The 115,343-nt window shown below is 44.7% G+C and carries 106 protein-coding genes (1 of these 106 running past the window's edge); 10 read left to right on the top strand and 96 right to left on the bottom strand.

Going from position 1 to position 115,343, the window contains the following annotated elements:
- From proC to ABUA31_RS10610, 15 genes are all read right to left on the bottom strand, one after another.
- Positions 1-644 carry the 5' portion of a pyrroline-5-carboxylate reductase gene (gene proC / locus ABUA31_RS10680; protein WP_015534601.1) on the bottom strand. It extends 139 nt beyond the left edge of the window, so 644 of the gene's 783 nt are visible here — the first part of the coding sequence; its start codon is at positions 642-644; its stop codon lies off the left edge, out of view.
- A gap of 52 nt (positions 645-696) precedes the next feature.
- Positions 697-864: a hypothetical protein gene (locus tag ABUA31_RS10675; protein ID WP_349818593.1), complete on the bottom strand. Its 168-nt coding sequence runs from the start codon at positions 862-864 to the stop codon at positions 697-699.
- A 36-nt stretch (positions 865-900) separates the two neighbouring features.
- Positions 901-2,343: a DHHW family protein gene (locus ABUA31_RS10670; RefSeq protein WP_015534599.1), complete on the bottom strand. Its 1,443-nt coding sequence runs from the start codon at positions 2,341-2,343 to the stop codon at positions 901-903.
- A 12-nt stretch (positions 2,344-2,355) separates the two neighbouring features.
- Positions 2,356-3,786, bottom strand: a complete 1,431-nt coding sequence (locus ABUA31_RS10665; RefSeq protein WP_055145055.1) for an MBOAT family O-acyltransferase — start codon at positions 3,784-3,786, stop codon at positions 2,356-2,358.
- 97 nt (positions 3,787-3,883) lie between these two features.
- Positions 3,884-7,681, bottom strand: coding sequence for an EAL domain-containing protein (locus ABUA31_RS10660; protein ID WP_349818594.1), 3,798 nt, complete (start codon positions 7,679-7,681; stop codon positions 3,884-3,886).
- A 227-nt stretch (positions 7,682-7,908) separates the two neighbouring features.
- Positions 7,909-9,009, bottom strand: a complete 1,101-nt coding sequence (glf, locus tag ABUA31_RS10655) for a UDP-galactopyranose mutase (RefSeq protein ID WP_349818595.1) — start codon at positions 9,007-9,009, stop codon at positions 7,909-7,911.
- A 5-nt stretch (positions 9,010-9,014) separates the two neighbouring features.
- Complete coding sequence (locus tag ABUA31_RS10650; RefSeq protein WP_015534595.1) at positions 9,015-11,585, bottom strand: polysaccharide pyruvyl transferase family protein; 2,571 nt, start codon at positions 11,583-11,585, stop codon at positions 9,015-9,017.
- A gap of 28 nt (positions 11,586-11,613) precedes the next feature.
- Positions 11,614-13,446 (bottom strand): glycosyltransferase family 2 protein, encoded by a 1,833-nt coding sequence (locus ABUA31_RS10645; protein ID WP_015534594.1) that lies wholly within the window; start codon positions 13,444-13,446, stop codon positions 11,614-11,616.
- Between the two features lie 48 nt (positions 13,447-13,494).
- Positions 13,495-14,355: an ABC transporter ATP-binding protein gene (locus ABUA31_RS10640; RefSeq protein WP_330416317.1), complete on the bottom strand. Its 861-nt coding sequence runs from the start codon at positions 14,353-14,355 to the stop codon at positions 13,495-13,497.
- A gap of 12 nt (positions 14,356-14,367) precedes the next feature.
- A complete protein-coding gene (locus tag ABUA31_RS10635; protein ID WP_015534593.1) occupies positions 14,368-15,156 on the bottom strand; it encodes an ABC transporter permease in 789 nt (262 codons plus the stop codon).
- Positions 15,157-15,181: 25 nt separating this feature from the next.
- Positions 15,182-16,213, bottom strand: a complete 1,032-nt coding sequence (locus ABUA31_RS10630) for a glycosyltransferase family 2 protein (RefSeq protein WP_015534592.1) — start codon at positions 16,211-16,213, stop codon at positions 15,182-15,184.
- A complete protein-coding gene (locus ABUA31_RS10625; RefSeq protein WP_242859110.1) occupies positions 16,210-16,995 on the bottom strand; it encodes a glycosyltransferase family A protein in 786 nt (261 codons plus the stop codon). The genes ABUA31_RS10630 and ABUA31_RS10625 overlap by 4 nt, the downstream gene beginning before the upstream one ends.
- Positions 16,996-17,194: 199 nt before the next feature.
- On the bottom strand, positions 17,195-18,211 hold the full coding sequence (galE, locus tag ABUA31_RS10620) for a UDP-glucose 4-epimerase GalE (protein ID WP_022217011.1): 1,017 nt from the start codon (positions 18,209-18,211) through the stop codon (positions 17,195-17,197).
- A 256-nt stretch (positions 18,212-18,467) separates the two neighbouring features.
- Positions 18,468-19,976 carry a UDP-glucose--hexose-1-phosphate uridylyltransferase gene (gene galT, locus ABUA31_RS10615; protein WP_349818596.1) on the bottom strand — a complete coding sequence of 503 codons (1,509 nt, stop codon included), beginning with the start codon at positions 19,974-19,976 and terminating at the stop codon, positions 18,468-18,470.
- A gap of 288 nt (positions 19,977-20,264) precedes the next feature.
- Positions 20,265-21,554, bottom strand: coding sequence for a galactokinase (locus ABUA31_RS10610; RefSeq protein ID WP_349818597.1), 1,290 nt, complete (start codon positions 21,552-21,554; stop codon positions 20,265-20,267).
- Positions 21,555-21,965: 411 nt separating this feature from the next.
- On the opposite strand from ABUA31_RS10610, the gene ABUA31_RS10605 reads away from it, so the two are divergent.
- Positions 21,966-22,856 (top strand): AraC family transcriptional regulator, encoded by an 891-nt coding sequence (locus ABUA31_RS10605; RefSeq protein ID WP_015534588.1) that lies wholly within the window; start codon positions 21,966-21,968, stop codon positions 22,854-22,856.
- Between the two features lie 185 nt (positions 22,857-23,041).
- Here the strand turns inward: ABUA31_RS10605 and ABUA31_RS10600 are convergent, their stop codons facing one another.
- Positions 23,042-23,293, bottom strand: a complete 252-nt coding sequence (locus tag ABUA31_RS10600) for a hypothetical protein (RefSeq protein ID WP_055222234.1) — start codon at positions 23,291-23,293, stop codon at positions 23,042-23,044.
- A 13-nt stretch (positions 23,294-23,306) separates the two neighbouring features.
- Positions 23,307-23,630: a C39 family peptidase gene (locus ABUA31_RS10595; RefSeq protein ID WP_502879341.1), complete on the bottom strand. Its 324-nt coding sequence runs from the start codon at positions 23,628-23,630 to the stop codon at positions 23,307-23,309.
- A gap of 216 nt (positions 23,631-23,846) precedes the next feature.
- Between ABUA31_RS10595 and ABUA31_RS10590 the strand changes: the two genes are divergently transcribed.
- Entirely contained in the window at positions 23,847-24,182 is a 336-nt protein-coding gene (locus ABUA31_RS10590; RefSeq protein WP_349818598.1) for a helix-turn-helix domain-containing protein, read from the top strand.
- Positions 24,183-24,503: 321 nt separating this feature from the next.
- Here ABUA31_RS10590 and ABUA31_RS10585 read toward each other — a convergent pair whose 3' ends face one another.
- Together ABUA31_RS10585 and ABUA31_RS10580 are read right to left on the bottom strand one after the other, a co-directional pair.
- Positions 24,504-25,127 (bottom strand): flavodoxin family protein, encoded by a 624-nt coding sequence (locus tag ABUA31_RS10585; protein WP_349818599.1) that lies wholly within the window; start codon positions 25,125-25,127, stop codon positions 24,504-24,506.
- Positions 25,128-25,249: 122 nt separating this feature from the next.
- On the bottom strand, positions 25,250-26,104 hold the full coding sequence (locus ABUA31_RS10580; protein ID WP_349818600.1) for a helix-turn-helix domain-containing protein: 855 nt from the start codon (positions 26,102-26,104) through the stop codon (positions 25,250-25,252).
- A 293-nt stretch (positions 26,105-26,397) separates the two neighbouring features.
- On the opposite strand from ABUA31_RS10580, the gene ABUA31_RS10575 reads away from it, so the two are divergent.
- Positions 26,398-29,850 carry a glycoside hydrolase family 2 TIM barrel-domain containing protein gene (locus ABUA31_RS10575; RefSeq protein ID WP_349818601.1) on the top strand — a complete coding sequence of 1,151 codons (3,453 nt, stop codon included), beginning with the start codon at positions 26,398-26,400 and terminating at the stop codon, positions 29,848-29,850.
- A gap of 137 nt (positions 29,851-29,987) precedes the next feature.
- Here the strand turns inward: ABUA31_RS10575 and ABUA31_RS10570 are convergent, their stop codons facing one another.
- The 6 genes from ABUA31_RS10570 to ABUA31_RS10545 form a co-directional block, all read right to left on the bottom strand.
- Entirely contained in the window at positions 29,988-30,632 is a 645-nt protein-coding gene (locus ABUA31_RS10570; protein ID WP_015534583.1) for a phosphoribosylanthranilate isomerase, read from the bottom strand.
- Positions 30,633-30,683: 51 nt separating this feature from the next.
- Complete coding sequence (locus ABUA31_RS10565) at positions 30,684-32,048, bottom strand: ATP-binding protein (RefSeq protein WP_117874403.1); 1,365 nt, start codon at positions 32,046-32,048, stop codon at positions 30,684-30,686.
- Between the two features lie 174 nt (positions 32,049-32,222).
- The gene (locus ABUA31_RS10560; protein WP_349818602.1) at positions 32,223-32,627 is read right to left on the bottom strand and encodes a GNAT family N-acetyltransferase; all 405 of its coding nucleotides are present in this window, start codon (positions 32,625-32,627) and stop codon (positions 32,223-32,225) included.
- Between the two features lie 109 nt (positions 32,628-32,736).
- On the bottom strand, positions 32,737-35,001 hold the full coding sequence (gene metE, locus ABUA31_RS10555) for a 5-methyltetrahydropteroyltriglutamate--homocysteine S-methyltransferase (RefSeq protein WP_349818678.1): 2,265 nt from the start codon (positions 34,999-35,001) through the stop codon (positions 32,737-32,739).
- Between the two features lie 225 nt (positions 35,002-35,226).
- A complete protein-coding gene (locus tag ABUA31_RS10550) occupies positions 35,227-36,279 on the bottom strand; it encodes a LysR family transcriptional regulator (RefSeq protein ID WP_349818603.1) in 1,053 nt (350 codons plus the stop codon).
- A gap of 4 nt (positions 36,280-36,283) precedes the next feature.
- Entirely contained in the window at positions 36,284-37,174 is an 891-nt protein-coding gene (locus ABUA31_RS10545) for a LysR family transcriptional regulator (protein ID WP_015534579.1), read from the bottom strand.
- 203 nt (positions 37,175-37,377) lie between these two features.
- Here ABUA31_RS10545 and ABUA31_RS10540 point away from each other — a divergent pair, with 203 nt between their 5' ends.
- The 3 genes from ABUA31_RS10540 to ABUA31_RS10530 all read left to right on the top strand — a co-directional run bounded on the left by ABUA31_RS10540 (position 37,378) and on the right by ABUA31_RS10530 (position 40,249).
- Positions 37,378-38,139, top strand: a complete 762-nt coding sequence (locus ABUA31_RS10540; RefSeq protein ID WP_055147436.1) for a DUF4866 domain-containing protein — start codon at positions 37,378-37,380, stop codon at positions 38,137-38,139.
- Positions 38,126-39,493 carry a threonine/serine exporter family protein gene (locus ABUA31_RS10535; protein ID WP_055147433.1) on the top strand — a complete coding sequence of 456 codons (1,368 nt, stop codon included), beginning with the start codon at positions 38,126-38,128 and terminating at the stop codon, positions 39,491-39,493. The genes ABUA31_RS10540 and ABUA31_RS10535 overlap by 14 nt, the downstream gene beginning before the upstream one ends.
- Before the next feature lie 84 nt (positions 39,494-39,577).
- Complete coding sequence (locus ABUA31_RS10530; RefSeq protein ID WP_015534577.1) at positions 39,578-40,249, top strand: YoaK family protein; 672 nt, start codon at positions 39,578-39,580, stop codon at positions 40,247-40,249.
- A 38-nt stretch (positions 40,250-40,287) separates the two neighbouring features.
- Here the strand turns inward: ABUA31_RS10530 and hydE are convergent, their stop codons facing one another.
- The 11 genes from hydE to ABUA31_RS10475 form a co-directional block, all read right to left on the bottom strand.
- Positions 40,288-41,376, bottom strand: coding sequence for a [FeFe] hydrogenase H-cluster radical SAM maturase HydE (gene hydE / locus ABUA31_RS10525; protein ID WP_055147430.1), 1,089 nt, complete (start codon positions 41,374-41,376; stop codon positions 40,288-40,290).
- A gap of 103 nt (positions 41,377-41,479) precedes the next feature.
- On the bottom strand, positions 41,480-42,154 hold the full coding sequence (locus ABUA31_RS10520) for a YkgJ family cysteine cluster protein (protein ID WP_349818604.1): 675 nt from the start codon (positions 42,152-42,154) through the stop codon (positions 41,480-41,482).
- Between the two features lie 31 nt (positions 42,155-42,185).
- Positions 42,186-44,969: an ATP-binding cassette domain-containing protein gene (locus ABUA31_RS10515; RefSeq protein ID WP_349818605.1), complete on the bottom strand. Its 2,784-nt coding sequence runs from the start codon at positions 44,967-44,969 to the stop codon at positions 42,186-42,188.
- A 13-nt stretch (positions 44,970-44,982) separates the two neighbouring features.
- The gene (locus ABUA31_RS10510; RefSeq protein WP_349818606.1) at positions 44,983-45,864 is read right to left on the bottom strand and encodes an energy-coupling factor transporter transmembrane component T; all 882 of its coding nucleotides are present in this window, start codon (positions 45,862-45,864) and stop codon (positions 44,983-44,985) included.
- A gap of 59 nt (positions 45,865-45,923) precedes the next feature.
- On the bottom strand, positions 45,924-46,877 hold the full coding sequence (locus tag ABUA31_RS10505; RefSeq protein ID WP_349818607.1) for a DUF4430 domain-containing protein: 954 nt from the start codon (positions 46,875-46,877) through the stop codon (positions 45,924-45,926).
- A gap of 4 nt (positions 46,878-46,881) precedes the next feature.
- Positions 46,882-48,870 carry a fibronectin type III domain-containing protein gene (locus tag ABUA31_RS10500; RefSeq protein ID WP_349818608.1) on the bottom strand — a complete coding sequence of 663 codons (1,989 nt, stop codon included), beginning with the start codon at positions 48,868-48,870 and terminating at the stop codon, positions 46,882-46,884.
- A 694-nt stretch (positions 48,871-49,564) separates the two neighbouring features.
- Positions 49,565-52,576, bottom strand: coding sequence for a bifunctional diguanylate cyclase/phosphodiesterase (locus ABUA31_RS10495; RefSeq protein WP_349818609.1), 3,012 nt, complete (start codon positions 52,574-52,576; stop codon positions 49,565-49,567).
- Between the two features lie 221 nt (positions 52,577-52,797).
- On the bottom strand, positions 52,798-53,250 hold the full coding sequence (locus tag ABUA31_RS10490) for an acyl-CoA thioesterase (RefSeq protein ID WP_055222247.1): 453 nt from the start codon (positions 53,248-53,250) through the stop codon (positions 52,798-52,800).
- A gap of 22 nt (positions 53,251-53,272) precedes the next feature.
- Complete coding sequence (locus tag ABUA31_RS10485) at positions 53,273-54,949, bottom strand: AMP-binding protein (RefSeq protein WP_015534572.1); 1,677 nt, start codon at positions 54,947-54,949, stop codon at positions 53,273-53,275.
- 427 nt (positions 54,950-55,376) lie between these two features.
- A complete protein-coding gene (locus ABUA31_RS10480; protein WP_165852775.1) occupies positions 55,377-55,535 on the bottom strand; it encodes a hypothetical protein in 159 nt (52 codons plus the stop codon).
- A gap of 18 nt (positions 55,536-55,553) precedes the next feature.
- Positions 55,554-57,008 (bottom strand): 4Fe-4S dicluster domain-containing protein, encoded by a 1,455-nt coding sequence (locus ABUA31_RS10475; RefSeq protein ID WP_015534570.1) that lies wholly within the window; start codon positions 57,006-57,008, stop codon positions 55,554-55,556.
- A 334-nt stretch (positions 57,009-57,342) separates the two neighbouring features.
- Here ABUA31_RS10475 and murC point away from each other — a divergent pair, with 334 nt between their 5' ends.
- From murC to ABUA31_RS10455, 4 genes are all read left to right on the top strand, one after another.
- A complete protein-coding gene (gene murC, locus ABUA31_RS10470; RefSeq protein WP_015534568.1) occupies positions 57,343-58,725 on the top strand; it encodes a UDP-N-acetylmuramate--L-alanine ligase in 1,383 nt (460 codons plus the stop codon).
- A 281-nt stretch (positions 58,726-59,006) separates the two neighbouring features.
- Positions 59,007-60,146 carry a DnaD domain protein gene (locus tag ABUA31_RS10465; protein ID WP_055280305.1) on the top strand — a complete coding sequence of 380 codons (1,140 nt, stop codon included), beginning with the start codon at positions 59,007-59,009 and terminating at the stop codon, positions 60,144-60,146.
- A 12-nt stretch (positions 60,147-60,158) separates the two neighbouring features.
- A complete protein-coding gene (locus ABUA31_RS10460; RefSeq protein ID WP_015534566.1) occupies positions 60,159-61,160 on the top strand; it encodes an ATP-binding protein in 1,002 nt (333 codons plus the stop codon).
- A 31-nt stretch (positions 61,161-61,191) separates the two neighbouring features.
- Positions 61,192-62,391 carry a ribose-phosphate pyrophosphokinase gene (locus ABUA31_RS10455; RefSeq protein WP_015534565.1) on the top strand — a complete coding sequence of 400 codons (1,200 nt, stop codon included), beginning with the start codon at positions 61,192-61,194 and terminating at the stop codon, positions 62,389-62,391.
- 105 nt (positions 62,392-62,496) lie between these two features.
- On the opposite strand, the gene ABUA31_RS10450 is transcribed toward ABUA31_RS10455, so the two are convergent.
- From ABUA31_RS10450 to ABUA31_RS10155, 60 genes are all read right to left on the bottom strand, one after another.
- Positions 62,497-64,206: an ATP-binding protein gene (locus ABUA31_RS10450; RefSeq protein ID WP_349818610.1), complete on the bottom strand. Its 1,710-nt coding sequence runs from the start codon at positions 64,204-64,206 to the stop codon at positions 62,497-62,499.
- Positions 64,206-65,258 (bottom strand): metallophosphoesterase family protein, encoded by a 1,053-nt coding sequence (locus ABUA31_RS10445; protein WP_022217036.1) that lies wholly within the window; start codon positions 65,256-65,258, stop codon positions 64,206-64,208. The genes ABUA31_RS10450 and ABUA31_RS10445 overlap by 1 nt, the downstream gene beginning before the upstream one ends.
- Before the next feature lie 117 nt (positions 65,259-65,375).
- A complete protein-coding gene (spoIIID, locus tag ABUA31_RS10440; RefSeq protein WP_055222251.1) occupies positions 65,376-65,633 on the bottom strand; it encodes a sporulation transcriptional regulator SpoIIID in 258 nt (85 codons plus the stop codon).
- An 89-nt stretch (positions 65,634-65,722) separates the two neighbouring features.
- Positions 65,723-66,976, bottom strand: a complete 1,254-nt coding sequence (locus ABUA31_RS10435) for a sensor histidine kinase (protein ID WP_055272126.1) — start codon at positions 66,974-66,976, stop codon at positions 65,723-65,725.
- 86 nt (positions 66,977-67,062) lie between these two features.
- Positions 67,063-67,740: a response regulator transcription factor gene (locus ABUA31_RS10430; RefSeq protein ID WP_055272124.1), complete on the bottom strand. Its 678-nt coding sequence runs from the start codon at positions 67,738-67,740 to the stop codon at positions 67,063-67,065.
- 158 nt (positions 67,741-67,898) lie between these two features.
- Entirely contained in the window at positions 67,899-68,522 is a 624-nt protein-coding gene (locus tag ABUA31_RS10425) for a UBA domain-containing protein (protein ID WP_015534557.1), read from the bottom strand.
- A gap of 74 nt (positions 68,523-68,596) precedes the next feature.
- The gene (locus ABUA31_RS10420) at positions 68,597-69,943 is read right to left on the bottom strand and encodes an MATE family efflux transporter (RefSeq protein ID WP_349818611.1); all 1,347 of its coding nucleotides are present in this window, start codon (positions 69,941-69,943) and stop codon (positions 68,597-68,599) included.
- A gap of 293 nt (positions 69,944-70,236) precedes the next feature.
- Positions 70,237-71,394, bottom strand: coding sequence for an FprA family A-type flavoprotein (locus tag ABUA31_RS10415; RefSeq protein ID WP_055272120.1), 1,158 nt, complete (start codon positions 71,392-71,394; stop codon positions 70,237-70,239).
- 283 nt (positions 71,395-71,677) lie between these two features.
- On the bottom strand, positions 71,678-73,747 hold the full coding sequence (locus tag ABUA31_RS10410) for a diguanylate cyclase (protein WP_055280137.1): 2,070 nt from the start codon (positions 73,745-73,747) through the stop codon (positions 71,678-71,680).
- A gap of 195 nt (positions 73,748-73,942) precedes the next feature.
- Positions 73,943-75,070: a glycoside hydrolase family 53 protein gene (locus tag ABUA31_RS10405; RefSeq protein WP_055222476.1), complete on the bottom strand. Its 1,128-nt coding sequence runs from the start codon at positions 75,068-75,070 to the stop codon at positions 73,943-73,945.
- Positions 75,071-75,211: 141 nt separating this feature from the next.
- Positions 75,212-75,424: a hypothetical protein gene (locus tag ABUA31_RS10400; protein ID WP_015534553.1), complete on the bottom strand. Its 213-nt coding sequence runs from the start codon at positions 75,422-75,424 to the stop codon at positions 75,212-75,214.
- A complete protein-coding gene (locus tag ABUA31_RS10395) occupies positions 75,397-77,238 on the bottom strand; it encodes a DUF3863 domain-containing protein (RefSeq protein ID WP_349818612.1) in 1,842 nt (613 codons plus the stop codon). Before ABUA31_RS10395 ends, ABUA31_RS10400 begins: the two co-directional genes overlap by 28 nt.
- A gap of 210 nt (positions 77,239-77,448) precedes the next feature.
- Positions 77,449-78,291 (bottom strand): sugar ABC transporter permease, encoded by an 843-nt coding sequence (locus tag ABUA31_RS10390; RefSeq protein WP_022217052.1) that lies wholly within the window; start codon positions 78,289-78,291, stop codon positions 77,449-77,451.
- Positions 78,291-79,727, bottom strand: coding sequence for a carbohydrate ABC transporter permease (locus ABUA31_RS10385; RefSeq protein ID WP_055272114.1), 1,437 nt, complete (start codon positions 79,725-79,727; stop codon positions 78,291-78,293). The genes ABUA31_RS10390 and ABUA31_RS10385 overlap by 1 nt, the downstream gene beginning before the upstream one ends.
- Positions 79,728-79,831: 104 nt before the next feature.
- The gene (locus ABUA31_RS10380) at positions 79,832-81,139 is read right to left on the bottom strand and encodes an extracellular solute-binding protein (protein WP_015534549.1); all 1,308 of its coding nucleotides are present in this window, start codon (positions 81,137-81,139) and stop codon (positions 79,832-79,834) included.
- A 512-nt stretch (positions 81,140-81,651) separates the two neighbouring features.
- Positions 81,652-82,662 (bottom strand): LacI family DNA-binding transcriptional regulator, encoded by a 1,011-nt coding sequence (locus ABUA31_RS10375; protein ID WP_022217055.1) that lies wholly within the window; start codon positions 82,660-82,662, stop codon positions 81,652-81,654.
- Between the two features lie 187 nt (positions 82,663-82,849).
- Positions 82,850-83,434 (bottom strand): transcriptional regulator, encoded by a 585-nt coding sequence (locus ABUA31_RS10370; RefSeq protein WP_015534548.1) that lies wholly within the window; start codon positions 83,432-83,434, stop codon positions 82,850-82,852.
- 222 nt (positions 83,435-83,656) lie between these two features.
- Positions 83,657-84,577 carry a GH25 family lysozyme gene (locus ABUA31_RS10365; RefSeq protein ID WP_055222263.1) on the bottom strand — a complete coding sequence of 307 codons (921 nt, stop codon included), beginning with the start codon at positions 84,575-84,577 and terminating at the stop codon, positions 83,657-83,659.
- Position 84,578: 1 nt separating this feature from the next.
- A complete protein-coding gene (locus tag ABUA31_RS10360; protein WP_055222264.1) occupies positions 84,579-85,004 on the bottom strand; it encodes a phage holin family protein in 426 nt (141 codons plus the stop codon).
- Positions 85,005-85,022: 18 nt separating this feature from the next.
- Positions 85,023-86,231, bottom strand: a complete 1,209-nt coding sequence (locus ABUA31_RS10355; protein WP_055222265.1) for a hypothetical protein — start codon at positions 86,229-86,231, stop codon at positions 85,023-85,025.
- A gap of 12 nt (positions 86,232-86,243) precedes the next feature.
- Positions 86,244-87,329 carry a collagen-like domain-containing protein gene (locus ABUA31_RS10350; RefSeq protein ID WP_055222266.1) on the bottom strand — a complete coding sequence of 362 codons (1,086 nt, stop codon included), beginning with the start codon at positions 87,327-87,329 and terminating at the stop codon, positions 86,244-86,246.
- Positions 87,330-87,343: 14 nt separating this feature from the next.
- Positions 87,344-89,314, bottom strand: coding sequence for a hypothetical protein (locus ABUA31_RS10345; RefSeq protein WP_055222267.1), 1,971 nt, complete (start codon positions 89,312-89,314; stop codon positions 87,344-87,346).
- Positions 89,315-89,324: 10 nt separating this feature from the next.
- Positions 89,325-89,693: a DUF6711 family protein gene (locus ABUA31_RS10340; RefSeq protein WP_055222268.1), complete on the bottom strand. Its 369-nt coding sequence runs from the start codon at positions 89,691-89,693 to the stop codon at positions 89,325-89,327.
- Positions 89,694-89,708: 15 nt separating this feature from the next.
- Positions 89,709-93,326 carry a coiled-coil domain-containing protein gene (locus ABUA31_RS10335; RefSeq protein WP_055222269.1) on the bottom strand — a complete coding sequence of 1,206 codons (3,618 nt, stop codon included), beginning with the start codon at positions 93,324-93,326 and terminating at the stop codon, positions 89,709-89,711.
- Between the two features lie 40 nt (positions 93,327-93,366).
- On the bottom strand, positions 93,367-93,636 hold the full coding sequence (locus ABUA31_RS10330) for a hypothetical protein (protein ID WP_055222270.1): 270 nt from the start codon (positions 93,634-93,636) through the stop codon (positions 93,367-93,369).
- 37 nt (positions 93,637-93,673) lie between these two features.
- Positions 93,674-94,141 carry a hypothetical protein gene (locus tag ABUA31_RS10325; protein WP_055222271.1) on the bottom strand — a complete coding sequence of 156 codons (468 nt, stop codon included), beginning with the start codon at positions 94,139-94,141 and terminating at the stop codon, positions 93,674-93,676.
- Between the two features lie 85 nt (positions 94,142-94,226).
- The gene (locus tag ABUA31_RS10320; protein WP_055222272.1) at positions 94,227-94,649 is read right to left on the bottom strand and encodes a phage tail tube protein; all 423 of its coding nucleotides are present in this window, start codon (positions 94,647-94,649) and stop codon (positions 94,227-94,229) included.
- Between the two features lie 22 nt (positions 94,650-94,671).
- On the bottom strand, positions 94,672-95,046 hold the full coding sequence (locus ABUA31_RS10315; protein WP_055222273.1) for a hypothetical protein: 375 nt from the start codon (positions 95,044-95,046) through the stop codon (positions 94,672-94,674).
- A complete protein-coding gene (locus ABUA31_RS10310) occupies positions 95,043-95,570 on the bottom strand; it encodes an HK97-gp10 family putative phage morphogenesis protein (protein ID WP_055222274.1) in 528 nt (175 codons plus the stop codon). The genes ABUA31_RS10315 and ABUA31_RS10310 overlap by 4 nt, the downstream gene beginning before the upstream one ends.
- Before the next feature lie 2 nt (positions 95,571-95,572).
- The gene (locus tag ABUA31_RS10305) at positions 95,573-95,908 is read right to left on the bottom strand and encodes a hypothetical protein (protein ID WP_055222275.1); all 336 of its coding nucleotides are present in this window, start codon (positions 95,906-95,908) and stop codon (positions 95,573-95,575) included.
- Positions 95,865-96,230: a phage head-tail connector protein gene (locus ABUA31_RS10300; protein WP_055222276.1), complete on the bottom strand. Its 366-nt coding sequence runs from the start codon at positions 96,228-96,230 to the stop codon at positions 95,865-95,867. The genes ABUA31_RS10305 and ABUA31_RS10300 overlap by 44 nt, the downstream gene beginning before the upstream one ends.
- Positions 96,231-96,240: 10 nt before the next feature.
- On the bottom strand, positions 96,241-96,510 hold the full coding sequence (locus tag ABUA31_RS10295; protein WP_055222277.1) for a hypothetical protein: 270 nt from the start codon (positions 96,508-96,510) through the stop codon (positions 96,241-96,243).
- A gap of 10 nt (positions 96,511-96,520) precedes the next feature.
- Positions 96,521-97,360 carry a phage major capsid protein gene (locus ABUA31_RS10290; protein WP_055222278.1) on the bottom strand — a complete coding sequence of 280 codons (840 nt, stop codon included), beginning with the start codon at positions 97,358-97,360 and terminating at the stop codon, positions 96,521-96,523.
- Between the two features lie 16 nt (positions 97,361-97,376).
- A complete protein-coding gene (locus tag ABUA31_RS10285; protein WP_055222279.1) occupies positions 97,377-98,039 on the bottom strand; it encodes a DUF4355 domain-containing protein in 663 nt (220 codons plus the stop codon).
- A gap of 164 nt (positions 98,040-98,203) precedes the next feature.
- Positions 98,204-98,473 carry a DUF6275 family protein gene (locus ABUA31_RS10280; RefSeq protein ID WP_055222280.1) on the bottom strand — a complete coding sequence of 90 codons (270 nt, stop codon included), beginning with the start codon at positions 98,471-98,473 and terminating at the stop codon, positions 98,204-98,206.
- Positions 98,474-98,553: 80 nt separating this feature from the next.
- Entirely contained in the window at positions 98,554-98,760 is a 207-nt protein-coding gene (locus tag ABUA31_RS10275) for a hypothetical protein (protein WP_055222281.1), read from the bottom strand.
- Positions 98,757-100,373, bottom strand: coding sequence for a minor capsid protein (locus ABUA31_RS10270; RefSeq protein ID WP_349818613.1), 1,617 nt, complete (start codon positions 100,371-100,373; stop codon positions 98,757-98,759). The genes ABUA31_RS10275 and ABUA31_RS10270 overlap by 4 nt, the downstream gene beginning before the upstream one ends.
- Before the next feature lie 7 nt (positions 100,374-100,380).
- The gene (locus tag ABUA31_RS10265; RefSeq protein WP_349818614.1) at positions 100,381-101,883 is read right to left on the bottom strand and encodes a phage portal protein; all 1,503 of its coding nucleotides are present in this window, start codon (positions 101,881-101,883) and stop codon (positions 100,381-100,383) included.
- A gap of 27 nt (positions 101,884-101,910) precedes the next feature.
- Entirely contained in the window at positions 101,911-103,164 is a 1,254-nt protein-coding gene (locus ABUA31_RS10260) for a PBSX family phage terminase large subunit (RefSeq protein ID WP_349818615.1), read from the bottom strand.
- Positions 103,154-103,579 carry a hypothetical protein gene (locus ABUA31_RS10255; RefSeq protein WP_055222285.1) on the bottom strand — a complete coding sequence of 142 codons (426 nt, stop codon included), beginning with the start codon at positions 103,577-103,579 and terminating at the stop codon, positions 103,154-103,156. The genes ABUA31_RS10260 and ABUA31_RS10255 overlap by 11 nt, the downstream gene beginning before the upstream one ends.
- Positions 103,580-103,609: 30 nt before the next feature.
- A complete protein-coding gene (locus ABUA31_RS10250; RefSeq protein ID WP_055222287.1) occupies positions 103,610-104,227 on the bottom strand; it encodes a hypothetical protein in 618 nt (205 codons plus the stop codon).
- Positions 104,228-104,296: 69 nt separating this feature from the next.
- Positions 104,297-104,569: a hypothetical protein gene (locus tag ABUA31_RS10245; protein WP_349818616.1), complete on the bottom strand. Its 273-nt coding sequence runs from the start codon at positions 104,567-104,569 to the stop codon at positions 104,297-104,299.
- Positions 104,570-104,578: 9 nt separating this feature from the next.
- Positions 104,579-105,607 carry a DUF4417 domain-containing protein gene (locus tag ABUA31_RS10240; protein ID WP_349818617.1) on the bottom strand — a complete coding sequence of 343 codons (1,029 nt, stop codon included), beginning with the start codon at positions 105,605-105,607 and terminating at the stop codon, positions 104,579-104,581.
- A 35-nt stretch (positions 105,608-105,642) separates the two neighbouring features.
- The gene (locus tag ABUA31_RS10235) at positions 105,643-105,873 is read right to left on the bottom strand and encodes a hypothetical protein (RefSeq protein ID WP_055222289.1); all 231 of its coding nucleotides are present in this window, start codon (positions 105,871-105,873) and stop codon (positions 105,643-105,645) included.
- 183 nt (positions 105,874-106,056) lie between these two features.
- Entirely contained in the window at positions 106,057-106,503 is a 447-nt protein-coding gene (locus tag ABUA31_RS10230) for a hypothetical protein (protein WP_055222290.1), read from the bottom strand.
- An 11-nt stretch (positions 106,504-106,514) separates the two neighbouring features.
- Positions 106,515-106,901: a hypothetical protein gene (locus ABUA31_RS10225; protein ID WP_055222291.1), complete on the bottom strand. Its 387-nt coding sequence runs from the start codon at positions 106,899-106,901 to the stop codon at positions 106,515-106,517.
- A gap of 4 nt (positions 106,902-106,905) precedes the next feature.
- Positions 106,906-107,169 (bottom strand): hypothetical protein, encoded by a 264-nt coding sequence (locus ABUA31_RS10220; RefSeq protein ID WP_055222292.1) that lies wholly within the window; start codon positions 107,167-107,169, stop codon positions 106,906-106,908.
- Positions 107,170-107,175: 6 nt separating this feature from the next.
- Entirely contained in the window at positions 107,176-107,655 is a 480-nt protein-coding gene (locus ABUA31_RS10215; RefSeq protein ID WP_349818618.1) for a YopX family phage-derived protein, read from the bottom strand.
- Positions 107,648-107,989: a hypothetical protein gene (locus tag ABUA31_RS10210; RefSeq protein WP_349818619.1), complete on the bottom strand. Its 342-nt coding sequence runs from the start codon at positions 107,987-107,989 to the stop codon at positions 107,648-107,650. The genes ABUA31_RS10215 and ABUA31_RS10210 overlap by 8 nt, the downstream gene beginning before the upstream one ends.
- A gap of 12 nt (positions 107,990-108,001) precedes the next feature.
- Entirely contained in the window at positions 108,002-108,154 is a 153-nt protein-coding gene (locus tag ABUA31_RS10205; protein WP_349818620.1) for a hypothetical protein, read from the bottom strand.
- A gap of 2 nt (positions 108,155-108,156) precedes the next feature.
- Positions 108,157-108,474 carry a hypothetical protein gene (locus ABUA31_RS10200; protein ID WP_349818621.1) on the bottom strand — a complete coding sequence of 106 codons (318 nt, stop codon included), beginning with the start codon at positions 108,472-108,474 and terminating at the stop codon, positions 108,157-108,159.
- Positions 108,474-109,211 (bottom strand): hypothetical protein, encoded by a 738-nt coding sequence (locus ABUA31_RS10195; protein ID WP_349818622.1) that lies wholly within the window; start codon positions 109,209-109,211, stop codon positions 108,474-108,476. Before ABUA31_RS10195 ends, ABUA31_RS10200 begins: the two co-directional genes overlap by 1 nt.
- Positions 109,201-109,500 carry a hypothetical protein gene (locus ABUA31_RS10190; RefSeq protein WP_349818623.1) on the bottom strand — a complete coding sequence of 100 codons (300 nt, stop codon included), beginning with the start codon at positions 109,498-109,500 and terminating at the stop codon, positions 109,201-109,203. Before ABUA31_RS10190 ends, ABUA31_RS10195 begins: the two co-directional genes overlap by 11 nt.
- Positions 109,491-109,730 (bottom strand): hypothetical protein, encoded by a 240-nt coding sequence (locus ABUA31_RS10185; RefSeq protein ID WP_349818624.1) that lies wholly within the window; start codon positions 109,728-109,730, stop codon positions 109,491-109,493. Before ABUA31_RS10185 ends, ABUA31_RS10190 begins: the two co-directional genes overlap by 10 nt.
- A gap of 13 nt (positions 109,731-109,743) precedes the next feature.
- Complete coding sequence (locus ABUA31_RS10180; protein WP_349818625.1) at positions 109,744-110,493, bottom strand: phage antirepressor; 750 nt, start codon at positions 110,491-110,493, stop codon at positions 109,744-109,746.
- Between the two features lie 17 nt (positions 110,494-110,510).
- On the bottom strand, positions 110,511-111,938 hold the full coding sequence (locus ABUA31_RS10175; RefSeq protein ID WP_349818626.1) for a DNA cytosine methyltransferase: 1,428 nt from the start codon (positions 111,936-111,938) through the stop codon (positions 110,511-110,513).
- Positions 111,935-113,191: a hypothetical protein gene (locus ABUA31_RS10170; RefSeq protein WP_349818627.1), complete on the bottom strand. Its 1,257-nt coding sequence runs from the start codon at positions 113,189-113,191 to the stop codon at positions 111,935-111,937. The genes ABUA31_RS10175 and ABUA31_RS10170 overlap by 4 nt, the downstream gene beginning before the upstream one ends.
- A gap of 60 nt (positions 113,192-113,251) precedes the next feature.
- Positions 113,252-114,076 (bottom strand): DUF6291 domain-containing protein, encoded by an 825-nt coding sequence (locus tag ABUA31_RS10165; protein WP_349818628.1) that lies wholly within the window; start codon positions 114,074-114,076, stop codon positions 113,252-113,254.
- 5 nt (positions 114,077-114,081) lie between these two features.
- Positions 114,082-114,480: a DUF1064 domain-containing protein gene (locus ABUA31_RS10160; protein WP_349818629.1), complete on the bottom strand. Its 399-nt coding sequence runs from the start codon at positions 114,478-114,480 to the stop codon at positions 114,082-114,084.
- Between the two features lie 101 nt (positions 114,481-114,581).
- On the bottom strand, positions 114,582-115,343 hold a 762-nt coding region (locus ABUA31_RS10155; RefSeq protein WP_349822585.1), incomplete at its 5' end, for a recombinase RecT.

The following is a 115,343-nucleotide window of genomic DNA, read 5'->3' as shown; positions in this document are numbered from 1 at the left end:
TCAAGCTGAAGCTTGGCAGATCCCAGGATCATCTGTGATATGAGTCTGTACGCAGTCTGTCTAGGCACACCGTACTTCACGGCAGCGTCCGCATAGCCCTCTATGAACAGGTCAACAAATGCAGGGCCACATCCTGTAACTGCTCCACCTATACCCATGAGATTCGATGGAAGCTCCTCCACAATTCCCACAGCCGCGAACAGCTCTTTGATCTGTATCCTTTCTTCCTCCTCAAGGGAATTCTGTGCTTCAAAGAGCATAACTCCCTCATATACCATTGCCGGAGTATTCGGCATCACAAACTGCACTCTCACCGAACTGTCAAAATACTCACTGTACTTCTTAAAATCCCAGCCAGCTGCCACCGACACAAGAGCCTTGCCGTGAAGTCTCTCTCCTATCTCAACGAGAACGTCATTGATCTGATAAGGCTTGCATGCCATGATGACCGTATCCACGGCATCCACCAGCTCTGCAAGTGTCTTACACGGAGTAAATCCATACTTCTCTGAGTTCTTCACCAGCTTGTCATAGTGTGGTGCATATGCATATACACTCTCAGCCGCTATCTTCCCTGAATTCACAAATCCTGCACAGAGTGCCTGTGCCATATTACCCATGCCTATGAAACCTAACCTCTCCATGATACATTCTCCTTCTTTCAAGCCTTTATATATTTTGTCTTTTATATCTGTCTTACTCAGCCATCCGGCGAAGCTTCTTTGCACGCTTCTCCTGATAGAGAAGTCTGTCGACAGTTGCAAGCGCCTGGAACACGTCCACATCCTTGCCATTATCTATGGTGCAGAACATGAACAATCCTCTGATACCTTCAGAAGCAGTCTCCATATATCTGTTGACCATCTCCGGGCATCTGTCTGCAAATCCTCCGATTATGCCCTAGTGCAGCAGACTGCTTATAGTAGCCGCCACATCTTTATCTCCTATGAGAGATATGTTATTTATACAGATAAAATCATTGACCTTTTTGCTCTTCACAAAGTCAAGGATGTTTACCTGTGAATATCTGTAATCTATGATATATATTTTGGAGTAGTGATCCACAAGAAATGGAATAAATGCATTTCCGTAGGACTCCTTCATTACTACACACGATGAACCGTCTGTCACATTCGGGTTCTCTATCACTGCCATCGGCGTGTCACCGCCCACAAATGTAGAATACATGGTTCCCTTATCCCATCCATTCACATCCATTATGACATTCCACTTCTGCTCCGAGCCATCCTCGTTCCAGTAGGTCATGTCATTTGTTCCTATCGGTTCGTAGGCGTATATAGTATCAGGATTATTCTTCATGTCAGAGTTCTGCAGGGTGCTGTAGAAGCTTCCGAGGAATCCCTTGAAGGTATCCGTCTTCCTCTTGTCACGTGGAATGGCCGTTATGCCCTTCGTCTTGCAGAAATCCTCATACGCATAGTACGCGCCATCCGCGGTCCAGTGGTGATCTGTCCTGAAGAATATATATTCATCCTTATGCGCCTTTAACGTGTCAAATATATCGACCGTCTTCACGCCATTCATCATGCCATAGTAATACTCTATCGCCTGTTTCTGATCGGAGCCGCCAAGCTTATCCAGCTCGTCATCCGATAGCAGGACACCTGAATTGTTCGGCACAAGAATATCGTACACATTTGTCTGGCCCGAGAGCTGTGCCGCTGCATTGTTGATAGCATCTATATATTCTGTTGCGGAGTCCTGAACGAAATAGTACAGGCTGTACGCAGAACCATCCTTCACATACAGGTTGTCCTGAAGCTGCTTCTGGAACGCCTTGTCCATAGCCTTTGAATCTGGTGGATCGACCGTCTGGACCGAACCGCTCTCAGTTGTCGCATCCTGCTTGTTCTTCGATGTCAGACTCGCAGGAAGTCCTATCTCAGGATCCTCTGTCGTAACCTCCGTGGTACTCTCAGTTGTCGCCTTGCCTGCATCATCAGGAGTGGCGGTCACCGCACTCTTGTCCACATCAGGTATCTCATCGCCCTTGGCATTTCCTCCAACCACCTGCGTTCCGAGCTGTATTCCGTACAGCTTCTTAAGGCTCTGGTCAGCCGACACAAGCTTATCCCTCATAGGGTATGTGTCAGAATACCACAGTGACACGTCCTCGAAGTATGATCCGTCGAGGAATGACGTTATAGTGAATGACGGAAACTTTGCAAGCGTCCTCTTCTCCACCGTGGATTTCTTAGGTCTGACAAAAAACAGCAGACCAATAAATGCTCCTATCGCCATGACTGCGGCAAATATAAGAACACCCAGAGTTCTGAATTTCTTTAATTGTTGTCTCTGACTTCTGGTATATCTTCTCTTCATAAAAATCACCCATTAAAACTGGAAATACAGGAAAGGATTATAGCTTGCACCCACAAGCGCCAGCACTGAGATCACGAGCATAAGTACCGGTGTTATCATCTCAGTTACATTGAACACGTTGAATACAAGTGGGTTGACCTTTCCAACTTCTATAGCCCATTTTCTGAGTCTCTTGCCCAGATCCGTACACGCAATACATGCAAATATCAGGAAGAATATGTTCTTCACAAATATTGTTCCAAGTGCCATATTTGCAAATCCCGATGTTCCTATTCCAAACATTCCCGCAAGCACTGTTCCAAGCTCACGAAGGCTCTCAAATCTGAATATGGTCCATCCGAACAGGATAACGAGCAGCGTATATATTCGGGATGCCACAGGGCCGAGTCTTCCGCCCAGATAAAACTTCTCCAGAAGGAGGAAGCCCAGATAATAAATTCCCCAGAATATATAATTCCAGCTTGCTCCGTGCCACATTCCCGTGAGGAACCACACGATAGCCATGTTGCGGATGTACTTCGCTGTGCTGCATCTGTTGCCGCCAAGCGGTATATATACGTAATCCCTGAAGAATGAGCTGAGTGATATGTGCCATCTCCTCCAGAAATTATTTACCGATGTAGCCATATATGGGTAGTTAAAGTTCTCATCATAGTGGAAACCTACCATCCTTCCCATTCCGATGGCCATGTCTGAGTATGCTGAGAAATCAAGGTATATCTGAAGCATATACGCTATCATTCCAATCCACATTCCAAGTGTCGTCTGAGCCTTGAGGCTCGCTACTCCCGCCGGGAGCAGGGTGTCGGCTATGCTGGCACAGGAATTGGCCAGTATCGCCTTCTTTGCCAGTCCGACTGAAAATCTTCTCAGTCCCATGTATATATCGTTCGCTGTTATCTCCCTGTTGTCTATCTGATCAGCAACGGTCTCATATCTGACGATAGGTCCCGCTATACACTGATGGAACAGACTTGAATACAGAAGGAGCTTCCAGTATTCTCTCTGTGGTCTGACTTCGTTCCTGTACACATCCACCACATATGATATGAGCTGGAATGTATAGAAAGAGATTCCTATTGGGAGAGCTATTCCAGGCACGGTCTTCGGCACGCCGAACACTGCCTTTATGTTGCCAAGGAAAAATCCCAGATATTTGAATATCGCAAGACAGCCAAGCATTATCACAAGGTCACACACAAGATAAAACTTCTCAGATCTCTTGGTATATCCGGCACGTGCCTCATCTATGCGAATGGCAAACAGCCAGCTCACCAGAGTCTCTCCCGCCAGGAGCAGAAGATATCTCGGGCCTCCCCAGGCATAGAACACCAGTGAAAATATCAGCAATACCTTATTGCGTTTCTCAGGGCTCACCGCAAAATATGCTATCAGGTTTGCAGTGAGAAAAACAAACAAAAATATTAAACTCGAAAAAACCATAAATATTCTCCCATCATGTCAATCGGCTGTATTATACTTCACAACAGTCAACAACACAATATTAATAATGATTAACTGTACGCTTCGGAATAGGCGCCTACAGATCGACCATCTGCACTTCCCTGTTCTTTGATATTCCGTTCACCATGAAGCTCACTCTACCGTTACCGATCACGATATTTTTCTCCTCTGCACCTATATCAGTTCCCACACTGTTGATCACCTGTGTGTTGATATCCGAGTTGGAGAATTCCAGTCTGGCGGTGTGGGTGCTGTTACCCATGGCGTAGGCATCCTTGCCCTGTGCCACCACCTTGACGTAAGCGTACTGTATGCTGACGTCCGTATCGCCCTCACGGCAGCCTATACCATAACATTCATTTGCCCTGATGTTCATGGTAATATTGATATTCTTCATGGCAACCCTGCAGAACTTTCCATTCATGGTTCCTATGACTGCTGTCGAGATGGATGCCCCGGATATCTTGCCGGATATATTGTCAATAGCTATATCCGCGCTTCCGTTATATGAGCCTATAGATACACTCCTGGCGATTCCATTGTATATCTCCATGTCACAGTTCTCTATGTGAAGAGTGCAGTCGCTGTCCATGCAGCCTATCATCACACCCTCCTGACCTCTCTGATCTATCTCGTATCGTCCGTGTCCAATATATATATTACCGCCAAGGCCGGATCCTATTCCAATGCCCCTCATTCCGGTGGCCGTTATGGACAGCGTTCCATCCTGATTGAAATACAGATCTCCGTGTCTCGACGCAAAATCGTTTCCTATTCCAAAGTATCTGCCGCCCGCAAGGGTGATCCTCAGATCTCCGTCTCCGGCAAGCTCGAGCTTTGACGACTCGGCTACCTGTATACCGCCTGTGCGCAGCTCATTGTCCCCGGTGAGAACTATCCTGACATCGCAGTTGTCTTCTATCTTTATACAAGGTATGCCCTTCTCTCCTCCAAGGCTTATGCTGTCCACCCTGAGCTCGCCTCTGAAGCCGTCTCCTATGGTTATCAGCATGTTGGACTTGAAGCCCGGTGTACCTGTCATGTTGACGTACCTGTACTGGTCATCTATCTTCTTGAAATCAAGCGCCGTATATTTGTTAAATGCAAGCTGAACCATCGATATCTCGTCTTCATCGGTTATGACATAGGTCTTCTTGCCATACTTTGTGATCTCGTTCTGATTGTACTGGACTATCTCGTTTATGATCCTCTTATCTATCTCGGCAATCGCCTCCGGTGAAGGCTTCGCCGTGTAGTAACCCTGAATGAGATCTGCGCCAAGTCTGATGACCTCCTTGAGTTCAACATCCAGCTCAACGCCCTCCGCCAGAGTGACGATATCATTGTCATGCGCAAATTCTATAATATCCTTAACAAAATGCTGCTTCTGCGGATCCTCATGTATATTTGTCATGAGCATCCTGTCTATCTTCACGTAACGCGGCATATATCTGAGAAGATTGTTGACATTTGAATAACCTGAGCCATAGTCATCTATGGCGGTCTCTATGTTCATCCTGCCGTACTTGTCCTTTATCTGATCCAGTAGCTGGTCGCTCATCTCAGCCTCCTCGGTGAATTCCACGACCACCTGTCCACCAAATTCCCTGAGTTTGCTCTCTATAACAGCGGTGTCCTCCTCCGACAGCCTGCAGCCCGGTATACTGTTAAAGAATATCTTTCTGCCCTCAAGTTCCTCTCGCTTGTCCTCAACGAGTCTCAACACATTGATAAATGTGGCTCTCTCCACATCGCTCAGACGTCCAAGTCTCTCAGCACTCTGTATTATGTCGAGAGGAGACATGTACTGCTCTCCTGCCGATCTCATGAGCACCTCATAGGCATAAATCTGACCTGTGCGAGCATTAACTATAGGCTGGAAATGATATGTGAGCAGATTCCTGTCAAGAATCTCCGTGGCAAGCTTGTCCTTCTCTATATCCTCCTGTGACAGCTCTGCATTTCTCGTGCTCTCAATGTACGCCTTCATCTTGGCATTGTTCTTGTTGCTTATGAGTGCGTTCACATAGTTGTCCAGAGCCTCCGCATTCGCAACCATCTGTCTGTCCACCGCATAGCATATCTCCATGACAAAATTGTCGCCATTTTTCCTGTTAAACTCCCTGGTACGGCTCTCCACACTCTTAACTATGGCGTCTGCGTGATCCTCCGCATCTCCCATCACCTGATATGCCACGATGAACTCATCGTTACACATTCTCATACATACGTCGGATTTCTCAAGGGATGCCGAGATCATTCTGGCAAGTGCCTGTATGGCCTCGTCCCCGACCTTTCTGCCGAGACTTGCATTTATCTGTCCCAGTCCCTTTATATCTATAGCCAGCAGCTCAATGCTCCTGCCATGTGCAACGGCATCGTTACACATATCCCTGCACCTCGCCATAAATCCGTTATAATTGTACACTCCGGTCAGATCATCACGGATCTGCGATGCATTGACCTTGTCCAGAAGCTTCTGAAGACTCGCCTGTCTGTAGAACGCCTCCATGCCCTGCATGATCTGCTTGATCCATGTGCTATATGAAATATCGTACGCCCTGCACTCGCTTCCATAGCTCACAACCGCATATCCAAAACATCTGTCGTCGAAATTGAGTGGAGTGAATATGTAAGCCTCAGGTCTGTCCCTGTCTGCATCCAGCTCAGGTATCAGTCTGGACACGTCAAAACAGTCATCGAAATCTATCGCACCGTCTCCATCACCGCAGCTTCTGATGACCCTGTATATATTCTTCGTGTATCCGACTCTCAGTGCATTTGACCCCATCATGACCTCAGGAAACTTCCAATATTCATTCAGGCAGAGACTGAAACTGCTCATGTTGCCATCCGTGTGGGCATACTGGAATATGGTATTGTAGAATTCCCTGTAATCTCTCTGGGATAACAGATCCTCCATCATATGGTTATAGTATGAACCATAGCTTCCCGGCTGAGCGTTCATATCCCATGCCGTCACGTCTCTCTTTCCCGGCTTCTCCGTACACTGCTCACATCCACAGCTTTTTCCCCAGTGTATAGACGCACTGCTCCTATAGTTCTCCAGAGATCTTCCGTTTATCTCTGCGTCTATCCATTTTGCGGCGTACTCGCCGTCAACCTTTGCAGGTATATCAACCGATGTCAGCGGTATGACTCTGTCATCGTTCGTCTCCGCAGCGTCATATCCCGTTATCGCTATATCCTCAGGGACCCTCACGCCTCTCTGTTCCAGCTCAGCCGCCAGCCCCAGTGCCATGTGATCACTGGCACACACCACAGCCTGTGGAAGTCTGTCTCTGTTCTCTGTTATCTCCATTGCGGTCTGGCGTCCTGAGTCAAACCAGTTATTGCCATAGTAAACCGACGATTCATCCACAGCGATACCATGACTCTTCATGCTGTCAAAGAATCCCTGCTTCTTCAGCTCGGAATTGGCAGTATTCTCCCAGCCATCAAGCAGCACTATATCACGGTATCCGTGCTCTTCTATGAGATGATCCGTAAGCCCGCATATATTCTTTCTGTGATCAATATTTATGGATTTATATCCTTCTATCTCGTCGCCGACTATCAGTACCGGGCCATCAAACTCATGCTCCACACGCCACCGGAGTCCCTCCTCTGTTCCCGGCGTCCTGATCCTGTCAGTACATATGACCACCGCATCATATTTGTCAAATTCTATCAGGTTGAATATGTTGGCGTCCCCCACTTCTCTGCTAGCTGTATCCTGATACTTCAGATACATTGAGAACACGCACACATCATAATCAAGCTGAAATGCCTTCTCAAAAAACCCCGAGAGGAATCTACCCTGGGTGTACTCATCAGCCTGGGCTGTCAGTACCGCAATCCTCTTCCTTGTCATAACATATACACCCTTTACCCTTTTAATTTTTACCCCCTGGGCATCGTATCCACCAAATAACATGCCCATAATTAGTATAATTCTATCACGTTCTGTCGAAAGTGTATATCTTTTTTATTTTGCCGTATCACCCATGCTTCCGGCACGCAAAAAGGACGCATATACGGAAAATCTGTATTCCGGTATGCGTCCCTTTGTATGGCTTTATAATATGCTCTATCTTACGATTAGAACTCTGCCTCAACACACTCAAGTGCTGCTGCGATTACCTTGTCCATATCATAATACTTGTACTGTCCAAGTCTTCCGCCGAATATTACATCCTTGCGTGTCTCTGCAAGCTCCCTGTACTTCTCGTAAAGCGCATTGTTCTTGTCGTTGTTTACAGGGTAGTATGGCTCTACGCCCGGCTTCCACTCTGCTGAATACTCACGGCTGATAACTGTCTTTGGCTGCTTTCCAAACTCAAAGTGCTTGTGCTCAATTATTCTTGTGTATGGAACATCTCTGTGTGTGTAGTTCACAACAGCATTTCCCTGGTAGTTCTCCTCATCGAGTACCTCTGTCTCGAATCTTACTGAACGGTACTCAAGCGGTCCGTACTGGAATCCGAAGAACTCATCGATCATACCTGTGTATACAGTCTTGTCTGCGATGTCAGGATTCTCCTTGATAAAATCGAAGTAATCTGTGTCAGTCTTGACCTCAGCGCCCTCAAGCATCTTCTCAATGATCTGTGTGTATCCGCCCATTGGGATTCCCTGGAAACGGTCATTGAAGTAGTTGTTGTCGTATATGAATCTCAGAGGCAGTCTCTTGATAATGAATGCAGGAAGCTCTGTACATGGTCTTCCCCACTGCTTCTCTGTGTATCCCTTGACAAGCTTCTCATACACATCTGTACCGGCAAGCTTGAGTGCCTGCTCCTCAAGGTTCTTTGGCTCTCCAATGTTCAGATCTGCGATCTGCTTCCCGATGATTGCCTTTGCCTCTGAAGGCTTCTTGATTCCCCACATCTTGCTGAATGTGTTCATGTTGAATGGAAGGTTGTACAGCTCATCCTTGTATGAAGCTACAGGTGAGTTAATGTAGTTGTTGAACTCTGCAAACTGGTTTACATACTCCCAGATCTTCTTGTCAGATGTGTGGAATATATGTGCGCCATACTTGTGAACATTTATACCCTCCACCTGCTCTGTGTAAATGTTGCCGGCAATATGTGGACGCTTGTCTATAACCAGACAACTCTTGCCTCTCTTGCCTGCCTCGTATGCAAATACTGCGCCGAATAATCCGGCTCCTACTATGAGGTAATCATACTTTGCCATGTTACTTAATCCTCCTTATCTTCCGCCAATCTCTTATCTATAATTGGATATGCTCTATAACCCTCAAACTCCTTAGGTCTGAACAATACTTCCTTAAGCCATGCAAGGGATCTCTCCCTCTCTGACATAAGTATCTTATTAACATTGTCGTAATCCACAGGCTTCAACAGCTCATCATTTCCAAGAATGTCTGCCGCATCCTGAACGTAATGATCTCTCACCTGGAATACATCCACGAGGGATTCAAATCTTGTCATTCCTCTTGCACTGTTTGCAAGTCCGATAAAGTTTGTCTCAAATACAAGTGAGAAGCTTATTCCGTGGCATGAATCAGTGAGAACGAAATCTGCATTTCTGAAATAGTTCAGCCAGTCCTCGACTGTTATGTCGTCGACGATCTTGTCGTCCATATCCATGATCTGACGGTTCTTCACCGGGTCCTTTGGACGTCCGTCCAGAAGAACAACTACCTCAAGGCCGAGCTTCTCTGAAACCTCAACCACTGCGGCTCTCTTCTCCGGAGTTGGATCAAGTATATATGCAAGCATATATTTGCCATCGTGCTTCTTCTTTGCCTTGTCTGCCAGTGAATCGAATACCTTTCTGTCTGCAACAAATACAGGATCGAGAACTCTCACCGCATCTATTCCATACACATCCTTACAGATCTCAACTCCACTGGTCTCTCTGATGGATATTCCATCAAACTGTCTCATGTATTCAGATATCGTCTCCCTGTCCTGTACATTACAGAAATCCCTGTCATGTCCAAATGATGCAGAGAATGCGATCTTCTTCTTATCCGGCTCAACAAAATCGAAATAGAATGAGAAGCCGAAGCCTCTGCTTATACCTCTGTTCCACACCTGATCTGATCCCATGATGAATGTATCGACCTTGGAATTGAGCTCCCTCATATCCTTCAGTGTGTATCTCTTGCTCTCATGGTAATGTGCCTTTGCAAATCTTCTCGCATGGGTGTCAGGCTTGCCGGCTCCGGTCTTGGCTGCAGGCATGTCTATCATGAGCACTGACAGACCAAATGATCTGATGATCTCGTGAAGTGCGTAATAGGTAGCAACACTTCCGTAGTTCGCACCGAACCACACGCCATATATACCTACATCGTACTTGTCCTTGATGGCATAATCGTACGCCTTCTCCATGGATGAGCCATTCTTTATCTGCTCAAAATATCTCTGTCTGGCAGGATGATTCTTGAAACAGTGGTCAAATGGCTGTCCTGTCTTGAGTACATCATCACAAGGTATCTCCTTGTTCAGGAGCAGCTTGTCTGCTATGGCAGCATATATCTTCTCACCCTGTGGGCTGTTGACTGACACAATGGATGTTCCCTTGCCGTCAGTGTAATCTCTGTTGTACTTCTGAATTCCCCAGAAATCTGCAAGTGTTATATCACCTGTTCTCGGAAGCTTCGCATATGCGCAGTGTCCACAGAACTTTCTCGTCGATATACAAGGAAGGAATGCTCTGTAATATGGATCCTGTGTCCTTGTTCTGTGATAAACTGTTCCGTCAGTGTACTTTACAGTCATCTCTGTAGACCAGCCGAAGTAGTCCTTGTCTCTGAATCCAACATCAGCAACCTTGCCCTGATCCTTGCCGTGGTATTTGTTCAGATAATCATCGAACAGCTTTGGCGATGGGCCGCCGTGGCACATCAGATCTATTGTGTAGAGATTTGATATATCCACATTCTTGAGTGTTGCGTAAAGTCCTGCGACCTGACATCCGCATCCGCAGAATACTACAACTCTGCCTTCCTTGAGTATCTTCTTAACGTCCGCATACACCTTCGATGCATCAGCCTGAACATACTTGGATTTTCTGAGCTTGTCCAGATCATCCGGGCTCTCTATGATAAAGTGTTCAACCTTGAAATCGTCTGTGTATCCTGCTCCGCATACAGCTCCACCCTGCTCAAATGCATACTCAGCCAGCAGTGTGAATATTCCACCTGACGAACTCTTTGCCCTTATCTCATCGTCTGCATATGCCGCATAACATGCAGGCTCGACAGTGTTCTTATACTCAAGATTTATAGATGGACAGATCTTTCTGCACAGACCGCAGTTTGTACATTTGCTGCGATCCACTACAGGAGCAAGAAATCCCTCTGAATCATACTTCATGCTTATAGCATTTACCGGACATACACTGTAGCACGCGCCGCAGCCACAGCAGTAATCAGGATGTATGCATCCGACTGTCTTGTCGCTGTCGCGTCTCACCGCTTTCTTTCTCCACTCTACTCGCTCTTCTTCTCTCTGTCTGGCACTCTCCTGCTTCTCAAACACTTTGATCTCAGGCTCTGCTTTTTCCTTCGTGGTGAATACCTTATTCATCCTGATCTCAGCAGGCTCGACCTTTACAACAGGCTTTTTGCCGTCTCTGAGAGCGTAATCACCGCTCATCGCCCTCTGCGCCGCATTTACTCGCTGGGACGCCTTGAGCTTATCCTTTGGCTTCGAACCGTTCTTCTCTGAGGTGTAATCTCCCCCCAGTGCTCTTCCCGCAGCCGCCAAACGGTTTTTTATACCTTTAATAGTAGCCATACCCTAAAGATACTCCTTCCATATCACTTTATATATGCAGATATTCCTTCCAGAACTTAGTTGTCTTCATCTCGTCAAATGCATTTCTGTAAGCCTGCTCAACTTCCACATGTGTCTTCTTGTATTTAGCCAATACTTTTCTATATCTCTTTATAAGCGCAAAACAACGCTTTCTGTTGATTGTTCTTCTGACTCCTGTTCCACCGTTCTTGTTCACGGCAACGAGAGTCTTCTTCATGTAATTCTTTCCCGGAACAAAGAACCAGTCGTACGCGATGATATACGGTGTTCTTCTGAGCATGAAGTTTGGAAGAAGATGTCCGTTTATCGTGAGCACATACATTGCCTTGCGGAACAGATTAAGACTCTCATACTTGTATGGATCTGTAGGAAGATCCCCTGCATAGCCAAGCTCTGCCAGCGGCACAAGCTTCTCGTTCTTAGCATTGTGCTCCTTGAGGCTCTGCTCTCCGTCAAGATGCATGATATACTCTGGTCCCTTGAGGTAATCCTCAATGGAATCTATGAGCAGCTCAGCATTGTTGTATGCAAATCTGGTTATATCCTTCCAGAACATTCCCTTTACTCTCGCAAGGAAATCCACATCCTGGCATATTCCGCTTGCCGCCTGGATAACAAAACTGTTTCTGTGAACCTGATAAAGCTCCATGGCGGCGTTGAATTTGCCTGCAAATCCCACATGCCATATACAGATACCATTAAGTGCTATAAATCCCGGCTTATTTCTCAGTGAGAACTCTACATCGTCACCTCTGACAAATACCGGAAGTGGTAAGCCTCTGTCCTCGATGTGCTCCACAGGTATACAGCAGTACCACCAGCCTGCATATGCATCATCGACATTGAAACTGTAGTTCTCATTTGCAACTATGTTCTTGAGAAGCCTCATATCCATAGCTGACTTGACCGGACCGTATGATCCGTCTGCCTTGTGGACAAATCCCACGTCCTCATACTGCTTCTGGCGTATGTCGTAATCGAACATGGCTCCACTCAGGAAGCACTTCTTGTACTCGTCTTTGAGGAGTCTGAGCAGATAATATGTTCTGAACAAACTCTCTGGCATGACCATAACGTCATCATCCATGAGGAGTACATGTGTAGGCTTCTTTGGAAGCTCCAGTGCCTCTATCATTCCACGGGTGAAACCGCCGGCTCCACCTACGTTGTTATTCATATAAACCTTGAGATCCTCACTGTCGAGCTCTGATGGATCGAGTTCTCTGTCATTGTCAATGACATGTACGAACATGTGTCCCTTGAGGTCGCTTCCATCATAGAGTACATTTGACTTGATGAGGTCTATATTACGCTTGATATATTCCTGCTTCTTGAATGTTGTTGTGACAAGAGAGATATTTACATCTCTTATTCTGTCCTCCTCGATGTCAGCAGAATAGTATCCGCTGTATATCTCTGTATCTTCCAGGGTATCCATATAAAAACCTACAAGAGCCTTATCTGTCTCTGGTATGTTCACAACCACCTCTGAAACCTCATCACTCTCAACTACCTGTGATACAAGTGGATTGTAGGTAACCGCAACGGATGCTGAATATATTGCATATACGGATATTGTAGCTTTTCCCTTCATTGTGAGGTGGAGCTTGAAGTTCTTTACCCCTGTATACTCTGACCAGCGTTTTACCTGAATGCAGTTGTAATAGCTCATGAAATTAACCTTTGTGAGCTTCTCAACAACATGACATTTCTTCTCTGAGTCGTATATAAATGGTGATTCCTCTCCCTTTCCAATGGCGCTGAATTCAGGATACTCTATCAAGTTCACATCCAGATTCATCTGCAGCATCACATTCTGCAACTTCACATTCTGTAACATTATCCAATCCTCCTGTGTTGTATATCAAACATCTTGCCTGATTTCTTGTTATTTCTTGTCCTTGCTCTGGGTCTTTGCCGGTGCAGGTGCATCCATCTCGGCCTTGAATGCATCGCATACCGTATCGGCATCTCCCACCATAACTACATTTCCATGATCCAGCCACATAGCCTTGTTACACTGCTTCTTGACAGCAGCTATGTTGTGGGATACATACAGCAGGGTCGTTCCATCCTCCAGCATGGCAGTCATCTTGGCCGCACACTTCTTCTTGAATCGCATATCACCTACAGCAAGTATCTCATCCGCAATGAGAATATCCGGCTCAACCGCCGTCGCTATGGAGAATGCAAGTCTTGTCTTCATACCTGAAGAAAAGTTCTTGACCGGAGAGTCAAGGAAATCCTGCAACTCTGAAAACTCAACTATATCGTCAAACTTTGACTCTATAAATGCCTTTGAATATCCCAGCAGAGTTCCGTTGAGAAATATATTCTCACGGGCCGTGAGCTGTGGATCGATTCCGGCTCCAAGCTCTATGAGGGCTGCCACAGTTCCCGATACCTTAACAGTACCGCTGGCAGGCTTCAATATTCTGCTGACTACCTTGAGCAGGGTGGATTTTCCGGCACCATTGGTTCCAAGGAAGCCCCACGCCTCGCCCTTCTTTATATCAAGATTGATGTCCTTTAACGCTATGAACTCCTGGAACATCAACTGTTTTGTCACAAGTCTTATAAAATACTCTTTCAGATTGTCCACCTTCAGATTGTTCTTGTTGAATCTTATGGTCACATCCTTGAGCTCTATAATGGTCTCACCCTTTGCCACAGTTGTTGTACGCTGTGCATTTGAGGTGAAAATCTTCTTATCATCAAGTTCGTTCTTTTTCTCTTCTACGTTAGCCAACTGCCACACCTCCTAAATATACAGAATGAACTTGTCCTGATTCTTCTTGAAACACAGCACTCCCAGTCCAAAGAAAAAGAATGCATAGAGGAATCCGAGACCGATAGTAGTGAGATCAGGCATCACTCCCTGATGCGCTATGCATCTAAACTGCTTGATATATACATACAGTGGGTTGAAGTAATTCACAAGTAACTTCAACCAGTCTGGCAGCATATCTATAGGATAGAATATCGCTGAACAGTACATCCACGCTGTGGTGACCGCATTCCATATATATCTTGTATCTCTGAAGAATACATGGAGCTGTGCAAGAAAAAAGCCCAATCCGCAGGCAAATATATAGGCCTGAAGGAATATGAAAGGGAACAACAGCATCGTCCAATAAAATGGTGAACGTGTGAATATGATAACGATAAGAAACGCTCCCAGTGAAAACAGGCAGTCAACAAGTGAGCTTGTGATTTTTGCCAGCGGGAACATAAACTTTGACACATACGTTTTCTTAAGCAGTGACGAATTATCTGTTATACTTCCAAGTGCCTTACCACATGCACCTATTACAAATTCGTACAGTATACGTCCTGCAAAAAGGTACACAGGAAAGTGTGGTATCGATCTGTTGAACATCTTGGAGAATACGATAACCATTACGATCATGATGAGCAATGGGTTCAGGATACTCCACACATATCCAAGAAAACTTCTTCTATACTTTAACTTTATATCTCTTGAAACAAGCTGATTTAAAAGATCTTTATAATTAAAAACTTCTAAAAAGCTTCCGCTTTTTACTTTCATTTTTCGTTAATCCTCCATAGTAAATCTATTCAAAACTCTTATTGTGCCTTACCTTGTTGTAAAGCTTTGAATTAAGCATTTTGTTGTAGCCTTCCAGACCCACATGCGCAGCATTCAGAAGCTTAAGTATCTTATAATGCTTCAATGTCATATCAACGACGTGTCTGTCTCTCTTGACTATATAACTCATAAGCTGATCTACCCGTGCAACACCTCTCTTTCTGTCGGAATCGCATAGCATGGAAGTTACCATGAAGCTCAGCAGAAGAAGATGTATCTTCTTGTCGCAGTATTCAAGAGCCCACTGCTCCGAGATGTCCTCTCTGTTCTTGAGCATCTTTACTATGACCATCTTGGTATGGTCGATTCTCTTGAACTGATTCTGCGCGGATACGCTCTGGGACACATCCCCGATCCTGTACTCGTACACGAACATATCGAGTGGCAGTATGGTTTTTGCCAAGCAGCATGGATATGTCGCATATTCGTGATCCTCGTAGAATACTTTTTCTGCAAGTCTGACTCCATTCTCACGGTAAAACTGTGTTCTATATGTTATTCCATGGAATGTGAGGCTTCTGTCAAATTTTTTCCAGTCTGACATGACCTCTTCCATAGTATATTCTCTGTCGAATTCATCAGGGAAACATCTCCAGTTCTTTATCTCCCCTGTTGTTATATTGATGGTGTGGTGACATGTCAGAACAACATCCGCACTGGCATTCTCAAGCTTTCCTATAAACTCAGGAATACTCTCTGTGAGAAACCAGTCGTCGGCGTCAAGCACCTTCATGTATCTGCCCCTGGCCTTCTCAGCTCCGGCATTTATCGCTGAGCCATGTCCTCCGTTCTCCTTATTAATAAGTGAATAGCTGTCAGGATACTTCTCAATGTACTCCTCACATATACTCTCACTGCCGTCTGTCGAGCCATCGTTTACCACTATCACGTCTATTTTGTCCATAAGCTCCGGAACAACAAGTGATCCAAGACATTTGTCAAGATATGGCTTGCTGTTGTAAGACGGAATTATCACACTTAATATTTTTTCACTCATTTCTTCTTCCCTAACCTGTTCTCATGTATTCCCTTCATAATAAGTCTGAAGGCCTTAAACCATGATATATCACTGTCAAACTGATGTCTCTTCCTTATACTGTAATACGCTGCGTACAATACCGCCGGTACATAACCCATGATGTATCTTGTCGTATTACCTCTGTTTATGAAAAATTCTTCGTTATACCCCTTAAACCATGTTGACTTTGTCTGCGCAACATCCGCTATAACAAATGGTACATAATATATTGCAAGTCCGTTCTTCCTGCAATCCGTGAGGAATCTGAATTCCTCTTCAGCTCCATTGCCCGAGCCCGCACCCATGCGCTCATCAAAATATACATTATTATTGACTATGCTCTCTCTCTTGAATGATATCTGCCAGGATGCCACATGCATGAGGTCCAGATATCCAAGCTTCTTAGGCATGTCGCCCCAATGGGCAGGTCTGTTGCCTATGTTGAATATGATGACATCCGCCTCTGGCAGATCTCTGTACGCAGTCAGTATCCCTTCTTCGTAATTCCTGCTGAACACCTCATCGTCATCACACAGCAGACAAACATCCGCCTCGGAATGCTTTATAGCATAGTTCCTGCTCTTGGTAAGACCCTTGTCATTCACCGAAAAAATTCTTGTCTTATGTCCGTTCCTGTCATATTCATTGTACCCATCATATCCACACTGGTTGACTATGATCGTGTCGGACTCTATATGGGATTTCGTTATGATATCCTCATCCTGAAGGTTCATACACGAAAGCAGTATTTCTAGTCTCATATGTCAAACACCCATTTCTATCTGATAAAGCCCTAAAAAAGGGCATAATTAACAAAGACCGCAGAAAGCGTAGTTTACTTACTTATACAACGTCTCTTTTAAAAAGTCAATACATAGAAAAGAGCACCGGCAAATCTACATCTGATTATATATAGTATTTGTCGGTGCTCTGCTGCTTTATGTTATTTATATTTTGGAATTAGTCATTATATCCATTTGGATTCATCGACTGCCACTTCCATGAATCAGCACACATCTCGTCGATTCCGTACTGAGCCTCCCAGCCAAGCTCCTTCTTGGCAAGTGAAGCGTCTGAGTAGCATGTTGCAATATCTCCAGGACGTCTCTCCTTGATCACATATGGAACGTCATGTCCACAGGCCTTGCTGAACGCCTTGATAACATCAAGGACACTGTAACCATTTCCTGTTCCAAGGTTGTATACCTTAACTCCAGGATTCTCCTTGATCTTGTTGATAGCCTTTACATGTCCAACTGCAAGGTCTACTACATGGATGTAATCTCTCACACCTGTTCCATCCGGTGTGTCGTAATCATTGCCAAATACTCCAACGCTCTGAAGCTTTCCGATTGCAACCTGTGCAACATATGGAAGAAGGTTGTTAGGAATACCCTTTGGATCCTCTCCGATAAGTCCGCTCTTATGAGCTCCGATTGGGTTGAAGTAACGGAGAAGAATTACATTCCACTCTGGATCTGCTGTGTGGAGGTCTGTGAGAATCTGCTCGATCATCCACTTTGTCCAGCCATATGGGTTCGTAGGTGTTCCCTTTGGGCACTCCTCCGTGATAGGGATAAATGCAGGATTGCCGTATACTGTAGCTGATGATGAGAAGATGATGTTCTTGCATCCGTTCTTTCTCATAACCTCGCACAGATTAAGAGTTCCTGTGATGTTGTTCTGATAGTACTCAAGTGGCTTTACAACTGATTCACCAACTGCCTTGAGTCCTGCAAAATGTATTACACAGTCAGGCTTCTCATCTGCAAATATCTTGTCCATAGCTTCCTTGTCAAGGATATCTGCCTTGTAGAATGTGAGATCCTTTCCTGTTATCTCCTTGATTCTGTCGACTGCCTTCTCGCTGGCATTGTAAAGGTTGTCGAGAATGACTACCTCATAGCCTGCATTAAGCAATTCAACACATGTATGACTTCCTATATAACCTGCTCCGCCTGTTACTAAAATCTTCATAATGTTTTTCCTCCTTTATGATACTGTGATTCATAACCATCTGCCGGACACCTGTGCTTTTTGGGGGCACTGTTAATGTCTTGCGCAAATGTCGATCACCAGTTTATAAACTTTTTTATTTTGCAATGACGTTTTCTCCAACACTATACCACTACATCCTGTTATGCACAATAAAATGTGGCATTAATAAATATTAGTTATGGAATACGTCTGTCACAGATACACATATATTATTGCATTTTTAGTGCACACTATATTACTGTGCATTCACATAATCTACGAACTTGAGGAATGCAGCCTTTCCGGCCTCATCTCTCTTGTAAACGCCTGCACACTCAAGGATCTTTGCGAATACATCGCCGATCTCATCCTGAAGGATCTTGTGTACGTTGTCTGCATTTATGTCGTACTTTCCAATGAAAGTCTGTACCCAGTCGTAATGCTTTGCGATATTCTCATGAGCCTTGATGTCTCCACCTGCCACAAGAACCTCTGCCAGCTCTTCCATCTCGCCCTTGAGTCTTGCAGGAAGTACCGCAAGTCCCATTACCTCGATGAGTCCGATGTTCTCCTTCTTGATATTGTGGTACTGCTCCCATGGATGATAAAGTCCAAGTGGATGCTCCTCTGTGGTGATATTGTTACGAAGGACTAAGTCCATCTCGTACTTGCCATCTCTCATCCTTGCGATAGGAGTGATGGTGTTGTGTGGCTCGCCGTCTGTCTCAGCGAATATGTACGCATCCTCATCTGTGTAACCTCTCCATGCACCGAGGATCTTGTCAGCAAGATCTATGATCCTGTCCGGATTCTCTCCGTCAAGTCTTATGACTGACATAGGCCACTTCACGATTCCTGCCTCAACATCCTCATATCCTGCAAATGTAACCTTCGTCTCAACAGGTGCCTTTGTCATGGCAAATGTATAACGTCCGCCCTGGAAGTGATCGTGCGTGAGGATAGATCCACCTACTATAGGAAGGTCTGCATTTGATCCCAGGAAGTAATGTGGGAACTGTCCAACAAATGAAAATAGTTTCTGGAATGTAGCCTTTTCTATCTTCATAGGGATGTGCTGTCCGTTGAACACGATACAGTGCTCATTGTAATATACATATGGAGAATACTGGAATCCCCACTTGCTACCATTTACCTCTATAGGGATGATCCTGTGGTTCTCTCTTGCAGGATGGTTGATCCTTCCCGCATATCCCTCGTTCTCCATACACAGCTGGCACTTTGGATATGATGACTGTGACATGGTCTTGGCAAGGGCGATCATCTTCGGATCCTTCTCAGGCTTTGAAAGGTTGATGGTGATGTCGATATCACCATACTCTGTAGGCTTTACCCACTTGATATCCCTTGCAACTCTGTATGTTCTTATATAATCTGTCGCTCTGCTGAGCTTATAATAGAAGTCTGTTGCCTCCTCTGGGGACTTTGCATACTTCTCTCTGAATGTCTTTATGATCTGGCTTGGCTTTGGAACCAGCGCATTCATGATCTTCGTGTCGAACAGATCTCTGAGGACAACTGAATTCTCTGCGATAAGTCCATTCTCAACTGCGTAATCCAGAATCCCCTTGAGACACTCCTCAAGTTTTTCCGGTGTATCTATAGCTGGCACCTCACCCGGCTCCTCGTAGCTGTCCTTCTTCAGCATCTCGAGGATGGTGTTGGTCGTATATATTCTATCCTCTTCCTCTATCAGCTCATTTGCAATTCCGTACTCAACGAGCTGCTTGATGTTTGTATCTATCATGGTTGTAACCCTTCTTTCTACATATCCTTATATTTTTCTCGCACAGATATTTGCGAAACCCATAAACCTGTATTATGTTTGAGGTAATTTAACATTACCAAATCAGGGGAATACGAGGCCGCCGATCCTTAGGTAATAGTCAATGCTAAAAAATCAGCATTGACTATTACCCGCAACAGCTGGCAAGCCAGCTGTTACATGCGCTGCAGGCTGAGTTAAGTGGAAACGACCCCTGATTGGTATGTTAAATTGCCTCAAACACTATACACTGTCATGTTTCGCAAATATCTATTCAACTACCTTGATTCCGCCGTAAGGTCTTACCTTGAGGACGTGGCATGCGCCTTCTCCGAAGATCGACTCGATGTTCTTCTTGTACTCAGCAACAACCGCATTCTCGACAAATGCCTGGATGGTTCCGGCAAATCCGCCGCCGTGTACTCTGCACACACCATCCTCGCCGATGAACTTCTCTGAGAATCCAAGTGCTATTGATACGTTCTGTGTGAGTGGATCCTTTGCGCTGTATATATTCTGAAGAAGCTTGAATGATGAATCTCCGCTTCTCTTTATAACATCGAGGAAATGGTCAAATTCCTGATTCTCAAGTGCTGCAACACCCTCTGCAACTCTGTCCTGCTCTGTGTAGAAGTGAAGCGCACGAAGGACTGCTCTGTCATTCACCTTGCCGCTGGCTCTCATCTCACCAACCTTGCTGATGAAATCCTCCTCTGAAACTCTGCTGAGGAGTTCCTCGCCGAAGTAATTTGCAACCTGCTTCATCTCTGCAGGGATTGCTGCGTAGTCGTCTGTGAGGTCTGCATGTGAACCCTTTGTGTCAACGATACACAGGCTGTACTGGTGAGCCTCAAAGTCAACTGGGACCTGCTTGATGACAGGATTAGCCTTGTCGAAGAAGTCGATATATATAAGTCCTCCGACTGCACATGCCATCTGATCCATAAGTCCGCATGGCTTGCCGAAGTATACGTTCTCTGCGTACTGTCCTATCTTTGCAACATCAACTGATGAAACCTTCATGTCATTGTAGAGGCCTGAAAGGATAGTTCCTATAAGGCTCTCAAATGCTGCTGATGATGACATTCCAGCTCCCATGAGCACATCGCTTGTCACAAATGCTGTGAAACCGCCTACCTTGAATCCGTAGTCTCTGATTCCTGCAACAACACCCTTGATAAGCGCTGTTGTTGTTCCCTCAAGTGCAGGATCCTGCTCGATATCATTTACATTGATAACTTCCTTTGGCATATCGTCTGACACAAGCTCGATCACGCCGTCCTCTCTAGGTGCCACAATTGCTATGGCATCAAGATTGATCGATGTAGCAAGTACATGTCCGTTCTGATGGTCTGTATGGTTTCCACACACCTCGCTTCTTCCGGGAGCGCTGTAGATAGCAACCTCCTGATCTCCGAATAACTCTGTAAATTTATCAAGAGCTTTTACATATCTTTCCCTGTTGTATGGGATCATATCCTTGTCGAGATAGATCTGTGCAAGCTTCTCGTCAAACTCTCCACCTGCGATAATTCCCTTTAATTCTGCGATTTTCTTCATTGTCTGTAACTCCACCTTTCTCCATCTTTTTATATTTTTTTCTTAATGTCCGTTATTTTGTTGTCCATATTGCGCACATTTTCTGCGCTACGCCGTTGCGCTTCTTGCTTTGTGAATATAATTCTATAACAATATACAGATTTTGAACATGGCATAGCGTTGCAAATATATGTCCATTTGTTAGATTGTTTTTTCTGGCGGAACATATTATTGTATGGATAATCCGGTTGAATGTATGTTATACTCTTATATAATGAGAGAACGAGTTCATATGCCTTCATTACAGAAACGTTCAGATCTTATAAATTTAGAACAGTACGAGAATCTGTATATGGGCTTTGCCAAAATCTCCTGAAGATTATCAGATCAATTTATGAAGTTACTTTATTAAGAAAATGCGGAGTTTGTAAAATGGAAAATAAGATCGTAATGGAATTCCCTCAGGAAAATGACACAGACCTCTACCTGAACGTGTTCGGTCACTCAATAACCGAGCCTCTTCATAAGGCAGGTCCTGCGGTCAAGACCTTCTACCTCATACATTTCGTGCTGGAGGGAGAGGGCGACTTCTATGTAGGGAACGCACACTATCATCTGAAAAAGGGTCAGGGATTTCTGATTGAGCCGGACACCCCTGCCACATATATATCAGACGAACACCATCCATGGAGGTATGTCTGGTTCGGATTCTCTGGCAGATGTGCCCAGGACACGCTGAGCAGTATTGGTCTGACACAGAACCAGCCTATATTCACCTGCGAGGATGGCGACAAACTGAAAAAGTACGTATTTGATATGCTTGCTCACAACACCTCGGATCACGCAGATCACTTCAGGCTCATGGGCATGCTCTACCTCGCTCTGTCTGTCATCGCAAATGCACAGAAAGACAAGCTGGAGACTCCATCCGGAAACGCATATGTGAACCATGCCATATCATATATCCAGAACCACTACAGTATGCCAATGAAGGTGGAGGAGCTGTCTGACTACGTTGGAATCAACAGAAGCTATTTCTCCGACCTGTTCAAGCAGTACACCGGGATGAGTCCTGTGAAATACCTGCAGAATTTCCGCATAACAAAAGCCCAGCATATGCTTACCATATCTGAGCTTTCTATAGAAAGTATTGCATTTTCATGCGGCTACCAGTCCGCCGAGGCTTTCCACAAAATATTCCGAAAAACAACCGGCATGTCGCCTAATGCCTACCGGCAGGAGAAACGCCAGAGAACCATCTCCAGCCAGGAGACCATGAACAACAACCGGCCGGATTATATTGATACAGATGATGATTTTTAAAATTATCTCCAGTGGCAAAGGCACCAGACATTATTACTGTATGCTAACCAAAAGTAAATCAATGCCATCAGCATATTCTTCTAAAAATCAGCAGGCGTCTGTGTGCAAAATTCTCCAATATGGTGAGCCTGTGATCGTCATCTGTGATATTCCAGAATATAAGTGCTGACACATATTACAAATTCCTACTTTCTTTTCCACCTAATTATCATCATAATAATAGATGCACATACGCACAATCCCCCTACAGCAAATGCCCCAACAGCTATTTCCTGCCACATTTGTGCATTATACAATTCTACCCCCGTAACTATTATGCAAATACCTAATAATGCCATCGCCGTAATCACCAAAGGCATCTTTTTAGTCGCTATACCAACTATTGATACAAGGACTGCCACAACTCCGATGGCAGCCACAACAATTGCCATATTCATATTTTCTTCTCCTCTACTTCTTTTTTGACGGAACCTTTATCGATGTTTGACACGCGACATAGCTCGCACCAGTATTTTTCATTGCTATGTATCTTGTTGTGGTACTCCAGCCATCGTGGACCACCAAAAACGTATACACCTTTCCCGTTCTCATATTCTTATATTCCTTATAACCTACCACTGCAACAGTATGATTATAATAGTATCCATTTGCAATAGAAATCATACACGGATTTCCACTGTCAATTTGTTTCTTCAAAGTTGAATATGTCCACATATAGTTACTGTTTCCAGTGCCTGAAGAATAACCAAATCCCTTTTGCCACGTCCTTTTCACCAAGTTATTATTTTTATTAACTGGCAATCCCCTTTTCTTTGTATAGCCAACATTACCAGAATTAGTCTTATTTTTTCATTGTGTTTTATCCCCCTCTTTAATTATATATAAGTTCAGATCAACTTAGTTTGCAATTCAATAATATAGTATATCTATATTGACGTCAACAAAATATTTTGCTAATATGTTCAGTTACAACGACATCTCTATATACCGATGAAGGTGGAGGAGCTGTCTGACTACGTTGGAATCAACAGAAGCTATTTCTCCGACCTGTTCAAGCAGTACACCGGGATGAATCCTGTGAAATACCTGCAGAATTTCCGCATAACAAAAGCCCAGCATATGCTTACCATATCTGAGCTTTCTATAGAAAGTATTGCATTTTCATGCGGCTACCAGTCCGCCGAGGCTTTCCACAAGATTTTCCGCAAGACCACCGGCATGTCGCCCAATGCCTACCGCCAGGAAAAGCGCCAGAGAACCATCTCCAGCCAGGAGACCATGAACAACAACCGGCCGGATTATATTGAGATTGACGACGAGCTGTGATCTTTACAAGACCACAGCTCGCTTATCATTTTGACATATTCTATTTATCATAAGCACAATATAAACGCAATTACATGAATCACCAGATCATTGTCGGATGCCACATTATCAGCAATAACAAACACAAACCAAATCTCCTTTGAATCAAACGCATTTATATTTTAAAAAGTGTTAGCAGTAGAATACTTACCATTTCCATACCTTGACTATAGTTCAAGAGATTACATATGTAATCTCTCTTTCTACCATTAACACTATGTTCTGATTTAGGTTAAACTCAATCTTTGTCATTTGCTTCACGATATTATAATCTTTACTAATTTATCTTATAAAGTTCGTCTGGTTGCCTCTCTCCGTGTCAGGGAGTGCAACACCTGCTGCCTTGCCGGCTTCAAAGCATTTGAGCATCCATGCAAGGTTCTTAGCAAGATTCCTCATGGTCTGCATACCCTCCGCATCCAGCTCAGCCTCTCCAGGCACGCGTCCGTGTACAAGATTCCAGTATGTAGAGCCAGCCACCGGCATCTGTGATATTCCAAAGTATTTATTCATCACATCGAATGATGCTGATGTTCCGCCACGTCTTGCTACTGCCACAGATGCGCCCGGCTTATACTCAAACGCTTTCTTGCCACTATAAAATGCCCTGTCCAGGAATGATAATATTCTTCCACTTGGATGAGCATAGTATACAGGTGATCCAAATACGAATCCGTCAGCCTCTGCTGCCTTCTCCACAAATTCATTCACCTTGTCATCATCAAATATACAGCAGCCCTTTGCACCACACTGGCCACAGCCTATACAATCTCTTATCGGATCTGCTCCGATCTGGAATATCTCGTAATCTATTTCCTCTTTCTTAAGCTGCTCGCCTACCTCGTAAAGTGCGCGGTATGTATTGCCTTGCGGCTTCGCACTTCCATTCAACATTAAAACCTTCATGTTCAGTTCCTCCAATCAACAATCATTTTATATCTCATTTAATATGTAACTGCCCGTCACACACATGGCAGTTTCTTCTATATTATATATACACTTAATGATAAATTTTTTCCAGCTATTTATCACCGCCTGATCGACTTCCTGTACTCCATCGGTGACATCCCCTTTTCTTTCTTGAACACCCTGCTGAAGTAGAGGGGGTTGTCGTATCCAACAATCTTGGCGATCTCTGTCATGTTATAATCAGAGCTCTCGAGAAGCATCTGGGCATTGGCTACTCGCTTCGCCATGATGTACTGTGTGTGTGTGGTGCCGATGCGCTGTCTGAAGTTCCGTATGAACCAGCTCACGCTCATGTTGTGCATGCTTGCATAGTCCTCCACAAGTATTCCCTCGTTATAATGCTCACTAAAATATGCCGCCGCACGGTCCATCTCCTCTGCCATGGCCGAAAAGGTTTTTGAATCATCCTGCTCCTGCTGTCTGTGAGCTGAGATAAGCATCTGTCTGAATATGTATTCCAACATCTCCTCATAGTCATCCCGGCAGAGCTGTAGCTCCTGTATCATTTGCCTGAACAAAATTCTGTACTCAGCATGGTCTCCACCATAGAACATATTCACATCGTCATTTATTCCGTACCGCCTGAGTGTCTGCTTCACCTCTCCCCCGGTGAAATGCACCCAGAACACCTCCGTGTGTTCGTCTCCGTAATACACATACCGTTGCATCTGTCTCGGCCTGTATATCACCATGTTTCCGGGACAGGCGATCACATCCTGCCCATCTATCTCAAAATGTGCCTTTCCCGCCGCCACATATATGAGCTGATAATCCTTACGCCCCTTAGGTCTGTAGGTCGTAAACTCTTTCTGTGTATACAGCTTGTACGTTCCGCAGCTTGTGACTATGAGCGGTCTGCTCTTGTCCACTATGTCGAGCAGTGAGTTGTGAAGATATGCTGAGTTTGTATACATGTGTGGCTCCTTTCTATATGGCAAATTACACTATTATTTCACTATTTTTACACTATTTTGAAGCGTGTGCAGGCACATCCTGTATGCTTTATACTTTTTCTTTTGTCTGTTCAGAGACTTCACCCTGCAAGCGGACTTGCAGGGTGCGGCGTATCCGTCTTATAAAACTAGAATGTGCATATTTTGTCTCATTATATGTATGGACTTTTCATGTGACATTATCTTATAATATATCTAACAAACGACGAATATACAACGTTTTATATATTAAATTAACCACAGGAGGTATTGTTATGATCATTCCGCGTCACTACGAAAATCTGCATATTCTGCATGAGAACACCATGCCGAATAGGAATTACTATATTCCTGCTGGGAAGGCATACAGCACATCCCTTGATGCAAGGGATCTCTCGGACAGAGTACAGTTTCTGAATGGAACCTGGAAGTTCCGCTACTACGACAGCATTTACAAGCTTCAAGACGAATTCTACAGTGAGGGATATGATATATCCGGTTTCGATGATATTCCGGTTCCATCAGTATGGCAGATGCACGGATACGACTATCACCAGTACACCAATGTCAGGTATCCATTTGCATTTGACCCACCTTATGTTCCAAAGGACAACCCATGCGGAGCATATGTGACCGACTTCGACTACGATCAGAACGAGGACGCGCCACTCGCGCACTTGAACTTTGAGGGTGTAGATTCCTGTTTCTATGTATGGCTCAACGGCAGGTATGTTGGCTACAGCCAGGTATCCCACTCAACCAGTGAATTTGACATAACCGAATTCATAAGAAACGGCTCCAACAGGCTCTGCGTGCTGGTTCTCAAATGGTGCGACGGAAGCTATCTTGAGGATCAGGACAAGTTCCGCATGAGCGGTATTTTCAGGGATGTATATATCCTGAAACGCTCTGAGGGTGCTGTATACGACTATTTCATAAAGACCAGCTGTGACGATATAAAGGATCCAACTAAGGCAGATGTAACCATAGACTTCACAGCATTTACAGAATATTCCTGCGTTGAAGACCGTTTTTCATCAAAACCGGAAACAGTGGTTGATAAAGGCGCTGATTCAAATGTTGATATTGAAGTTACTATTCTGGACGCCGATGGCAGCATATGTTCATCAGGCTGTGTAAAATGTGAAATTTCCGCTCAGAGCGATGCCAATACCAATGCAGACGAAGGCAAAACCGTAGCCAGCTCCAGCAGCATTACTTTGTCGATCGACTCCCCTGTGCTGTGGAATGCAGAAAAGCCATACCTCTACACTGTCATCATAAGATGCGCCGGTGAGGTCATCACTGACAGGATAGGAATCAGGGAGATAACGATAGAGAATAAGATCGTGTACATCAACGGCATGCCTATCAAGTTCCACGGAGTGAACAGACACGACTCTGACCCTGTGACCGGTTTTACAATCAGCAGAGAACAGGTCATCAGGGATATGTCTCTCATGAAGCAGCACAATGTCAACGCCATAAGGACCAGCCATTATCCAAATGTTCCTTATTTCTATGAGCTCTGCGACGAATATGGATTCTATGTGATAGACGAGGCTGACATAGAGGCACATGGTCCAAGTGAATTGTTCTATTCTGATAATAATTGGGATAACAAGGCAGCAAGGTGGAATGAGCCGATCGCCAACAATCCTGAATTCTGTGAATCCATTCTTGACCGCATCAGGCGCTGTGTCATCAGGGACAAGAACCGTGCCAGCGTAGTCATCTGGTCCATGGGAAATGAAAGTGCTTACGGCGTGACATTTGAGGAGGCTCTGGCATGGGTCAAGTCCTATGACAGCTACCGTCTCACCCACTACGAGAGTGCCCAGTATACAGACGGCAAGAGAAAATACGATTACAGTAATCTGGATCTCTACAGCAGAATGTATCCATCCATATCCGAGATGGCTGAATATATAGATGGTGATGGCGACAAGCCTTACATCCTGTGTGAATATTGTCATGCCATGGGCAACGGCCCTGGAGATCTGGAGGACTACTTCCAGTTCTTCGACAGCCATGAGACCACCTGTGGCGGTTTTGTATGGGAGTGGTGCGACCACGCCATATACAGGGGCAAAGCGGCAAACGGCAAGGATATGTACGCCTATGGTGGAGACAGCGGTGAGACTATCCACGACGGCAACTTCTGTATGGACGGTCTGGTGTATCCGGACCGCAGACCACACACAGGACTTCTTGAATTCAAGAACATCAACCGCCCGGTAAGGATCACTGGATATGATGAGACAAATGGAGTTTTGACTCTGCACAACTACATGGATTTCACTGACATCAAGGACTACCTCACAATGAGCTACGAGGTTATGCGAGATGGTCAGGTTGCCGCATCCGGGGATATCGACACGCCTTCCATAGCTCCTCACAGTGTCGGAACTATCCGCCTGAGCCCTGTTACAAATATACAGAAATCATTGTCAGACTTATATGCAGCAAGTCATGCTGACATTTCTGGCAGCTCAGATGTTACTGATCGTTCAAGTGTTGTTGAATGTTCAGATGTCGCCGATTGCACAAAAGATATTATTACACACAGAATGTTTCTCCGTGTGATATATAAGGCAGCTTGTGACAGTGCATTCGTAAAGAAAGGTGATGTGTTGGGATTTGACGAGATAGAACTTGCCACACAAAAACAGAACGCAGACAAGGTCCTGGATAAAGCATCGTCTTTGGACAAGGCGCAGAATTTGGCGGAACAATATCTGACTACTCAGGATACAGCTTCTGCCCATCTTCATGTATCGGAAAGCGACACAGAATTTGTTGTCAGCGGAAGTAATTTTGAATATATATTTGACAGGAACACAGGAAACTTTACGGACATTGTGGTTGATGGTCAGGAACTTCTATCTGCACCATGCGACAAGACTATCTGGCGCGCACCTACGGACAATGACAGAAATATAAAGAACGAGTGGTTAAGAGCCCACTATGACATGATATCCGAGAGGACATATGAGACTGGCTGCATTATAAAAGATGGATGTGCCGTGATATCGTGCACGTCAAGCCTCTCAGCACCAACGGTACAGCCTGTTCTGAGGATAAACGCTGAATGGATAATAACACCTGAAGGAACTATAAAATCAAAAATGCATGTAAAGAAAAATGCTGAATTCCCTACGCTCCCAAGATTTGGCGTGAGGATGATTTTGAGAGAAGATATGCGAAATGTAAATTATATCGGTATGGGTCCATATGAAAGCTACGCAGATAAGCACCATGCAAGCTGGCATGGCTCATTTTCTGCATCCATTGACGAGATGCACGAGGACTATATCATGCCACAGGAAAATGGAAGCCACTTTGACTGTAGCCTTGTTCAGGTCAGTGCCCCTGGAGCAAGCGACGAGTCTGACAGGAATAGCTCCGACAAAAATAACTTTGTCAACGGTTCATCATATCAGAGCATTTGCAATGCGCAGACAGCCGAAACGATCGCAGCTACAACAGCCCACAGCATAACCGTGACATCCGCTGTGCCATTTTCAATGAACGCCTCGCCTTACACCGCAGAGGAACTCACAGTGGCAACCCACAACTACGAGCTGCCAGAGAGTGACAAGTCCGTCCTGTGCATAGACTATCGCCAGAACGGAATCGGCTCCAACAGCTGCGGCCCCGAGCTTGATGAGAAATACAGATTTGACGAGGATGAGTGGGAATTTGGATTTACCATGCACGTGAAATAGATACAAAATTATCGCTAAATTAAGTTTATCTCATGAAAAAGGACAAAGTCTCCAAACTTTGTCCTTTTTTCCGCTTATATGAGTATTTAGATACAATTTTGTATCTTTTTCACCATTTTGACTGTGATTAGCGAGAATCAATTATCAGATTTACCCGAAATCTGCCAAGCAGCGGTATTCCTCTTCATCCGGCGCATCTTCTCCGGATCCTTGCCCGATTTTTGGACGCCACCTACCACATCGTACTCTATGCCAGATGACACATCGACTACGTCAGGATGCACCTGCTCTATCGCCCGCCGCACATTGTCCGGCGTGAGACCTCCGGCAAGCACAAACAGCCTTCCATCTCTGTCGATATCCGTCAAACTGTTCCAGTCAAATGTCTTGCCACTTCCAGGTTCACCGGCATCGAACACATAACCTGCAACATTCGAAAGGCTTTGATAATGTGGGTACATATCCATATCCTTCACATTGAACGCCTTCCACACAGGCAAATGCGCACTCTCTATAAGCTCATCGCTGGTCTGTCCATGAATCTGTATCACATCAAATCCCAGCTCACCTATCTCCGCTATCTGCTCCGCATCCGGGGATACCACCACTGCAACCTTCTTCACATCTTTCCTCAGTTCTTCAAGCAACCTGCGCGCAGTCTCCACGCTGACATTTCTCTTTGACTTTGGGAAATACATCACCATTCCTATATAATCAGGTCTCACCTCATTCACCGCGGCCACATCGGCCGGGGTCGTGATTCCGCACATCTTTATCTTCATGCTGTCTCTCCTATTTTTTAACATCGGCTCGCCAACAGGCGAAAACTGATGCTACATATCCTTATCGAACGTCAACCCTGATAGGTCAAGTTTATATATCGTGTCAGCCATCTTTTCGTTTTCCAGAAACATCATCATATATATTGGCAAATATACTTTTTTGCCGCTGACCTCTACGTTTCTCTCCGAAAAAACATATGCATATTCTATTCCGTAATTTTCATCAGCCAAGACATTGCACAGCGCAGAGTGTCGTTTGTAATCCTTACCCGATTTTATCTCCAGTGGAACTACTTTACCATTCAGTTCTATTACAAAATCAAGCTCACCCTGCTTTTTGCTGTTAAAATAATATTCTTTATGACCTTTGCTGAGTAGTTCCTGGGAAACCACATTTTCAAATAGCGCACCATTGTTTATAGATTTTTCTTTATTCAGTATCGCCATTTTCACCTGATCCGAATACCTACTTGTCAGCAGCCCTACATCGGAGAAAAATAGTTTAAAGAGATTCCTATTCTCACTGATCACAAGCGGAAGTTTCGGCTCACTTATATTGTAGACCGGTATCGCAACCCCAGCATCCTTAAGCCACAGAAAATCATTTGCAACCCTATCATAACTGAGGCCTTTACCTATACTATTGATCTGGAATCGTTTATTTTTCTGATCAAGCTGTCCCGGCATAGCATCATATATCTCCTGCAGTTTCAGCTTGTATCTTGTCTCATACTTTGTAAAATCACTCTTGTACAATCTAACTATCTTTTCATGTACCTCCGCTACCTTCGCAAGATCATTTGTCTCCACATAGGTATTGACCGCCTCCGGCATTCCGCCCACGATAAGATACAGATTAAATACATCAAGCATTTTTTCATGTACAAACGAATCAACAGGCAGCCTCTGCGTAAAGCATTCCTTCATTGTGTCGATCACATTCTGATTCACACCAACAGAAACCATAAATTCGCACAGATCCATCGGATACATATCGTATACTCGCAGATATCCAACCGGTGCAGATCTGAGATCATTCAGCTCTACGCCCAAAAGCGAACCGCTCATGATATACCTGTAGCTTCCATCTTCCACCAGGAACTTCACTCTTGTCACTATATCTTTAAACTCCTGCACCTCATCCAGAAATATGATCGTACGGCCTTTCTCAAGAGGCTGTTTTGTCACCAGGCTAAGTCTCATAAGCAGATCCTTTGCATCTCTGGCACCGTCAAACAATGTTACAAGCTCCGGCTGGTCAATAAAATTTAATTCCACATATGGCACTCCACTTTCCCTGAGGCATTCTTTTATAAGATATGTCTTACCGATCTGTCTTGCTCCAGTTATGAGCAAAGCATCCCTGCCGCTCTGAATCCATGAATCTATATAATTTTTTGCCGATCTTTCCAGCATAAAATCACCCCACACACTGCATTTGCAACTTTTCTATCCTTATGATATCAATTTTTTGCAACTTTTCCAACCTTTTCGCGGTGATTTTTGCAACTTTTCCAACCTTTTTTCGGCAGATTATGCAACTTTGCGAGCTTTAGTAACAATTTTCTTTTATTTTACGGCGGGTCCTCCTTATGAAAATATCTGTCCGGGCAGTGTCTTTTTCTCTTTATATAGAAACTGCCTGTCGAATTCTTCCACAGCCTTTTCGTCCACGAAATATCCTTCTGGCGGAGCGTACTCACCCGTGACTCCATCAAGATATCCGGAAATCAGCTCCTTGCAGAGGAAAAACGATGCATCCTCCCCCTCATCAAGTCCATGATAGCGAATGCCAAACTCGCTTGCCGGTCTGAATCCGCTTTTGCCATAGAAATCAATATTCCCCTCAAAGCATAGTGCACCGCAGCCAAGTCCTGCAGCCTTCTGCAACGAATAATCCAGTTCCGGGACAAATGCACTGTCATTTCTCAGCTGATTGAGCACATAGTGTTCCAGGCAGCCGGGACGATACACATTCCAGAAACTGTCCCGCACCAGATTCTCGACTTCCCGGTATTCATCCTCTTTCTCCAGCCGTATAACCAGATCATCATTATGACTTACTTGCGTAATATTTATGTGAATTTGTCAAGCATTTTATATATTATTTTCTTACCTGTCTGGCAGCCTCAACCATATTTCTGAGGCTGGCGTCAGTCTCAGGCACACCTCTGGTCTTAAGACCGCAGTCCGGATTGATCCAGAGCTTATCCCTGCCTATCTTCGTGAGCATGACATTTACCGCCTTCACGATCTCTGCCACCGACGGAACTCTTGGAGAGTGAATATCATATACGCCAGGTCCCACCTCTGTCTCAAAGTTGTTCTCCCTGAGAGAATCCAGGATCTGCAGATCGGATCTTGACGCCTCAAATGTGATCACATCCGCGTCCATATCATCTATGGCAGGTATGATATCCGTAAATTCACTGTAGCACATATGTGTGTGTATCTGTGTCTCAGCCTTCACACCGCTGTGTGTCAGACGGAATGCAGGTATCGCAAAATCAAGGTACTCCGTATACCAATCAGATTTTCTGAGTGGAAGCTTTTCTCTGAGTGCAGCCTCATCTATCTGTATCATCTTTATTCCATGCGCCTCCAGATCCAGCACCTCATCTCTGATCGCAAGCGCTATCTGTGATATAGATTCCTTGATTGATATATCCTCCCTTGGGAATGACCAGTTGAGTATCGTCACCGGACCGGTCAACATTCCCTTCATGATCTTGTCTGTGAGCGACTGCGCATATACAGACCAATCAACCGTGATCGGCTTTTTGCGGTATACGTCACCCCATATCACAGGCGGCTTTACGCATCTCGTTCCATATGACTGTACCCATGCTTTCTCAGTGAACAGGAATCCGCCAAGTGCCTCACCGAAATATTCAACCATGTCATTTCGTTCATACTCGCCATGCACTAGCACATCCAGTCCGATGTCCTCCTGCCACTTTACACATTCCTTTATCTTTCCCTTTACAAAGTCCACATATTCCTGCTCAGATATCTCTCCCTTTCTGAGCTGTGCTCTCTGTGACTTCACATCCTTAGTCTGTGGGAATGAACCTATAGTGGTTGTCGGAAGCTCAGGAAACCCAAATTCCTTCTTCTGAAGTGCCTGCCTCTCGCTTCTCTTCGGAAGTCTTGCATAATCTGCCTCAGTCACTGCCGCAAGCCTCTGTCTCACCTCGTCGCTGTTGCAGTCTCTTGTTCCCGCAAATAACTCCTGATTCTTGTGGTATGCCTCAAGCTCTGTATAGTTATAACTCTCGGCAAGTGCCGCAAGCTCCGAGAGTTCAATAAGTTTCTCCTCTGCAAATGCAAAGAACCTCAGATAGTCCTGTGATAGCTTCGTCTCTTGCTTAAGTGTGTATGGCACATGAAGCAGTGAGCATGATGTAGACAGAACCACATCTATCTTCTTATCGCGGAGCTGCCCTACTACATTGAGAGTCTTGTCGTAATGATTTCTCCATATATTTTTGCCATTTACCAGGCCGGCAAAAAGTACCTTATCCCCAGGGAAGCCGTATCTGTCTATAAGCTGACCGGTCTGTTTGCCCTCTATAAAATCAAGGCCTATTCCGGCAAATGGCATATTTATGATATCTTCATACACATCCCTCACATCACCGAAGTATGTCTGGAGAAGTATCTTACAGTCTGCACGATCTGCAAATACCCTGTCATACACCCTGTGGAAAAGTGCCTTATCATCGTCATCCATATCTCTCACCAATGATGGTTCATCAAATTGCAGCCACTCCACATTCTCTTCATCGCACTCGGCGATGAGCTGTCTGTAAGCCTCTGCCACATCATCAGCAAAGTCTTCTGCATTCTTTGATCCCACATATCTGCAGAGCTTAAGCATTGTGTACGGTCCTATAACCACAGGCTTTGTCTTGATCCCCAGCTCCTTGGCCTCCTCGTATTCACCTGTAAGTTTCTCGCAGTCAAGGCTTATCACTGTGTCATCCTCTATCTCAGGAACTATGTAATGATAGTTTGTGTTAAACCACTTCTTCATCGCAAGAGCCTTCACATCCCCGGATTCTCCCTGATACCCCCTTGCCATGGCAAAGTACGTGTCAAGCTTTGAGACATTTAGCTCTCTGTATCTCTTTGGCACAATTCCGAGAAGAACTGCTGTATCAAGCACTATATCGTAAAATGAAAAGTCGTTGCATGGAATAAAGCCTATCCCTGCTGCCACCTGTGTCATCCAGTGTCTGTGTCTGAGATCCGCTGCAATTCCTGTAAGCTCCTGCGCCGTTATCTCATGTCTGAAATATTTTTCAGATGCAAATTTTAACTCTCTTAATGTTCCCACCCTTGGAAATCCTATAACCGATGTCTTCATCATATCCTCCTGTAATTTCATGCGTCTGCTCCACAAATTTTCGTAAGGAGGACCCGCTTGCGGGAGATTCCTTGCGAAGTACGCAGACGCCGTGCGAAGCGCCTTTCATGCGTCTGCTCCACATTATATAAAGACATCCCTCACTTGTATAATACATAAAAATATAGCGTGGATATAGTTTTACGTTATATCCGCGCTATATTTATATCTTGTATTCTATGTCAGCTATGTGGCTTTAACCCTTCTCATATGTTCCACAGCCTTCTCCGTCACATCTCCACAGGCAGGCTCTCCGTCATCCCTCATCTCGTTGAAGCGTCCCCTGTGCTGGAGCTTTCTCTGAGGAATTTTTACTGAATCTTCCGGCTCGTCACTGCCAGCCGTGAGATAATTTGCCAACGCACCGAGATAGGTGTTTCCAAGTCTGCTGAGGATCGCCTTCCTGTGGACGATATACCCTATCCTCATATCGCTCTCATCCGCAAGTGGCACCGATATAATGTCCTTGCCGTTCAGCTTTTCATCTATGACACCGCTGCACACAGTATATCCATTCAGACCTATCAGCAGATTGAACAGTGTCGCTCTATCCCTGACTCTTATATTCTTCTTTCGCTCCGTCGTAGAGAATATTTCCTCCGAGAAGTAAAAAGAGTTGTGCTCTCCCTGCTCAAATGACAGATATGGATACGCCTCCAGCTCTTCATTTGTTATGATATCGTTCTTCGCCAGTGGATGCTTTCTGCTTATGAACACGTGAGGCTTTGCCACGAACAGCTCATGAAATTCCAGGTCATTTGCTCTGAGGATCTTGTTCAGCACCTTCTCATTGAAGTCATTCATGAACAATATTCCGATCTCGCTTCTCATCCTGGCAACATCATCTATGATCTCATAGGTCTGTGTCTCCCTTATGCTGAAATCATATTCGTCCTGTCCATACCTCTTTATCAGGTCAACAAATGCATTTACCGCAAATGAATAATGCTGGGTGGACACGCAGAAGCTCTTCTTGCCGCCATCGTCCCCCTTGTATTTGTCCTCAAGGACCTTCGCCTGCTCAAGCACCTGTCTCGCATAGCCGAGGAAGACCTCGCCCTCTATGGACGGACTTATTCCCTTATTTGACCTGTTGAATATATTTATCCCCATCTCTTTTTCCAGCTCATGGATGGCATTTGTCAGGCTTGGCTGGGATATATACAGCCGGTTCGCTGCCTCGGTGATCGTGCCCGTATCCGCAACCATCACCACATATCTAAGCTGCTGAAGTGTCATATTCTCACCTGCTTTCTACTATTATTTTCTTGAACTGCTTTGCTGCCTCATTCAGCGGGTGCAGGCAGTCATACACAAGACATACATTCCTGTCCGGAAGCTTTTCCTCAAGTGAAAGTTTTACAACCTCTTTGTTCTTTACTGCCTCCCTCGCCATCAGTTCCGGTATAAATGCAAGTCCAAGCTCACACTTCACAAGTGGCAGTATCTGATCCGTGGTGGCCGCCTCCGTGTCCGGCGCAAGCTCCACGCCATGCTCCCTGAATATTCTGTCGTAGAATCTGAATGTCATAGTCTCCCTGCCCAGACAGATCATAGGATAGTTCCTCATCTCCGCAATGGACAGTTTTTGCTTTTTAAGTGAAGAAAATGTCGTTCCGCCGATAAGTATCTCACGATATGACTGCAGCACGATCTTCTTGAGAGGAGCCTCCACATCAGCCGGAGTTGTAACTACTGCAAAGTCTATACTTCCATTCTTCACTTCATCCACAGCCTGAGGTGTAGAATGGTTGTATATCTTGAGATTTATACCCGGATACGCCATGTGAAATGCCCGCAGTCTGTCCAGCAGATATATATTTAACGCCGTCTCACTGACACCTATCGTTATACTTCCGTGAGTGAGATTCTCACCATCTGCCAGCTCATCCTCCGCCGTCAGAAGCTGTGACATTGCAGCCTCCACATATGAATAGAGCTGTTCCCCGTCTCTTGTGAGCTGTACACCCCTGTTTGTCCTGACAAATAGTATCCTTCCAAGCTGCTGCTCCAGGCAGTTCATCGCCCTGGTCACATTTGGCTGACTGTTTCCAAGAACCTTTGCGGCTTTGGTAAAGTTATGATATCTCGCAACATAATAAAATATCTTATAATACTCGAAATTAACGTTCATAATCTATTGTTAGCCACAGACTATATTACATGTCTGCTATACTCCCTTTCTTAAAATTATTTTCCATGCAGCATCCCCAACATATCATTTTATTATCGCTGCCATATCAATTATGATTTTCACTTATTGCTACTCCAATAGTATAATCTAACCAGATTTAAATGACAAGACAGCATTTATCATATGAAAGGATGCGCATATCTATGGAAGGAAAGACCATTTTCCCAAGGGAAGAAAAATCAGAAATATTATTTGAAAAGATCCTCAGGGATCCCTGGGCATGTGAAAAGCTCATGGACACATTCTGTAATTACCTGTTCTGCAATGATGACTTCGACTGCAATCTTTCACCGGAAGAATTTACAAAATCACTGCTCTCAGCTTATCTGGACAGAGATATGTCGGCATTCCTCATGTCCATCTGCAACAATACAATGTTCGATCTGCTAAGAAATTCCTACCTCATCCCATATCGCTTCAACGCCGATGGCAAGACCAATCCTGTCATCATGACCGGTGAGCACGGCGAACTTCTGCCTGAATTCAGAAACTCTGTAAGAGAAAAGGATTATCAGCACTTTCACGATATATACACACATATGACACACAACGAGAATATGTATCTTGCAAAGGCGTACAGATACAGCCATGAATACACTTCTGACAACATGGAAGTCGGGCAGAAGATCCTTGAAGAGTGCACCGGAGTCCTGCTCATCAGGGAGCTGCCGGACACGGTAAAGCTCAAGGAGACCGAAGCTGAGGCATACTGTGCTGTGTGGGATATCATGGTTGAACTGGAGAAGAATCTTCCCATGGCATTTGTATTCTACGGTCAGGATACTTTGGGCAAACAAGGCATGCGATATGACGAGCTTGGAATATTCCTGCCGGATTCACTGCTCATGAAGAATCTGGAAAGACACGTTGCGAAAGCCGAGGCGATCATATATGCGGAAAAGTAAGAATGCAAAAAACGCAAATGCAGAATCGTACATAGACATTATGGAGAAAAATCACATGGAGATCCCATGGCATGACTACGCCAGTGCCGACAGCAATGTACTCATATGCAAGGCAGGTCTGATTGAAAAGGCTTCTGTCATAGGCAGAGTCGGTCTTATCATGCTCTCATGCGGAACAGGTGCATGGCGTGTCCGTACTTCCATGAACAGGCTTTCCAAGGAACTGGGCGTCACATGTACCGTCGATGTCGGACTCATGTCCATAGAATTCAACTGTTTTGACGGTCACGACTGTGTATCACAGTCCCTGTGCATCGCCAATACAGGCGTGAACACCTCAAAACTCTACAGAATGGAGCAGTTTGTTGACAATTTTCCAAATGAAGAGGCGCATCTGACCGGTGAGGAAATCCATCAGAGACTTGATGAGATAGAAAAAATACATACCTTGTACTCTCCTCTCCGTCTCGGACTTGCCTCTGCCCTCGCTTGCTGTGCCTTCACATTTCTTCTAGGCGGCGGGCCTGTAGAAATGATGCTGGCATTTGTCGCAGCTGGAATTGGAAACCTCATAAGGACAAAGCTTATCAAACACCATTTTACTTTATATATGAACATAGCGGTATCCGTGTCAGCCGCTTGTCTTGTGTACGCACTGCTGCTAAAGGCCGCTGAACTGGCATTCCATATACCCGCCTTCCACGAAGCCGGATATATCTGCTCAATGCTGTTCATCATACCGGGTTTTCCATTCATCACCAGCGGCATAGACCTTTCAAAGCTGGATCTGAGATCAGGACTTGAGAGGCTTACATACTCGATCATCATTGTGCTTGTGGCAACGATGTTCGCATGGATCATGGCGCTTCTGCTGAAGCTTCACCCACAGGATTTTGTAGCACTCGACATAACACCAGGACTTCATCTGGTATTCAGATTGATTGCCAGCTTCTGTGGTGTGTTCGGATTCTCCATCATGTTCAACAGCTCCATACACATGGCCGCCACAGCCGCTGCCATCGGTGCCATAGCCAACACTCTCCGTCTTGAACTGGTAGATCTTGCCGGCATTCCTGCAGCTGCCGCCGCATTTGCCGGAGCCCTCACAGCCGGACTGCTCGCTTCATTCATCAAAAGCACCAATGGTTATCCGCGAATCTCACTGACAGTCCCATCTATAGTCATCATGGTTCCAGGACTTTATCTTTACCGGGCAATATACAACTTTGGAATCATGTCACTTTCCGATGCCGTGTCCTGGTTTGCAGCTGCCATCATGATCATCATAGCCCTGCCACTTGGACTGATATTTGCAAGGATCCTGACGGACAAAACCTTCAGGTACTGCACCTGATCCCCAAATGGGGACAGGCACCTCCGTCCCCCAGATGGGATCAGCGCCTGAATGTCAAATCTACAACCAAGGAGTATATGAACCATGAAGTTTTATCCACATAGACAAATGTCAGAATCTTTCATCACCGCGGCCTTCCTGTCAGTATCAGGAGGCCTGCAGGATGCATATACCTATATATTCAGAGGAAAGGTATTTGCAAATGCACAGACAGGCAACATAGTTCTTCTCGGTCAGAATCTTGTAGACCGAAACTGGAGAATGTGTGTACACTATGCCGTTCCTCTATTATTTTTTGCGCTTGGAATTGCTGCTGCCGAGTGTATAAAACAGAAATTTCAGAATATGCAGCAGTTTCACTGGAGACAGATCGTTGTATTGTGTGAGATTTTTCTGCTTCTTATCGTGGGATTTCTTCCCATAAAACTCAATCTTCTCGCAAATGCCATGGTTTCATTTTCATGTGCCATGCAGGTTCAGGCATTCAGGAAGGTCAACGGCTACGCATTTGCCAGCACCATGTGCATTGGAAATATCCGAAGCGGCACAGATGCCCTGTGTGCATACTTCAGAACAAAGGACAGGAACACACTGTTCAAATCCCTATGCTACTGGGCGATCATCCTGCTATTCGGAATCGGTGCCGCTGTGGGCGGTCACTTCATCCGTATATTTGATATGAGGACCATCTGGTTCTCCTGCTGTCTGCTGTTCGTGAGCTTTCTGTTCATGTTCATCAAGGAAGAGAGAGAGTAAAAATGAGCTTACGCGAGTCCTCAAGGAGCAGACGCAGATCAGTAGTCTCCTCTATCGACAACAATCTGGAATCCGAACGCCTCTGCGCGCCTGTCAAGGCAGCCGCGGCACTGAGCTGATTCCTCCCCCGTGCATATCTTGTTGTCGTAGAGCTCGTATTTCTTTCGGACAGACACAGGAGACAGATTCGGCATGACCACATTCGCACCGTGCATAAACCCACGCTCCCTGCCATCCGCCGCTATCGTTCCGAGAGATGTGGTGGATGGTATGAGTGCCTTCGGGAACATCAGTCTCAGCAGGCTTATCATCACCAACGTCTGCCTGACCGTTCCCTGCTTCATCTTCGCAAATGGCGTCTCCTTGTGAGGAACATACGGCCCGATTCCTATCATCTGTGGTTGCAGCTTCGCAAGGAAATGCAGATCCTCGGCCAGATTCACCGGCGTCTGATACGGCGATCCCACCATGAATCCGCTTCCCACCTGATACCCAAGACTTTTAAGATTATACAGACATCTGACTCTGTTGTCATAGCTCATCGAATCCGGGTGTAATCTTTCATAATGCACCCTGTCCGCGGTCTCATGTCTCAGAAGATATCTGTCCGCCCCGGCCATCCGCCACAGCCTGTAAGTCTCATATGGATGCTCGCCAAATGACAGCGTGACAGCACAGTCCGGATATCTCTCCTTGATGCACCTCACTATGTCAGCTATAGCCTCATCCGAAAAGCCTCCGTCCTCGCCTCCCTGAAGCACAAATGTGCGAAATCCCAGCACATATCCCTCATCGGCACAAGCCAGAATCTGATCCATTGTCAGACGATATCTGTCCACATGGCTGTTGCTCTTCCTGATACCGCAGTAGTAGCAATCATTCTTGCAAATGTTCGTAAACTCGATAAGTCCTCTTATATATATCCTGTTGCCAAAACTCTGATGAGCCAGATCGTAAGCCTTCCTTCTGAGATACTCAAAGTCAGAGAGATCATCCTGAGAGCTCTGAGGGTTCTCTGAATCCGACAAAATTCTTATAGCTTCACCCAGCTCATTGACTCCCGGCAGTTCACCTCTGCCCTGTCCATATTCAAATGTCTTATCTATGATATCTCTAACTTTTCCCATATAAACTCTATACCCTGTTTTTACATTTATAACTCTGTATGATCAAGTGACTTCCGATACAAGGTAAACAAAGTTACATCCAGATACTCCATTCCATCCCTTTCTACTCCGTCATACACAGCAGACTCCTAATATGCGCAAGCCTGGCATCAAACTGCTCATAGAAATCTGCCTTTTCATCATACATTCCCACATACATAACCTGCAGCACCAGCATGGTCTGATTTCTCGCTGTCTCATCCTCGCCGGCGCGCATATATTCGATCAGGTTTCTCTGCATGTCCTTCTGGAACTTGTGCCAGTCATTTATATATTTCGTGTACCGCGGCAAGTCCTCTGTGTCTATCCATTTCGACACCTTGACCTTAGTCCTGCCCGCGCGCTCACACTCATGTATCTGCAGGATGTATCTGAATCCGTCATCGGTGTAATATCTGCCAAGTGGAAAGAGTCTGCAAAATCCCGGTCTCGCGCTATGGATGCTGCATCTGCCCTCATCGTTTAAGAATGGGCACTTATCCGCCGTCATCCTTATATTCGGAAGCACCAGACCATCCACCACATTGACCTCAAGCTCCTTTTCAAGCAGCTGCGTAAAGTTCTTGCCGGTCTCCTTACAAAGTCTCATCACGTCCAGTGGATCAAGGATGATGGAACTCCCCATCCCTGTGCAGCAGGCATGGCACCCCTTGCACTCATCGCAGTACGCCTTCACCATATCATTTGCATCGTATAATCTTCCATCTGAGATATCTTCCAGTTTCTCATTTCTTATCATAGCAGTAATCCTCAATCATTTTATTATTTGTCTACAGAACACCATACTTGATCCGCACCCTGTCAAGCTTCTCAAGAAATGGTCTTGCCAACAGCCACAGGAATATCACCGTTGCAGTTCCATGCACCACGTCAAATGGGAATCCCGTCACATATGACGCTATGATCATGCTCCTGTTCACAGCCGGCTGCCAGATTATCACCGACGCCGGATTCATTATTCCGCCGTATATCAGGATACAGATAAGTGCACCGAATATGCACAGTCCAAGCTTTGTCGTGTTCTTTGTCCGCACTCCGCTTTTGGAGAAGAAGAGTCCCGCCATGAACCCCACCAGTCCCATGGCAAACATCTGCCACGGAGTCCACGGGCCCTGCCCCATCAGAAAATTAGACACGAACATGGACATTGCGCCGACCACAAATCCTCCTTCGCAGCCAAATGCCACTCCAGATATGATCACTATGGCCATGGTCGGGCTGAAGTTCGGGAGCATGAAGAATGCCGCCCTGCCCGTGACGGCCAGAGCACACATAACCGCCAATATGACTATATCCCTTACCTTGGGCTTTCTTCCCTCAAATGATACGAAGAACGGGATCATTGCCTCTATTATAATCAGCAGAGATATAAAATAATATTTTTTGTCTCCAAGTCTCTCGCATCCAAACCATATCGTAAGTGGAATCACAACGAGCATAGCCACTATACTTAATATCGTTCTCCTGACGGATCTGTGACCGGCAGCTTCCATGACGATATCCTCGTTCTTCTTTTTGGTGACAGGTCTTATAGCAAGGAGCAGCCCCGCTATGGCACATATCATCACTCCATACATAGCCAGATATTTCCATCCCTTTGACGTGATGGTCATCCCTCTCTGCACAAGATCTGCCAGATTGGACTGGGCCATGGTCTGCCAAAAGCAGAATATGATGATCACCGACGTGACAGATATCGTGAGTATCTGCCACCATTTCAGGGGATCAGCTTCGCGCTCCTTCGTCAAAGTTATGTCCTTTATTATAGCATCATCGTCGATCCTGTTTCCGTCTCCACATACCGTCCTCGACTCCCTGACTCCATATGCCTTCAATATATCAAAAACAGTAACAGCACCATGAAGTATCCCCTGGGAGATCCTTGCCGCCGCAGTGGTGAAGAAATTATTGCCGGCCAGATATTCCTGTACACCATTCACTGTGGCAAGCTCGCCATCGAACAGCAGCGCTATGCGGTCTCCCGCCACAGCGCAGAATTCCACATCATGGCTCACCACCACTATGGTCTTGCCATGTCGCTGCAGATCTCTGAGCATACTCTTGAGTTCTGCCTTAAACCCATTATCAAGCCCCTTTGTCGGCTCATCCATGAGCAGAATATCAGGATCATACAGAAGTACCTTTGCAAGTGCCAGCCTCTGCTTCTCTCCTCCTGACAGATCGTAAGGATGTCTGTCCATCAAATGCTCCAACTTACAGAACCTCACTATGTCCACCAACTTTTTTCTGTCACTTGCGTCCACCAGTTCTTCCCGTACAGAACGTCTTGTGAAAAGAAGCTCCGGGTTCTGTGGGAGCATGCCCACACTTTTACCCTGTTTTATCTTTATTCTTCCACGGTACGGCTTATTTACCCCCGCTATCAGGGAGAGCAACGTCGACTTGCCGCATCCGTTGCTTCCATTTATCATAAGTATCTCATTATCGTATATGTCAAGATCCAGACCGCGAAGTACTTCCTGCGAACCCTTGTCGTATCTGAAGTGAACCTCATCTATCCTGACTGCCCAGGACTTGTCCTGACGATTCGCAATTTTTCTTGTAGTTTCTCCAGCACCATGATCAGTTTTCTGACCATCTGCCTCCCTGGCATCTCCTTCATCCACCAACACATACCCAGGCGCAACCTCATGCCCCGATTCCCTGTACTTACTGTCAAACTGTGACAACCAGTTTCGCCCCTCCGCTACGGTCACCGGAGATTCATCCGAGCCATCAAGCCCCAGATACACCTGGACAGCCGCCGGCATGGAGAGATACAATCCATTTCTGTTTATACCTTTTTCCTTTAACCTCTGTCCTTCATTTTTCAGGGTGGCAGCTACCTCCTTGACAGTTCCTTGACACAGCACTGTGCCTTCATCCATGACCACCGCTCTGCTGCACAACGGAAGCACCTCCTCCAGCCTATGCTCAGTCATGATGATGGTCGTGCCAAGCTCCCTGTTGATTCTCACAAGACATGCTATGAATTCATTCGCAGCTATCGGATCGAGCTGGCTGGTTGGTTCATCCAGTATCAGCACCTCCGGAGACAGAGCCATGACCGACGCAAGATTCACCATCTGCTTCTGTCCGCCAGACAGCTCTGCGACACGCCTGTGGAATATCCCGGATAACCCGAAGAATGAACACATCTCCGCAACGCGTCGTCTGATATATCCATTATCGTATCCCAGACTCTCCAATCCAAATGCCAGCTCATGCCACACTTTATCAGTGACAAGCTGTGCATCGACATCCTGCTGTACAAATCCGATCTGCCTTGCTGATGTCCGGTCATCCATCTCCTCCAGGCTTCTTCCTTTGAACTCTATCTTCCCGGACGATCTTCCGTGAGGAGCGATACTTGTCTTCAACTGCCTAAGAAGTGTGGTCTTTCCACATCCGGAACTTCCCAATATGACCACGAATTCCCCCTGTCCCACTGATAGTGTCACATTTTTCAACGCATCAGGCAAATATCTCTCGCCCGAATCATCATTGCTATCGGGATATGCAAATGTCAGTTCTTTTATATCTAATATATTCACCGCTTCTCCTTTGTCACATTTTGCGAATCTTAAAATTTTCTTTTGCCTGCATATATATTGGAACACATATAAGACATACATACACTACATACATACTTACAGTAAGTGTACCACTTATACTTCCTCTTATAGACGGATAATACCAGAACGCAAATCCTCCGCACACACTGCCGGCCAGCACATACAATCCACACACAAGTATAAATGCAAGCGCTTTAGTATCACTTTTTCTAAATCTATACAGTGAATATGCAGATCTTCCGGGAAGTCCATATCCCCTTGATCTCATACTGTCTGCAGTGACAAGCGCCCGTTCAAGAGCCCAGGTTACAACGGCAGAAAACACATGGCAGCCCGTTCTAATTCTCACAAAACACGAATCTTTTGGTTTGTATCCAGATGCCCTCTGAGCTCTGTACACCTTTCCAAACTGTCCTGCTATGTCCGGAATAAACCTCAGTGTCATGGAAAGTATCAGTGACAACACTGGCGCCGCCTTGCCGAACAGATACACCATCTTGTCCGATGATATAACACAGTTAAAGCACGAAAACCAGCATATCACTGTCACCAGCATAAACGCAGCCATGATTCCATACATTATAGACTCCAATGTCAACGGATTTCCAGACGGAAAATATGTGAGTATCGTCACTCCCTGATGGCTGAACGCCGGGTTGATGAGCGCCGTCAGCAATATAAGTGGGATCATATATTTTATATTAGTCCTGAAGCCATCATATCCCCTAAGCAATACCGAATACACAAATGCCCCTATAAAAGACATGCCCAGGCAAACCGGATGGGTAAATGCCAGGGCATATCCTATAGTGAATATAAAGTATACCAGATTGACTATAGGGTGATATGTGGAAAATGAATCCTGTCTTTTCACAATTATATTTTTATCTCCTATCAATCACTATGTCCAGTACCCATGTCTCAGCGAATCTGTCAATGCATCTCGGATCCAACATCTGCTCCCAGGTCACATGTATAGAGCCATTTTATCACATCTCCCTGCTTGAGTTCATAGCTTGAACAGCCATAATTCGGGAACCAGCCATTTACCGAGTACATCCAGCCCGAGCCATCACCACAGTCAAATTCATACAGATTGTGAATTCCTTCTATATAATAACTTCCATACATAGGCGTCCATGAATATTCAAGCTGTATACCATAATCCTTGCACACCGACTTAAGCACTTCGAATACTGTGTCCCCCTCCTCAAATGTGGCAGTCACAGTTCCCAGAATGACACCATCATCAGGTACATAGTCCTTTTTCTCCGGTCTTAGCAGTTCCAGATTGTCAAATATTGTGGAACATCCTATTGATATAGTGCAGCTGTAGGTTTTCTTCGGCGCTTCAGTTGCATTCTCTGTAGTTGCCTTTGTCGTGGCAGAAGAATCAGCAGTTGTCTTATCCGGTTTCCGTTTTTCCGTAGTCGTCGTGGTCCCCGGTTTCTTCTCAGTTGTTTTTTGAGACTCCGTGGTGGTATTCTTCTTTGTAGTAGCCTCCGTCTTCTTCTCCGTGGTAGTCTCAGAATTTCGCTCCGTCACATTCTCCGATGTGCTCTCAGCGGAAGTCTGATATTCTGTTTCCGATGTATCAGAATCCGAATGAGTCTCTGAGGAGATATCGGTTACAGAACTGTCTGATTTCTTTTTCCTGTCATTCCCTGCATCAGTATTTTCCTCTGTCGCACTCTTCGTTGTCTCCGTCAGTTCCGCACCGCCTACAGCTTCAGTTGTGAGTCCCTCTTCGGTCTTTTCCAGCTTGAAGCCTCTGGCTCCCGGCGCATTCCCCCCGTACCAGAAAGCCCACACCAGGATCAGCAGAACAATCACAGCTCCGCTTATGTGTTTCTTATATTTTTTTACAAATTCTTTGATCTTATCCATATGCCTACTTCTTTCGGATCACAACGTTTACAGTCTTGCTCCATGCTCCGTAATAATAAGTCTTTCCAACCTTCTTGAATCCCTGAACTCTGACATAATACCGCTTTCCCGCCTTGAGTCCGCTCAACGTCACATTTGTCTTCTTGTTTACCGATGCCCTGTACACCTTGACATTCTTTTTAAATGTCTTATCCGTGGAATACATCACCCTGTAACCCGAAGCACTCGCATTTTTTTTATAAGTCACAGTGCACTTTTTCTTCACCGTTGACTTTATCTTTGTTATCTTTTCCTGATTGACCCTGTATATTGTCTGGGTCGTATACGCAGCCTCCCCGCCACTTCCAACAGGCTTAACTGCATAGATATATTTCTTGCCATTTGCGACCTTCCGGTCAGTGTAGCTCAGAGATTTTGTGGTGGCCACAGTCGTCCAATTCTTTGCATTTCCAACCTTTCTGAGCACCACATATCTGTCAGCCCGTGCCGCTTTCTTCCACTTTACTGTTATGCCTGCTGCTCCATTACCCGCCGACACACTCGTCTTAGCCGGCGCAGCCATCTTTATGACAAATGTCTTGCTAGCTGAGCCCTTGAATATTCCCTTGCCGGTCACCACTACCTTTGCCGAATTGCCAATATTGACATTATTCTGATATGAAATAGTGTAATCCACGCCATCCTTAAGCACTCTGTCACCAATCTTCACCGTCACGCCCGGCTTCTTGGCCTTGCCGTCGTACACATACGTGCTGGTGCTGAGTTTCACATCCGCTGTCGCCACGGATCGGATATATAATGACTTTGCATCAGACATATCATACAGTGTGTTCTTTCCTTTTTTGAATCTGTCATAGGCAACCAGAGCATATCCTGCCTGCTGCGAAGCCATTCCATTTACAACCAGTTCTCCATTCTGATTTGCCGCATGCGCAAATCCACCGGCACTTGCAACATAGAATTCCATCAAAGCATCCAGCACAGAATGTCCATTTTTGACAAATGCCTCATCTGTTCCGGCATCCCTGCCTATATCAAGCAATCCACATATCACCTGCGCACAGCTCTCAGAATTCACAGTTCCCCATGAAGCAAATCCACCATCAGCCTTCTGCAGCCCCGACATTACATCAAGCGCCCTGTCAACCGCCGTCTTAACCTCTGTGTTAGACTTGTAATACGGCGCAAGTGCCTGAATTGTCATACCTGTCATATCCGGGTCAGCATTACTACCAGAAAATGCCCAACCACCGCTAGAAAGCTCCCGTCCAAGGATATATTCAACAAGCCCTTCCCTTGTCGTCTGAACACCGTCACTTCCATCTGGAAGCTTCGGAATATCATAACCTACCGTGTCAAATGCAATCAACGCAAACACCGGGCCATTGATTCCCTGTGTTGTTACATAATTCATATCGGCCAATGGCTCAAGCAGATTGTATCCACCAACATCTGTGGCATCAGCGCCAATCGCAGTTAAGGCCAGTATTACCCTGGAATTATCCGTACCCTTATACTGCTTTTTATCGAGCTTCAGAGAACCTGTCTCCTCAACACATGACTGAACATATTTCACAATATTGTCATAGTATTCTCCATACCATGCCTCATCCTCATAACCGCATCTGGCAAGAGTCATCACATTCCACTCAGCCTCATACTGTGGATCATCCGCAGTCTTCCTCAGATATACAAGAGTATTGCCAAGGGCCTGTGTGTAATCAACTGCAGCCACATCTGCAGTTTCCTCTGTCGCAGTTCCTGTCACCGGATCCGTCTCGTCATTCGTCGCTGTAGATACTGCTGGATTCGTCATATCGTCTGGCACTGTGTATATCGTAGAATCTGTTACACCATCCGACTCTGCATATATCGTAGAATCCGTTACATCAGCCGCCGCATACACGTTCACAGCATTTCCTGTTGTTCCCGTGAACATAACCATTGCCATCGTGCACATCGCCATACACACAGCAAAAATTCTTCTCTTCATAATCGTGTCTCCTTTCACATTATTCCGAATGGATATATAGCAAGCGATCTGACTTGCCAGAGTCTATGCTCTGCATACAGTAATGGCTGTTGCGACGGATTCTCACCGCACTTCTCTTCTTACTGAGCACACCTCGTTTACAACATCCTCCCAGGCACCATAAGCTTCCTTATACGCCCAGTCCGCAATGTGTGTGGTATGTCTCATTCGCCGGAATTCTCCGGGACTATACACCCAACATATTATATTGTCACAATTACCCCAATCTTATCAACGCCCATGTTCTATGTCAACCTGAAGCAATCAAGTCAAATAGCACAAAATTTTATCTTTTTTGCAAAAAAGCACCTAAAATAACACCAATTCCCAGAAGAGGGGGTACTGTGATATCTGCAATCGGTAGCGCGGACTACCGAGCTTCGATGCTTCCTGCCGAGGTGTAAGCAGCAACGCCCTTATCGCTGCTGGAACCGCATATAACGCAAATGTCCTTCCTCACACAACGTAAGACCCGCTTGGTAATATATATATCCGACAATCGGTAGCGCAGACGTCTGTGCTTCGATGGTGCTTGCTGGTGCGCAGATCCGCCGACGCCCTTTTGGCGGTCGGAGCACCATGCAGATAGCACCCAATCGAAGTGCAGTAAGTCAAGTGTGATTGCGGATGTATATATTACCAAGCGGGTCGTCTGTCACAAAAGCTTCTTAAAATCCTCCAGACAAACCGGTCTGGAGAAATGATATCCCTGATAGTAAGTGGAACCATACCTATGAAGGTAATCGAACAGTGCCTTGTCCTCGACACCTTCAATGCAGCTCTTGTATCCGAGTTGATGTGCACAGGACACAACCGCCTGTACAAGGACCTGATTAGGCTTGCTCTCCTGTATTCCCCTGACAAATGACATATCGACCTTAAGCTCATCTATCGGTAATTCCGTGAGCAGATTTAGGGTAGCATTTCCCGTTCCAAAATCATCGATAGCGATCTTTATTCCAAGTTTCCTGAAATATTCCAGCTCATTTTTCAGAAATGCTATATCCATATTCTTACATCTCTCTGTGAGCTCTATGCACAAATACTCAGGAGGGAACTTCGTCTTTTTTAATATATCCACAACAGCCTGCCTAAATCCATGATTCTCAAGCTGAGTCGCTGATATATTGACATTCACCACAAAATCAGGTCTGATCTTGCGGATCTCCATACCATCCGTGAGTGCCTGCTCTATTATCCAGTTGCCAAGTTCAAAGAAACACGGCTCCATCTCAAGCCACGGTATAAATATTCCCGGTGGAACCACTCCAAATTCCTTGTGTTTCCATCTGAGAAGAGCCTCCATACCTACTATGTGTCCCGTCTCGGAATTTGCTATAGGCTGATAGCACATGAAAAAGCCTTCCATGTTGTTTGCCACACATTTGTGTATTGTGCTGTACAGCTGCAGTCTCATTCTATCATTGTCCTTGATCTCCTCATTGAAGAATACAAGTTCACCATGATGATCCTCCTTGGATCTCTCCAGGGCATATTCCACACTGCTCTTTATCACGTCCTCATCGGCTCCTACATGGTCATATATCAGACCACCTCCGTACAATTTAAGCGGGATCGATGTGCCGCTCAGGCCCACATTGTCAAGTGCAAGATTCTGTACATGTCTGTATACCTCTTTGAGTTCCTGTTTGGTATACACGTTTGAACAAATCGCAAATTTTGCACCGTCAAGTCTGAACACGAGTCCCTTTCCACCGACGACATTTTTGAGCTTTGTGGCAAAATCCTTAAGAACAGCATTGCCATATGCATATCCATACATCATATTGATACTGTTGAACATGGATATTCCTATTGCCAGAATGCTCATCGTCTGCTTGTTTCTCAAATGTATTGATATATACTTGGTATACTCATGCTGATTGTGCAGGTTAGTCACCGGATCAACCCCATCTATGACACCGTGGTTTATGACAGTGCCCACAAAGAACTCCGGATCACCATTTTCTTTCTTGGTGATGAAACCTCTGCAGGTGCAGACCACATATTCACCATTTTTGTTTCTCATTCTATATTCTACATCATGATACTTTTTGCGCCCCGCAAATACCTCTGTAATATCCTGTTCAAATATTGCTCTGTCATCTGGATGTATAAGCTTCTCCCACACTTTCTGTGTATCATATATGTATTGCCCCGGAAGCCCAAAGTAATCCACCGCACTTGCAGACCATTTTGTAACATTCGTATCGAGATCATCCATAAATATATAATTTCTGAGTGTTGTAGCTGCAAGGGCATCAAATATCCTGTCTGTCTTTCCAAGATTCCTGTAATGCGGGACTCCATCCTTTGTAGTTCCTACAGCTATATTCGCCTCATTCTCCACGCTCTCGCGCCTCTTGACCTCAGGATGCTTCGAATAGAATCTCTTCTTATCCTCATACATCAGTCTTTCGGCTTCGTTCATTATCTTGTCTATGGAATCAGCCTCAGCCTTCCAGACTGCGCCGAACGCAACCGGAGCCTCCTCCTGCTCATCAATTACCTCTTTATATCTGGCGATCATTGAGTTAAACGACTGCTCAGCAATATCCATAATGATGACAACAAATTCATCGCCACTTATCCTGTAACATGCATTTTCGCCAAAATGCTGTGCCAACATCTGCGATACCCTCTGAAGATATAGATCTCCTTCTTTATGTCCATAATGATCATTCACATACTTCAATTTGTTCACATCGTTGAATACGAATCCGACCGACCGCTTATCATTTCGGTCTGCATACGCGTCGCACAGAATGTTAAATGCATTTCTATTGCCGAGACGAGTGAGTGTATCCTTGTAACTGTAAAATTCCAACAGCTCCTGTTTCTCTATGCTCTCAGAATACTCCTCATGTATATCCCTCGTATAAAGATAGAATACCTTATTGTCATCTCTATAGTCAGCAGTAGGTATGACCTCTGTCATCACCCATCTGTACACCATATCCATTTTACGCTTATATCTAATGGTAAATCTGTCATGTCCATTTGCAAAATATTTTATGAGGAACTCAGGAGACAGGCACTTTCTTACCCTGTCCACATCGTCAGGGAATATCTCACCACCCATAGTCATGTCTTTCATGTAATCTCCAAGGCAGTCATGCTTAACCTCATCTCTGCTTCTTATATATCCGCCTCTCAATGTCTCGCAAATATTGTGCGTCACATCAATCCTGAATATACGCCTGTATACCCTTGTCAGTGTCCTGAGACTATCCTCCAGCACCAGGGTGTCAAGGCTGACTGCCCTCATGCCGAACACAACCCATTGTCCGTCCTCTCTCGGCTCTTTCTCAGCTTCTATATCCATGGAAACCCACTCATAGTCCTCGCCAAGTCTCAATCTGAACCTGAAATTACGCACGATGGATCTGGCTCCGGCTTCTATGAGTGCTTTGACATGCTTCATATCACACATATATGCAAATTCTCTGACTTCATCAGGATGACAGCAGTCCAGTCCCTTGTTATCCTTAAAATAGGAAGATACGTCAGAGGTACTTTTATAATTATCTGCATTCTTGTCCACACTGATAACACTCACATACTCCCCAGTATCAATGTTGACCAGCGCCAGTTTCACATAATTATCATATAATATGTTCTGTATATGTTCTTTGTAGTATTGTTTATCAAGTGATACTTCTTTCAAAAGATCCCTCCTTGCAGCAGCATCCAGCCTGCCATATATTCCCACGCAACCGTTTCCATTATAGCATTTACGCCATAATATAAAAAGGATGTTTTAACTAATTACATGTCTAAATAGATAAAAATAGCTGATAAAAAAGTTACACAAACAATTTTACCAGCTATTAATAACCATCAATTAATACAATATTAAATTATTTATACACCAGACAACAGCTCTGTTTATTTGCTCTGACTTTTCTTGTAATCCTCAAGCAGCTCCTTAAACAGCTTATCATGCTCAGGATATGCCTTTCTGATGAACACAAGCTTGTTGTTGCCATCCAGCAGACAATGTGAGCTTGTGCAAAGTGTTCTAAGCTCGCCTGTCTTCTTGTCCACGATCTCATATGAAAACCCTACACGGACACCTGTATACTCCGAAAGACTGACATGTATCAGCACATCATCGCCGAAGTGGCACATACTCTTATACTCAGCCGTCACACCAAGCACAGGAATTATATATCCGTCATCCTCTATAGACTTGTAATCCCAGCCTATCTGCTTCATCCAGTCCAGCCTTGCCTCCTCGATCCATCTGATGTAATTGGAGTGGTGTACTATCTGCATCCTGTCCGTCTCATAATAATAAACCGATCTATCATATGGCTTGATCTTACTCATATCTATCATTTTTCTTCACCTGATTTCTGACTTACTTCCAGTCCTTTTCCTTGATCTCAACACGTCTTACCTTGCCGCTGATGGTCTTTGGCATCTCATCAACGAACTCGATAACTCTAGGTCTCTTGTAGCTTGCGATGTTCTCTTTAAAGTATCTCTTGAGCTCCTTCTTGAGGTTCTCATCGCCAACTGTACCCTCTGTGAGAACGATAGTGGCCTTTATTGCCTGACCTCTTGTGCTGTCAGGTACTGATGTAACTGCACACTCAAGGACATAAGGTATTCTCATGATCTCATTCTCTATCTCGAAAGGTCCTACTCTGTAGCCTGCAACCTTGATGATATCATCCACACGTCCAACGAACCAGAAATATCCATCCTCATCCTGGTAAGCCGTATCACCTGTGTGATAGAAGCCGTCATGCATAACCTCGGCTGTTCTCTGTGGATCCCTGTAGTACTCCATGAACAGTCCGTCCGGCGCACCGTCTGCGATGTTGATGACGATCTCACCTGTCTCACCAGGTGCAGCAAATGTTCCGTCTGCCTTCATGATCCTCACGTCATACATTGGGCTTGCCTTACCCATTGATCCCGGTCTTGGAGTAGTATTCTCAAGGTTACCAATGGTAAGAGTCGTCTCTGTCTGACCAAATCCTTCATATATAGTGAATCCTGTCTTCTCCTTGAATACGTCAAATACCTCAGGGTTAAGTGCCTCACCCGCTGTTGTACAGTATCTGAGGGATGAGAGGTTGTACTTACTCATATCCATACGGATAAGGATTCTGTACAGTGTTGGAGGTGCACAGAATGTTGAGATATTGTACTTCTCTATAAGCTTGAATATAGTGTCCGCACTGAATGTATCAAAGTCAAATACGAATACGCATGCCTCGCACAGCCACTGTCCGTAGAGCTTGCCCCAGAGAGCCTTACCCCAGCCTGTATCTGAAACTGTGAGATGAACCTCACCAGGTTTGTTGCAGTGCCAGTATTTTGCTGTGATGTAATGTCCAAGTGGATACAGATGATTGTGTGCAACCATCTTTGGATGCTCTGTTGTTCCCGATGTGAACATGACGAACAGTATATCATCCTTTCCTCCTACAGCATCCTCGCCTGTAGGTCTTGGAAACTCGGTGCTGCACTCCATGATTCCCTCATCGAAGAAGTTCCAGCCTTCTACTGGATGATTTACAACGATCTTTGTCAGCTTGTCATCAGCAAATGTATCTATGGACGCCGTGATTCCGTCATCTGATGTACACACAACCGCTGATACGCCTGCTGCCTCAATTCTATACTGATAATCTGTTGCCTTTAATATATTTGTCGCCGGTATAGCTATGGCACCGATCTTGTGGAGAGCCATCATGGTGAACCAATACTGATAATGTCTCTTTAACACGAGCATTACCTTGTCACCCTTCCTGATGCCCAGGCTCTTGAAGTAATTGGCTGCCCTGTTGGAATAATCCTTGATATCCTGGAATGTGAATTTCTTCTCGATCGTTCTATCCTTTGATACATAGATGAGCGCTGTCTGATCAGGCTTCCTCTCTGCCAGAGCATCCATTACGTCGTATGCGAAGTTGAAATTCTCGCTGTTGGTGAACTCAATCTTGCTGAGAACTCCATTCTCATCAAGAGCTGACCTCACAAACTTTCCTGCTATTCCCTGCTCTGGTCTCATTTCTGTTGACATGTTAATTTCCTCCATAAACTATAAGTTCTGATAATATATATGGTAAAACGGCTTTTCCGCCTTTTAACGCCGGCGATACATGCCGTTTTTTATCACATTATGTATTAACTTAGTATAAAAAGTCTTCTAAGTTCGTATTTCTATCTAGCAATCAAAATAAACATTACTTTAATGTGCGTTTTCAATTAACTTTACATGTAGTTTCAATTACTACATCCATATATTATCATATCTCTTTGTCATGTCAACAGAAAAATAAAAGTTTTAATTTATTTTCACATATTGGTATTACATTTTGACTGCACAGTTTTTTCCCTCAATCCATAAAAATAAGGCGTGCAGCAATGAATCCCCCCGGATAAGTCCAGTTTCATCTCCATCGCTGCACGTCTTAATTTTCTTATTATTTCATTATATATCACAGTCTCTACTGATCCTGTACCTGCTTGGAATCCTGTGTCTGCTGCCGGCTGTCCCACTGAAGCTTCTTCTTACGCATCTGTGACTTGTATACAAGTATCGCCGTAACCACCGATACGCACACAAATATAAGCACACATATCACAAATATCAAAACTGTTGTCATGTCTTTGTCCTCCATGCACTAATCTCTCACCATATCAATCTTGTCTGCTCCCTGCTTCTCAAGATTCTCTGTGATGTTGATATCTGTAGAATTATCAAGGGCTGCCTTTCTGTCACGCATCGCCATGTTCGGATCCCTGTGTCTTGAAGGGCCGCCCACGCAGCCACCTTCACACGCCATACCTTCCATGAAGTCATCCTGGAATCTGTTGAACTTCATGAGAGTCAGTGCCTTCTTACATGCATCTATTCCATCGCATTTGCACACCTTAACCTCGTCCTCGCAGCCGAGCTCCTTCATGCTCTCTATGACTGCCGCTGTGACTCCGCCTGCATTTGCAAATTTCTTGCCGAACAGTGTGGACTGGTCGTTATCTTCAGCCTCTGGCTCAAGCTTGACATCCTTTGCTCTCAGCATGGCTCTGATCTCTCCGTATGTCAGCGCATAGTCCGCAGATTCCTTCTCTCCGGCTGCGCTCTCCGCCTTCTTGCCGATACAAGGGCCTATGAATACTGTCACGGCATCCTCATAATTCTCCTTGATGTATCTCGATACTGCACACATAGGTGATACGGTCTCAGATACCCTGTCTGCCAGCTCAGGGAAATGCTTCTCCACCAGAAGCTTGAATGCAGGACAGCATGAGGTTGTCTTCTTCCTGCCCTCTGCCTTGGCCTCCATCCATTCCTTTGCCTCTGCCATGGCTGTCATGTCGGCACCAAGTCCCACATCCACCGCATCGTAGAAGCCTATCTTCTTCATGGCTGTTCTCCAGCTCGCCATGGTGATATCCGCACCGAACTGTCCGTATGTGGCAGGTGCGAACATGGCAAATACCTTCTTGCCGGCTCTCATGTCATTTATTATATCTACTATATAAGACTTTGATCCGATCGCACCAAATGGGCACTTGTGGATACATGAACCACAGTCTATACATTTGTCCTTGTCTATGACCGCAATACCGGTTCCATTCTCAGCCACAGATATGGCACCAACCGGGCAGCTCTTGATACATGGACGCATCAGATCTGCAATGGCATTGTACGGACATGCTTTGGCACACTGTCCACACTCCTTACACTTTGATGGGTCGATGTAGGACTTGTCACGTCCCATGCTGATGGCACCGAAACGGCACGCCTGCTGGCACGCTCTTCCCATGCACTTCTGGCAGTTATCAGTTACTACGTAACGTGAGATCGGACAACCCTCACAGGCAGAATTGATGATCTGGACTACATTCCCATCATCCTCTGTTCCAGGGGCTTTGCCCTCGGCAAGTCTGATCCTCTGTCTGATAACCTCCCTCTCTCTGTATATACAGCATCTGAAAAATGGCTGTGGACCGGGAACCATCTTATATGGAAGATTGTCCCTCTCATCATCCAGCCTGCCTTCATACGCAAGCTTTGCCACCTCATAAAGCACCTCGTGCTTTACCTTTAATAATGTAGCGTCATTTGTAATCATATGTTAACCTCTACTCATATTATATTGATCTTTGCCCCTGTATACCTAATATGTATACCTCTTAGATCCAGTTATAATCTCCGCCCGTTATAGTCAGGCTGAGCAATGCATCCATCTTCTCTACCTCTTCTGCGCCCTCTACGATCCGCATGAGCTTTGCAGTTTTCTCCTCAGCTTCCATCACACTACCTCCATTTATAACATAATTTTCGTTCAATAACAATCTATGCAATTGACCAAAACCATTTATTTTCATTTGAGGGCAGTTATGCTATAATAAAAAACACTTTTAAATATAGTAATCAATCTTTTATATAAGGAAGGCGAAATACAAATGTACAAGATCAATTTTTCAAAGCCAATCAACGTCCATTTCATGGGAATAGGCGGAATAAGCATGAGCGGTCTCGCAGAGATACTTCTGAAGGCCGGATTCAAGGTTACCGGATCAGATATGAAAGCATCCGAAATCACCGATCAGCTTGCCGACATGGGAGCGCTTATCAACATCGGTCAGTGTGCATCTAACATAACAGACAACATAGATCTGGTCGTATACACAGCAGCCATACATCCTGACAATGAAGAGTTCAAGGCCGCAGTGGAGAAGAACATTCCTATGCTCACCAGAGCCCAGCTTCTCGGCCAGATCATGGAGAATTACAAATATTCCATAGCCGTCAGTGGAACCCACGGCAAGACAACAACGACTTCCATGCTGTCCTACATCCTCATAGATGCGGACACTGATCCTACCATATCAGTCGGAGGAATCCTCGACAGCATCGGCGGCAATATCCGTGTAGGCAAATCTGAATACTTTGTAACAGAGGCATGTGAGTACACCAACAGCTATCACGCATTTAAGCCTTTTATCAGTATCATACTGAACGTGGATGCCGACCACCTTGATTTCTTCAAGGATATAGATGAGATCGCTGAGTCATTCCATGTATTTGCCACCAAGACTCCAAAGGAGGGCCTGGTCATCGTGAACGGCGATATGAAGTATTATGATACCGTTGTCAGAGACCTCGAGTGCCGCGTGGTAACATTTGGAAAGGGCGCACAGAACAAATATTCAGCACACAATATACGGTTCGATGACTTCGGCCATCCAACCTATACACTGGTTGTGGACGGCAAAGAGATCACCGACATAACTCTCAAGGTATTCGGTGAGCACAACGTATACAACTCACTGTCAGCCATAGCGGCATCCCTTGAACTTGGAATCTCCATAGATGTCATCAAACAGGGACTGTCAGAGTGTGTCGGTGCCGAGAGACGTTTTGAGTACAAAGGAACCATCCTCGACAACGTGAGAGTCATGGATGACTACGCTCACCATCCAACTGAGATAGCAGCCACACTGAAGGCAGCAAAGAACACAAGCTACAACGAACTGTGGTGCGTATTCCAGCCACACACTTACTCAAGAACCTACGCTCTGTTCGATGAGTTTGTAGACGCACTCAAGGTATGTGACCACGTCATCGTGGCAGATATTTATGCAGCCCGAGAGAAGGATACCGGACTTGTCTCAGCAAAGCAACTCGCCGAGAAGATCGCCGAGACGGGTACTGATGCGTTCTATCTTCCATCTTTCGACGATATAGAAAATTATCTCTTAAAAAATTGCAAAAAAAATGATTTGTTGATAACTATGGGCGCCGGAAACGTCTATTCTATCGGAAATGACCTGATAAAAAATTAGTTATCCACATTATCCACACAGCTCTGTGGGAAAGTTTTCCCCACAGAGCTTATATTTTTTTGTTGACATAATTTTTACAGAAATATTACAAAGCCCTGTTAAACTATGACTTTTGTATTTTTATGTCTCTTTTTCGTCCACATTATCCACATTATCCACATCCCCACCATTTTTCCCAACCGACTGTATGTTCTGTTTGCATTCCAAAAAGTTCATGTTATAATGCATTTGCGCTAAGGGAAATGCGCTATTTCAGGAGTATGATCAAGGAGTTTTTTGACATGAGCTACATTACTATTACAACAGAAAAAAACGAAACATATTCCTCTATATCAAACTTTTTTATAGACTATTACATGACCTCCGCCAGCGGAGAGTTTGTTAAGGTATATCTGTATCTGGTCAGACTTATGTCTTCCAGTAAACCCGTGTCTGTCGCCAACATAGCAGATCATTTTAATCTCACAGAGAAGGATATTTGCAGAGCCATAAAATACTGGATAAGCCAGGATGTTATGAAACTCAACTACAACAAGAAGAAGGAGCTTACAGGAATAACTCTTCTCCCTCTTCACGACAAGGGCATCTCCTCCGACAGCGGAGTTGACGACCTCTCTATTCTCGGCATGGATTATTCCACCGGGGATGACGATAACAACAGCGAGATCACGGCGACGATCACAGACGAAGACAAGGCCGAGGTGCCGGAGCGCACTCTGCCTGACAAGATAACAGTTACACCAGAATTTCTTAGGAAGAAACAGGAGGACGAGGTTCTCTCTGATATTATGTTTGAGACAGAGGCATATTTTGGCAGACCGCTTTCCATGCCTGAATCAGAAAGTCTCATATACATATACGACCAGCTTGGCTTCTCCCAGGAGCTCATCGAATATCTGATCGAATACTGTCTGACCATGGGCAAGGCAAGCTTCAGATATGCGGAGACCGTAGCCATAGCATGGTATGAAAAAGGAATCGACACGGTTGACAAGGCCAAGGCAGACAGCTCCGCCTACAACCCATTTTACAGAAAGGTCTTCTCTGCACTCGGAATACGCAGAAGCAATCCTACCAGCATAGAGACCGCATACATTGACGCGTGGACAGGTGAGATGAATTTCTCAGAGGATCTTATCCTTCTGGCATGTGAGAAGGCCATAATCTCCAAGCCACAGTCCGCCAACTTCGCATATGTCAATGGAATTCTTGAAAACTGGCATAAGAATGGTGTACAATCCATTAGGGATGTCGAACTGCTCGATCAGGAGTTCCTCAAGAAGAAATCAGCGGCCACAGCGCAGCCTGCAGCCACCAGGAATCCGAATGGATTTGCGAACTTCAAGCAGACAGACATGTCCAACCAGTTGGACAAGCTGGAACAGATGCTTGCAGATGAACTCAATCTTGACAAGAGGTAATATATACATATTATGGGCAATATAAATTATGATGATATTTTGTCCCGACTGAGCAGGATCAGACAGGACAATCTTCGCAGACAGGACAACAGAAAAGCTGAGGTATATGCCAGGATCCCTCGTATAAAGGAGATCGACGATGCCATCGCCCACAGTGCCGTCCAGGCATCAAGGGCAAGGATACTGCATCAGGAAGTGGATGAAGAAGCACTCTCCATGAAGAACCACGCTCTCCGCGATGAGAAGCATCAGCTCATGGCACAGACCGGATACCCTGACGATTATCTGGCACCGATATACAACTGCCCCGCATGCAGAGACAGCGGATATGTAGATGGTAAGCCATGTTCATGTCTGAAACACATGGTCATCAGCCAGTTGTACCAGCAGTCCACCATAGAGAAGGTGCTGGAGACGGAGAATTTTGCCAGCTTCAATCCTGATTTCTACAGAGATGAACACATTGCTGGCTACAATTACACTCCTTACCAGAATGCACAGAGCATATTGTCTGCATCAAGACAGTTCACAGAGAATTTTCAGGACAGCAGACCGGGCATTCTTATATATGGAGAGACCGGAACAGGCAAAACCTTCCTGACAAATTGTATCGCTAAGGAACTTTTAGACAAAGGTTATACAGTTTTATACTTGTCGGCGATAAATTTATTTGATAATATCTTACAGGACATTATAATAAAGGGTGGTCATGAACCGCATCAGAAGATGCTGTATGACTACATATATAACTGCGATTTTCTTATAATTGACGATCTTGGCACAGAGTACACCAACTCATTTGTCCTGTCTCAGTTATTTGAGATTATAAATACGAGAACTATCAAGAGACAGTCTACTCTCATTTCTACCAATCTTGATCTGCAGGAATTCAAGAACAGGTATACAGAGCGTATCATGTCACGAATAGTTGATAGCTATCTCATCTTCAATCTCTACGGAGATAACATCCGCTATGTAAAAAGAATGAAAAGCATAGCCAGGAACAAAAGGTAGACAACGAAAGCAGATTAGGAGGATTTTTATTATGCCAGACGATAGCAAGTTGGAAACAATACCTGTAGGAAGCTTAGGAATCATTGCTCATAAGAGCATTGTACCTCTCGGAGAGAAGGTCGATTCTTATATCGTAAAATGGAGAAAGAACCGTCAGAACGAGAACAAGTCAAGCATCGTATTCCACGGTTACGAGAAGGACTCTTACCTTATCAAGGCAGACTGCCCTAGATTTGGTTCAGGTGAGGCAAAGGGTATTGTCAACGAGTCAGTCCGCGGTAAAGACATATATATCATGCTTGATGTAGGAAACTATAGCTGCACATACACCATGGGTGGCCAGACTCAGAGAATGTCTCCTGACGATCACTATGCTGATCTGAAGAGAATCATCTCTGCCATGACAGACAAGCCTAGAAAGATCACTGTCATCATGCCTTTCCTGTATGAGAGCCGTCAGCACAAGAGATCAGGACGCGAGTCCCTCGACTGTGCAGTTATGCTCCAGGAGCTTCAGCAGTATGGTGTAGACAACATCGTTACATTTGACGCTCACGACCCACGTGTTGTAAATGCTATTCCAAAGAGCGGTTTCGAGAACGTAAAGCCTACTTACCAGTTTGTAAAGGCACTTCTTAGATCAACTCCTGATCTTGAGATAGATAACGACCACATGATGGTTATATCACCTGACGAGGGTGCTATGCACAGAGCTATCTACTTCGCTAACCTTCTCGGTGTAGATGTAGGTATGTTCTACAAGAGAAGAGATTACTCAAGAGTTGTGGACGGACGTAATCCTATCGTTGCCCATGAGTTCCTCGGTGATTCAGTTGAAGGCAAGGATGTTATCATCATCGACGACATGATCGCATCAGGCGAGAGTATGATAGATGTTGCCAAGCAGCTCAAGGCAAGAAAGGCTAAGAGAGTATTTGCACTTGCTACATTTGGTCTCTTCACCAAGGGTCTTGAGGTATTTGACAAGTGTCACGAGGAAGGTCTCATTGAGAAGGTCATCACAACCAACCTCACTTATCAGCTTCCTGAGCTTGCAGACCGCGACTGGTATGTATCAGCCGACATGAGCAAGTACATTGCACTCATTATCGATCACCTCAACCACGATGCATCTCTCAGCGATCTTCTTGATCCATCAGAGAGAATCAGTGCGAGAATTGCTGAGTACAAGGAGAAGCACACTATCTCAGATAACTACGAGAATTACTAATATACAATTATAGACTTACAAAAAAGACCTACGTAAGCTCACCTGATACATACCATGTATCGCAAGCTTCCGCAGGTCTTTTAATTATTTATTATTAGAAACTTTCTACAATGTCACCACATTGCATGCTATATGCATATCCTCAAGTCTGTTAACCAGATCCTTATCGGATGTAAGCAATATCGTCTGCTCCGTGTTCACCATACTCATCGCCTTGAGCACTCCCGTGAGCTGACTCTCATCGGTCACATCTATCACATCGTCCAGCACAAGTGGCATTTTCTCGTTGTTAAGTATCTCTGCAACAGCCAGCCGCACAGCCAGATACACCTGCCGAACGACCTCATGTCCCAGGAATTCCGCCCTGAAGAAATGGTCATCCTTTTTCACTGCAACATGCATCTCATCATCGAGCTTTGCCTCCTGATACTGTCCACCGGAGAGTGCGCTAAGAATATCCGATACTCTGCCGTCTATACCGGCAAACAGTCCTGAGAACTCCTCCGATATGTCCATTATGGTATTGATAGCCTTATCTATGGCCTTCTTCTCAGTCTCAAGCACATCATAATCGGCAAATATGGCGTCTCTCTTCTCCTTGAGTTCATAGTAGGCATCCCTCTTCTCTATGGCATCATGCTCCTGGAACTTGAACATATCAAGCTTCCTGTCATGCTCCTCCTGAAAAGCTCTGTCTATCTCAACGCGAACCGTCCTCGACTCAGTTGCTCTTCCCATCTCATATATGGTTCTCCTGAACTCCTCCTCAGACGGAAGCTTATCACCGTCAAATGCGCCTTTCCTGAACAATCCATCTATGATGGTTATAGCAACAAACGCAATCGTACATATCGTGAATAGCTGCTGTATGGACTTCTGAAAACCAACAAGGTGAACCACTAGCATGACCACTGCAACAACCAGTATTCCTGTTGCCATTATGACAAATATATTGTCCGTCAGCTTCTTGTCCTTCTTCTCCTGCTTCTTTTTCTCCTTCAGCTCGTCCTCATCATCTATAGCTTCAACCTCGAGGAATATTCTGCTTCGCTCCCTGTCCTCATCATCGTCAGGGATCTCAGCATCCTTTTCATTCACAAGCTGCCTTGCCTCTCTCTTCAAACGTGCGATCTCCATATTATAAGCATCAAGCTCCTCACGTCTGGCAGTTCGGATGTCTTCAAGCTCCTTATCAACTTCACCCAGCTCATCCATCTGGGCTTCCAGCTCTTCTATCTGAACCAGATACTTCTGATTGTCATATTTCTTCTTTTCGTTCTCAAGATACGCCACTGCGTCTGCTCTGTTTATTCCGCTGCAGCCCGTCTCCTTGATATTCTGAAGATACTTCTCGAGTCTGTCACACAAAGCTTTGTCATCTCCGCCCATCTCCTCCGGCGGATCAACACACATTGCATCCACAAATGTGCTCTTGTCCATATCAAACAGGACACCTCTGTAGGAATTCTTAGACACAAGTCTCTCATCCTTCCCGCTCTCTATATCAGTGAGCGTTGCACCGTCCGTAGACATGTTGAAATTTCTCTCCATAAGATGACTCTTTCCAGCATTTGTCACCTGTGCCTTTCCGGCATATCCATTTCCACCGGATGGCTTTCTTAATGCAAAATTGTCTCCCCGGGCTCCAAGACCCTTGGTTTTATTCATACCATACAGTATACCGGACACAAAATCCCTGATCGTACTCTTGCCGGCTCCGGGCTCTCCATAGAGCACATTCAAGCCTTTGTCCAGCTTTATTTCTTTGTTATTGAATTTTCCAAATTCTTTCAAAAAAAGTTTATTTATATACATTACTTTTCTCCAGTTGCTATGATCGCCTCAAGACCATATTCAAGTGCCTTTTTGCTGACCTCGTCATCCTCACCGGACAACTCAGCGATAAATCTTCCAAGTACATTGTGCTCATTGTCCCTCTTGAGACCATCAGCATTGTACTCGAACATCGTATTATCCACAACCTCATATATCTTGTAATCCTGAGACACATCATCAAACTGAGGTCTCACTCCGCGCCCCTTCTGGCCCTTCAGGATAACCCGATATATGTTCTGCGTTCCCATCTTATCGATCTGTTTCAGAACAGCATGCTCGATCTGTCTGTCAGTATATTCCGGCTTTATCTCAAGTCCAAGGTTGATGTAATTCCTGCAGGCAACAGGCTCCCACTTTATCCTTGTCTCTCCGTTTATTATCTGTCCATAAATAAAGCCATGCTTTCCTGTGTCAGAAGGTGACAAAGGCTCCGGCGATCCCGGATATGCCATACGGTTCTTCACCATGTGCTTCGGCTTTCTCAGGTGTCCGAGTGCCACATAGTCAAATCCTGTGTCAGCCAGCTTTCGGAAATTAAATGGACTGTGGCTGGCATCTCCTCCATGCATGAGAAGTATATTGACAGCGCCTTCCGTCTGGGCATCTATCCCCTCTGAGAAATCCTCCGTGTATTCCGCCTGTCCATAGCTGAAACCGGTCACACAGGTATTTATATCTTCAAAATACGCATTGCTGAACTCCCCAGCCGGAAGAAGCACTGTGTTCGATGTGAACTCATAATTCTCCGATGGAGATCCACTTTCAATGTAATCACTACTGCCCGCAATGATCACCGTTCTTGTATTTGTAAGTTTTGCAAGTCTGGCATCAAGCTTTGCAAGATCCGCTGCCTTCGGCGCACTGTGATACAGATTGCCGGCAATGAGGAGCAGATCTACCTTTCTCTCCTCCGCAATATCCAGGATCCTGTCAAATGTCTCTTCTATCTCTTTCGCACGGACATCGCTCCAAGGCTTTCCCTTGTCAGGAATCATCCCCAAATGCACATCCGAAACATGAATAAATCTCATATCCTAACCTCTAATCTATAGTTAAACTGCCATTTTCTAATAGCCCACACTTAGTCCACTATTATATAATCATCAAAAGTTTAACCCAAATCAGAGAAAAATACAACATAAGCTATGTTAAAACTTTGTGACATGCAGATACTTCTCCCTCGTGGCAAGCCCTCCTCTTATATGTCTCTCCGCCTTGTTGGCGTCCAGCACCACCCTGGCCTGGGCCGCCAGCATGGGTCTTATACGGACCAGCCGTTCCGTTATATCCTTGTGCACCGTTGATTTGCTTATACCCATCTTGTCCGCTGTCTGTCTCACAGTCGCCCTTGTGTCTATGATATAATTTGCCGCTTCGATTGCCCGCTCTTCTATGTAATCCTTCAAAGAAAAAGCCCCCGCATATTCTGTTTTTACAGTCTATGCGGGGGATCTGAATGCTATGAAAGAACAGCCAGAGTTTTGTTTATTTTATACTATTTGGATATTGGGAACCTCACAATAAATCTCGAACCTATATCCGCTCTGGATATTACCTGTATGGTACCTCCGTGGGCATCAACTATCCATTTAGCGATGGACAAGCCAAGACCTGAACCTCCGGTCTCATTATTCCGGGCCTCATCCGAGCGGTAAAATCTGTCAAATATATGAGCCAGATCGCCCGGATTCATTCCGGTTCCCTCGTCCTCTATCATATAACTGACATAACCGGGCTCCTCTTTTACACCGAGTATTATGGCCGTGCCGGGTTCAGAATACTTCGCCGCGTTCTGGACAAATATCCTGACGGACTGCTTGATCATCGCCACATCGCCGAGCACACACGCCTCATTCTCAGTACCACGGAACTCATATCTGTGGCTCTCGTCTATCATCATGGACTCCTCCCACACTTCACTTACCATGCGGTTGAGATCGGTTTTCTCCATGTTCAGGTGCTGCCTTCCACTGTCGCCCCTTGCAAGGAATAACAACTGTTCCACAAGCTCCTTCATGTGCTGGGATTCATTTTTCAGCGCCTCTATGGACTCTTCCAGAACCTGTTCGTCATCCTTACCCCATCGGTCGAGCATATTCACATATCCCTGAATCACCGCAATAGGCGTCCTGAGCTCGTGGGAAGCATCCGACACAAATCTCATCTGACGTTTCTCATTTTCCTTCATATTTCTGAGCAGATTGTTAAGCGCGATCTCTATGCTCTGGAGATCCTTGTCTCCGGTGTGTATAACCTGCTCGTCATCATCCGCAGACAGGTGCGATATGGCTTTCTCCAGATCGTCTATCTTATTGTGATCCATCGGCTCTTTGCTGAGCTTTTCCGCCGTAACTGCCAGATCGTTCAACGGCTTTAATCTCCTTCTGACATCCGCTGTCCTGAACAACGCAACAAACAACGCTATAGTCTCCATCCCCAGCAATATAATGCCCGGAAGCTCTATGATATCCCAAAGGATCTTAACGTCATATCTGTACTTCTTCTCATCTGACCCTTCTATTATATATTCATACGCTCCGCCATCTTCATTTTTCTCAACGTAATATCTCATTCCTCCCACGCCCTGTGGAAGCTGCTTTCTTCCCCACACGGCAAATGCGCTTACAATAAGAAAGGCAATGACGATATCTATAAGTATCACATTGCCCAGTTCTTTTAGCCAGAAGCTCATATTTATCCTTCTGGCTATCGATGACATTCTTTTGTTTTCGTTAGTTTTCTTTCCCATGTATTTTCTCTCTATCTGTGCGTATCCGTGCCATGCGTTGCTGGCTTGTCACATATCTATCTGCTCTATCCTGGCATCCAAAATGGTCATTCTCTGATAACATATCCGACACCTCTGACGGTGGTGATCAGCTTAACTCCAAATCTGTCATCTATCTTTGTTCTCAGATACCTCACATACACATCTATGATGTTTGTCTCTCCAAGGTAATCGTATCCGCACACTGCACTGAGCAATTTCTCCCTGTCCATCACGATGTCCTTGTTTTCCATGAGCGTCCTGAGCAGCTCAAATTCCCTGTTTGTCAGCTCAACTATCTCGCCGCACACTGTGACCTCATGTCTGTCGGTGTCCATGCACACTCCACGGATCTCTATCCTGTGTGTGTGAACCTCCGCAACTCCGCGTCTCTTCAACGCAACCCTTATCCTGGCAAGCAGCTCCTCTATGGCAAATGGCTTGGTGAGATAATCGTCTGCACCGGCATCAAGACCAGATACCTTGTCCATGACCGCATCTCTCGCGGTCAGCATGATGACCGGCACATCACTCTCCTTGCGGATTCTTCGAAGCACCTCCAGACCGTTGAGTCCCGGAAGCATCACATCCAGCACCACGAGGTCGAAGCCACCGGACAGAGCTTTGTCCAACCCTGTTCTTCCATCAAATACCTTCTCCGCCTCGTATCCCTCATGCAGCAGCTCCAGCTCCACAAATCTTGCAATTTTCTCTTCATCCTCCACAATGAGAATCTTCTGTGCCATATCTTTTTCCTTTCTTTTATGACGGACGCTGATATAGTTTGGTTTTGAAGTAAGCCTGTGAAATATACCTCTGCAATTACGCCTATCTTTCTTCGCAACAAACGATGTCAGCTGGTAATTAACAGAATATCGGTAAAAGATATTCTTTTTTTCATTTTTTACTTGTTGTTGACGTCGGACTTAAGGTTGTCAACTGAGTCTGCCATTTTGTCACATGCGCTATTAAGGTTTACGTTGATGTCGCCGATTCCTTCAAAATGGTACCTGCACTCACAGAAGAGACCTACCACAAGAAGTGGAAGCACTACCCAGAATGCAAGTATAAGTGCGATCACAAGCACCAGCACCGGAACGTTTATCATGGTCTGGCCTCTGCGTTCTACTATGAATGTGCTATCCACACTCTTCTTTAACACCTTGCCGCACCATTTGAAAAATTTGTCCATCATCTGTCCAAACGTCACTTTATTGCAGTCATTTGTATATGTCTGCTGTGCCTGCTCGAACTCTGTTGATGTCTTCTGTTCCTCGCCTGTGGTAAAGCTCTCCACCTCAGGGGCTTTCACCTTATCAAGCTTCTCAAGATAAATGATCGCATCCAGCAGATCGTAATCGCATGCCTCAAGCGCATTCTTTGCATCCTCGTAACTTACGCCTGTTTTTTCTCTTAACTTTTCTACCTTTTCCAGTTTATCCATGATCTTTGCACCCTTTCTCATTATCTTAGTTTCATCGTCTTCCGATGATCTGTCATCTTTCTTATCGTTTGCTGCTGATATCATCAACTGATGTTGTTACTATACCAACCGATGATTAATCTAAAATATGAGAAAGATTAAAATCAGGTTAAGATTTATCACTCTGCCGCAGCAATCTTCGCCGTGGACTTCTTCACACAGTAAAGACATGTCGGCAATATATAGATGGTCGCTGTGACCCACGCTGTCTGGTCAGCAAAACAGATGGCCGTGAATCCAAACGTTCCGACAAATCCAAGGCTGACTATGATCCTTGCCAGCATCTCCGTGACGCCGGAGAATATGGCACGGCCGGAATATCCCAGGCCCTGTGTCACCATTCGTGCAACATTCAGTATTCCAAGGCTCCAGTAGAAGCAGCCCATACATCTGAGATACTTGGCAGATGCGTCAAGCACATCCACTGCGCTCTTCTTGACAAATATCATGGAGAGCGGTCTTCCAAATATTATCATCACAAGTCCTGCGACTATACCGTATCCAACTGCAACAGCAATCGCCTGCCACAAGCCCTGCTTTATACGCTTTGCCTGTCCGGCGCCAAGGTTCTGGCTGCAGAACACAGATGCCGCCGTTGCAAATGCGTCAAATGGACACATAGTGAACTGCTTTATCCTCATACCGGCTGTGAAGCCTGACACGTACACGCTTCCCAGCTTGTTATTTGCAGACTGCATGACCATACTTCCTATGGCGGTTATGGAAAACTGCAGGCCTGTCGGAATTCCCATGACGAGAAGTTCCTTCACTGCAGAGCCCTCTATCTCCCTGTCCTCCGCCTCAAGATGCATGATCTGAACCTTCTTGAAGATATATACAAGACACAATATTCCACTCACCGCCTGTGCCGTGATGGTTGCTATAGCCGCACCGGCGCAGTCCCATTTGAGGACAACTATACAGAACAGGTCAAGGAATATGTTGAGTATTGCCGAGAACGCCAGAAACACGAACGGCGTTCTGCTGTCTCCCAGAGACCTGAGCACACTTGACAGATAGTTGTACATGAGTGTGAACGGAATTCCTAGGAATATAACTATAAGATAAGCATATGCCTTGTCATATATATCCTGCGGAACCGAAAGCAGATGAAGTATCTGATTACAGCACACCGAACATACAATCGTGACTATCAACGCTATGATGCCCGTCAGCACCGCGCCGTTAAATATATACTTTCTCATCTTGTGCAGATTATTTGCACCAAAAAACTTTGCAACAGGAACACCAAATCCTGTGCAACAGCCCATACAGAATCCCAGAACCAGAAACTGTATACTGCTGCTTGCTCCAACTCCAGCCAGAGCCTTATCTCCCAGTATCTGCCCCACAATAGCCGCATCTATTATATTGTACGTCTGCTGGAGCAGATTGCCGAGCAAGAGCGGGGTGGCAAACTGCAGCATCAGACTGAGGGGCTTACCGGAAACCATGGACTTAGCCATGTCTTACACCTTCCTTATATTATTGATATGACGGTGAGTTGCCAATTTTTCTTTGAACACAGAGTTGGTATACATATCATTCGCTGGGTTGCTTCCGCTTATTTCGCCCTGCAGCGGTACTAAGGTGCCGCCTCACAGCGTCACCTAAGGACCGGCGGGCTCAAATTCCCTGCTCACGATATGTATAGCAACTCTGTGTAACAACTTTATTGTGACAACTCACCTGTTAGATGAATAATAACTACGTATGTAAGTCGGTTTCAGACTTACTTTATGTTTATTATCCTTATCTCTTATAACAGTTTTCCAGCCAAAGCTTCGAGTGCTGCCACATCCGACTGCTTGAACGCGGACTTTATGGTCACGTGCTCGTCCACGATCTCTATATCCTTCATCGCTGACATCTGTTCCTTCATGAGCTTGGCTGCCATTGGAGCCCACGAACCATTCTCAATGAATGCCACTTTTCTCTTCTGGTACGCCTTCATCTTCAGGTGGTTGATGAAATCCGCCATGACAGGCATCACACCGCCATCATATGTTGGGGCTGCCAGAACCAGTCTGTCGTATCTGAATGCATCCTCTATACACTCTGCCATATCATCCCTTGAGAGGTCTGATATCGCAACCTTTGGCGCACCCTTTGCCTCAAGTATCTCCGCCAGTTTCTTTGCAGCCTTCTCTGTGTTGCCATGTAGACTGCAGTATGCGATGAAGATTCCCTCATCCTCAGGTGTGTAGGTTGACCACAGCTGATATTTGCCTATGTAATATTCAAGATTCTCTGTGAGGATTGGTCCGTGGAGTGCACATATCTTCTGGATATCCAGTCCTGCTGCCTTCTTCAGAAGTGCCTGTGCAGGCATTCCATACTTTCCTACTATATTGAAGTAATATCTTCTCGCCTCGCATGCCCAGTCCTCGTCGGTATCCAGAGTGCCGAACTTGCCAAATGCATCCGCTGAGAAAAGTATCTTCTCACTCTGTTCATATGTGACCATAACCTCAGGCCAGTGGACCATAGGAGCCATGAAGAACTGGAGCGTATGGCTTCCAAGTGAGAGTGTCTGTCCCTCCGCAACTGTCACGCTTCTGTCAGCCACAGGAACCTCGAAGAAATTTGGAAGCATTCCGAAAAGCTTGGCATTCGACACGATCTTGATATCCGGATACTTTGCAAGCACATCACCAAGATTGGCGGAATGATCCGGCTCAAGATGGGATATGATGAGATAATCCGGCTTTCTGTCGCCAAGCACCTCTGCCACATTTGCAAACCACTGGTCTGCACACTTTGCATCCACCATGTCCATGATAGCTATCTTCTCGTCCATGATGACATATGAGTTGTACGCTATTCCGTTTGGCACGATGTACTGATTCTCGAACAGGTCTATGTCCTTGTCATCCACACCCACATAAAATACTGTGTCTGTTACATTCTTAAACATTGTATATCCTCCTTTTGATCCTAAGTATCTAATATAAATAATCCACGTTGTGTCCACATGATATAATGAGCATTGCGACGGATGCGCTTGCGCAAGACGTCATAATGCGAATGTCCTCATTGAGCCGACAGTCGATATGATATAATGAGCGCAAGTGAGCCAACACGCTTGCATGATTGGCGAACGGCGAATTGGATCATGACAGTTAATTATAACATACCAAATGAAAATAGAGAATCAGCACATAAAACCTGATTCTCCATTTTTTGATAATTTTTTATTATTATCTGCTTACCCTTCTCTGTATCTTCTCCTGATACATGCTGTGATCCGCCTCCCTCACATACTCCTCAAGGGTTTTATCACCATCCGGGTCTGTTATAACATAACCTATACTAAACTCCAAGGCAAATGGAAGCTTCTCCTGTGTAGCTATCTCCCTGGCTTTCTCAAGGATCGCCGTCTTTCTTTCCTCAGGAGATTCCGTCTCATCATATATAGATATGGATACAAATTCATCTCCGCCGTATCGAACCGGAATACTGCTTATTCCGCCTCCACCTGCTATGGCTCTTGCGGCACTCCTTATAGCTTTGTCTCCGTACTCGTGACCATAAGTGTCATTTATATATTTGAGCTTGTCCATATCGGCAAACATTATGAGAAGTGCCCTGCCCTGACCCGCAGCCTTGTCAAATGCCTTTGCGGCGATCTGTCTCATACCTTCCCTGTTATATATCTGGGTAAGTGGATCCTTTATGGATATCGCCGTAAGCTCCTGATTGATCTGCTCTAGCCTCCATTTGTTGAACAGGTTTATCATGGCTACATTCACTTCGCTCATTACAGTTGACCAAAGCTGCTTATCCATGAGGTAATATCCATTTTCGACACAGCAGAACCCAACTGCCTTTTCTCCGAAATGAAATGGCGCAAATAAAAATATATTGCCGCCTGTCTCATCATCCAAAAGAGGAAACATACTATGGTATGTATCGTCACCGTCATCAGCTATGCCCTGCCTGTACACGATCTGCATTCTCTGAGGATAGCCTTTCACAGCAAATACATCCTCATCGTATGCTGCTGAGAGAGTCGGGCCAGCTTCCCCCATCTCCACAAGGGATCTGTCGACAACCATAACGCATTTCTTACACTCTGCCTGTGAATATGCCGTCTGTACACATGGATAAAGGCCACTGTAATCACCACATTTGCTGAGCAAATGCGTGAAGTCAAGTGTGCTCTCATCTATCTCCTCGCGTTCCACAACTCCCATTATATAATTCTTCAGGTACTGTCTGCCGTTCAGCATAGCATCCGTGCCACAGCCACAACTCTCCGTAAATATACAATTATAATCTATATAGGAGCTGGTATCCGGATTGTTTCCCGCCCATATATTCAACATGATCTCTGCAGCCGCAGCTCCGATCTTCTCACGGATCCTGCTCACCGTTGTTATGCGCGGCGTATAGTACGCTGCTTTATCAAAGTTGTCGAATCCTGTAACCTTAAAATCCTTTGGCACTGAAAGTCCAAGTGCTTCAGCTCTGTTGCACACACCCACAGCCAGGTTGTCATTTGCACAGATTATTGCATCTGGAAGGATCTTCTTCACTATCTCCCGTTCTTCCAGCCTTCTATCATCCATCTCATCATTATTCGAAGCCTCGGCATTCGGAGCAGAATCCGCAAAACTGCCACTGGTTATCTCACCGTACACCTCCGCAGGGCCGCCGTAATCAGGTCCATCCTTCTCGTGTTTTATACACGTATGTCCATGTGCTCTGAGCAGCTCCTCAAAGCCCGTCACACCGTCATTGAAACCAAAATCTCCAAACAGGACATCCTCATCATCCACAGTCAGGCCATATTCATCCATACAGTCCCTGAATGCCCGGCATCTCTCCTGAGCCTCATAGTTGTCCTTCGGTCCGGCAAGATACCACACCTTCTTCGCACCGTGTTTCTCTATCATATGCCGAGTCATGTCATACATGGCATCATAATTGTCTATACCCACAAAATGCAGACCGTCAAAAGCAGTCTCGAGGCTTATAGCCGGAACTCCGCTCTTCCTTATCCTGTCCAGCAGTTCCGCCGTGACTTCCGGATATTTGATATTGTTGACAGATATTATGATCCCATCAAAGTCTGTCAGCTCCGGCAGATTATATATATTGTATTCTCCATAGCTGTAACCGTCGTCCCTGTTCCAATTGCCATTGCTGTTGAATATGTACAAATTCACATCAGCCCTGGCCTCCTTTATCTTCTGCATAAATCCCAGCGGCCAGGCGTAGGTGAAATACCTCTTCCAGCCATCCATGAACAATGCTACTTTTTTCATACCTTACCTCCTGATCAATCAGAACAACCCGTCCTGTCCCCCATCTGTAAATTTGCCAAATATATTAAAAGGGCGCATCTGTATATATTATACACAGACCCGCCCAACCAAAACATATCCAAATGTATCAAAAATATGTACTTTACTATCAGAAACCACGGGGACGGAGGGGACAGACACCTCCGTCCCCATAATTCACTTAAGTGGATAGTCGCTGTGCAGCGGCTTGTAATCACGTATAGTCTTAAGTGCCGGCAGAGCATGTCCGTCATAATCAAAAAGTGCCTGATTTGCCCATTCATTTCCGCATGGTCCAGACTCCTCTATATATGACAGAGCACCTTCCGTAGCCCAGCCGCTTCCCGGTACTGGTATCCAGCCTGCCTCCCAATAATAAAAGCCATCACCACCAGGAACATCATCTATCAGTTTCATTATGTCGTTCATAAATTCCGCCTGTCCCTCAGGTGTCATAGAGTAGTCAAGATTCTCCACCAGTGAAGGTTTTGTGGCATAGCCCTTTCTATCGTCAGGCCCCAGTTTCTCATAGTCAGCATAGTCCTCCATGGTAAATCCCATGGAAACCTCAGCAATAACTATCTTTTTGCCATATCTATCCGCCATATCCCGCATATTTGCCTCCAGCTCCTTCATGGTTCCATGCCAGAACGGATAATACGACATTCCAATTATATCAAAATTTTCTCCTCTTTCCATGTAGTTATCAAACCAGTCCACATACATAGGATTGTTGCCGCCATTGTCGAGATGTATCATGACCGGAATATCAGAGTCAACCGATCTGACCGCCCTTATTCCTGCGCTCACAAACTTCGCGATATTGTCATACTCCGGCTTCTGTCCCAGCGGCCACATCAGTCCGTTTGTAAGCTCGTTTCCAACCTGAACAAGCTGAGGTAAAACGCCCGCATCTTTCATCTCTAAAAGAGTCTCCCTTGTGTAGTCGTACACAGCCTGCTCAAGCTGATCCGCATCCATGCCTCTCCACGCCTTGGGCACCCTCTGCTTGCCCGGGTCAGCCCAGAAATCACTGTAGTGATAATCAAGCAGAATGCTCATTCCATGATCCATAGCGCGCTTCGCGAGTTTCTTGTATACCTCAAGGTCATTTGTGCCCGCACCATAAGGTACGCCGTCCTCCGTGTACGGATCATTCCACAGACGAAGTCTCACAGAATTCACACCATAGTTCTTAAGTATGTCAAATATATCTCCCTGCACACCATTGTCATAATATTTCGCACCCAGCTCTTCAACCTCGGCAACAGCGGAGAGATCCACGCCCTTTATATAATCTGCCATATTTTTGTCTCCTTCACCTGCATTTATTTTACTACCTGTTATAACCAAGAACAGCCGCCGAAGAAAAATGTTCTGCATACCCCTGATGTACCAGTTCATCTTCATCTGTCGGCGGCCTTCTATCAAGATGACATCTGTCACCTAGTCGTCAAATGTAATCCTGTCATACATTCTTCCATATTTTATTCTGATGAGCTCGTTCTTTGCCAGAACGTCCTCCTCTGGTCCAACATACTGACAACGGATACAGTAGTATTCCTTCTTGTCCTTATCATAGAACATATCTATATCCAGATCTCTCATAAAACACATTGGACATCTGTAATTTAATTTGCCTTTTCCAGACTGAGCCATGTTGAAAATACCTCCTTATCCTTAAGTGTCTTTGTATAACCAAGAGTGAACATTGGCGAGAACGCATATCCCTCTTTGAAATATCCTGTTGCGTCACTGCCTGATGCTCCCATGGCAGCCTTTGTCTCGATCGCAGGTATAACTGCTGACACCTCATCGGCGCCTGCGAGATCCTCTTCTCTGCACTTGTACTCATATGTGAGTGACTTGCTCTCTGAAGCATTCTTTGCTGTGAGAGTGATTCCTGTCATGTCCTCTGGGTACTCTGTTGTACCGTAGCATGCCACCATGTACTCATTGATCTCAACCTCTGCATCAGGGTTGCTCATCTCGAGGATAGTTCTTTCATGTCTTATCTTGGATGAACCCTCCTCAAAATATATCTTTGTCTGAAGTTTAACTGTCAGATCGTAGAACTCGATGTCAACCGGGTCAAGTGTAAGGATTCTTGTGCTTCCCTCCTGCGAGAATGTTGCCTTTGTTCTGCACAGACAGAGGTCGACCTCTTCACCCTTGTAGCTGATCTTGGCACTTCTTACAGTACCCTCTCCAGCATAGTGTGTGAAATATCCTGCTCTGTACTTCTCCTGGATCAGGAATGGATATGAAGCATCCTGAACATGTGGAGTTCCGATACCTACAGGCCAGTTGAGCTTTGCAGCGTATGGTCTGAGGTCAACGATCGCACCGCCCTGATCCATGTTGATCTGGGCTCTCATGTATGGATCGCAGTACCAGAATATCTGCTTGTCTGATCCGTACAGTATATCCTTCCAAAGAGCACACTCAGGCTCCTCGTATGTCTTGTTCTCTCTGTAGAAGTCAGCAAATTCAGCCATTGTCATGTCAATACATTTGCCTTCCTTCTTCAGGTCGCCATAATACTTCATTCCATCCTCGTAGCTCTTCTTGAGCAGCTCGTATGGAGCCTCCCAGCGTCCCATCTTATTCAGCCAGCCCGGTCCAACGAACATCATGTTGTATGAATATCCATTGTTGAACTTAGCCAGATGACGATACTGGTCGATAAGGTTGTACAGATATGGGTACTCCCATGTCTTGCTGTCATAGATCATTCCACGGAGAACGTTCTGTGGATGTGTACCAAAGTTAGAACCATTTCCATCGTAACATGCCAGCAGATCTCTTGAAAGATGAGGGATAGCGACGATTCCGCTGTCCTCAGCCTCATTTGCTGCAGGTGCATGTGTGTTCTGCTTTGAAGGTATCCATGGATTCCATGGGCCGCCATCAAACAGTGTGTACCATGAGTTGTTACATGTGTGGTAAGCCTTAGGGCCCTCCTCCCAGCATGTTGCAACTGCACACTTGACTGATGGGTACTTCTCCTTGATGTAGTTTGTGAGCTCGGCGTCCATGTAGTATGAACCAGTTGATTCAGGGTAGAAGCCAAATATATCATGGAACTTTCCAAATACGTCATCAACGATATTCTTCTTGTCCTCCATTGAGAACATCCAGATACAGAAGTCCTTGGTCTTGTACTTCTCTCTGAACTCTGTGCAAGGAAGTCCGAGAAGTGAGAGCGCTATCTCATCTCCGTACTTCTCGTGGTGCTCCTTTGCCAGTGACACAGCCTCCTCATTGAAAAGACTGGCATATGTCATCTGAATAGTAGTCTTGAGTCCGTTCTTGTGAGCTGTCTCCTGCTGGAACTTGAATATGTCCAGTGACTCTGTGAGGAGAGCTTTTCTTCCGATATCCTCTGCCTGACCATGGCCTGTAACCTTCTCGGCATACTCAGGAACCATCTCAGGACGATGGATAATGTTTACAATAAATGTATTCTCCATATCTTAAATCTCCTATTTCATATATGTTGTAACCTTTTGATCTAAAGATGATCGTCCCCTAACAAGTGACAATATCTTCATTTTTCATCCTGTCAGCCCTATTTTAGGGCTAATTATAGCAGGCATCCACACCACCATCCATATGTGGTCCATCCGGTACGCAGACACCTGCCCAAAATAAATTTTCTCATTTCTCTCAGACCGTCCGCCTTAACCCTTTACAGAACCGCCAGTTACACCCTCTACATAGTACTTCTGCATGATGACGAACAGTATTGAGATAGGGATAGCTACCACGATACCGCCGGCACAGAATACTGAGAAGTATTTGTTGACAAGTGATTTTTCAAGCATATTGTAAAGACCTATAGCTACTGTCCAGTCCTTCGAAACTCCTGAGTTGAGCATAAGCTTTGCGAATACAAAATCGCCCCAAGGTATAAGGAAAGAACTGATTACCTGATACACTACTATTGGCTTACACAGAGGAAGAATTACCTTCGTAAATATCTTTGCCTCCGAAGCGCCCTCAAGTCTGGCAGCCTCCTTAAGTGACATTGGTATTGTGTCCATGAATCCCTTCATGATGAGGAATCCAAGTCCCGATCCCGCTGAGTAAACTATGATCATACCGAAATGGCTGTTTGTAAGTCCCAGCATCTTCAGGATAAAGTAAATTGCTATCATGAGAAGTGGGCCAGGGAACATATTGAGTATCAGCGACGCACTCATGATCTGTTTTCTGCCGTTGAATCTCATACAACTCATCGCATAGCTGACCATAATTACAAATATAGTAGAGATGATACATGTAAATACTGCAATGATAAGTGTATTCTTGAACCATGACACATACTGCACAACCGAATCAGGTCTTGTGAGCAGCTGAACAAAGTTGTCCATAGACCAGCTAGTTGGGAAGAAATGCGCTGTGTTGATTCCCTTATATCCGCTGAATGAGGTGACAACCAGCCAGATGATCGGAACCAGCCAGATAACCGCGAGGACAAGTAATACGATATGTTTAACGATCGAACCTATTGTTTTCTTCATTACTGGTACTCCTCCTCTTTATCTCCTGAGATCATTCTTGAGAATGATATAAGTGTAAATGCTGCACATATGATAAATACTATGATACCGATAACAGATGCCATCTTGTAGTCGTAGTATTCATTTGTAAGTCTGAACAACCATGTAACAAGAAGGTCAACTTCCTTTGCATGCGAATTGGCAAGCGCCTGATTCTGTGTGACGAATACATCCTGTGTGAGCAGGTAGATTACGTTGAAGTTGTTGATATTCTTTACAAAGTCTGTTATAAGTGCCGGGCCCTGAATGAACAGGATATATGGCATTGTGATCTTCCAGAACACCTGGAAATTTGTTGCTCCATCAATCTTTGCACTCTCGATCTGATCTGTAGGTATATTCATCAGAACACCTGTTGCGATCAGCATCTGGTATGGAACACCGACCCAGATATTGATGAGAATGATCATTACCTTTGCCCAGTGAGGATCGGTCAGGAACGGTATATATGTAAGATGTTCACCGACAAGTCCTACATGCTTAAGCATGTCTGTGATACCAATATTTGAGCAGATAGTGTTCACAATACCGGAATCAGCGAAGAAGTTTCTAACCAAAAGCAGTGTTACGAACTGCGGAACTGCTATTGATATGATGAAAAGTGTTCTCCACATCTTTGGCAGCTTGGTTGTCTTGGAATTGATCGCCTTGGCAAGAAGGATACCGCCTATGAATGTGGTAAATGTTGCCATGACCGCCCATACAAGTGTCCAGCCAAGAACCTTTCTGAATGAATATCCAAATGTGACTGTCATGCTGTTTGAAAACAGGCTTGCGAAGTTCTTGAAGCCCACCCATGTAAACAGTGAGTTTGGTGGAAGGTGCTGCTGGTCATAATTGGTAAATGCCACCGCTATAAGAATAAGTATCGGCAGAATATTCATTATGACTACACCAATTGTCGGAAGTGTGAGAAGTGTTATGTGAAACTTCTCGTTGAAGAGTGACTTCATATCTTCCTTGAATGTATTTATATGTTCTCCATTTTCCTTCATCTGCTGAAGCTTGTACACTGTCTTGATATTGTGAATGTAGAAAAGCACGAATATAAGTATGATGAACAACGCAACCACCGAATTGAGAAGGATCTGGAAAGAATTGTCGTAATTATTAGTGGTTGTCTGCATGGTGAGTGGATCAAATACCTGCTCAAACTTTACAGTTCCAAGAGTTCCAAATTTGGCAAGGTTTGGTGCCGCATAGCCTACGCACATCAACACAAACGCAGCCTCAACGATGAGCATGATCAAACCATTGACGATCTGCTTTCTTGCGAAGTAACCTGCACCCATGATAACCGCTGAGAGCTTAACCCATATATCACCTTTTGCAAAAGCAACACCAAAATTCTTGAAGTATCTTCCTATGGCTTTAAAGAATCCTGATATTTTCTTCATGAAAAAGCTCCTCTCTTTTTAAAATGCCCCACATGCCACGAATGACATATGAGGCATTCTCATTATAACCTATAAATATTATTCAAAGTACTTCTTAATTGAGATTACTCCTGTGATACAGGTGCTTCAATTCCTTCTACAGCATTGTCGAGAAGCTTCTGAAGATCTGTTCCGTCCGGATTACCCTGGGCAAGGATTGAACCAAGTGTCTCAGCTGGTGTCCAGTAGTTGCCGCCTACACGCTGTGGTGTTGCATATGCTGCCTGAGCTGCAAGAGCTGATATAGCTGGATCAGCCTTAACTTCTTCTGACTCTGAAGCGTTGATGTTTGAAGGACCAAGGCCTCTCTGCTTAAATCTTGTAACCTGTGTATCCTCTGATGTAAGATACTCAGCAAGAAGCATTGACCAGCCTACGTTCTTTGAATGTGGGTTTACACCTACAAGCTTGCATCCTGAGAATGAAGCCATCTGAACCTGCTTGCCTGCAACTGTGTATGTAGGAAGCTTAGCTGCTGCATAGTTCTCGCCCCATGCTGCCTGAGCGTCTGCCGCTCTCCATGTTCCGTTAACTGCTGCACAGATCGTACCCTCAGCGATTGCTGTTGCCTGTGTAGGATCATCCATATCTACAAATGCGCCAGTCTTAAAGAGATCAAGAATTGCCTGAGCTACGTCTGTACCGCCTGCCTGATTCCAAGTACATGTATTTGTAAGTCCGTCATCGTTAAGTGTAAGGTCAAGACCTGCACCCTGGAAGAATGAGTATACATACCAGGCATCTGATACGTTCATAGCAATCTTCTTATTTGCCTTCTTTGCTGCCTCGATCATAGCATCCAGTGACTGAACATCATCCTCTGTGAATACTGATGAATCATAGAACATGAAGTATCCGTTATCTGCTGTCATTGGATATGCATATAATGTTCCATCAACAGAAGCTGCCTCAACAGAAGCTGCTACATTCTCGTTTGCAACATCAAAAGTATATGTAGCCTGTACCGGCTGAAGTGCTCCAGCCTTAACCAGCTCATTGATCTGATCATCAGCAAATGCGAATACATCAGGAGCAGCCTCAACGTCTACCAGGATATCATCCTTTGTCTTTGACTCTGACTCGGCTCCGAGTGTGATGTTGAAGTCAACATCTGAATACTTTTTCTTGAATTCTTCAATAACCTGTGTTGTGAGATCCTGATCTTCCTCAGAAGCCCATACCGAAAGATCTACAGTTCCTGTTGTTGCATCAATTAAGTTCTGAATCGCATCATCTGATGCTGCAGCCTGTGTTGTGCTGTCGCCAGCAGCTGCTGTTGTTCCTTCGTCCTTTGAATCTGCGTTGCCACATCCCGCAAGGCATCCTGCCATCATCGCAGCAACAAGTGTTAATGATAAAACTTTCTTTCTCATTCTTATGTCCTCCTCTTTAAATAAATAATAAGAAAATTAGTTGCCCTTATTGTTTCCCGTGCGCAATCGGTTGTTCTTTATGGTTATATATTATCAGTTCTGTTTATTGTTGTCAACTACTAATTCATATAACTTTTAAAATAAAAAAATATACATTTTGCACAAGCCGCTTCATTCGGAAACGTTTCCATGTTCGTTATATTTTGCGCACCCGTTTGCGTTGCACACTATATATGGTAATATTTGTTAATCATCCGCAATCCCATATGTGAGATTTTCATGTTTCATTTCCTTTTCTAGCCATTATTACACTCATTTAGGCCGTTTTTTCATTACTTTCCTCTTTGTTACACCATAGAATATTGCTATAACAGCAATATTCTATGGTGTATTTTCATGCCCGTCGCGCATCATTTTTTTGCGCATATTGCGCATATTCTGGCCCTTTTCACATAAAAACAGGGCGTCAGCCAAACACTGACGCCCCTCTAGGAAGGATATATAACTATGAATTACTTCGTTGACTCTTTTAATCTGAGTTCATAACCCAGATGTGTCTTCTTCTTAACTTCGTTGCCCTCTATAAAATCCACCAGCAGTTTACATGCCACCATTCCAAGCTCACGCGGATCAAACTGGAGCGATGTGATCGCAGGCTGGTAATTGTTCAGAAGTGAGCTGTTGTAGAATGACGCAACTCTCACATCAGTTGGCACCTTTATGCCCTTCTTATCCAGTATATTAAGTACATTCTGGCATATTCCATCATCCATACACAGTATGCATTCTGCTTTCTGCTTCATTATCTCTTCAATGGCATGTTCACATAATACGGAATTATCTATATCAAAGTATACCAGGCTGTTATCTACCGGTACCTCCATATCCTCCATCGCATCAAGATATCCTCTATACCTGTTGAGGGTTACCACATGATTCTTATTGCCACCCATGAGGGCTACCTTAGTCATTCCTTTGGCAAGCAGTATAGATGTAAGCTCACGGCATGCACTTCTGTGATCATGATCAACCTGGACAACATTGTCATCATCCATACTTCCAACCACAACAAATGGTATCTTTTTTTCCTTGAGATATTCTGCCGGGGCATCATTCACAAGAGTTCTTCCAAGTACAACCCCATCCACCTTATGATTCTCAACAATTCTCTCCAACTGGCTCATATCATCCGGTGACACTGTACACACAAGCACATCATAATCCACTGGCGCAGCCATCTCCAGCAATCCCATCAGGCACTTCTGAAAGAACGGCAGATCCACCACGCTGTAGTCGCTCGGCATGACCCATCCTATATTATAGGATTTTGACTGTGCCAGCCCCTTCGCTATAACGCTTGGCTTATAATTATGCTCCTCTATATACTCGAGAACTCTCCGCCTTGTCTCGGCACCGATCCTTCCCTTTCCGGAAATCGCTCTCGATACTGTAGTCTTAGATATATTTAACGCCTCAGCCACATCAGAAATGGTCATCTTCTGGCCTGACTCTTTTGTCTCCATGTTCAAGTCTCCTTTTGTTCAGCACATATCTCCGCATTTGCGCAACGCTCCATGCGCAATCGGTTGCCCTTGATATTATCATAGCTTTTTTTGTGCACAAGTCAAGATTTTTTTGATTTTTACCATGTCAAGTTGGATATTTTGTCAAAAAGAACAAAGATATTTTTTTTATTTGTGCAATTATATCTTACTTTGATGCCCACAGATCCCTGAGAGCCTGCTGCAAATAAGAGAAATCCACAGATGGCACATCCTGATTCAGTCTGCCCTCTTTCCTGCACACATCATATAATCTTATTCCAAGAGATGCCACATCCCGTCTGTCCTCCGCAGGCAGACTTGCATACAGCATGTCAAATTCAACCAGAGCTTTAAGGTCACCTGACCAACCCGATGCAAGCCAGGCTATATCAGCCGTCTTGTCATCTCCAAGTGCTTTAACGCTCTCAACCAGTTGACTATATTTACTGTTGACAGTTCCATTCTTCATACCCTGCCAGTGAAAAAGTGCAGTCTCAGACACACCGAGAACACTAGCTATAGCCGGAATGTGCCGCGCTGTCGGAAGCCTCTCCTCATTCTCCCACTTGTAATATATCCCTTCTGTTATCTTATGATTCTCCGGCAGGAGCTCATTTATCTCCGCAACCATATACTTTACCGTATACTTCGAAGATCTGCTGTTTTTGCGGATATCCCGCATATTGAAGCCTATCGTATCTACCATTTCTGTAGAATCCGACGCCCCCTTTTTTGTTCTCCTTCTATTCATCTCTCTCCTCCATTGTATACATTTATACATATTGTTTATTTTATAATTAATATATTGATATGTCAAAATATCTCAAAATGGCTTAAATACGTTACTTTTTGAAGGTACTTCGTGTAATAACATATCATGGCAAATCAATTTTTTGCCCCTAAATTGCCCCTAAATTGCCCCTAAATTGCCCCTAAAAAAAGCCCACCATATTGCTATGATGGGCTCTCTGTTCTACTTCAAAATCTCATTGACTTTGTTCTGGATTATAGTTGGATTATACCCCGCTGCCTTAAGCCTATTGATACGCTCCTGTCCGTTGCCCCACTTGCCTATGATGACTTCATGAGCAACTGCATTGATGATCTTGTCCTCTGACATCTGTGAAGCCTTGACGAGCTTGTTGACTGCTGCCTGTACCTTATTGTAATCATATCCAGCCTTTGTGAGTCTATTCTTACGATCAGTACCGTTGCCCCACTTGCCCGCCAGCACCTCTTTAGCCAGTGTGTTGACGCTCTTCTTTACCGGCTTAATAGTGACAATCTTCACAGCCTTAGTAGCCAGCTTGTGCCATGATGCTGCACTTATGTATGCTTTGTTGAGGTCAAGGTTGCCATTGTAGCCTGAGAGCTTGCCAACAGATGTATACTGCCTGATCAAGCAATTATATTTTCCTTCGTTCCATGGGTGCTCCTGGTATCCAGTCTCAACATAATCTGGGTACTGAGCGACCCACAGGCCAAAACCAGTTTTCTTCACTGCATCCATAGCGCTCTTCTGGATGTATATCAGTGGCTTAATGCCTGTCTTTTTCTGCACATAACTGCACCACTGCAAGCACCATTCCAGATCCTTGACACCAAACAGATGGTTGTCCTTGGCTTCCCAATCCAGAATAAGTACCGCCTTGCCGATATACTTCTTTACATACGCAAGGAAGTGGTCAGCCTCTTTCTGTGGATCTCCGCCATTTGCATAGTGGTATACTCCCAGAAGTTTTTTTCTACTCAAAACTTTATCACAATGCGCTGCAAAGTATCTGTTCTTATAGTCTGTTCCCTCGGTTGCCTTAACGATGCAAAAATCGTATGGCACTTTAGCAAGGTCTATTCCAGCATCCCCCTGCCATGCACTGATGTCTATTCCATTCATATTATTCCCCACCTTTCTCTTCGCTCTTTGAGGTTAATATATCTATTGCTTTATTGATTACCTTAGGAAGCGGTACACCCATGAGACCAGCGTTCTCCACAATACTGATCGTCTCATTTACAATAAATCCTATTATCACCGCATCCCGGATATAGTTTGACCCTATCGCCAGATCGAGCCTATAGGCTATCAATACAAACAAAAGGGACATGCCCTTACGACATAATCCCTTCCATCCTGCCTTGCTCTCTAAGGCTCCTGACGTTGTTTTCTTACTGTTGTGAAAAACTCCAGCCACCACCAAGCCACTCACATAGTCTATGGCCATGAACATGACCAGTGTTGCCAGCCCTGCATCCCATCCACCAAACAGGGATGCTATCACACCGCCTATTGCTCCGGCGGTTGTACATATTGCATTTTTCATACTTTCTATCCTCCTAAATTAAGATGTCAATTTATCGCCTGTCAGCCATGTTCCAGAGAGTGATATCTCATCATTTGCTGCAAGTTTCACTGTAGTACCCATCATGCAGATGTTTCCGTCAGGCCCCACGATTCCTGTAACCGGCGGTCCCTGCTGACCGGATGATACAGCTACGATCGATACCGGCCTGAAACCAGTCGGGACGGATGCAACACCTACAGTTCCGGTCCTACCAACAGCGTATGACTTCTTGACCTTACATGACATGTACATCTGCACAACATTGCCGATACGTCTGAGGTTTCTGTTTGTTATATTAGATGCATTTGTGCTGTTAACCGTTATTGCACCGGATATACCTGTGCCATCAAGTGCCATTCCAATGCCGCTGTCAAGATAAGATGAGCTACCTGTTTTCCTGTTTGTACCGGTTGAATAGTCGCTATCTGTTGTCCTCGTAAACGCAAGAGCATTTCCATACATACTATTGTATGCCGCTATTGCCCAGGTCGAATTTAAGGTTGGAAGCGATATGAGCGGGTAATAGTTGTTGTCAAGAATGGTATCGCCAGCATTAAATACCGCATTATCCCTTGCGGTCAGCCAAGTGGATGCTAAGATTGAGTCTATTACCTTAAAAAGTGACGCTCCCACATCTCCTCTGACTGTCAGTGACGACTCGCCAGAGTTATCACCGATGATAGTATTCTTTCCAAGCCATACCACGCCTGCCTTAGCTGCGCTCACCGAACTGTCATTCGTTATGTATATACCATCGCTTCCGATCACAAGCTGCTGCTTCAGTCCAGCGATACCTACAATGATGTTGCCATCCTTGAATGTTATATACTTTGAATAGTTGTCCGGATCCGCTTCGTCAACGTTTATAAGTTTCTCCCAGAATAGCTTCAATTCATTCCCTGACTTCTCAACTGACAGAGCCTTGTTGTAAGCTGCCTTTGCCGCTTCATAGCTGCTTGACTTAGATACATCTGAATATGACACAGAACCATCACTCAATATTGTCTGATCTACAAAGTACAAAGTATTGGTAGATCCACTGGTGTAGCTTGGCTCAGTTGTAACCCATTTCCCACCGGGAGGATTTGCCGTTGGCTTAGCTGGTGCTGTAGCCGTGGATGACTGAAGTAGATAATATCTTGTTACACTCTTGACATCCTTGACATTAAATATGGTTATTTCTGCCTTGGCTTTGATTGTAGCCATAGAAACACCCCCTTACGCTTCAAGCTGACATGTTATAGCCAGTGAGTTAGGTACATCTCCTGCACCCACCGCATAAGTATTTGAAGACTTCTGGTATACTCCGCCTGCATACCACTTGACTGTACCTATCCCAGATACTACTCCTGTTGAAGAAATAGTTTGTTCAGCACTGCCCTTGAATACATGTGCTGTAAGTACCGTAGAACCGGTGTTATTCTTAAAGATGATTCCGGCACTTGATGTAATTGTTAATGTCAGTGCATCCGCTCCTGCATTGCCCTGAGGGCCCTGTGGGCCTGTTGCTCCTGTTGCGCCTTTCTCACCCTGAGGGCCAGTTTCTCCAGTTGCGCCTTTATCACCCTTGGCGCCCGTTTCGCCTTTGATTCTTGCCCATGTATAAGCCCCTACTGTTGCCGGGTCTGCTGGGTTATAATCAGTGCATGTGCCGATATACATTCCAACATCTTCTCCTGAGTTGGATGTGAATGTCTTACCTCCATCGTTTGAATACTTCACATGAAAATATGGTGTCTTGCCGTTTGTTCCTGGAGTTCCCGGAGTGCCATTTGTGCCATCCTTAACAGTCTGAGTATGTGTGCCGTCCTTATCAGTGATAGTGATTGTTGTTACACCATTAGCCTTTGTGACAGATACAGTTGGTGATACCCCCTGCGGGCCCTGAGGTCCCTGTACTCCCTGATCACCTTTATCGCCTTTAGCTCCTGTTGCTCCTGTCTTCGCTACGGCAAACGAGAACTTCTTGTTGATCGTTACCCCATCAACAACAACTGGGATAGTTGCCTCGCATGCAGTTGTCAGCTTCGCCGTCAGAGTAAATGTGATTGTGACTTTTGAAGTTCCACTGTTACTTACCGCAGCTGTCACTCCTGTTGGGCAAACTATTGCCTTGGCATCTACTGTAACAACGGAACACATGTTATTACCACAATATGCTGCCGCATCTGTTGTGCATTTAGAACCGGCCGCAGCTCCCTGCGTGTCCCCAAGGAATGTGTATGCTTCGCTTGACAACACTACGTTGTAAGCATCTGATACATCAAGTACAGTAACCTGATCTGCTGCTTTTATTGTTGCCATATATATAATCCTCCTTAATCTGTTATAAGTTCACACATGAAAGTTACTTTTGTGTCCACGTCATCTGGTGAAAGGGTAAAAGAAAATCCGTCGTTACCCATTCTTGAATCGGCGGATGATATTATTCCATATTCTTCTTCATCAAGTTTCTGCCATTTCCACTGGATGTAGGCTGAACTTCCATACACTTCATGTAACTTATCTATTTCTGTTATCCTGTCTTTTCCGTGGTATATCACCACAGACAAGACTGTTGATACTGCATTATTTTTAAATACGGTTCCTCTTGATGATTCTATCCTCAGGAGTGTGGTTATCTCATCTCTGACATTATCAACATCCTGTTTTATGTCACTTATAACGTTTTCTATGTTCTGTTTGCCAAGGGTGAATTTATCTGCTGATATAGCAAGATGTGATTCTCCCTTATTATCCACATAGAACATTATGAAATTGTCAGAATCACCAATGTTTATCTGGCCATCACTTCCGAGATATGTTCCCCGGGATGTATTACTCATACTCTCTTTTGCGCCAGAGTATAAACCACCATCCGCTATGTGCCAGCCGCCTATTGTTGCTCCAAATGCCACAAGATCATCAACAGCTATCTTAGTTGCCGTGATAGACTTGGCTCTGATCACACCGCCATCAAGGCTGTTGTAATCCGTCTGCTCTTTCTCTACTGTGTTACCATCAGTATTCAGTTTGTAATACAGACCATCTTCACCCTTGATGACGAGCTTATCCGCTATGACTGTACCACCCTTGATACTGTCTCCCAGGATAGTCACACCAACGAGTGTTCCTGTGACCTTCTGATCACCGACCACAACATCTTCAATCAATCCCGACTTGGCGAAAAACTGCTCCAGAGCTGCCTTACCTATATTTGCAAAATCTATCTGTGCATACTTGATAGCCGCATCTTTCGCATCCAGCTTATCTGCGTACAAACGCCTGTATACCTGCTGCACATAGTTCTCGGTTGGGCTTACATATGTCGCTTCACTGAGTTCTGTACTGCCATATGATCCGATAGCCGTTATAAGCCCGCCGTCATAACTGAAATCCAAGCTCATGACCGGCACCGGATATGCTTTGCCATCTCTGCTCAATACCTGTACTATATCTCCAAGCTCAAGTCTCATATCACCCGCAAAACTGCATGTCGTTGGATGATAGCTCATATCCTTCAGCTTTGCATACAGGCCGTCAAGAATCTCCTGTGTCATCAGGAAGTTGCTTGTTGCTATTCCTGTAAGCCCCTGTCCTGATTTTATTGTGCTGTTCTCATCAACAGCACATGAGATATACCCAACCTGAAACATGTTCTCTTGCACAACAACATCATCAAACGACCTGTTAAGCCCTACCGAATAATCCGTTGTCGTGTACCACCTGAAATCAAGCACTCCGTTCCTGTCAAATGTCGCAAACTTACCAGTAAGGCCGGCTATGAACCCAACTGCCTGTCTGTATGTGTAGCCATCAAAGTTTTTTGATATGTTGATTCCTGACGGAGCATTCTTCATTCTGATGCCTGTCAATGTCTCTATCTCTGCACATACCTCCGATATATCACAAGGATATAAGAGATTAGACAGATAATATCCTGACATCTTGTAAGCCATCCTGTCGTATGCCGTGAATGTGATCCTGCCATCATCAACAGTAGGTTTCTGGGCCATGAAGTATCCCATCTTGACATACTCTATACTGTCATCATCAAGCATGAGGCCTATCTCAAGCAGAAATTCCTTGCCGGTCAGACTTATATCCGGCTGTATCATTGTGATATCAAGCTGCGTGGAACTGGCGCACCCTATCTCTAAGGTGCTTGTTCCAGTTCCGGCTATACACTTCATATCAACACTGACAAAACCGGATTCTATGACAGTGTCATCACATGTTATACGTGCTCTGAAGGTTCTGCCATCGCCCATTATTCTATTGCCAAAGTTATCTGATACTTTCGTGTACATCCGATATCTCCTACTTCTCTATCAGGTCAACTCCAACCCCTGTATACCTGTACATTCCATCACGTATGTCATATACCGGGTATGTCGGAGTGCCTGCATACATCCTCTTTGTTACATATTGCTTTGTTCGTGGATCCTTGAATTTAACATCAAAAAAAGAATCATAGATTGCACTCTCTATAAGTGCTATCTGTGATTCTGTGAGGTAATTCCACTTAATCTTCAATGTCATCTTTCTGGCCACGATATCACCGAACATTTCTCCATCCGAGACTCGCCCAGTGTTCTTGCTCCAGATCTTCTCTGGCGCATAAGTGAGACCACCATTGATCGCTGGATCTGGCATGTCCACTCCATTTATAACAAGCTCTGCTGCCACAGTCTCACTCCTTTCCTATACCAATATTGGATTCTTGCCTGTCTGGATGGTCCTGTCGTTGATGTCCTTTATAACAACATCTGTAACCTGTTTGCCGCCGACATATACATTTATCACAGGTGTGTTTCCACCTGACTTGCCGCCACCGCTGTTCGCCGCTGTGACCGCCCTGTATACACCAGCTTCAATACCTTCGACTATCTGAGCATTATTCGCAACCGCTGTCTTACCATTGCTGAACTTACCAACAAGCTCTCCGTGGTTCGCCATGAACAAGCCGTCCTCCGGGAAACCGCCAGTCGCAAATGTGGATATATGTCCAACATTAAAACCAATTGTAGTTCCATCGAATAATGTCTTATATTTTCCGTGAATAATATCATAATAACGGATAGGATTAATCTTCCAACTCAGCTTGTTAAGATTGTCGATAATGTAAGTATTTATCCATCCAATAACCGTATTTATGGCTGATCTGAAACCGTTTTTTAGTGCCTGCGCAGAAGTAGCTGCTACGATTGTGAACCTTACAGTCTTATTCTTCCACTGTGCCGCTCTATTGTTCCACCACGTTTTTATGCTCTGAATCGTTGTCACGGAATTAACGCTAAACTTTGATATCTTATTTTTCCACTGTGCCGATCTATTGTTCCACCACGTTTTTATGTTCTGAATCGTTGTCACGGAATTAACGCTAAACTTTGATATCTTATCCTTCCACTGATCCGCCCTGTCCTTCCACCATTGTCTTATAGCCGCTGGTGTAGTTGCTACAGTGGCAGTCAATATAGCGGTTTTATCTTTCCAGTCCTGCAGCTTATCTGTTGCCCAGCCTTTTATCTTACCAACAGTTTCCTCATCAAGCGCCGCTGACAACTTTGCTGCTATAGGCAGTGACTTGTTTTCTGAGTCTCCCCACAGGCTCTTTATCGATTCCCAAATATCTGACAAAGTATTCTTCAACTTGAGACCAACCTCAAGTGCTGTATCCTTGAGTTTAGCCCATACATCTTTGATACCTTCCCATATCTTCTGTGCCTGATCTGACCAGTCTGTGCTCTTGATCTGATTGATAATAGCATCCCAGATAGCAAGTACCAATTTGTAAAATGCGCCTGCAACACTGATGACAGCCTTGATAGCACCTGTAATGATTCCTATCCAGTCTACCGATGTTATTGCATCGACAAGATCTGTACCAATAGAATCCCAGTCCACTTCATCGAAGAATGTCGATATACTGTTCAGTACACCCTTTACACCCTCACCGAAGGTCTTACCACCCTCCTTAAAGTCTATCGCTCCAAAGAAGTTATTAACTGTCTTGCTTGCACTCTCCCCGGCTTTCTTCCAATCAAACGTCTTGGCAAAGCCAAAGCCTGTATCTATGACATTCTGAACCGCTGTACCAAGCGTATCTCCAGCCAGCGACCAATCTGTAGTGGACAGCGTGCTGTTTAGTGTTTCCGCAAGGGACTCTCCCCACTTCTTAAAATCAAACTTCTTCTGGAATGTATTGATTGCTCCCAGAATTGTGTTGATTCCATTACCAAGTGTGGATCCTACAAGATTCCAGTCTGTCTCCTCAACTGCTCCATTTAAAAAGTCGGCTATCTTCTCGGCTATGCTGTTGCACTTCTTCTGGACACTGCTCCAATCAATAGATCCTAAAGCACTGTTTATCTTGTCTCCAAGGGCCTTTCCAACAGCTTCCCAGTTGCCACTCTTGATAGAATCTGCAAGGCTGCTTGATATATCAACCTTTGTGGTTTTCCAGTTGCCTGTATTCAGTCCGTTTCCGGAGCTGCCGCTTCCGGAGCTTCCACTGTTATCATCCAGCTTGGTGATCTCGTCAAACCCCAGCAGCACATTCTGCAGTTTCTTTGCACTTGCCGCCGACTGGTCAAGGCTTGCCGAATAATCTTTCTGAGTATATACAGCCTTTTCAAATGTTGTTTGACCTGTAAGGTATGCAAAGAACTCAGCTAGCTTGTTGAATGCATCAGCCACAGTGTTCACTATACTTGTAAGTATTGGTGTTATATAGCTGAGTAGCGGCTGAAATGCTGATAATATGCTACTTTTCAGATAGGTAAATGATGATGCCAGCAGTGACAGATCATTGTTCACAACTGCCGATTGCTTCGCAAAGCTCTGCAAGGTCTCACCCATGCCACTCATAAGCTGCATAAACAGCATTGAGAGCACCATAGACTTCACCATTCTGGCAGTCTGTGTAAACTTAGAGCTTAATCCTGACAGCTTATCTTTAAGTGATGATAATCCTCTTCCTATCAGTGTTGTATTCTCATAAAGAGAGAGCAGTCTGTGCCCAGCATTGCCCGCCGCAGTTCCAAAGTTTCTTATGTGGGACACACCATTTTGGAACCTATGAATCAGTGATGCAGTAGCATTACCGACATTCTTGACAGTAGATGCAAGTCTGCCAAAAAAGCCAGTAGATGTATTCTGAGATGTATTCTGCAAAGCGGCACTGAGCTGTGATATGCGTTCCTGTGCCTGCTGTATAGAATCCCTTGTCTGCTGCATATTTGCCTGAAGCATTTCCTGCTTACCGCTTAAACTTGCTGACTGTGCCGATGCCGTACTATATGCGTTCTGAAGTGATCTCAGTTTATTCTCCTGCTGAGTAATAATAGAGTTCATTCTCTGAAGCCCCTGTGTGCTTCCAAAGTTTCTGCTTTCGGCACTGACTCCTTCCATGGCTGTTTCCAACTTCTCAAGTCTTCCCCATGCCTGTTCACTTGATGTATCCAGTTCATTCATCTTTTTAGTCATGTCTTCCATGGACATGAACGAATTACCAACATCTATGATGTCATAAGGAGACTGCTTGAGTCTCTCCATGGCATTGAATAACTCGTTGGCTGATATTTTATTTTCATCAAGTGTAGTCTTGAGTCTGACCATCTCTGCATTTATGCTGTCGTCAATATTCAGCTCAGACATTATTGAGGACATCGCCTCATAATCTCTTTTTAAACCATCAAGTCTTGTTTGCTGTGCCTGTATATCATTACTGGTTTTCTGAACCTTCTGATTCTGTATATCGTACTTCTGATTCACTGCGTCCAGCTTTATCCTGTACCCATTGAGGGTATTCTGCAACTTCTGGAGCTTGGCCTGTTCCGCATCAAGAGCTTTCTGTGCCTTTTCCTGTGTTGCATCACCGGGATTTCTCGAAACCTTATACGATCTCGTCTCACCGCCATTGTTTGTATTCCCACCCCAATTAGCTGTTGGCCTTGAGTTGAATACATCCTGCATAGTTTCTTTGACTTTTTTCCATCCGGTCGTTATTTTGGCCGTTTCAGCAGTGCTCTGCTTTGATACAGTCTGCATCTTGGAATTTATCTCACCAACCGCCTTGCCTGTTCCGCTAACAGTCTTCGTAACCTCTGACATCTGCTTGTTATATGCAGCACTCTGCTCTGTGAGCGTCCTGAGGTCTTTTGACATATCCTTGATAGGCTGCGTTATCTCATCCAAGGCACTTGCTATGTCCATGGTCTGTGCTTCAGTTCCCTTGAGAGTTTCGGTAATATCTGAAAGAGCTTTCTTCAGCTCATTGGTGTCAGCAGTAAACTTGACGGATATCTCCTCTATTGTCATATTCTGTCCCACCTCCTTCCTTTTCGTATTTCTTCATGATTTATTTTTTGCTCTTATCCACATGCCTGTACATTATTGCCTTGTACTTCTCAAGCTCTGCCTGTCTCTTTTCTTCCTCGTTCCAGTATGGGAATATATCTGATACATTTATATCTCCATCATTCTTCCATACCCACATGGATATAAGCTCAGCCTGCCTGAATGCTATGTTGGCTTCGTGCTGGTGCTTCCTGCGTTCCCGCTCGTTGTAAACCTTTATCATTTCAACAAGCTCACCCCAGGTATAATCCAATGCCTCAAAGAGGCCCACACCGGCTATCCTTGCTTCAAAGAGAAGCCTATCTATATCATAAGGGAGTGCTGTCTGACTTATCTTCGGAATCGCCCGCCGTTGGGGTCTGTCCATTATCCTTCTGCAGCTTCTCTACCCTTTCCTCAAGGCTGTCAAACATAGTCTTATATGTTGTATTGATGCTGTTCACAACACTGTTTGCCTGATCCTTCTTGATGATTCCAGAATTGACTGCAATGTCGGTAAGGACCTTTGCAAAGTCCTCAGCTCCGCTTCTGCCGTTCTCAACAAGCAGATCGTAAAACTCCTCTCCATCTGTGATCTCGTTGTCATTGTCCTTGTAACCCAGAGCTATGCCAAGAATATCAACCGCTCTGTCTATATCATCTACTGCACCCATAAGAGTTGCCAGCATGTTCTCTTCGTACTTCTCCTTGAGAATCTTCTGACCACCTGCTGTAAGTCTCAAGTGAAACTTCTTCTCTGCTCCATCTACCTTGAGTTTGATTTCCAATGTCTGCATATCTGCTTTACCTCCTAAAAAGGCAGGGAGACCATGCCCCCTGCCTGTGATGTATTATTTCATATTGTTGTATTACAAAAATGGATTATGCTTCTACCGGATCCGTAACCTCCCACTCACCCTGAAGGTTTACAACTGCCTTTGCCTTAATGAGGTTGTTGACCTCGGCACCGGTAACTGTCGTTGTAACATATCCCTTATTCTTGAATACTGTCTTGTCAGGGAATGTGACCTCAACATCAACTATAGCCCCAGCATCCTCAAGGCCCTTGAGTATACGATAGTCTGAGGTTGTTGCTCCATTGTCATAGAGATACTCTACCTCCCAGCTATCGTTCTCCTGCACACCTGGAACACTTTTCTTTGACTTATCCTTGAAGCATGTAGCATCAAGTGATGAAGGTGTTCCTCCAATGTCTCCTATCTTTGTTGCATAATTAAGGGCTGTCTTGCCTATCTTGATATCAAGACCTATTGAGGCAAGTCCCTGCTTTGGTGTATCTGCCATTGTTTTATACCATCCTTTCTGCTTATGAAATAAGCCTGTTTGTTCTTGTGTCTACTTTGCTGCTATATCTGAGAGTCTTTCTGCAATATCCGCTGGCATCAACATTATCTCCATCGTCATCTGGACTTTCGTAGTCCCTGTTGAATCCAAGATCCACCATCTTCTCATCAACCTTCAGCATGATATCTATACATTCATCCAGAGTGGTTGCCCATATGTCTATCTGAAAACCCAGATTATCAACAACGCTGTGCATACCTGTGCCAGTATTGGTTATCTGTATAAATGTGATCAATGGAACATCTCCAATGGACTTGGGGTAGCTCATTTTCACCTTAAGTCCATCGTGATCTATACTCTCAAGCAACTCTCGGATCTGTCCTCTTGCATCTATCATCTGGTGATCTTACTCTCCATTCTTACTGCCGATTTCAGTCTTTCTACTATGTGCTCCTCATTGTTCTTCATTGCCGGGTAAAGGTATGGCTGTGGTTCCTGTCCTCTGGTAAGATATCCTATAACCTCACCATCCTTCTTTATAGGTATGAAGTGATACTTCTCAGCCTGAGCCTTATCTATCTTGTCAACAGGTATCATCCATGGTGTCTGCCTGTATCTGAGGTCTATACCCTCAACCTTAAGGCCTGCCGCCTGTCCAACAGGTCCGGTCCCAAACTCCACATATGCTGCATAACTCGCATTGTTGTATACCTCACCAGCAATCTTATCTTCTGTCTCAGTTACCCTTGTCTGTATCTTCTCTCTGAGATATCCACCATCAACAGGGGCAAGTGATCTAGCTTCTCCTGCTATGCGGTCGGCTTCCTGCTCCACAATCTGTTTCACATTGCCATCTATCCCATTAGAAAGTTTATCCAGGGCACTTATGAGCGTATCCAGTCCTTTGATTTCAATAGGCATATCTACTTCACCCTTTCTATGATGACAAGGCGATAAGAGGGATAAGGTTTGATGGATTCCACGTTGTACATGTTATCGCCCACCTTCACCCGGTCTTTTTCTTTCAGGCTGATATCATCATCGAACACGCATCCCTGAAGCATCTCATTGACACGCTCACCATACTCAGCTACTTCAACCTCTGAAGATATAGGACTCCACAGGATTCCCTCAAGTATTCCAGATGGCTCCGTCTCATATACATATGTTTCGTTACCATACCTACCCTCACGTACAGAATAGCGATATATCCCGCTATTCTGTCTCTTCTGTGCTATCTTTCTTCTTATGCTTGACATATACCCTCCTGTATCTCTTGAGGCTGTCCAGGACCTTATCAACCTGTGTATCAAAGCTCTCTCCTGTGAGATATGTAGTATTCTCGGACACAACGCCCTCTGAATAGCTCTCAGACTTTATGTGCTTGTCAGCCTGGTCTCTCTCATAGAGTATAGCTGCGATCTCGACCGCCTTTGAGGCAAAGGCTTCATCAAACTGCTTCACATTCAGAAACAGAACTATCTCATCCTTCGCCTCTTCCAGATAATCGGTAAGGATCTCATCGCTTATATCCTTATCAGAGCCTATCTTCCTCTTAAGCCTTGCCAGTGAATCCATCATGTATCACCTCTCAGTCGGTCGCTTTTGTGGCTGTCTTTGTGGCTGTCTTTGTGGCTGTCTTTGTGGTTACCTTTGTTTTCTTCTGAGGCTTTACCTCTTCCTCCACCGACTCTTCTTCTTCTGCTTTCGCATCCTCCACCGGCTCTTCCTCTGCCGACGCCGCAATGACAGGTTCATCCTCTATAACAAAGGTCTTTATGTCCTTGCGGCAATGCTCTACAACACGCTCATTCCGGCAAGTGAAGCTGTGTCCTGTGATAATATTCTTTATAATAGCCATATCTGTCCTCCTACTTCTTGTTCACTGTGAGAGTTGCAAGTGCATCCTTCTGCAGTACCTTTGCACCACAGAGGTGAAGTCCCTTTACAGCATCTGAGAAGTTGCTCTCTGGTCTGTAACCCTCTGTCTCAGTGATCTGCTCAGCAAATGAAGTGCCAGCATTTGTACCGGCAAGTATCTTGTACTTTGCGCCCTCTGTATTCGGTACATTGTTTGATACATAGATCTGGAAGCCTGCGGCAGCTCCGATGTGTCCGCCCTGAAGGATTGCCATGTTGACATCTGTACCATTGCCCACGAATCTTGAATCCTTCTGAAGAAATCCATGATAGAATGGTGGCACAACTACCCAACGACCTACAAGTGGAACATTCTTCTCTGTGAGCTCCGTTCCAAGATCTACAAGCAAGTCATATGCATCATCCTTAGTTGGAACAATTGGAGACTCATCACTTCCGATTGCTCCGGCAGCACCGGCTACCATGATTCCTGCAAGCAGTGAATCAACAGTATCATTCAGACCATATGCAGCTCTTGCCATGGCCTCGTTCATGAGCTTTGGGTTAGTCTGAGCATTGTCCACATCCTTGATGGCAAAGTTGAAGTAATTTGCCTGATCAATAACAAGTGTATTCTGCTCACCTGTAAGCTCATCCGGATCATCAATCTTTGCTCCTGTATACTTCTTGATCGTGATGTCACCGATCTGGTTGATCTTTACAGTATCACCATACTGCGTGATCTCACCCTCATAATCTCTGTTGACAAGGCCTGCATACACATGGATCTTGTCAAGATGTGCAAGAAGTCTTGCACTCCATATCTGTGGAATAAAATTCTTAACTGACATATATCATCTTCCCTTCTTACTTATTCTGTTTGAGCACATTCTGCACCTCATCCCAGTGTGCGTTGATCTCTTCAACACTCATGGACTTTATGCTGTCCATTGTTATTGTTGTGCCCTGGGTCTTATCCCTTGGTGCTGTGCCTCTCATCTTGTTACTGATTGAATTTGAAACAGCGTTTCTAAAAGTCTCTTCAAACTTATCTATCTTAGCCGCTGTCTCCTCTGCTGTGTCGCCTGTCAGAACTTCAGCAAATGAAGCGTCCAGTCCTCTCTTGATCAGCTCCTTGCCTGTTGCAAGTACAAGCTGCTGTCTCTCAAATGCTTTCTTCTCAGCGTCAAAGGCGGCCTTATCCTTATCAAACTGATATTTTGCTCTCTGCTCCGCTGTCATCTTCTCCAGCTTCTTAGCCTCGTCAAGGTTTTCAATAGCTTCCTTGTCCCACTTCTCCTTGGCTGTAGCAAGTGCCTGTGTGACTCTTGCGTCCGAAGCTGACTGAACAGCCTTTTTGAACTCTGGTCTTGCCAGAATCTCCTCGACTGTCATAGTCTTAAGCACATCTTCAAGTGATGCTGTGCTTGTTGCCTGGTTCTGCTGCGCTCCCTGTGTCTGTGTACCAGGCTGTGTTGTTGCCTCACCAATCTGTGCCTGTGTCTGTGTTATCTGCTGTGTGTCTGCCATAACTTTACATTCCTTTCTGTGTGCCTGTCAGTTCATGCCTGCCAGTAGTCTATTGATACGTCCCCAGCAAGTTCATGCCTTGCTGTTGAGGTTTTAATGTCTTTTCCTTGACAATAAAAAAGACCATGTTTTTACCATGATCTAAATTAGCTACTATTCTGTTCTTATTCCTCTGTATAACACGTATTTGTCAACTTATGGTATACATCCTCATACAGTTCCTGTTTATTGCCATTGTAGGTATACTCAGCATATATCCCATCACCACTGATATTTGTTGACGCAAGGCATTTATAATTCTGTAATGTCTTGCATGACCAGACAATATATATGTCGCCCTCATCTATCTGTATATCTGGGTGATTCTTACGATACCATTCAGTCAACTTCTTGCGACATACATTCTCAAAGTGTTTCATTCCTGTTACTATCATTACTTATCCTCCTATTTTTTGCATTAAAAAAACACCATACATCTCTGTACAGTGCTTGTAATCACATCTAGCATTCTTTTCTACTCTTCTCCTATATGCCTTTTTCCGGGCTTATATAGTTCTTCTATAACTCCATTGGCTATATCTCCGCCTACATATCCTGGACCATACAGTTTGTCCAAATGTGCTCTAACCTCCGAATCTCTAGGCAATGACCTAAATTTTTCTCTCTGCTTATCATATTCCTCATATGATGTAATACTTAAAAACTCTTCTTTTAAAGTCATCTTAATGCCTCCTCTATCAATTTGATCTCGTACTCATTGAGCATTGTTTTGTCCTTTTGATACACTCTGAAAAGCTCTGAAATAGCCTCCCACATAAATTCTGTATTTAAATTACCATCTGGGGTGATAGCCTCAGTTACGCTATTAATATATAATCTACCTTGATATTCGCTTATAAACTTATCACCATGCAATATATAAATATTGAATTTTTCACCTGAATCATTTTCATATATTTCCGAAGTAATATCTGCATCGCTTAATCCCTCAGTTAAGTATTTCTTATACTTTTCCACAATTTTAGGATCCATCATGCGTTCTTCTATCAGGTGTCCAAATTCATGATCTATATCCTCTTTCTCAGCGCCTTTGGCAATGTTGATAATGCCTTTTTTTACATCACAACTACTGCCATTCTGCCCCATATTAAAGGTTACATCAGCCATTGCTTTCTGCACTTTATCTGGCAACTGTGAGTATGCGTCAACAACAGCTTTTTCATCTCGAATAATGTTTACATCCGACTTTGACGCTTTAAACATTATATCTCTTATATTATCACCATTTTTTGTATTATCAACATCTTTCTTCTCCAACACATACTTCCTGTACCACTGTGCATAACTCATTTCAAACGGCACATGAATATTCTTACCAGTCTTCGGATCTCTTGCGATTCTTTCCTTTGGCAGGTCCTCTCTATATCCCATTGTTGTAGATCTGCAATGAGGATGCATAGGCGGGAAGTTTACACCCTGTTCTGCCTTTGACACAAAGAAAACCTCTTTATCCAGCTTTCTGCAGATGGATGATGTCCGCAAGTCCAGTGTAGCAAGGTATATGTATCTTAACACCCCTGCCGCCTTGTACGACTTCAATGTTTCCTGGTTACAGCAGTTGTTTACCTCGGTGCGGATTACTCTGTTTATGTTGTACCTGCCGCCATCTATCTTTGCCTCCAGCGCAAGATCCATATCTCTGATACTCTGCCCGGTCATAAGTCCCTGCGTTATAACCTGCTCGAGGCTCTTTGCCAACTTATCTGTGTTCTTCCATATTCTTTTAGAATAGTTGAACCCTGCCCATTCAGTCTCTATGGCTGCCTGTACATCCCTGTCAGCCAGCTTTGTAAAATCAAAGCCAGTCTCAGTTCTGCGCTGCATATCATATATGCTTCGGTAGTAGCTCTCGCTATATGTATCTATGAGCCTGTTTTCAAGCCTTCTGTGTGCATCGGCACCAACCATATAAGCCTGTGAGTATACCAAATCTTTCAGAGCTTCCAGCCTTGATATTCTCGCCGCATAAGCCGGAGCATTGAGCCTTGCAAGTATAGCCTGCCTGGCTATCTCCTCCTGACACTGTGCAAGTGTGATCATAAGATTGCGGCGCATAGTCTCCGTCTGTTTTTCATTAAGAAGCCTCAAGGCGGCATCCTGGCTTATTCCTGAATCACGTGCATACTTACCAAATATCTCCTCTATCTGCTTCTCTACGATATCCACAGCGCCATCAAAGAGCTTGTTTACATGCATAATATCAACATCGGCTCTGTCCTGGGAGAGCTTCTCAAGATCTACAGCTCTCTTCTCCCAATAGTTGTTGTCGCTCATAGATCACCTACTCTTTCTCAGGATCCTTTTCTTCATCATCCTTGATAGGTGTCTCCATATCCTGTGCATGCTGACTGCCAAACGTGGCAAGGTACTGCTGCTGTTCCTCGGCTTTCTGCTTCTTCACATTCTCTATGACCTCATCAACATCTTTGATAAACCAGAGCTGTGAAAGAAGTGTCTTATCATCCACTATGCCCCTGAGCTGAGTTACCATATTGATGATTGTTGGCTTATCTATTGGCATTGCAACTGTGAATACAACATCAAGCTCTTTCTTGTCTATGAGAGACATTTCACCCTTGACATTAAGCCAGTGGTTGTACATCTCGAATCTCTTCTTGAGCCCTTTCTCAAGGCTCCTCATCTTGTTCTTCACAAGCATATTCATAACCATCAACTTGAGCATGAGGGCCTGTCCTGAGCTGTTTCCTGCAAAGTTCTCATCTGTCATATCAACTGTAAGGGTCATCTTGTGGATTTCTCGGATAATATCATTACAGAGCACTGAAACACTGTTTTCATCAAATGCTTTCTGTATGTACTCTATCTTTCCATCCAGTGGCAAGCCATCAATGAAGCGGTTCTTCTTCAGTTCTTTCTCGTCATCGTCATCTAATGTCATACCGAACATGGCAAGGATTGAATTGACGAACTTCTTCTTGTCTGTCACTCGGTCGCTGAAAAGCTCGTTGAGTGCATCCTGCATAGGAATGATCTGTTCAAAGTCACCCTGTCTCTCATCGTTGTTCTGGTACTCCACCACAGGAACCTCACCAAAGTAATGCTCCTGTTCGCTGCCCTCAACAAGGTAAAATTCAAAGTTATCAAGGTCACGACTCCTGTATTCTTTGGTGTTGTGATCATTGCATACAGTGATTGAATAATACTTTGATTCATTCAGATCTTCCTGTATCTCATAAATAATCGCAAATAACTTATTGTGCTCCACTGTATTGTCTCTGACCATGATACAGTTCATAGGGTTCACTACTGTACTTCGTGGCTCTGGATTTTCATCGCTGTTGGCATAAAGCTGTTCATAGGCTTCGCCATATATGCCTATAGCCTTACCTATCTTGGAATCTATCTCTGATATAGTCTCATTGTCGTATACGTCCTGTATGCGGCTTATATCAAGTTTCTGGGACAAGTCAGGATCATACAGCTTCACGCTTCCATTCTTGATAGATGCTTTCACACCACCTTCAAGCTCCTTGCGCTGTTTATCCGCTTTATCCGCTTTGTCGCTGTTGTACTTGACCGGTTCACCGAGATAATAGCCAAGGCCGACATCAACCACATATTTAGCATAGTTGACATTGAACCTTACAACATCATCATCGTCATCCACTTTGTGTGCAAGAATATCATGTCTACCCTCGTAGTAATCCTTACACTTAGCCCATCTGGCAAGCTGCCCTTTATGCTTCTGTATGAGGTATTTGAAAACCCTTGAATCTATGTTGTCTAAGTCCGGCACCATTGCCGGATCTATGTATATTGCCATCGTGCATATATCCTTTCTGCCATGTGTTTATAATCCCTTCGGTCTCTTCCTTGACTTAACACGGCTGTTTCTTCGTATATCCTCTATTGAGTACCTGAGAGCCGCCATGGCATCGTCAAAGAACGGCACAGGCTCATCGGTGTACTCGTTTGTCTTCTGGTCAAGCTGCCATTTCCACTGTCTGATCTCGTCATATGTGTTTGTGCAGCTATAATGTATATGTATCTTTGGTATCTGCTTCAGATAATCTATCTGTGCATGTACGCTTCCCGGCTCCTTTAGGACTCCTCTGGCTCTCTTATATCCGGCTTTCTGCCACATCTTGATTCTGTCCGGCTCTGCTGAATCACAGTACATATTTAGCTTTTTATCAAACTGCTTTTCAGCTGCCATCTGTATGATCTCGTTCGTGTCTTTCTCATACACATAGAGTTCTTTGCAGATGTACAATTCACCATCCTTGAAAGCCACCTCAAGCAAAGCATTTGCATGGTTAAATCCAAAATCCTGTGCATTCACTACATAATCGAAGTTGCTGTGATCTGTGTTAAAATCCTCAATAACATAGTTTGTAAGGATAAGGCCACCAACTTCGCCCCACTCCCCAAGTCCATAGACCCTATATCCCTCAGGATCCACCTTCTTACGTCTCTCCATTCTTGCCCTGTATGCCGCATCAATAAATCTGTTGTTGACATAGTTGCTTGAATGTGTCAGTACATTCTCGTCCTCAATATCAAAGAAGTTTTTCTTTATCCAGTGGGTAGCTGATACAGGGTTAAATGTCATCTTGATCTGATAAAACTGCCCTGGTGGCAGCTTACCTCTGAGACGGTCATCTATAATCTCAAAATCACTCTGCATAAGCTCCGTAGCCTCTTCTATCCATACATCCGTGAGCTTTCCACGCTTAAATGTGATAGATTTCAGCTTTTCACGCTGCTTATCATCATTTACCCCTCTGAATATGATCTGGTTACAATTTGCCTTGCATTCGATCATGAGCGGGTTCTGCTTGATGGTCCAGTATTTCTCATATTTATCACCGAACATACGAAAAATAGCACCCTGCAATTCTGCAAAAGTGCTATCTCTGTTTGTTATATCTGATTTTCTTACACATAATAAATTCCTGCCTGGATCCTGAAGGAGCCTGAGTATATAGTTTGTGGCTGTGTCAACACTTTTCCCGGATCCAGCCGAGCCTTTCATAACTATATATCTTCTCTTGCTCCTGTTCACTTCCTTAAATGCAGGATTAAGCTCAACTTTAATGTTCATCGTCTGCCATATCCTCCACTTCTGAATTATCCAGAGGCGTTTCATCACCATACGACACATTTATATTCAATGTCATATCTTCGCCCTCGGTATTCAGATTGATAATATCCTCAGGCCTCTGCCCCACTGTATCCCTAATGAACTCAGCACTGGCAATTGAGCCTTTGAGGGCTTTCTGAACTTGGGCTATGAGTATAGCGTCCTGGACTGTGATATTCTTGCCCTTTATATCTGCTATGTTCTTTATCTTGTCGATATTGACCACAGCGCCTTTATGCAGGCTCATGGACAGGATAGTCTCAAAGGTATCTTTCATCTGCTTCTTTGCAGCTCTTGTCTTACCTGATTTGACGCCGCCTTTCTTGCCTGCTTCCTGAAGCTCTTCTTTTGTCATGTCCTTAAAGCTCTTTCCCATCCGTTTCACCTGCCTTTCATATCAATCTATTTACACCTTATTCTTCGCTGGCTTATATGAATATTCATATCCATACTTCTTTGCGTTTCTGCTGAGCCACTTACTGAGATCCGCATCATAGTTGTCACTACTTACCTTGACGCTATGAATGGCTTTGTTGAACTCCGTAGCCTTAAAATGTGGTTTCTTTTTAATCGTATATGTTCCTGCTCTTCTTTTGCTGTATAGCTTAGGATCTATACCTCTAGGCGGCAATGCGTTTCTGCTGCTTGCTGTTACCGCCTTTTGCCCACTACCTGCCCATGTCTCAAGGTCTGCCCCACTAAAATTACCCCATCCATTCGCTGGATGATTGTGTATAAAGTGCTTACCTTCGCTTTCAAATGCATCATAACTCACACTACCTCTGGAACCCTTATAATAATGTGTCACATATCCATTATCATCCACTTGGACTCCCCATTCTCGACCACTCTTGGTGTGCTTATCATTAAAATTCTTGATAACCCTGTCTATACTTCCTGTATTCTTTGAACCATTCATCCAGGCAGGAAACAACTTCTCAGATGGTTTGCCTCTTCCGTTCGAAAATGATAGCCCTCTATCTCCTTGCTTTGTCCTGAATGCGTTTGCTCCTCTGCCACCCAATTGCTTTACCTCCACGAAAAAAGGACACTTCACAATGAAGTGTCCTAACATACTATAACTGTGTAATATCTATTCTTCCTCTATCGGGAACCACAAACTGCTGTCATCAATCACGCACAAACATAAAGGATTATTAAATGCATCCTCCTCAGATTCCCAAAATTCTTTAAGTCTCTTATCTCCAAGCATTCCATTCTCATAGAGGTCATCTATATTCTTGAATGTTATTTCCTCATCCGTATCATAATTAACGATTGATGCCGGACTATAATATATATAATAATCTCCAATCCTGAATGCCTGAGCTTTCTTCATATGGTGTAAAAATGTGTCCTTAAGCATATCTCCCACCTAACCTCTCTTAAATGCTTTATTGTCATAATACTTCACCTGAATACTGTCAGGGAATTTATAACCTATATCACCGCCATATACAAGCACTCTCTTTGGTCTGATGCGCTTGAGTGCTTCTGTCATTCCATTATACCACATCTGCTTATTTTCGTCATCCAGCTTGACTCCAATAGTTGACACCGAAACAGTTCCACCCTGTTGTATTCCATCAAAACAGAATGTATATGTTTCTTTCTCAGCCCATGAAAGCGTTGGTATAACGGTAATACCCACATCCTGCATCATCTGACCGATGAGGCGGCTTCTGTACACGTTCCATATCTTCATAGGCATTGGCATGTCCATGTACAGGCTGAAGTCTGGAGTAAATACACAGTCAAACTCTCTCAGCTTGTCCATATACTGCTGTGGGCTGTTCCAGATCCGTTCAAACTGGTAGTCATCAATGTAAAAATGCACCCCACATCTACGCTTCTTGGTAGATAGAACATAATTGAATGATATCAGCTCATCCGGTTCTGCGTTCTGTGCCTCTATAATCGGCATCTGATAAAATCCCTCTGCCCTTGCTCCGTCAAAATCATCAAGGTTGTATTCCTCGTATGTTCGCTCTCGTTCATCGCCGTAGTATCCGTCATCCTCATCATCCTCAAGCAGATCTGGAACATCAAAACCAAAGTCAGCCATGTCAAAATCCTCTATGGCTGTAAGCTCCTGGTTGAGTAAATCCAAGTCAAAACCACTGTTCATGGTCAACTTGTTGTGTGCCAGGATATATGCTTTCTTCTGCTGCTCTGTGAGCTCTGTAAGCCTTATACAAGGCAGTTCGGTATATCCAAGCTTCTTGGCTGCCAAGAGCCTACCATGTCCCTCTATCAGGACGTTGCCCTCGTCTATTGCAAGCGGATCATTGAAGCCAAACTCACTGATAGACTGCTTTATCTGCTCAACCTGTTCCTGTGGATGCTTCTTTGCATTCTTGGCATATGGTATTAACTTATCAATATCAACATACTCAATCTGCATATCTGCCTCTTCCTAGCTTCGGTATAGGTTCGAAGCTATACTTTCTTTCTCACTCTCTTCGGAATTACAATCATGTAAAACGGCTTACATACACTCTTTGCTCCTCTATCAAACCCTTTTATAGCTGGCTGAAGTTTATATATCTTAGTGCATTTAACCATCACCCTTAACATGGCTATTGGTAAAGCCAGCCTGCCAAGTATCGGATGTATGTATTCAAAACTATATTCAGGTCTCACAACCTCGAATCTTTTAATCTTACTCATATCTCACACCTCAAACAAAATAGCCCAGTGGGGAGAGATCAGCGTTCACTTTTCACAAGGGGAAGTTTACAACCACTGGGCATAAGAAAAGGGACACAACCGAAATGGCAAACAGTCATGTCCCTTATGAATCAATATTTCATGGTCTATCTTACAGCACAACCATGTGTTTGCACAATGCTTTTAGTGTGCTATAAATGTGTCAGATTTTAGATAATCGCCCCATGTTCGCTGGAACTCCTGCAGAGCCCAGCCATGAGCATGTCTTACCCAGTCGTATGAATATTCCATCTCCTCTGCAATATCCTTTAATGACTTATAGTTTATGTACTTCTGATACAATATCTCCGTATACTTCGTATTACGCAACTGACACATCTGGTGAACTGCTTTATTCCGGAAATCTTCAAATGTTTTTCTGCATTCATTCATCTCAGTTTCAAGGTCAACATATCTGCCAACTGTACGACTCATAGTATCTGCCACGGCACTGGACTGTACCCTTTCCTTTGAATAGTCAAATCCCCCCGGATTCATTGCAAGTTCTTTCATCTTGAAATATTCATTGCTTAACCTGTCCATGTAATCCTCAAGCATTTTGACCTGATTTAGATACTCTTTCGCTTTCACCGCCTCACCTCCTACTTGTTCTCCCGGATGGTGAAATCCAAGCCTGTTTCTTCCTTTAGTGTCTGTATCAGATCATCCCAGATAATTTCTTCATCACACAGCGCATCAGTCTTTAAATTAAATCTTTCGCAGAATCTCTCAAGCCTCTTCTGTCCAAAATCAAATTCATCTCGAAGTACCATGCAACTCATTATCAAAATACAATCTATTGTATTCAGTTTGATTTTATACACAGCTTCGTCAAGCTGCTTCTGGTTGACCTCAAGCGGAACAAACATGGCTCCTCTGACCTTGAGTTCTTTCTCTGCTGCTTCCATGCCCTGTGTCTTGATGACATTCATCAGCCATGCAGCCCCCGCCATTCTTGCTTCGTGTAGCTTTCTATCTGATTTTGCCATCCTCTCACTCCTTCCGGGTAAATCTTTTCATCAAGTGATTATATGGATCTGCCTGTGTCTTAAACCCTATCTGTCTTTCTTCAAGCGGATCATTGAGCTGTGCCCCATCAAGGAAATCTCGTAGTTCTTCTAGACAGTCTGGGCATAGATCCTTTGTCTCTACTGGATCATCGAACACATCAACCATCCTTGCCCTTATCGGGGCTCCGTGTTCAAACGGCAGGTCGTAGAACCCGCCACATCTATCGCATTTGCCTGCGTATGCCATTATGTATCACCTCTCCTTTATCAATTCTGGATTATCAAATATGTTGCCAATCACTTCAACTCGATTTCCGTTTTGAACATATTTCCATAAATCATCATTCAAAGACCCACTTCCACTCTTTCCCATTCCGATAGCAAAAGTTATCCTAAAATCTTTATAAAATACTTTTCCAAGTCTTTTCTTTGTATCTTTGTTCGGGAATGAACAATCATCATTATCTCGTTGGAACAAAATAATGTCACCTTCCCATATCAGCTTGCCGTTCTTATCCCTTAAGCCGGTACATTGACAGATTGTATCTGGTCGCACTTCAAAAATTCCATTTTCCTCTGTAAAATCCTCAAAGCAATCATATTCTGCTTTATCTGGGCATAAAATGTATGGAATGCTTTGACCTAATCTAAAGAACACATTTGTAATTAGATTGCCAATTACCCATTCTCCATTGTCAACTCTCTTTGCTTTAAATAAATATCTGTCACTCATCTGCACCACCACCTTTCACAATCTCGATTGCATGCTCATAACTTCTTGCTTTCTCTTTTCCTAAATTACTGTCGTATGCATTCTCCCAAAACTTTCGCTCATTTTCTAACTGCTCCACAACCTTGTCCACATCGTAGACTGTTGGATGCTCCTCAATAAGTTTTTTTGCCTCAATTCTCATTGATTTCTCTGACTTACGTTTCTCTAGTCCTTGTTTCTCAAGTGCCTTTATCGCCATATCAAATGCCTTTCCGGTATCATTCACATAGGCATAATGTGAATATCTATAATCTGTTGTTTCCTTTAATTTGGCTATTGCTTCTCTCTCTTCCATATTCCCACACTCCTATCTTCTCAGCCTTGCCACAGCCGTGTTCCATTCGTTTATAAAGTTCAATACCCAGGTAGCTGGGTATGTGCTTACAGCATACTGTTTTGAGATTGCCACGGCTCTTGCCCAGTTCGGATCCTGTTTGATCTCATTTGGAATCTGTGCCATCCTTACACCTCCACTTCATCATTTGCCGGAAACCGGAACACCTTCGGTGGTGTGAAACAGAATGCCTGTTGATATCCACTACCCTGTAGGATTCCAGGGCCACCATTACACGATATGTAACTTCCGTACATCTTCGTCATATCATCTAGCACTTTCTTTGTCTTTGCCAAGGAACTATACTTTGCCATAGTTACAGCTTTTGGACTGTCGTTCCATTCATATATTACGCATGTTCCATTTTGTGTGTTTTTTGTCAGAATTGTTCCATTTTCATACTTAACATCTATATAGCCCCATCCTTTCTGACTAATTAACCTCATTACTCCTCAACCTCCCTTAACAACTTTCCATTTATGTCGTAATCGTATCCAAAAACCTCAGAGTCCCTGTTTAAATAATCACAAAATGCCTGACACTCTTCCTTCGTTGTGAAGAATACTTTCCTCAATTCTTCTCCCTCTATTTCTTTGAAATCCTTATTGTGATCTACTACCACCTTCGCATATTCAGAGCAGATATCTGCGACAAAATACTCTTCTCCCGTGTTCCCTTTTTCTCTGTACCATGCCATGGTTTTTCTGTTTCTCTCGCATAATTCGTACAACGCATTCTCTTTTGGAAAGTACACCATTTTGCTTACTCTGCAGCTACACTCATCATCCACAATCTTTCCGGATGGCAATGTTACCTGGATTCTTCTGTATTTATCGCACTTATCGCATTTCTTTTTGTACCAGTAGTCCCCATCTACTGACCAAAGAGTAACCTTAAAATATTCCATTAACTCTTTCAACCTGGCTTGCTTGGCTTTGCTTTCAGCATTCCGTATCGCCCTGTCGCACTCATCTTTCTTTCTCTCAAAGTCTTTCTTCACTGACTCGAAGTTTTTCTTAATGTCCTGCAGCTCCTTATTTTCTTTGCGAAGTTTCTCAATTTCATCATTAATTTCTTTTTTTACCGATTCTCTAAGCTCATTCTTTAACTCTTCGATTTTCTCGTCAAACTCTCCTGGTTCAAAAAAATTTTCTTCATTCCAATAACACATCCTACTCCTCAACCTTCCTTTCCGCCTCAAGCCATCTGCGGGTACATTCTATGCAATGTTGCTTACCCATCTGACACACAATCTCGTCAAATCCAATCTCGTCAAATCCAACCTCACTCGGACACATGATTATCTGCGCAAGATCCGCATCACCAAGCGACCTGATGTAGTCGCCGTTGGTCATCGGCTCATAGTTATCCGTCGCATTCTTGGTACAGTGTGCGCATGGCTCCTGTGTCTCGTCCATGGCTCTGTATTTGCAGTTTTCGCAGCCTCCTGCTCTCTCTGGTACTATCTCCATCGTATATCTCCCTTCCTGATCATCTCTCTTATGTCTGTGTTGCTGAAGCTCTCATGGTAGCCCTTTTCACTCTGCATCAGTACATGGTGCTCATATACCTTGATGATTGTCCAGCGCTTCCAAACTCTAACCGGGACATTCTCCTCTTTTCCGTTCTTTGTGAGGATCTTCACCACCTGCCCCGGTCGGCAGATGGTGTTGTATATTGCGTCTATTTCAAAATCCGTCATGCTCATTCTCCTTTTACTCGGTCAGGAACTTATTGATGAAATACTGCTGTCCTTTGCCTGTTACCTTTGTTGTTCTAGTCTCCCTGACAGATCCATCAGAATTAACAACAGTGCTGATTTTTACCTCGAATAATCCCATATCCATGCTTCTCTGAGTTGGTGCGTTTCTATCCGTTCTTTTATTGCCCCTGATCAAATATCCATTTTCTCTCAGCCACTCATACAGTCTGTTCTGTCCAATATTGACACCATTCTGTTTCAATATCTTGGCAAGTTCTCCGACCAATATCGATGTATGGCTTGCAGCTACTGCATCAGCAAATATAGCCTTAGGTTTCATGGTCTCAATCTGCTTGTCTCTCTCCTGTATCTTGTTCTGAGCCACCTGCAAGGCTCTGGCCATCAGTTCATCGTCCGTCATGGTATCCTGTCCGACTATGTACCCGCCGTTCTTTCGGATGGATGGAAGCACCTCGCTTGTCACCCAGCGCTTAAATGCTTTCGCTGATGGGAGCTCGCTGGATAGGATGAGGCTGTATAATCCGCTTTCGTTGATTGCTGTTATATTTCTTTTTTGCCTGCCGTCGTGAATTGCGACGGTAGCTTTGTCCTCGTTATCAATGTGTTTTGCTATAGCGTCTCGTGTATTGCTATAACCAAGAGCTGTCGCTATGTCCACTCCCACAAACCAAGGCTCACCATCTTTTACCACTGTTCTGATCTCTCCAAATTCTTTATTCTCAAATATCTTCAAATCGTTCATCTAAAACCTCCTACTATCTATACAAAACACAACTGTCCGTTCTCTTCTTCGCTTATCCTCATGTTTGGCATCCTCTTCCTTACACACAGCTCCGGAAGATTTGATCTCACCATCGCCGCCGGTATAGGTGGACAGACTGCATTTCCACATCTCTTAACCTGTTCACTTCTTGAATATGTCTTACCTGTGTTGTCATGATCTATGATGTAATCATCCGGAAACCCTTGGCACCCATATAACTCCTTTGGCTCAAGCATTCTGAGACCAATGTCCACTATCTGATACTCAACACCTTGGATTGTTACAAGGCCGAACCGGTCTCTTGATGTCACTGTATCAAGCGGCTGTTCTATATCTTGGCCTGTACCCTCTCCGTAGTATTTAATCAGGAATGCTCTGACCTCTCCAAAATGTCCGGCCGATGTTGTCACTGTATGCAGTGGCTCTCTCTCATCCTGTCCTATCCCTGTCTTGTAAAACTTGCTGAGGAACGAAGTCACAAGGCCATATCTGTTTGAACTGTCCACTGTCATAATTGGATTCTCTATACCTTGACCTCGCACCTCGTCTGAATTGGTCTCTGAATGGTATTGAATGAGTGTAGGACTTATAAAACATTGCTGATTGCCCTGAATGATAAACGGCTCTGGATTATCCAGAACGAACTTCTTCAGCCCTCTTGCAATCCTCTGCATAGTCTTTGGTGCAAGTGGCCTCACCGCCCGAATGCCGTACTTCTCCTTGATCTCCTCTGATGTATCAAAGATGCTCGGACATGGCAGGCTGAAATCAAGCTGTGTATATGCCCCAACATAAGGCTTGAGCAGTCCCGCCTTGACCTCTTCACTGTCTGCCGGTGCATGCGTAGGCTTTGGCCACATGATAGGTACACCATCACACCTTGCGATCATAAAGAACCTTTTTCTTTTAGTCGGTGCTCCGTAGTCTGCCGCCACGAGCTCTCTGAACTGTACCTCATACCCCATCTCATTAAGCTGCTTTACAAATTGCCTGAATGTATCTCCTTGCTTTGCCCTTATCGGATGATGTCCTCTGTTGAGCGGTCCCCATGTCTTGAACTCTTCGACATTCTCAAGCATAATCACTCTCGGTCTCACAAGTGCCGCCCATCTGCATGCTACCCATGCAAGGCCTCTGATGTTCTTATCCTTTGGTTTTCCACCCTTGGCCTTACTGAAATGCTTGCAGTCCGGAGAGAACCAGGCAAGGGCTACCGGATGCCCCTCACAGGCTTTCACAGGATCAACCGCCCACACGTTCTCACAGTAGTGCTTTGTGTTTGGATGATTGACCTTATGCATCCTGATGGCTTCCGGATCATGATTGATTGCTATATCAACGCTGTACCCTGTAGCCATCTCAATCCCTGTTGATGCTCCACCACCTCCGGCAAAGTTATCAACAATAAGTTCTCCGTTTATCATGGCAGCACCTCCGGGTAATCATATATGCTCATCTGTACCGCCGGTACATCTTCCCACGGCACTCCGATATAGTCCAGGACTCTTCCCCAGCCGAACTTTTCTCCTGTCTCTGGATCCGTGCAGCATCTATACATGTAAAACTCCCATTCTTTGGGATTCCGCTCTCTGAGCCTGTCAAACCTGTGTGGTCGTTCTTCCATGTGGATTCCGAAACCGCACATACTGCAGCCTGTCCTCTGTGCTCCTGTCGTTCTGAGATTTCCGTGTCCGTCATCCTCTATCCGTCCATATATAGCTGGTATGATTGTCTCAACCGGTTCATAAGGTATTGTGTTACCAGCCTTATCCTTACTGTATGGCTGCTCATAATAAAGCTTTGCAAACACATCTGTATGTGCGTGATACCAAGTGTCCATCTCCTGAGCAAGTCTCAATATGTCATTTCTGAGGTATGGTGCAAATGGCGCTGATCTCATTACTGTCTTGCCATAGTAATTGCATCCATGGTCTGTGAGAGCTTCTTCTCTCTGTCCACCCTCAGATGCCATCATGCCAAGGAACGGATAGCTTGAATGAGCCTTAGCCCAGTCATCGCATGGCTTCTCTTTCAGCCAATAGCAACAATCATTTGACACCTTGAAATTTGGCTTGTAATACATAACACCTTCATTCTCGTTCTCATATCCTCCGAACAGGTTAAGCCACTTCTGTGGCAACTTCATGCGGCTGTTCTTCTGGAAGTGTCCAAGCTCTCCACATTCGCCTGTGATTATTGCATGTCGAACTGTCTTATTGTTTTCAGTCGGATTCTGAAGCAGCGCTATCTTTCCCGCTATTCTCTTGCTGATAACCGGGAACCCAACTTCATTGAGTACCTCAACTTTTGTCTTGAGTGGGTTCAGGATTGTCACTCCAAGAGCTTTATGTACTCGCTGTATACTCTTATCTTCCAGAGATGACACTGATACCGCTGGAACATTAATCCCTATCGACTTCAGGAATACGTGTAATGTAATACTGTCAAGACCGCCAACACTCACATGAGCCGTTTTGTCTCGTATCCGCATCTGCTCCATGAACTCTTCAGCTCTAAGCCTGGAACGCCGCACCTTAACTTCATACGGCTGGCTCTGGAGCATTATCATTTTCTCCCTGGCTTCTTTCTTGCGCTTCTTGTATTCCTCTAAGCCCTCGTCCGGGCTGTCAAGTTCGCCGTCCTCTCCAAAAATTCTCGTTATTAAGTCTTCGTTCATTCACTTCTCAGGAACCCGCTATAGCATTACCCCGGCCGGAGGTTCGGCTCCTTTCGTGTGTTATTTATTATTCAGCTCATCAGCCAGCATCTTCTCAAGCTGTCCAAGCTGCTCAGAATGATCTGTCTGTTTGAAGTTTGCAAATCCATTTGGATTCACGTTCCGTGGCTGCCCTCGGCTCTTGCCGTCATCCTCAAGCGGATATACTGATTTCCAGCCACGCATAATAGACTGATTGATTATTTTTATCTGCTCATTCTTATCGTGTGATAGACTGTTGAGCCTGTTTATAGTCAATGTGATTGCTCTATCGGTCATGGGACTCTTGATACCCTTACGAAACTTTATGTATTCATGAATAGCCTCGTCCAGCTCTGGATCATCGCTATACTTGACCGGTTCAGACTTCTTACGTGGCTTCTCTACCTCCGCATGTGCGCATGCACGTGCCTTAGTAGGAGTATGTATATACTCCTCATTATCACTATCATTATCATATTCATTATCATTATCGGCTTTTCTGGGTTCGGTTTGGTTTTCCTCGGTTTCAGAAATAACCGTTCGGTTTTCAGTAAAACCATTCGGTTTATTTGGGTTTTCCTCGGTTTCAGAATTATCCGTTTCCTTTGTAGGTCTGCCGCCCTTCTTGCCATTTGATCTGTTGCGCTCACATTTTTCCTCATACTTGGAGTTGTCCTTGTCCATGCGTGCCTTGATAAAAGAAAAACACATGGCAAGTGCACTACCTTTTGGAAGATCCGGAACTTCGCCTGTCTCCTGGTAGTCCATCAGAGCAAACATTAACTCGCCGACCTGCTCCGGTGGCAGCATCGACAAATGCTCTCTATATTCGGTATAAAAGACAAAGCTCCCTTTATTTCCCATGTGGCTCACACCTCCTTGATCCTTATTCCATACTTATAAAGCATCAACTTGCGCTTTATGATGTATTCCTTTGTTCTCATGCCCTTTGTATCTTCCACAACCATGCTGTTGTTTTCCAGTTCCCAGTACACAAAGTCGGCCTTATATGAACACTTCTGTTCTATAACCTTTCCTGGCTTGAATTTGCCTTTATTAGGTCCCTTTGTGTATATCTGGTCTGTCTTTTCTCTCTGAGCTGGTATCAGTTCAAATTCACGCTGGAGCTGTAAACCGGTTATCTTGCCAGCTTTCTCCAGAAGCTTCAGCTCTGTATATCTCTGAGCCTCTTTCTTGCTGTCAAATGTGATGCCGTCCAAGGCAACCTTCCTGTTGCCGTACTTGGCTCGTGATCTGTTCCAAGCCATTGTTACTCCTTTCCCCCTGTCGCCCTAAAATAAGAGCAACAGGGATATATGCTAAGACATTACGCTGCGTGTTGTGATGTATTATGTAATGTCAATGTAACCTACTTGAAACTTCCGAACAGTGCCGCCTCGGCAGCGTTCATCTCTGGCTGTGGATTTTCTGCCGGTGTCGGCTGTGGATTCTGAACACTGTTCTGTGTATTCTGAGCATTGTTCTGAGTATCCTGTGGCTCTGCCTGTGGAGTCTGTGCTTCTGGTTCATTCATCTCTGTTGCTGTGGCTTCCACATACTCATCATTGTCATTCTCAACGTATGTAGGATGTCCCTCAGCGTCCAAGGTTGCCATGTCACCCTCAAATGCTTTCTGGAGATCTATGCTCATTACTCCCCACTTACTGATTAGCTGACGGAGCATTGTCTTGTAAGCCATTCCATCAAAATTCTTGTACCAGAATGATGAATACATCCATGAATCTCTCGGATCATAATTGCCAGCCTCATAGTCAGCATATGATACTCTCTGCTTCTCTCCGTACTTTGTCTTGACCTTTCCAGCGTCCTTGTAGAATGCCGGTGCATACTTGTCCGCATGAGCAAGCATCTGAGCCTTACTCCAATACATTGTCTTTCTGAATCCGTTCACAAGCTCAAACATTGCATAGTAGCCGATTGTCTCAGCCTCTTCACGCTTGTCCCAATCATCAACCATGAGATTAACCTTGATGTCCTCGTTGAGTGGGTCGAAGTATTCCAACTCCCCTTCCTTGATTGCGACAACATTCAGTCTCTTATACTGACCAGAACGGATAGCCAGCTGAATATATCCCTTATATCCCATCTGGAACTGAGCTTCCTTGACACC

This window comes from Coprococcus sp. RTP31081st1_H1_RTP31081_211007 (assembly GCF_040227275.1).
GTDB lineage: Bacteria > Bacillota > Clostridia > Lachnospirales > Lachnospiraceae > Coprococcus > Coprococcus aceti.
The sequence above is the reverse complement of the archived record's forward strand: the minus strand, read 5'-3'. Positions and strand labels throughout refer to the sequence as shown.

Bases quoted from the DNA above. Each gene is read 5' to 3' on its own strand.
- ABUA31_RS10675 (WP_349818593.1), bottom strand. From the start codon at position 864: ATGGTCAACAGATATATGGAGACTGCTTCTGAAGGTATCAGAGGATTG.
- ABUA31_RS10670 (WP_015534599.1), bottom strand. From the start codon at position 2,343: ATGAAGAGAAGATATACCAGAAGTCAGAGACAACAATTAAAGAAATTC.
- ABUA31_RS10665 (WP_055145055.1), bottom strand. From the start codon at position 3,786: ATGGTTTTTTCGAGTTTAATATTTTTGTTTGTTTTTCTCACTGCAAAC.
- ABUA31_RS10660 (WP_349818594.1), bottom strand. From the start codon at position 7,681: ATGACAAGGAAGAGGATTGCGGTACTGACAGCCCAGGCTGATGAGTAC.
- glf (WP_349818595.1), bottom strand. From the start codon at position 9,009: ATGGCAAAGTATGATTACCTCATAGTAGGAGCCGGATTATTCGGCGCA.
- ABUA31_RS10650 (WP_015534595.1), bottom strand. From the start codon at position 11,585: ATGGCTACTATTAAAGGTATAAAAAACCGTTTGGCGGCTGCGGGAAGA.
- ABUA31_RS10645 (WP_015534594.1), bottom strand. From the start codon at position 13,446: ATGTTACAGAATGTGAAGTTGCAGAATGTGATGCTGCAGATGAATCTG.
- ABUA31_RS10635 (WP_015534593.1), bottom strand. From the start codon at position 15,156: ATGAAAGTAAAAAGCGGAAGCTTTTTAGAAGTTTTTAATTATAAAGAT.
- ABUA31_RS10630 (WP_015534592.1), bottom strand. From the start codon at position 16,213: ATGAGTGAAAAAATATTAAGTGTGATAATTCCGTCTTACAACAGCAAG.
- ABUA31_RS10625 (WP_242859110.1), bottom strand. From the start codon at position 16,995: ATGAGACTAGAAATACTGCTTTCGTGTATGAACCTTCAGGATGAGGAT.
- galE (WP_022217011.1), bottom strand. From the start codon at position 18,211: ATGAAGATTTTAGTAACAGGCGGAGCAGGTTATATAGGAAGTCATACA.
- galT (WP_349818596.1), bottom strand. From the start codon at position 19,976: ATGATAGATACAAACATCAAGCAGCTCGTTGAGTACGGAATTGCAAAT.
- ABUA31_RS10610 (WP_349818597.1), bottom strand. From the start codon at position 21,554: ATGAAGAAAATCGCAGAATTAAAGGGAATTATCGCAGGTGGAGAGTTT.
- ABUA31_RS10605 (WP_015534588.1), top strand. From the start codon at position 21,966: ATGGAAAATAAGATCGTAATGGAATTCCCTCAGGAAAATGACACAGAC.
- ABUA31_RS10600 (WP_055222234.1), bottom strand. From the start codon at position 23,293: ATGAATATGGCAATTGTTGTGGCTGCCATCGGAGTTGTGGCAGTCCTT.
- ABUA31_RS10590 (WP_349818598.1), top strand. From the start codon at position 23,847: ATGAAGGTGGAGGAGCTGTCTGACTACGTTGGAATCAACAGAAGCTAT.
- ABUA31_RS10585 (WP_349818599.1), bottom strand. From the start codon at position 25,127: ATGAAGGTTTTAATGTTGAATGGAAGTGCGAAGCCGCAAGGCAATACA.
- ABUA31_RS10580 (WP_349818600.1), bottom strand. From the start codon at position 26,104: ATGTATACAAACTCAGCATATCTTCACAACTCACTGCTCGACATAGTG.
- ABUA31_RS10575 (WP_349818601.1), top strand. From the start codon at position 26,398: ATGATCATTCCGCGTCACTACGAAAATCTGCATATTCTGCATGAGAAC.
- ABUA31_RS10570 (WP_015534583.1), bottom strand. From the start codon at position 30,632: ATGAAGATAAAGATGTGCGGAATCACGACCCCGGCCGATGTGGCCGCG.
- ABUA31_RS10565 (WP_117874403.1), bottom strand. From the start codon at position 32,048: ATGCTGGAAAGATCGGCAAAAAATTATATAGATTCATGGATTCAGAGC.
- metE (WP_349818678.1), bottom strand. From the start codon at position 35,001: ATGAAGACATCGGTTATAGGATTTCCAAGGGTGGGAACATTAAGAGAG.
- ABUA31_RS10550 (WP_349818603.1), bottom strand. From the start codon at position 36,279: ATGACACTTCAGCAGCTTAGATATGTGGTGATGGTTGCGGATACGGGC.
- ABUA31_RS10545 (WP_015534579.1), bottom strand. From the start codon at position 37,174: ATGAACGTTAATTTCGAGTATTATAAGATATTTTATTATGTTGCGAGA.
- ABUA31_RS10540 (WP_055147436.1), top strand. From the start codon at position 37,378: ATGGAAGGAAAGACCATTTTCCCAAGGGAAGAAAAATCAGAAATATTA.
- ABUA31_RS10535 (WP_055147433.1), top strand. From the start codon at position 38,126: ATGCGGAAAAGTAAGAATGCAAAAAACGCAAATGCAGAATCGTACATA.
- ABUA31_RS10530 (WP_015534577.1), top strand. From the start codon at position 39,578: ATGAAGTTTTATCCACATAGACAAATGTCAGAATCTTTCATCACCGCG.
- hydE (WP_055147430.1), bottom strand. From the start codon at position 41,376: ATGGGAAAAGTTAGAGATATCATAGATAAGACATTTGAATATGGACAG.
- ABUA31_RS10520 (WP_349818604.1), bottom strand. From the start codon at position 42,154: ATGATAAGAAATGAGAAACTGGAAGATATCTCAGATGGAAGATTATAC.
- ABUA31_RS10505 (WP_349818607.1), bottom strand. From the start codon at position 46,877: ATGGATAAGATCAAAGAATTTGTAAAAAAATATAAGAAACACATAAGC.
- ABUA31_RS10500 (WP_349818608.1), bottom strand. From the start codon at position 48,870: ATGAAGAGAAGAATTTTTGCTGTGTGTATGGCGATGTGCACGATGGCA.
- ABUA31_RS10490 (WP_055222247.1), bottom strand. From the start codon at position 53,250: ATGATAGATATGAGTAAGATCAAGCCATATGATAGATCGGTTTATTAT.
- ABUA31_RS10485 (WP_015534572.1), bottom strand. From the start codon at position 54,949: ATGTCAACAGAAATGAGACCAGAGCAGGGAATAGCAGGAAAGTTTGTG.
- ABUA31_RS10480 (WP_165852775.1), bottom strand. From the start codon at position 55,535: ATGACAACAGTTTTGATATTTGTGATATGTGTGCTTATATTTGTGTGC.
- ABUA31_RS10475 (WP_015534570.1), bottom strand. From the start codon at position 57,008: ATGATTACAAATGACGCTACATTATTAAAGGTAAAGCACGAGGTGCTT.
- murC (WP_015534568.1), top strand. From the start codon at position 57,343: ATGTACAAGATCAATTTTTCAAAGCCAATCAACGTCCATTTCATGGGA.
- ABUA31_RS10465 (WP_055280305.1), top strand. From the start codon at position 59,007: ATGAGCTACATTACTATTACAACAGAAAAAAACGAAACATATTCCTCT.
- ABUA31_RS10460 (WP_015534566.1), top strand. From the start codon at position 60,159: ATGGGCAATATAAATTATGATGATATTTTGTCCCGACTGAGCAGGATC.
- ABUA31_RS10455 (WP_015534565.1), top strand. From the start codon at position 61,192: ATGCCAGACGATAGCAAGTTGGAAACAATACCTGTAGGAAGCTTAGGA.
- ABUA31_RS10450 (WP_349818610.1), bottom strand. From the start codon at position 64,206: ATGTATATAAATAAACTTTTTTTGAAAGAATTTGGAAAATTCAATAAC.
- ABUA31_RS10445 (WP_022217036.1), bottom strand. From the start codon at position 65,258: ATGAGATTTATTCATGTTTCGGATGTGCATTTGGGGATGATTCCTGAC.
- ABUA31_RS10435 (WP_055272126.1), bottom strand. From the start codon at position 66,976: ATGGGAAAGAAAACTAACGAAAACAAAAGAATGTCATCGATAGCCAGA.
- ABUA31_RS10430 (WP_055272124.1), bottom strand. From the start codon at position 67,740: ATGGCACAGAAGATTCTCATTGTGGAGGATGAAGAGAAAATTGCAAGA.
- ABUA31_RS10425 (WP_015534557.1), bottom strand. From the start codon at position 68,522: ATGATATCAGCAGCAAACGATAAGAAAGATGACAGATCATCGGAAGAC.
- ABUA31_RS10420 (WP_349818611.1), bottom strand. From the start codon at position 69,943: ATGGCTAAGTCCATGGTTTCCGGTAAGCCCCTCAGTCTGATGCTGCAG.
- ABUA31_RS10415 (WP_055272120.1), bottom strand. From the start codon at position 71,394: ATGTTTAAGAATGTAACAGACACAGTATTTTATGTGGGTGTGGATGAC.
- ABUA31_RS10410 (WP_055280137.1), bottom strand. From the start codon at position 73,747: ATGAAAAAAGTAGCATTGTTCATGGATGGCTGGAAGAGGTATTTCACC.
- ABUA31_RS10405 (WP_055222476.1), bottom strand. From the start codon at position 75,070: ATGGCAGATTATATAAAGGGCGTGGATCTCTCCGCTGTTGCCGAGGTT.
- ABUA31_RS10400 (WP_015534553.1), bottom strand. From the start codon at position 75,424: ATGGCTCAGTCTGGAAAAGGCAAATTAAATTACAGATGTCCAATGTGT.
- ABUA31_RS10395 (WP_349818612.1), bottom strand. From the start codon at position 77,238: ATGGAGAATACATTTATTGTAAACATTATCCATCGTCCTGAGATGGTT.
- ABUA31_RS10390 (WP_022217052.1), bottom strand. From the start codon at position 78,291: ATGAAGAAAACAATAGGTTCGATCGTTAAACATATCGTATTACTTGTC.
- ABUA31_RS10385 (WP_055272114.1), bottom strand. From the start codon at position 79,727: ATGAAGAAAATATCAGGATTCTTTAAAGCCATAGGAAGATACTTCAAG.
- ABUA31_RS10380 (WP_015534549.1), bottom strand. From the start codon at position 81,139: ATGAGAAAGAAAGTTTTATCATTAACACTTGTTGCTGCGATGATGGCA.
- ABUA31_RS10375 (WP_022217055.1), bottom strand. From the start codon at position 82,662: ATGGAGACAAAAGAGTCAGGCCAGAAGATGACCATTTCTGATGTGGCT.
- ABUA31_RS10370 (WP_015534548.1), bottom strand. From the start codon at position 83,434: ATGAATAGAAGGAGAACAAAAAAGGGGGCGTCGGATTCTACAGAAATG.
- ABUA31_RS10365 (WP_055222263.1), bottom strand. From the start codon at position 84,577: ATGAATGGAATAGACATCAGTGCATGGCAGGGGGATGCTGGAATAGAC.
- ABUA31_RS10360 (WP_055222264.1), bottom strand. From the start codon at position 85,004: ATGAAAAATGCAATATGTACAACCGCCGGAGCAATAGGCGGTGTGATA.
- ABUA31_RS10355 (WP_055222265.1), bottom strand. From the start codon at position 86,231: ATGGCTACAATCAAAGCCAAGGCAGAAATAACCATATTTAATGTCAAG.
- ABUA31_RS10350 (WP_055222266.1), bottom strand. From the start codon at position 87,329: ATGGCAACAATAAAAGCAGCAGATCAGGTTACTGTACTTGATGTATCA.
- ABUA31_RS10345 (WP_055222267.1), bottom strand. From the start codon at position 89,314: ATGTACACGAAAGTATCAGATAACTTTGGCAATAGAATAATGGGCGAT.
- ABUA31_RS10335 (WP_055222269.1), bottom strand. From the start codon at position 93,326: ATGACAATAGAGGAGATATCCGTCAAGTTTACTGCTGACACCAATGAG.
- ABUA31_RS10325 (WP_055222271.1), bottom strand. From the start codon at position 94,141: ATGCAGACATTGGAAATCAAACTCAAGGTAGATGGAGCAGAGAAGAAG.
- ABUA31_RS10320 (WP_055222272.1), bottom strand. From the start codon at position 94,649: ATGGCAGATACACCAAAGCAGGGACTTGCCTCAATAGGTCTTGATATC.
- ABUA31_RS10315 (WP_055222273.1), bottom strand. From the start codon at position 95,046: ATGATAGATGCAAGAGGACAGATCCGAGAGTTGCTTGAGAGTATAGAT.
- ABUA31_RS10310 (WP_055222274.1), bottom strand. From the start codon at position 95,570: ATGCCTATTGAAATCAAAGGACTGGATACGCTCATAAGTGCCCTGGAT.
- ABUA31_RS10305 (WP_055222275.1), bottom strand. From the start codon at position 95,908: ATGTCAAGCATAAGAAGAAAGATAGCACAGAAGAGACAGAATAGCGGG.
- ABUA31_RS10300 (WP_055222276.1), bottom strand. From the start codon at position 96,230: ATGATGGATTCACTGGCAAGGCTTAAGAGGAAGATAGGCTCTGATAAG.
- ABUA31_RS10295 (WP_055222277.1), bottom strand. From the start codon at position 96,510: ATGGCTATTATAAAGAATATTATCACAGGACACAGCTTCACTTGCCGG.
- ABUA31_RS10290 (WP_055222278.1), bottom strand. From the start codon at position 97,360: ATGTCAGTTAAGAATTTTATTCCACAGATATGGAGTGCAAGACTTCTT.
- ABUA31_RS10285 (WP_055222279.1), bottom strand. From the start codon at position 98,039: ATGGCAGACACACAGCAGATAACACAGACACAGGCACAGATTGGTGAG.
- ABUA31_RS10280 (WP_055222280.1), bottom strand. From the start codon at position 98,473: ATGATAGTAACAGGAATGAAACACTTTGAGAATGTATGTCGCAAGAAG.
- ABUA31_RS10275 (WP_055222281.1), bottom strand. From the start codon at position 98,760: ATGACTTTAAAAGAAGAGTTTTTAAGTATTACATCATATGAGGAATAT.
- ABUA31_RS10270 (WP_349818613.1), bottom strand. From the start codon at position 100,373: ATGAGCGACAACAACTATTGGGAGAAGAGAGCTGTAGATCTTGAGAAG.
- ABUA31_RS10265 (WP_349818614.1), bottom strand. From the start codon at position 101,883: ATGGCAATATACATAGATCCGGCAATGGTGCCGGACTTAGACAACATA.
- ABUA31_RS10260 (WP_349818615.1), bottom strand. From the start codon at position 103,164: ATGAACATTAAAGTTGAGCTTAATCCTGCATTTAAGGAAGTGAACAGG.
- ABUA31_RS10255 (WP_055222285.1), bottom strand. From the start codon at position 103,579: ATGGGAAAGAGCTTTAAGGACATGACAAAAGAAGAGCTTCAGGAAGCA.
- ABUA31_RS10245 (WP_349818616.1), bottom strand. From the start codon at position 104,569: ATGCTTAAGGACACATTTTTACACCATATGAAGAAAGCTCAGGCATTC.
- ABUA31_RS10240 (WP_349818617.1), bottom strand. From the start codon at position 105,607: ATGCAGATTGAGTATGTTGATATTGATAAGTTAATACCATATGCCAAG.
- ABUA31_RS10235 (WP_055222289.1), bottom strand. From the start codon at position 105,873: ATGAGTAAGATTAAAAGATTCGAGGTTGTGAGACCTGAATATAGTTTT.
- ABUA31_RS10225 (WP_055222291.1), bottom strand. From the start codon at position 106,901: ATGGCAAAATCAGATAGAAAGCTACACGAAGCAAGAATGGCGGGGGCT.
- ABUA31_RS10220 (WP_055222292.1), bottom strand. From the start codon at position 107,169: ATGGCATACGCAGGCAAATGCGATAGATGTGGCGGGTTCTACGACCTG.
- ABUA31_RS10215 (WP_349818618.1), bottom strand. From the start codon at position 107,655: ATGAGTGACAGATATTTATTTAAAGCAAAGAGAGTTGACAATGGAGAA.
- ABUA31_RS10210 (WP_349818619.1), bottom strand. From the start codon at position 107,989: ATGGAAGAGAGAGAAGCAATAGCCAAATTAAAGGAAACAACAGATTAT.
- ABUA31_RS10205 (WP_349818620.1), bottom strand. From the start codon at position 108,154: ATGGCACAGATTCCAAATGAGATCAAACAGGATCCGAACTGGGCAAGA.
- ABUA31_RS10200 (WP_349818621.1), bottom strand. From the start codon at position 108,474: ATGAGGTTAATTAGTCAGAAAGGATGGGGCTATATAGATGTTAAGTAT.
- ABUA31_RS10190 (WP_349818623.1), bottom strand. From the start codon at position 109,500: ATGGAGATAGTACCAGAGAGAGCAGGAGGCTGCGAAAACTGCAAATAC.
- ABUA31_RS10185 (WP_349818624.1), bottom strand. From the start codon at position 109,730: ATGACGGATTTTGAAATAGACGCAATATACAACACCATCTGCCGACCG.
- ABUA31_RS10180 (WP_349818625.1), bottom strand. From the start codon at position 110,493: ATGAACGATTTGAAGATATTTGAGAATAAAGAATTTGGAGAGATCAGA.
- ABUA31_RS10175 (WP_349818626.1), bottom strand. From the start codon at position 111,938: ATGATAAACGGAGAACTTATTGTTGATAACTTTGCCGGAGGTGGTGGA.
- ABUA31_RS10170 (WP_349818627.1), bottom strand. From the start codon at position 113,191: ATGAACGAAGACTTAATAACGAGAATTTTTGGAGAGGACGGCGAACTT.
- ABUA31_RS10165 (WP_349818628.1), bottom strand. From the start codon at position 114,076: ATGGGAAATAAAGGGAGCTTTGTCTTTTATACCGAATATAGAGAGCAT.
- ABUA31_RS10160 (WP_349818629.1), bottom strand. From the start codon at position 114,480: ATGGCTTGGAACAGATCACGAGCCAAGTACGGCAACAGGAAGGTTGCC.